The organism is Paenalcaligenes suwonensis (assembly GCF_011290505.1).
GTDB lineage: Bacteria > Pseudomonadota > Gammaproteobacteria > Burkholderiales > Burkholderiaceae_B > Paenalcaligenes > Paenalcaligenes suwonensis.
Window position 1 is genome coordinate 1 of sequence record NZ_JAANPV010000011.1, and the last position, 114,127, is coordinate 114,127.

Consider the following 114,127-nt stretch of genomic DNA (forward strand, 5'->3'; position numbering starts at 1 on the left):
GAAAGAAAAAAGAAACGTGCAGTAACCACCGCCCTTCGTAAGAGGGGCATCACATAGGCATAGATACTGTTTCTTGCTTCGGCAAGCGTAGTGGAATGCTTTAGACAGCTTGAGTCGCGCCAAGCATGCCTATGTGATAAGAATCAACCGAGGCGAGATTGGAGTTTGCGGCAATCCTCGGCAAGTACCGCAAGTAGGTAATCCTCAGGCTAACCCTACCGTAACCCAGACCGCGTAAGTGTCTGGGGCTATCAAGTGAGTGCTGACAAGCGATAGCCAGCCTCTACGGTCCCCTGAAAAGCTAGAAGGGGCGGAATAGACAAGATCGGGTAGCGCCGAGTGTGCGGGTGCCGAGCTGGAAGGTGTCTAAATCCCGCTTGCTTCGATCAGCACTCACTTGATGGCAAGCAGTAAGCGCAGGCAAAGCGCCGTGATGTTGATGCGGATAATGATGCCGTGAGAGTCGGCACATCAAACAAGCGCTCGATGTTTAGGCCGCGAATCGAGAAGCTGGAATTTGCAGCCAGCGCCATCAACCCATACCGGATATCGCTTTTCCGATGTCCCATATAAAACAACACCTTGCCACATGGTCCCTTCATCTATGAGGGGACCAAATACACATATAGATCAGCATAGATCTACTTAGAACCCTATCCCCACGATCTGTTGATAACGCTGGGGACACTCCCTTAACAGCACAGCCAGAGCCTCTATTACAGCGGCTCCGCACGGTGCTGGCTATTTACTATCCAGCGCTGAGGCGCACTAGGAATCATCATGCACAAAACATTGATAAAGCTGTACGTCGAAATGCCTGACGGGATGACTGTCGAGCATTACACGGATAAAGCGCCTGTTGAGCTGGCTAATGCTATGCAACGAATGCTTATGGATTGGTCGCAGCACCAGACGCTACCAGCACAAACAGGCGCACATCAAAGAGCGGAAACCGTCCAAAAACAGGTGGGAGCATCCAATGCCTGACAAATACAAAGCCCTGAGGGATCAGTTCGCTATTGCTGCTCTAACCAGTGGTGAGGCAGCAAGCTGGCGTGATAACGACTGGACTCCTCACAATGGAAAAACTGTCATCGAAAACATGGCGCTGTGCGCTTACGACATAGCCGATGCCATGCTAAAGGCCAGAGGCGAAGGAGAATCTGGTGACTGAATCACAAAAAGAGCGTAAGGCCATAGACGGTCTACGCGAGCGAATCTTAGATGCACTGGCCGGGAATACCCCGGCCGTTTTTATGGCTTGGAATCACTTAGACCCAGCCAAAAGCGTACCAGCAGAAGAAATCGCTGATCAGGTGATGCACGACCTTTACAAGAATGTGCCAAACCTTGATGCCACTTTGCTAACGGCCTTGTTTGACGATGGGGCGCGCATCAGGCTACGCGAAGAGGTGGAGAAATCCATAGGCGATGCAGCAGCCTGCACAGTTGGCCAGATGACGCAGCAGCGGCTAGACGAGGTGGCGTATGGATGCCGATAGATACCCCGATAGGTGGTGGCATGTGCCTGCTGCAGTTCTGGCTCTATTAGCCTGCGCTCTTATGCCAGCAGAACCGGAGCCAGAGCCAGAGCCCACAGACAACCAGTATTGGGCTGAAACGCACTATGAGCGTGAGTATGCAGCCCTTCAAACCCACGAAAACGAATCTCTTCCATCACAAGGACACAGACATGAATGAGTTAGCCACCACAGGCAAGCAGAGCTTTAGCCTTACCCCACAATCGTTAGATGAGGCAATGCGCTTCGCGGAAGTGTTGGCCAAGTCCAGCATCGTGCCAAAAGACTTCCAAGGTAACCCCGGCAACATCCTGGTTGCCGTGCAGTGGGGTATGGAGCTTGGTTTGCAGCCTATGCAAGCTATGCAGTCTATTGCTGTTATTAACGGCCGCCCTGCATTGTGGGGCGATGCTGTGATTGGTCTGGTGCGTGGATCTCCATTGTGCGAGTACATCTACGAAACAGACGACGGTAGCACAGCCACTATCCGCGTTAAGCGTCGCGGTGAAGATGAGCAGATGCGCACGTTCAGCATGGACGATGCGAAGTCGGCGGGGCTGGCTGGTAAGCAAGGTCCATGGTCACAGTACCCCAAGCGTATGCGCCAGATGCGTGCGCGAGCCTTTGCGTTGCGTGACGTGTTCCCTGATGTGCTGCGCGGTATGCCGATTGCAGAAGAGGTCGAGGACACGCCAACAGAGAAGCACATGGGCCCAGCACAGCAAGTGCGGTCTACAGAGCAGGCTCAGCAAGCGTTGCCTCATTATCCGCAAGATGACCTGGTTAGCAATCTAAGTTCATGGCGTGACTACATCGAAGCAGGCCGTGCTACGCCAAAAGACATCATGGCGAAAGTCGAAAGCAAGTACCAACTATCAGACGAGCAGCGAAAGCAGATCGAGGCTCTTGCAAACCCACAAACGGAGTTAGCCCAATGATCATCCATAACGTACTTCAAGGCACCGAAGAGTGGCATGCTCTGCGTGCCAATCACTACACCGCCAGCGAAACCCCTGTAATGATGGGTGCGTCTAGCAAGATGCGCCGTAACGAGCTGCTGCATCTGAAAGCAACTAGCTCTGAGCGTGAGTACAGCGACTGGGTGCAACGCAACCTGTTTGATAAGGGGCATCAGTACGAAGCTGAGGCGCGTGTAATTTTGGAGCGTCGTCTTGGTGAGGACCTATACCCAACGGTGGGCGTTGACGAAGAAACTGGACTGCTTGCTTCACTGGACGGCATCACCATGCTTGGTGACGTCATCTATGAACACAAGATGTGGAACGAAGAACTGGCCGAGGCGGTGCGTTCTGGTGATTTGCCGCCAGAGTATTACTGGCAGCTAGAGCAGCAGTTATTAGTCTCCAAGGCTGAACGCGCTTTGTTCGTAGTGTCTGATGGCACAGAAGACAACTTCGCCATGATGGAGTACCTACCGGTTGCTGGTAGAGCAGAGCAGATAATTGCTGGCTGGAAACAGTTTAGTGAGGATCTGACCAACTATCAGGTCGTAGAGCAAAAGCCGGAAGCCGTAGGCCGCACACCAGATAACCTACCAGCCCTGCGCATCGAGGTAAGCGGCGAGGTTACCGCAAGCAACCTGACGGAGTTTAAGGCTCACGCTATTGATGTGATCAAAAGCATCAACCGCAAGTTGGAAACTGATCAGGATTTTGCAGATGCTGAGAAAGCGGTCAAGTGGTGCAAGGAAGCAGAAGACCGCATTGAGGCTGCCAAGTCTCACGCACTTAGCCAGACAGCTTCTATTGATGAGCTTTTCAGAACCTTGGGCGATATCAGTACAGAGCTTCGGTCTACACGCCTTGAGCTTGATCGTTTGGTTAAGGCTGAGAAAGAAAACATCCGTAACGATATCCGCACTAAGGCAGAGAGCGCCTTTACAGCACACATCCAAGCCCTGAATAAGCGTCTCGGAGAGGTTCGTTTGCCGCGCGTAGATTGCAACGTGGCACTGGCTATGAAGGGCAAGCGCACGGTGGCAACGCTACAGGATGCTGCCGATACCGAGTTGGCGCGCGCAAAGATCGAAGCCAACGAGTTGGCAGACGACATACAAGGCAAGCTGGCTTGGTTCAACGATAACGTGACAGAGCCACATCAAGCTCTGTTCCGTGATCTGGCTGACCTAGTAACGATGCCGGCTAACCACTTTGAAGCGACAGTCGTTGCGCGGGTATCAAAGCATCAAAAGGATGAAGAAGAGCGCCTTGAGAAAGAGCGTGAACGCATCCGCCAAGAAGAAGCTGCAAAGCTGAAACAGGTAGAGCCAGTGCAAGCCATTGCCCAGCCAGTAGCGCAGGCGGCCCAGCAACCCGTAGCCAAGCAGACCCCCGCGCAACCGCAGCCAGTCAATCAAATGCGCCCAAGCGACCGCCAGATAGTAGATGCCCTGGCATTAGCTTTCCGCGTGCATGACAGCAAGGTTATTGAATGGTTGCTGGACATGGACCTACAAGCCCTTAGCGAAGGCCTAGCTGTAGAAATGTAAACGGCTAAGCAGGCAACCACAACCACCTTGCCACAGCCTGCTTATCCCCCTCATTTGATCCGGAGAAAATTAACATGCAATCCCTGTTTGAGCTTATAGAGCAGACTGCAAAGCTGTCTCACATTAACGTCCGTAGCGAGACTCATGGTGGTGAAACAGTGGTTGGTGCTGACCTAAAGATTGTTTTTGTAGAGAGCAGCGGCATCTTGTCAGAGTTTCACCCGCGACTACGTTTTGCCTTTTATATGAAAGACGAAAACCCACAACAGGCTAGTCTCGAAGGTCAGGAGCCAGAGCCTAGCATACGTGTATTTGGCGGCTTAATTAAAGGGTTTGATATTGAGTATGACTTGAAAGGAGCTGAGGTTGTAATCAAGTATGGCCTTGGCGGTTCCTCAGATATTCATCTAGAGACCACGAATATCAACGGCTTTAAGGCGGGCTTATTAGAAGGCGGTAGTGTGTCAATGTCCTTCGTTATCAAATGCAACCCCACAAGTGACCAGGTATCGAAGTTGACTGAACTGCTCGGTAATGAAATCACTATCAGTGTGAAACCAGCCGAAGAAAAGCAGGGCAGTTTGGGACTACCGATTGAGGGCTAGCTATGAGCAAACGTTCTCGTCAGAAAAAACAAAAGCCCGGTCGTGACTATCCATGGCCGGGGCAGGAAAACTAGAATCATTGTTTTGTATTATATTTATCTTTGTATTTTTTCAGAATTACACGAATTTCGTTCGCATATGTATTTGGTATAAAACGATGATCTGTACTTCTTTTAAATGATTCTAAATGCATTTTTATAGAGCTAAGATCGAGTAAGATTTGACCAATTGGTTTTAGGTTTTCATTATATGGTGGTTCGTGTATTGGGATTTTTTTTAAATAAATTTCGCAAACTTCTATCACCTCTAATGCACCCTTTGCATAGAAAAAGTCTTTAGGGTTAAAGTGAGTATCTAGACATTTAATTGTTTCATAGATATGCTCGCATAGCTCTATAGAGGAGTTTCTTTTTTTTTCTATTAACTCTTCTTGGAGATGGAACTGTTTCTTTACCTGATAGTTTGCAATTATTGTGGCTGCTATGATTGCTAAAACAGATCCTATCGCCTGAACCCATGCGGCTAATTGGCCTCGATCCTTAATCGGGTATGAGTAATAGAGATCAATCAACCACCAGCTAAGTATTGCTGCTACGACTGCTGCTGTTAGATTGGTTAATGGTTGGCGTCTCCAGTCTTTTAGAGTTCTGACGGATGCCTCTCGTAGTGCTACTAACTCTGATCTCATGTTTCTCCATAAAACACAAGCGTGCAGACAGGCGCGAGTAAAGCCTTTTCTGCGTTTTCTATTTCCCATATCCCCTCCATCCCATAGACGCACCTAGTTTAGCTTAGTGCGTTTCTTTTTGCGCCCCAACACTACGCAATAGCACTCGCTGTTGCTTTCTCTTAGAGATTCCCATGCTGACACCCCAATTGTTGTTACCGGTTCATCACGAGCTGGTTGTAGACCTGTTTGCCGGTGGCGGTGGTGCCAGTACCGGTATTGAACAAGCCATAGGTCGCGCAGTAGATATTGCCGTCAACCACGATCCCGAAGCCATCGCACTGCACGAAGTGAACCACCCACAAACGCAGCACCTAGTAAGTGATGTTTTTGAGATCAATCCGCTTATGGCTACACGCGGCAGGCCTGTTGGATTGCTATGGGCAAGCCCTGACTGTAAGCATTTCAGTAAAGCTAAAGGTGGCAAGCCAGTATCAAAGCGCATACGTGGCCTTGCATGGGTGGTAGTGAAGTGGGCAAAGGCTGTGCGCCCCCGTGTGATTATTCTGGAGAACGTGGAAGAGTTTCAGACGTGGGGGCCGCTCACTGATGACGGTATGCCTTGCCCAGAGCGTAAGGGGCAAACGTTCCAGCTTTGGAAAGAGCAGCTGCGCCAACTTGGGTACCGCCTCGAATACAAGGAACTACGCGCCAGCGACTACGGCACGCCTACAATCCGCAAACGCTTCTTTATGGTGGCTAGGTGTGATGGCCTGCCTATCGTATGGCCTGAGCAAACCCATTACCAAAAACCAGAGAAGGGGCAAAAGAAATGGCTACCAGTATCCGACATCATTGACTGGTCTATACCCTGCCCGTCCATATTTGAACGCAAGCGCCCCCTTGCTGACGCTACCTGCCGGCGTATAGCTAAAGGCATCATGCGCTACGTAGTGGAATCAGCAAACCCGTTTATTGTGAGCATTGCAAACTGGTCTGGTGAAAGCATCCGTCCAGTAGACGAGCCGTTATCCACGGTTACCGCTAACCCAAAGGGTGGCCACCACGCCATCGTGGTACCAACGCTAATCCAAACCGGCTACGGTGAACGCCCCGGACAAGCGCCACGGGTACCAGGTCTAGATAAGCCGCTCGGCACTGTCGTTGGCTCACAAAAGCACGCGCTTGTGATGGCGTTCATGGCAAAGCATTACACCGGCGTAGTTGGCAGCGACCTCAACGACCCGCTAGGTACCGTGACTAGCGTTGACCACCACAGCCTTGTGACCGCAAACCTTGTGCATCTTGGTCACGGTGAAGGCAAGTGCGGTACTAAGCGTTTCAGCCACGGCATACGAGACATTGAGCAGCCGCTCAATACCGTAACGGCTAGTGGTGCACCTGCAGCTTTAGTTACTAGCCACTTGCTGCAACTGCGTAATAACCAGTTTGGCCAAAGCGTGGATGAACCCATGCCAACGCTTACAGCCGGCGGCACCCACGTTGGTGAAGTGCGCTCTTTCTTGGTCAAATATTACGGCAACGATCAAGACGGCCAAAGCCTGAATGAGCCACTGCACACAGTCCCAACACGCGACCGCTTCGGCCTCGTTACTGTCCACGGCATCGACTACCAGATCGTTGATATCGGTCTACGCATGCTGTCCCCACGCGAGCTGTACCGCGCCCAAGGCTTCCCCGAAAGCTACATCATCGACCGCAAGCTAGACGGTTCACCACTAACCAAGACAGCCCAAGTACGCATGTGCGGCAACAGCGTATGCCCACCTCTCGCGCACGCGCTCGTTCAAGCCAACTACTCAGAACAACAAGCCATGCGCATGCAGGCATAGGAGCTATTTACATGACAGCTATACAAAACATGGCGACTCAACTCATGAGCCTACACAGCAAACCCGACCGTAAGAACAGTGTTTAATGTGTTGAGGAAAATTATGCTTAGGGTTCCTCTGAAGCGTTAGACTCACTATAAAAGTCTCTAAATCCTCTGAATTTGTATATCCTTTTAGATACTTTTGTTCCTGATCCAGACAGGCCAAAATTGAGGCTGTTTTCAGAGGCCTCTAAACCAACCCCTCCTTTAGCAGAAACATCATAATATTCTTCAATATCTACCTCTTCAGCTACTTGGATTCTTTCGGCGATGGCCAATTCTTGTGCAACCTTGGCTCGATCTTTAGTCATTTCCATTTCGATTCCTTGCCTCATGGCTAGTTCTTTTAAATCGTCTATGGTTTTTCTTTCTAGGTCACCTTTTGTTGGCGTTGATCCTGCAACATAATCTGCCAGCGTGTTTAATAAACCAAGAGGGGTTGACATGAAAGCTGCTTTGATGAGTTTTTCTTTCATTCTGTTTTTCTAGTTGGTTGTTGATATGGGAATAGTAGCTGATATTGTCTATAGATAAGCGTGTATTTTAATCAAACCACAGATCTTGAGTGGCAGTAATTACAGATGCTGATCGATACCCCGCAGTTGCGGGGTTTTTTATTGGAGCGAATATGTCAGAAAACGCCATTTCACTTAAAGAAGCAGCGAAGCGATTGGGCGTGTCGTACCAGACGGTGTTTGCCAAAAGGCACAAGATCGGCTTCCAGCTTCCAGACGGGCGAGTGTGGAGGGTCATGCCTTCCCGACTTGCAGAGTTAAGCCAACCGCGATACAACGTTATGCGGCTGGCGCTGCAAACTGACACGGAGAAAACTACATGTCAATTAAACAGCGCAATGGTATCTGGTGGATCGACTTCCGCTCGCCGAGCGGCGAAAGAATTAGACGATCTACTGGGACAAGGGTCAAGAAGGCCGCGCAGGAGTACCACGACCGCTTAAAGGCGGAGTATTGGCGAGCCGATATGCTTGGTGAGGAAATCCGTACTTTTGACCAGGCAGCACTAGAAATGCTGAAACTGTCAGAAGGGCAGAGTGATTACGAAACCAAGCTTCGGCACGTTAAGTACTGGCGTGATGCTCTAGGCGGCGATACGCCCTTACGATCTTTAACCGGCGGAATGATTGTGCAGGCGTTGCCTACGCATTCGACACACGCACACCGCAAACCAACCCCGTTAAGTGCGGCTTCTAAGAACCGCTATCTATCTACCATGCGCCGGATTTTAAATCTGGCCAATCAGTGGGGATGGATTGCTAAGACGCCGCACATGGAGCGCTATGACGAACCATCTAAGCGGGTGCGGTGGGAACGGCAGAATGTTATCAGTGCTTTGATTAATGCTCTGCACCTACCGTGGATGCGTGATGTGTGCCTTGTTGCGGTAGCCACTGGCATGCGTGAGGATGAGCTTCTAAGCCTGCTACCTATGGATGTTGATCTTCAACAATCAACAGCATGGGTGAGGGCGGAGAATGCTAAATCAGGTTATGCCAGGGCGGTGCCACTTAATGCAGATGCTCTAGCAGTAATAGAGCGACGTATTAAAACCGCAACGACCTATGTCTTTGAGCGACCACCCCAGAGAAAGGATGGCGAAATCATCAAGATATTTCAGACAGATGCTAGAGACTTTAAGCGAGCATGCGCAAAAGTGGGGATTGAGGACTTCAGGTTTCACGATCTGCGCCACACTTGGGCAAGCTGGCACGCTCAGTCTGGAACGCCTTTGATGGTTTTGAAGGAATTAGGCGGATGGGAGACGCTGGAAATGGTGCAAAGGTATGCGCATTTAGCACCTTCGCATTTGGCCCATCACGCAAGTTCGGTCACATTTTGGGCACAGCAAGCTGGAAAAGAAAAAGAGCAACCGTGCAGGGTTGCTCTAATGTCTTGATATTGCTTAGGTTTATGGTGGGCCCAGCTGGACTTGAACCAGCGACCAACGGATTATGAGTCCGCTGCTCTAACCAACTGAGCTATAGGCCCACGACCTTCACAAGAATGCAATTATGACATAAAGAAGGTCGGTTTGCCTAGTAAGCTGAACAATCAAAAAAAACGTCGTTTTCCCTGTATAAGATGACTGCCTTCAGTGCTAAGGTGAGGGGCGTGTGTGGGCAGCAAAAAAGGATAATTATGGAAGCACCAACCCAGTCTAGCGCGACACCTGTAAATAACCGTAGTCGCGCGTATTTATATACCGCTCAGGGCGCATATCAGCATGAGGATGTAGGGGCTCTAGGCTCGCTGTCGCGCACCGAGGAGGATGTGTTGTGGGTGATGCTGTCTGACCCCGAAGAGGCCGAAATTCAGCAGGTGTGTACGGACTTATGCATTTCAGAGTATGTGCAGCAAAGTATGCAGGAGCGCCATCGACGTCCCAAGCTTATTAGCCTGGAAGATGTGGGTTTTATGGCGGTGATTACGGTTGCGTTGAAGGGCAAGCGCCCTCAGTTCGCTGAGGTGCAGTTGGTGATTGGGCGCAATGTATTGATCACGGTCAGTAAGGGGCAGGATCTTCAGCATGAAGGGTTGCATCAGCGCTTGTCGTCGTTATCGCGGGCGGCCCGGCGTGGTAGTGACTATTTGGCCTTTGAGTGGTTGGACTTGGTGATTGATCACTATGTGCAATCGTTAGATGTGCTGGAGGTTGCCGTGGAGGCAATGGAGCAGCGTCTGTTGTTGCATGGCTTTCAGCGTAGTGATGTGCAAGGCATTTACCGTTTGCGTCGCGATTTACTGCGTATTGAGATGGCTATTGCGCCATTGGCCGAGATTTGTAGGCGTATGGCCAGGTTAGATACGGCGTTTATTGAAACGGCTAATCAGGCGTATTTTGCCGAGGTATCCGACAGGGCCCTGCGTGTGACGGAGTTGATTCATGCGCTGCGTGATGCGCTAGCCTTTGCGTTTGAGGGCGGGCAAATGCTTGAACAAATGAAGCAAACCGACACCGGACGCAAGTTGGCCGCATGGGCGGCTATTTTGGCTGTGCCTACAGCGATTGCCGGTATTTATGGGATGAACTTTAAGTTTATGCCGGAGCTGGAATGGAGTTTTGGTTACCCCATGGTACTCACAGGCATAGGAAGTTTGTGCGGGTTCCTGTATTACAAGTTCAAAAAAGCGGGTTGGCTATAACGTTGTAGCAATTTTTTTTGTGACCACTGGCTAGGCAGGCAATTACTGACCAAAGAACCTTCTTTGTATGATTGATGCGTCTCTGCGTGGTTTCTTATTAAGTTGTCCCCAAAGTTATGCACAGATTTTGGGGATATCTTTACGCTTGACTTTTATGGGTTGTTGAAAATCGTTCTGTGCGATGTGAATACTTGGTCACAATATTTTTGTTGCTGCTTTGCTTCAAATCAAAGAATTTTTAAATCTGTTTAAAATCAATAGGTTGTTTTTATTTTAAACAGAAATTAGCAGTTTTCTAAAAGTGATTAAGACGATTCTGAATGCGAACGATTTTTGCGTGCAAAGTAGCGTTAAGCATAAGTAAAGACTAGCTATTTTCTGCCTTTTTATGCGCTGACTTGCAAAGATATCCACTGTTTCTGAATTGTCAAGTTGGAAGTAACCAGTGGTTTGACATTAGTCTATAGACTTGACCTTGGCTTCCACATCAATGACTTCACCGCGTGGTGTGACCGTGCTTTGTTGGTGGGCCAGCAGTTGACTGGCAATGTGGAAACATTCGTCGATGTGTTTGTGCCCGACTCGGCGCAAGATTACATAGCTTAAGCCCGAGGCCGCCACCGAACCTAGTACAGGAATGTACTTGCCGCCGTATTTGGTGGCTAGGCTTTTCATGCCCATGCTTTTGAGTAGGCTAAGTACGCGTTGCGGAGTAATGACTTTTCCCAGTAAGCCTATGCTGAAGTTAGCACCGCCTACCACCATGATTTTTTTTAGTTCGGGGCTGAGTTCTTCTACTTGTTGTGCGCTGAGCCCGAATTTCTCATTGATTTGGGGCAGTATTTGCAGAAGCAGGGCGACGTCAGTGCTGACGTCTAAGCCGGGGATGGGAACGACGGCTGCCGCTGCTGAGATCAATGCGCGTTGACTGACTAACTTGCGGCAGTCGGCACGTATTTGTTCTAGTTCGGCGAGGGTGGTAGCGGCCATAGTTCTTTACACTGTACAAGGGTGCTAAAGGGCAGCACGTCTTGATAATGCTAGCAGAAATAGCAAACATATGGCGGTGGTTTTACAGCGAGGGCTAGCTGGATGACGCTAGCCCTCGTGGCAGGCTTAGGCAGCGACGCCTAAGGCTTGCAGGCAGTGTGCTAACGAGCGCTTTGCTGTTTGTGCATAGAGTTGCTGCTCATCAATGACCGCTTGTCCTAATTGCGATTCAAAGATCTCTTGGTTGGACAACTGTGTATAGCTGCTGTTGCCGCCATCACCCAAGTTGGACTGAAAAATTCCCGCCGCACTCACTGGCAGAAAGTCCTCGTAAACAATGGGGGACAAGCTTACGTCGCCATTTTCAATTAGCGTTTCCAGTGATGTTTGGGCCGCGAAACTGCCGGCTTTGGCCAAGCCTTGGCTGGTGGGCAGGTAATTGAAGTACACCAAGTCGTTTTTGAACAGTTGCTCCAAGGTGTCGGGGAATTGTTCAAAGTGTTTGTTCATCAATTGTGTGTACGTGCTGGCGTTGTGCTCTGCTGGGGCTTCGCCTAAGTCCGCGCGGGCAGCGTTAAGCAGTTGATCGTACAGCTCACGGCCTTTTTGTGTAACGGCAGCACCGCGTTGTTCAATTTCTCCAAAACGTGCTGTGTGGCTACCTTGTGCGCCGTTTTGCTGGTCGGCAAAACGCACGGGTTCATTCAGTGCTTTAAAGCTGGTTTGGCGCAGCAAAATAGGGTGTTTGCGTGTAGGCGGGCCTTCAATGACGGCTTTAGGCGTAATGCCATATTTGGGCATGGCGCTTTGCACGGAATCAATATTCAATGTGCGCGGTGTTAGGTGGTTGATGTGTGGGCCTTTAAATGCCACCACATCGGCGATCAGTCGGTGTTGGTCGTGCAGGTCTTTATATTGCGAGCTCGACACGGTAGATTCACCGTGCCAACTAAAGGTTTTAAGTGCCTCTGCTACAAAGCGGGTCGCATCCTCTTCGGTTAGGCCGCCATCCGCTTCGCATTGCGCAATTAAGCGTAGGGCTTCAGGGCTGAAAATCTGGCGCTTCGCCAGAATGCTACGCGCTTCCTCACGCAGTTCTGGGTCTTCAATCAGTTCTAAGCGCAACAGTGAGGTGAAGACTCTAAAGGGGCTGACACGTAACTCATCTTCGTGCAGGGCACGAAAAGCGGTGGAGTGCACGGGTACACCCGCAGGGCTTAAGTCGTAGTAGCCAACGGGGTGCATCCCCATGACAGCAAATAAACGGCCGATGGTGTGCAGTTCTTCGGGGGTGCCTACGCGTATGGCGCCGTGGCGCTCTTCATCTAAACGCTCAAGTTCTTGTGCTTGCTGCAGGTTGTGATACAGAGCTTGATCGGCTTGCAGGGTGGCTTGATTGATGTCTGCAACCATTTCCATCAGCGTGCCGTACAACGGTACTTCGTCTTTGTACATGGCAGACATGGCGGCAGAAAACTGCGCACGTATCTGGCTAGGACTTACAAAATTAGTGGATGTCATGCAGGCTACTCCTTTGCGTGATGACGGCATAATCAAAATAAAAAATCAGTAACATTCGGCTAAGCATTCGCCCAGAATGCACAGGCCTTGATCCAGCACATCGGGCTCAACGGTGAGCGGTGCCAGTAAGCGAATCACATGGCGATACTCGCCGCTAGGCATTAACAGCAGACCGCGCTCGCGGGCACGTTGCAGCACCTTGGCAAGCTCTTGTGTGCCAGGACCGCCTTGTGGATTGCGTAGCTCAATACCGCGCATGGTGCCTATACCGGTTAGGCGTTTAATAACGGGCAGTTTTTGGGCTTCCCAGCGCTGGTAGTGTTCCAGTACGAGATTTTCGTAGGTGCTGGCCCAGAGCTGTAATTGTTCGTCGTTGGCTAGTTGTTGAATGATCTGCAAGGCGGCGGCGCAGGCGACCGCATTACCAGAGTACGTTCCACCCAAGCTGCCGGAAGGCATGCTTTGAAACAGCACAGAACGGCCCATGACAGCACCTAAGGGTAGGCCACCAGCAATACTTTTACCCAGCAGTAGCAGGTCTGGTTCTACACCCAGTTGTTCAAACGCAAAGCGTTTTCCTGTACGCCCAAAGCCTGATTGCACTTCGTCCCAGACCAGCAAAATACCGTGCTCATCACAGAACTGGCGTAGGTAACGGGCAAACTCAGGATCTAGTGATTGGAAGCCGCCGTCGCCTTGTACGGGTTCGGCAATAATGCAGGCAATGTCGTTAACGTCTAGTTCCACTTTGATTAAACGCTGTAAAGCGGCAATGGCTGTGGCGTTGTCAACGTTGCTGTCAGGGCTTGGGTAAGGGATGTGATAGACCGGCCCTGGTAAGGCACCCAAGCCCTTTTTATAAGGGCTAACTTTGCCGTTTAGGTTCAGTGCGGCTAAGGTGCGGCCATGAAAAGCACCATCAAACGCTATGACGGCGCTGCGTTGGGTGTTAAACCGGGCAATCTTTAGCGCGTTTTCAGTGGCTTCAGCGCCGCAGTTGGTAAGCATGCCCAAAAACGGTTCTTTGCTGGGTATGAAAGCGGCAAGTGCATCCATCAGTTCGCTGTATGGCTGGTGAGGGATAGCGTTAAATGCCGAGTGCGTCATGCGCTGGGCTTGATCAATAATGGCTTGTACTACTGCTGGGTTGCAGTGGCCCAGGTTCAGCACGCCAATGCCGCCGATAAAATCTATGTATTCACGTCCTTCGCTATCCCACACACGGGCATTCTTACCAGAGGTTAGCGTGATGGGGTGAACAATAGACAGGGCAGGGCTGATATGCGCACTGGTTTGCATGGGAAATCCTTTGTGATGTTGTCTCGGTATTCTTTTTTTGAATGCGAGCTTGTATCACAGCAAAAATCATGCAGTGCAGCAAACGAAAAAAAGGGTGGGTGTTATTCCTTTTTTTCCTGATCCTCTAGTTCTAAGTGTTGGGTGAGCCACTGTATTAACTGACGTATGCGTGGTTCGTCAGCGGTGTGTGCCTCGTAGGCGACATAATACGCCCCTAAGCTGGGTAGCTCATACTCCCACGGACAGATCAATAGCTGGCGTTGTAAGGCATCGGCCGCCAGAAACTTAGGGACTAAGGCAATGCCGTAGCCAGCAAGTGCAGCCTGTATACAGGCCGACCATGTGGCAAAACGTGGGCCATGGTAACTGTGATCAATAGGGTCGTTTTGGTCAGAAAAATAGCGTTCCCATGCATTGGGTCTAGAGTGGCATTGTATTAAGCCAAAATGGGCTAATTGCGAGGCATGGCGTATGGTTTTATTGCCCAACAAGCCGGGTTGGCAAACGGGAATCATGCCTTCTTCAAAAAGCTTCACACATTCCAAATTTTCCCAATTTCCATGCCCAAATAAAAAGGCTACATCAATACTTTTTTGCGCCAAACTAAAAGGCTGCAATGAATCATGCATATCAATTTGTATATGCGGGTGCAGGTCATGGAAATGTTTGAGCAGGGGAATGAGCCAATGCGCACCCAAACTGGGGTGGGCAGCAATACTGAGCACCTCACGCTCATGGTCGTAGGCCAACATCTGCAAGGTGGATTGCTCTATGTTCAGCAGGATTTTGCGCGCTTGCTCTAGGTACAGTTGTCCTGCAGGCGATAGGCTCAAGCGTTTGCGTAACCGTCTGAATAGTGGGGTTTGGAGGGTATCTTCTAATAGCGCTACTTGTTTGCTGACAGCGCTTTGGGTAAGGTGCAGCTCTTTGGCAGCATGGGTAAAACTAAGGTGTCTAGCGGCCGCCTCAAAACATTGCAGTGATGTGATAGAGGGGTATTGGTTACGAGAAAGGCCCTGAAAGCTCATGCTACACCTACACAAACAAAGAGTAGGGGTATTGTAGCCTGCGAATCCATAGCAAGAGACTGGCGTTACGCAATAAAAAAACCAGCCCGCAGGCTGGTTAAGAGGAGGAGACCACCACAGAAAACCTGAAAGCTACAGTGCTTGATTTCATTATGGGAGTATTGGTTATAGCGTCAAGGTATAAATCTCTTTAAGTTTTTATAAATGAAAATGGTCAGTAAGCTAAAACAGCTATATGATGGTCTTAAAGCTAGTGTTTATATGGCTTTGTGATGTTTTCTCGTAATTTCGTGAATTGCTTTTTGTTACGATATAAACGTTTAAAAAGTAATGATTTGCGTGTTTTTCACTAAAGGAGTGCAGCAATGGCTAAAAAAATACTGATGTTGTGCGGGGATTATTGTGAAGACTATGAAACGATGGTGCCGTTTCAAACATTGCAAGCTGTAGGGCATAGAGTGGATGCGGTTTGCCCTGGCAAGAAAAAGGGTGAAAGCATCGCCACAGCCATTCATGATTTCGAAGGTGAGCAAACCTACTCAGAAAAGCGTGGCCATAATTTTGTACTCAATGCCGATTTCGATGCGGTACAAGCCGCTGATTACGATGCGTTGGTGATCCCCGGCGGTAGGGGGCCCGAGTATTTGCGCTTAAACCCACAAGTGATCGCCATCGTGCAGCACTTTTTTGTGGAGAACAAACCCGTGGCAGCAGTGTGTCACGGTGCGCAACTGTTAGCAGCCGCTAAGGTGTTGAATGGTCGCACATGTTCTGCGTACCCGGCGTGTAGGCCTGATGTAGAGCTTGCTGGTGGGCGTTATGCTGATATTGCGGTGAATGCAGCGATTACCGAAGGCAACTTGGTGACGGCACCAGCGTGGCCAGCACATCCAGAATGGTTGGCACAATTTCTTAAGCTGCTGGGTACAAAAATTACGCTGTAAATAGCCTAGTACTAGCACATGCTGGCGCGATGGTAATGAAAAACGCCCGATGAATACCATCGGGCGTTTTTGTATGGGCTGTACGTAGGTGCAGGGTTATGCCGGCTCTACAATCAGGGTAGACCCCTCAAAGCCCACAACACGTACCGCATCACCTTCGGTAACGGCAGCAGAACACAATGCGCTGTAGAAGCTGTCGTCTAGGCGCACACGGCCTTGACCATGGTTGAAGGTGGTGATGGCTGTGGCGTGGCTACCTATATAGCTTTGCAGGCCGCTATTTAATGAGCTTTGTTCAGAGCTTAACTTACGTTTGCGATGCAGTGTTAAGCCTGCCCATAGCGACAACCCAATGGCTACAGCCAAGATGACAAACTGTATGCCTAAGGGGGCTTCTGGCCATGCGCTGACGAATAGGCCTACAACAATGGCTGCAACGCCTATCCATAGAATAAATACCCCAGGAATGAGTGCTTCCAGAGCCATTAATAGGCAGCCGATAATAAACCACGACCAGGGGCTAGCGAACATGTTTGGGCCTTTACTTAGGATTTAGTGGGGGTGTTGGTGGACAGGTTTTTAAGTAGTTCACCAATGCCTGCTACCGCACCGGTTACGCCCGTTGCTTCTAGTGGCATCATGACCAATTTGCTGTTCTCTGCACTACCAATACTTTGCAGTGCTTCCACGTATTTTAAGCCCAAGAAGTATTGCACAGCGTGCAAATTACCGTCGGCGATAGCAGCAGACACATCGCGTGTGGCCTTAGCCTCGGCTTCGGCTTGGCGTTCGCGCGCTTCGGCAATCAGAATGGCGGATTCACGTTCACCTTGGGCACGCAATACAGCGGCTTGCTTTTCACCTTCAGCCTGCAGAATTTCGGCTTCGCGTTGACCATTCGCTTTGGTAACCTGAGCGCGGCGATGACGCTCTGCCGTCATTTGCAGGTTCATGGCTTCTTGCAGCTCTGGCGACATGGCCAAATCGCGGATTTCAATACGTGTGACTTTTACTCCCCACGGTGCGGTAGCGGAATCTACTGCCGACAACAGGCGTTCGTTGATTTGTTCACGGTTGGACAACATGTGGTCCAGTTCCATGGAACCCAGTACAGAACGCAGGTTGGTGGTGGTTAAGTTAATGATGGCGCGTTGCAGGTTATCAACTTGGTAGGCAGCTTGGGCGGCGTTATCAATGCGGTAAAACACCACGCCGTCTGCGCTAATGGAAACGTTATCGCGAGAAATCACGTTTTGAGTTGGAACATCTAATACCGATTCCATAACGGAAAGCTTGGTACCAATGCGATCAATGAAAGGCACAATGAAGTTCAGGCCCGGGCTAAGCGTACGGGTGTAGCGGCCAAAGCGCTCTAACGTCCATTGTCTACCTTGGGGTACGACTTTGACGCCAGCGCCTATTACGACTACCGCCAAAATGACTAAAACGATAGTGAAATCAAAAAAACCACCTAACATATGAGAAATCCCACTAAAAGTACAGTAAATTGCTATAAATAGATTTTAGCGTATTGCGCGAGGATGTTTTTATGCTTGAGATGGTAATTGAAACTCGGTTACATAATATAGGGGCATTCGACGTAGGCAGAGTATTGCCATTTCGCAAACGTAGAATGGTAGGACCTTTCATTTTCTTTGATAGGATGGGGCCGCAACATTTTGCTGCACCTATTACAACTGATGCAGACGTATTGCCACACCCCCATACAGGTTTAGCCACCGTTACCTATTTATTTGAAGGCACGATGACGCATAGGGATAGCCTAGGTGTGCAGCAGCAAATACGTCCTGGCGAATTAAACTGGATGAGTGCAGGTTCGGGCATTAGCCATTCAGAGCGTTTTGATGACATGCGGCCCACAGGTGGCACCTTAGATGGCATACAGGCATGGGTAGCACTACCTAAAGAGTTTGAGGAAAGTGATCCTAGCTTTCAGCATTTCGATACGGCCCAATTGCCTTTATTAGAAGATACACACTATAGCGGCCGATTAATTGCGGGTAAGGCATTTGGCTGTGAGGCCCCCGTAGACGTGTTCTCGCCACTGTTTTATGTGGATCTGCAAGTGAAAGCAGGTGGGCGTATTCCGTTGCCTTCTGCGTATTCTGAGCGTGCTATTTATGTGGCCAAAGGTGTGATTGAGTACGGTGGCCATCGCTACGAGGCAGGCCATATGCTGGTGTTTGCGGTAGGCGCTGATCCTGATGTACGTGCGGTGGGGGATGCGCGTGTGATGCTGTTAGGTGGTGAGTCGGTAGGTGAGCGCTTTATGTGGTGGAACTTTGTGGCGTCCAGCAAAGAGCGCTTAGAACAGGCTAAAGCCGATTGGCAGAGTGGACGCATTGCATTGCCCCCTATGGATAACGAGGCGTATATCCCTCTGCCAGAACAATAACTTAGGCTTTTGTGTTGGAAGCGTCGGCTTGCTGCTGGCGTTTAAAGCAGGGTTTCACCCATAGCGATAGCCCTATAGCCAGTATCGCTAAGGTGGTACAGAAGCTGATTAAGGCAGCATGCATACCGAAATGGTCCGCAATATAGCCTATGGCTAACATGGGCAGAATGGCACCTAAATAACCCATAATTAGGTAGGTAGACATCAGTGCCGCCCGTTGCTGCGGGCGTGCCACCAAACTCACTGTGGCAGTGCCCGAGGTCAGGCACAGGCCATGGCCCAATGCCGTAATAAACACGCTAACAATAAACAGCCACGACCAGCCACTAAATAAGTTGGCCATCAAGAGCAGCCCGCTAAAGGCAATAAAGAGCATGCCTTGCTGCATATTTTGTTTAGGTGAGCGATGGCGTAGTAAAAGCTGGAACGAGGCCGACAAAAATAAAATAATGCCAATGGATATACCGCTGACAGCGGGGCCATGCCACGGCACCATACTTTGCATAAAGCTGGGGGCTAAAGAGGCAAACAAACTAAATATGGCAAAGGCAATAAAAGCAGAACCGCCAGCAATCAGAAATAGCGGGCGACAGGCGCCTTTGGGAAGCTCGATTTTAGGCAGCGGTAAGCGTCGAGTTACTGCGAGTCTTGCTGACTCTGGCGTATTGTGACGCAGAGAAAAAAGGGCATACGTAGCCAAACAGCCCATCAAAATTGACGGGATATAACTACTGCGCAACGGAGCGGGGAAAAATTGTGCAATGACCCCACCAATAGCTGGGCCCATCCCAAAGCCAAAAGCGAGCATCAAGCTGGTGGTGGAGGCTGCGCGTTGTAAATCACGTGACGGACTAAGCTGCGCCAACCCTATAGAGGCCGAGGTCACAATTAAGCTGGATGCTAAACCGATGAGTACGCGGCTCAGTATAAAAATACTGAAGCTGTGGGCAACCGCAGAGAGCACTAAGCCTGCCGTTACTAGCACCAAACCGCCACGCAAAATGGGCATATAACCGTATTGGTCACTTAGCTTGCCTAAAAACAGCAGGCTACACAGCGCCGAGAACATGTAGATCACATAAACCAACGTGATATCGCCGGTGCGTAATCCCCAAAGTTCTTGATACAGCGGGTAGAGTGGGCTGGCTAAAGCCGTCCCCATCACCCCAACGAACATGGCATAGCATACCCACGCGTAAGGGTTGCGGTGCAAGTGTCGCGAAAAAAATGAAAGTGGTTTAGCTGGTGGATGAGAATGTGACATGAGTGGGGTATTATGGCGGAGTTGCGCATCTGCCTACTCAGGCAAAACTTTCATAGAATACAACCGCCTACATTATGAGAATTATTCCGTTATCGGTGTCCTTGGCCCTAGCGCTAGGGGGCGCTGCGGTATCAGCACAAACCTTGAAAGCCCCTCATTTTACGCCTGAATTGGGTGAGGGGGGATTAGGCTTACGCGCTGTGGTGGCAAATTTCGGTCAGAACGTGGCCGTATTGGGCCAGCAGTCCGAGGCGCCATTCATTGTACAGTGTGACGATCCTGAGGCTATTGGCTCAGGCAGATGGCTAGATGCTAGGCGTTGGGTCTTCGAGTTTGTAGAGATTGTTGCGCCAGGTGCTAGTTGTACCGCGCAGACAAATCCGGCTTTTATTGCAACACAAGATAGAAAGCTGTCACCAGACGTATCTTACGCATTTAACTCTGGCGGCCCTAAGTTATTAAGCTCTAGGCCATATTATTACTCTAACATTAGCGAAGATCAGGCAGTGGTGATGCGCTTTGCAGCGCCTGTGGATCCTAAAGAGCTAGAGCGTTTGGGCGGGTGTGCGGTAGATGGTGTAGGGGAAATGATTCCCTTGCAAGTGGTAGAGGGTGCGCGCAGAACCGAGTTGTTGACAGCGGTGCTGTATGACTACGATCCAGCAAACGATAGCGCGGCAGATCAGGTGGTGCAGTGTGCCCGCTTGTTGCCTGCCGGTGCGGATGTGAAATTCGTGATTGAAGCTGGATTGGGTAGCGCCTTCGAAGGGCGTGAACCGGTGCGTTATAACGACCCTACCGTGCTGAATTTCGAAGTGCGTCAACCTTTCTTGGGACGCATTAGCTGCGACCGTAGTAACGCTGACGCACCTTGCAATCCTTTGCTGCCTATTAACGTGGTGTTTTCGTCAGTAGTGGAAGATGCCTTGTTGAGTAAAGTGACTTTAGAAGGGGGCGGTAAGCGCTGGGAGCCGGCTAAAAAAGATGCCGATGAGTATTACTACTCTGGCGATAGCCGAGTTGTGCGTTTTGAGGGGCCTTTCCCGCCGGAAATCAGCGTTAAGGTTTCTATTCCTGACTCGTTCGTGGATGACAGTGGCCGTAGTTTAGAAAATGCGCAAGCCATGAAAGACGCGACGATTGCACTAGGTGTGTATCCACCGCTGCTAAAGTTTGCTTCAGGCGACTTTGGTGTGATTGAACGTTTTGCTAATGCCGGTGTGCCCGGAGAAGAAGACAACCAACCGCCAGCTGTGCCATTAACCATACGTGGGTTGGAAGCGGGTTTCCGTGTAGATGAGTTACAGCGTAGTGCTGGTAGTGTGCACGATTACGCCACACAAGACGATCAAGAAGTGCTGAAGTGGTTAGCGCGATTGCGCAGACTGTACGAAGGCCCCATGCAGCAACAGCAAATTAATAATGTGCTGGCTGACCGTGAATGGAGCTATAGCAGCGATAGCCCAGAAATCGATACGCGCTCTATTTCTGTATTCAAACGATTAGGCTTACAGGCTAAAGAACTCACCTTACCGGGTGTGCCGGATCAAGGTGAAACACCGTTTGAAGTGATTGGTGTGCCATTGTCAGAGCCCGGTTTTCACGTGTTAGAGGCACGTTCTGATAAATTGGGTGAAGCTTTCTTGGCGGATGCCGAGCCTATGTACGTGCGTACCAGTGCCTTGGTGACCAACCTTGGCGTACACATGAAGCATGGTCGCGACGATATGCTGGTGTGGGTGACCACGCTAGATGATGCCCAACCGGTAGCGAATGCACAAATCCGTGTGCTGGATTGTGATGGCAACGAACTGATGACGGGTACCACCAATGCGGATGGGGTTTTTCATCGTCAAGGGGTGGTAGAGAAACAATATTGCCCACGCACCAGTTCTGGCGCTTTGTATGCGTCGGCACGTATCCCTGCTGATCACCCTCAAGCTCACGGTAAAGCCGATTTCTCTTTTGTGCTGTCTGATTGGGACCGTGGTATAGAACCATGGCGCTTTAATGTGGCCGTAGGGTATAGCCAAAACGCAGACCGTATTGCGCATACTGTTCTAGACCGTTCGCTATTCCGTGCCGGTGAAACCGTGCATATGAAGCATTTATTACGCGAGCAAACGCGTAATGGTTTAGAAAACCCAAGTTTTAGCAGTTTGCCGGAAACGGTGGAGTTAACGCATTACGGTTCAGGCGAAAGTTTTGAGCAACCACTGCGTTGGTCTAGCGATAATGGTGGTGCTCGTGCGTATTCCAGCTTTGACCTGCCTAAGAATGCACCGTTGGGCGAATACATGATCATGCTGAGTGGCTCCAAGAGCTGGCATGAAACAGGTAGTTTGCGTATTGAAGAGTTCAAACTGCCCTTTATTAAAGGCAGTATCAAGTTAAGCGATGGTTCAGATAGCCCTAGCATGGTACGCCCACAGCAATTGCAAACCGATTTGCAGTTGGCTTATGTGAACGGCGGCGCCGCTGGTGCGTTGCCAGTGACCGTATCGGCTGTGTCGCGTCCGTATTTCCCTAGCTTTTCGCAATATGGGGAGTACAGCTTCGGGAATGTGCGTAGCACGAATTACGACGAAGAAAGCCCAGCACCTTCCGAGCAAAAACTGTTTTTAAATAAACATGCGTTGGTATTGGATGTGGACGGTGGCGCGCGTGTGCAGGTAAGCGATGTCCCGGTGGATGAAAAACCTCAGCAGTGGTTGGTAGAGGCCAGTTTCCACGACCCCAATGGTGCTATTCAAACACTAAGCCAAACTACAGTGGTGTGGCCGTCAGCAGTGGTGCCGGGCATACAAGCTGATGGTTGGATGAGTAAAGGCAGCAAGAACAACGTGAAATTGCTGGCGTTGGACACACAAGGCCAGCCTATTTCAGGTCAATCCATGACATTGCGCGGGCAGGTACGCAAAACCCTGTCGGTGCGTAAACGTTTGGTGGGTGGCTTCTATAGCTACGACAACCAACAGCAAGTGGAGGATTTAGGGCAACTGTGCAAAGGCAGCACCAACGAGCAAGGTGTGCTGGAATGCAAGATAGATCCTAAACAAGCGGGCGAAATTGTGCTCGTGGCAGAAGCTGTAGATGCAGCAGGCAATAAAGCGGATGCCTCTACCTCGGTATGGGTAAGTGGCGGCGATCGTTTGTGGTTTGGTGGCGAGAACGATGATCGTATTGATTTGATTCCCGCCAAGAAAGTCTGGGCACCCGGTGAGGAAGCTGAGTTCCAGATTCGTATGCCATTTGAAAAAGCGACCGTGTTGGTCAGCGTAGAGCGTGAAGGCGTGCTGAGCTACCAAATCATGGAGGTGTCTGCCGATAACCCTGTGATCAAGCTGCCAGTATTAGCCGAGTGGGGTCCAAACGTTTTTGTTTCCGCGTTGGTGATACGTGGTCGTTTACGCAGTGTGCCGTGGACGTCTTTCTTTAGTTGGGGCTGGAAGCAACCCTTTGACTGGTACGACGCATGGAGCAATAGCGATGCTGAATACCAAGCACCAACCGCCACTGTAGACTTGTCTAAGCCTAGTTACCGACTGGGGCTGGCCGAGATCGAAGTACGTACTGATGAAAACCAATTGCAGGTAGAGGTAAAACCCACACAGCCACGTTACGCTGTACGCGAAACGGTAGATGTGGAAGTGAAAGTGACGTTACCGGATGGCAAACCTGCTGCAGGTGCATTAATGAGCTTTGCCGCTGTGGACGAAGCCTTGCTGGAATTATCACCAAACCGCAGTTGGGATGTGGTGAAAGCCATGCTGCAACCGCACTCGTATGGGGTACATACTGCGACGGCACAATCTGAGGTGGTGGGCCGTAGGCACTATGGTCGCAAAGCTATTCCTGCGGGGGGCGGTGGTGGTAAAGCGCCTACGCGTGAATTGCTAGATACCTTGTTGCTGTGGAAAGGCGAAGTGCGCACAGACGATCAAGGTATTGCGCATATACAAGTCCCCTTGAATGATTCCTTAACGGCCTTCAAATTGGTAGCTATTGCTGAATACGGCGAGCAGCGTTTTGGTACGGGTAGTGCCACGATTTTGGTGACTCAAGATGTGCAGTTGATCTCAGGCTTACCAGAGGTAGTACGTAATGGTGACAGCTATCAGGCTACCTTCACCGTGCGTAACAGCAGCGAGCAAGATCGCACCTTGGTGCTGAATGCTTCTATGCAGTGGGAAGGCCAATCTACACCCGTAGCCTTAGCGCCTCAAGAAGTGGCGTTGGCTGCTGGCCGTGCGCAAACGGTGCAGTGGGCGGTAGAGGTGCCTGCTGGTTTAGCGGGTGCGGGTGATGCCACGATTACGTGGAATATTGAAGCGCACGATGCAGCTAAGCCGTCTACACGTGATGCACTGACTGTTACTCAAGTGGTAAGGCCTGCTATTCCTGTACAAACCCAGCAAGGTTTCTGGGCATTGGTGAAAGAAGGCAAAGCCTATGATGCGCAACTGCGTACCCCTGAAGGTGCGTTGCGAGACAGCGCAGGCCAGTACTTGGGCGGTATTGCTATTGAACTGCAATCGGGCTTGTCTTCTGATTTGTCTGACGTGCGTCAGTGGTTCCAGCGTTACCCCTACACCTGCTACGAACAGCAGATGTCCAAGGCAGTGGCGTTAGACGATACCCAGTTGTGGCAGCAGTTAACCTTGGGCTCGGCGGCCTATATCTCGCCAGACCAATTGCTGCGCTATTTTCCAAGCCCCATGTTGAGTGGTAGTCCAGTCCTGACGGCCTACATTCTGAATCTGGCAGACGATGCGAAACAGCGTGATGAGGCGTTTGCGTTGCCGAGTTCTATGCAAGCACAATTGCTACAAGGTTTGCGTAATGTGGTGTTGGGTCATACCTCACGTGAGACATGGTTGTCACCAGAGCAGCGGGCGTTACGCCAGTTGATGATGATTGAAACCTTGTCGCGTTACCAGACAGCCACCGCTTCTATGTTGGATAGCATCACCATTGAACCGCAAAACTGGCCTGTAGAAAGCATTCTGGACTGGCTACATGTTCTAGATCGTGTGCCAGGTATCGCGAATGTGGCAGAGCAAAAAGCTAAAGCCATTGATGTGTTGCGCACCCGTTTGGTAACACGTGGCAGTAGCTTGCGCGTGAACGAAACGGATTACCAATGGTGGTTAATGCGTAGTCCTGTAACGGCACAAGCCCGCTTATTAGTCTGGGCACAGCAGCAACCAAGTTGGGAAGACGATGTGCCGCTGTTGTTGCAAGCGTTGATCAACATGCAAAGCAAAGGTCATTGGGAAAGCACCACTGACAACGTGCAAGCATGGCAGTCTATTGCGTTGTTGGCGCAGCAAGTGCAGCCAGCAGAAGGCATGGCCTTGTTAAGCCTAGGTGAAAAAACACGCATGGTGAACTGGGCCACCGTCAACAGCAAAGCGACTGATTCACGCAGCTACAGCCAACAGTTGAACTGGCCAGAAACACAAGTGCCACTGCAAGTGCAGCAAGAAGGTGCGGGCGATGTGTGGGCATTGATACGTTTGCAAGCGGCAGTGCCGACTGCTAAACCAATCATGGCAGGCTATTCTGTAAAACGCGAAGTCATTCCTGTGACTCAAGCTGTAAAAGGCGAGTGGACCGTGGGTGACGTGTATAAAGTACGCCTGACTATTGATGTGAATGCCGAAGCAGGATGGACGGCAGTAAACGATCCTGTGCCACCCGGTGCGATGATTCTGGGTAGCGGTTTGGGCCGTGACTCAGCGATTGAGGCAGCGGGTACGGAGCAAAGTGGTATGTGGCCAAATTACGTAGAGCGCCGCTTTGATGCCTATCAGGCGTACTACGAGAATCTGCCTGCCGGTAAACATCAGCTTGAGTACCAAGTGCGTTTGAACACTGCAGGTGAGTTTGTGTTGCCAGATACTAAAGTGGAAGCGCTGTATGAGCCTGAAACGCATGCGTTGCAACCCAACGCACCTATGGTGATTGGTGAAGCAAAATAAGGTGAAAAAACGCGTTTTATGGATGGTAGGGGTAAGCGCTGTACTGCTGTCAACCAGCAGTACAGCGCGTTATCCTGACCTGCAGGAATTGCGGGAACAAAACCCAGCCTCCGAGCTGGTGGTGCAAGATAGGGCGGGCGTTCCGCTGCAAGCACTGCGCGTGAATTTCCAGCAGCGCCGTGGTGATTGGCTACCTTTATCGCAGATTTCTCCCGCTTTGCAGCGCGCTGTGCTGGCCTCTGAAGACCAGCGGTTTTTTGAGCATGGCGGGGTGGATTGGTTAGCGGTGGCGAATGCCGCGTGGGATCAATTGTGGGATCAGCGTGTGCATAGAGGAGCGTCTACGCTGTCCATGCAGTTAGCCGACTTAATGGGCTTAAGCGAGCGACCAAGCGTGCAGCGTCGTTCGTGGCAGGGCAAGCTGGATCAAGCCTATGCGGCGTATCAGCTAGAGTCTTTATTTACCAAAGCAGAAATTCTTGAGGCTTACCTAAATCTAGCGCCGTTTAGGGGTGAGCTAGTGGGCATAGATGCCGTGGCTCGTGTGCTGTTTCAAAAGCAAGCTAGCGCCTTAAATAGTAGTGAAGCAGCCTTGGCCTCTGTTATGCTGCGAGCGCCTAATGCGTCAGCGTCTGTGTTGCAGCAGCGTGCCTGCGCATTGTTGTTGAGTATGGGTAGGGCAGAACAATGTGGCTCGTTAGGCTACGTGTTGGCGGCAGCACTATCCAGAATGCAGGCGCCTATGTGGGATCAGCCGCAGTCTGCTCGCCATTATGCGCGGCTTTTGCAGAATCAAGGGCTGACTACCGACGTATCACAGATCAGAAGTAGTCTAGATGCCTCCTTGCAAGCACAAGCGAATAGGGCTGTAGATAGCACACTGCAAACCTTAAATGTGGCGCGCGTAAGTGATGCGGCAGTGGTGGTGTTGGATAACCATAGCGGGGAAGTGCTGGCCTATGTAGGGGCCAGTGCAGGCTCTTCGGCGCTGGAGGTGGATCATGCGCGAGCAAGGCGTCAAGCAGGTTCTACCTTAAAGCCCTTCTTATATGCTCAAGCCATTGGCGAAAAGCGCTTAACGGCCGCATCACTGTTGGATGATTCCCCCTTAAATCTGGCGACGGCTAGTGGGCTTTATGTTCCCCAGAATTATGATCAGCAATTTTCAGGCTGGGTGAGTGTGCGTACGGCACTGGCATCATCACTTAATATTCCTACCGTGCGTACGTTGGAAATGGTACAGGTGGAAAGCTTTGCGAACCGTTTACGTGCTTTGGGTTTGCCGTTAGATAAAGCCACAGAACATTATGGTTTCAGTTTAGCGCTGGGCAGTGCTGATGTGGATTTGTTATCGTTAACCAATGCCTACAGAGCGCTGGCAAATGGCGGTTGTTATAGTCCTGTGCGTTTTGTGCCTAGCGAGGCTGCGGCCCCCCTGAACTGCGAGCCGGTTTTAGCGGCAGATGCGAGTTGGGTGGTTGCAGATATATTGGCTGATAGGCAAGCGAGGTCCTACACCTTTGGGTTAGACAGTGCGTTAAGCCTACCTTTCTGGGCAGCCGTAAAAACAGGCACCAGTAAAGATATGCGTGATAACTGGGCTATAGGTTTTAGTGATCGTTACACCGTAGGAGTATGGGTAGGTAATAGCGATGGTTCGCCTATGCGTAATGTGTCTGGTGTAACGGGGGCAGCACCTATCTGGCATAGCATGATGCGGGCTTTGCACGATAATAATTTATCCATACCGCCTGAGATGCCTGCAGGTGTGGTGGCGCGAGTGATACATTTTGAGGGTGTACCGGAAGCGGATCGTACCGAGTACTTTTTGGCGGGTACAGAGCAAGAAACAATTCGCTTGGCGACGACAAACACAACTGTTGTTCAGCAAGGGCGGGCGCGCATAGTGTCGCCTGCATCGGGCAGTATTTTGGCCTTTGATCCAGATATCCCCAGGCAGCATCAATTGTTGCCATTACGCGCTAGGGGAGGGAGTCAGCTTTATTGGCGTGTAAATGGTCGAGATTTTGACCGTGGTTCAGAAGTATGGTGGCCTGTACAACCCGGTAGGGTTACAGTGGAATTGTTGGATTCGGAGGGTGTCGTGCAAGATACGGTTACACTGCAAATTCGCGCGCCCATTAATCAGAATTAACATTTAATCATGTTAGGTAACGTAGTATGCTGCTACACTCCCGACATATATTTACTTAGAGAGGAAAAGCCATGTCCGTGAAGCTCTGGATGAGCCGTACCCTTGCTCCAATTGGTTTGTTGGCGTTGGCTGCGTGCCAAACTGTACCGCAGAAAACGGATGCAGACGCTAATGCACCTACTGCCCCAACTGCGACAGCGCCAGCGGCGTCAGGTCAGCAGCCAGCGGGTGGTGCGCAGGAGCAAAATGCACAGCAGATGTCCCCAGTACTGATTTTCCTTGCTGATACACAACCTCGTGAAGGTTGGGTAACAGTACAAATTGGTGAAAACAGTAATCTGTATCTAGAGCCTGAAGCCTTTTTGGCCTTGGAAGACTTTGTAGGTGTAGAAGCTGGTCGTAGTGAGGCTGGTGATGGCCTGTTGGCATTGGATATGAGCGAGCAAGCGATTGCTACGACTACTCGAGTCACATCCGCCAACCCAGGTAAACGTCTGGCACTGGTAGTTGATGGCACCTTGTTGGCTGTTCCTGGCTATTCCGAGCCTATTACCAGCAGCCGTTTGGTATTTATGGTGGGTAGCGAACAAAACGCAGTAACTGCCGCACGCATTATTGCTGGCGATGCAGCACCTGCTCCTACACAAGCTCCAGCCCGCAAATAACAGGTTGTAGTTCTGTAGTAGTAACAACGCCCCGATGGTGTATAGACGCCACTCGGGGCGTTGTGCTATCTGGGCTGTTTGTTTCCACCTACAAAAAACAATGCTCATGTAAAAAACGCTTGTTCCTTCGTCGTTTGGTTATAAAATGTGCGCATTGCGTATAGTTAATGGAGCTCATGATGGCCGTTTCTCAACAAGTGTTTTTGCGCGATGCCATGCGTCGTCTGAATTTAACCAGAGATGTATTTGCAGCCCGTGTGGGTGTAAAGCGCCGTGCATTGGATACCTGGTTGTTGCCAGAAGGGTCGCAAGAGTTCCGATCTATGCCTGAAGTGGTGCTGCGTTTCGTGACAGAAATTGTAGAAAACGAATCACTGCTGAATAAATATGCGCAGAGCGTACAGTCAGGCCCATTGCGTGACCGTATTGCAGTAGGTGGCAAGCACCAATTGCTGTCGGTAGAACAGTTTGGGCGTGAATCAGTGGAAGAGCTGTTTCGCGTTGCTGACTTAATGCAGCCTATTGCTAGACGTCAAAAAGTATCCCGCGTGTTAGAAGGTGCGGTGCTAGGTAACCTGTTTTTTGAAGCCAGTACGCGAACACGTGTGAGTTTTGGTGCGGCATTTTGCCGTTTAGGTGGGTCGGTATGTGACACCACCGGTTTTACCTTCTCTTCCATGGCAAAGGGTGAGTCTATTTACGACACCAGCCGTGTAATGAGTGGTTATGTGGATGCGATGGTGATTCGTCACCCAGAGCAAGGTTCGGTGGCTGAGTTTGCACGTGCTACCAATATTCCTGTGGTGAACGGTGGTGATGGTGCGGGTGAGCACCCTAGCCAAGCATTGCTGGATTTGTACACCATTCTGACCGAGTTTTCGCGCTTGGGTAAATTGCTGGATGGCGCGCATATCGTCATGACGGGTGATTTGAAATACGGCCGTACTGTGCACTCGTTGTTGAAGTTGTTGGCGTTGTACCGTGGCTTGAAGTTCACGTTGATTTCCCCGCTGGGCTTAGAGATGCCAGAGGACATCATTGAGCATGTGGCGAAGTTGAGCAATCACGTCATCGAACAGTCGCACGATTTAGCGGATGTAAAAGGTGCTGATGTGATTTACGCTACACGTGTACAGAAAGAGCGTTTCTCAGACGAGCAGCTTGAAGGCTATACCGCAGACTTTCAAGTGTCCAAAGCACTGATCGATCAGTATTGCGATGAAAACGTGATTGTGATGCACCCACTGCCTAGAGACAGCCGCGAAGGAGCGCATGACTTAAGCGTGGATCTCAACGACGACCCAAGGCTCGCTATTTTCCGTCAAGCGGATAACGGTATTCCGGTGCGTATGGCGATTTTTGCTGTGTTACTGGGGGTAGAGAACTTGGTGCAGCACTCTATGCGTGATGTGACGTGGAATCCTCCTTCCCACATTGGGCCAGAGGATGCCGTTTTTCACGGTATGTACTAAACAAAAAGGGCACCTACTGGTGCCCTTTTTTAATCTAGCAAGGTGCTTAAACGACTTTCTTTTCGCCACCTAGGGCGTTGAGTAAATCATCAAACAGTTTTGTTAACTCAGCAGTCATGAGGGTCATGTCTGAGTTGAACAATTCAGCCTCATCGCCTGCCATCACTTCGTTTTGTTCTTTCAGTACATCCAAAGGCGCTACACGTTTAAGCTCAAGGCCGTCGGTCAGTACAAACGAAATGCGATCATCCCAAGTGAGTGCCAAACGTGTGCATTGTTTGCCGGACTCAATATGGCGACGCAGTTCGTCTGGTTCAGCGCTATGACGCACGTAGCGCACCACAGCACGGCTTTCACTGGTAGAGCGCAGTTCGGTATCTTGGTCGATACTGAAATTAGCAGGGGCTTCGTCTTCCAGTAGCCAAGAGGTCATGGCGGAGCCTGGAGAGAGCTCGGTGTACAGCGGCAACACAGGGAAGGGGTTCAGGCTTTTCGCCAGTAACCCCATGACTTCGTCACCCGTTGCAGCCGATGCGGCATCTACCACCAGCCACAGGTTTTTGGAGTCAATCCAGATACGGGTATCACGGGCGATGCTGAACGCACGAGGCATTAGCTCGGTGATCACCTGCTCTTTGATTTCTTGCATTTGTTTGCGGCCAGGCTTGTAGCCTTGTTCGGCTTCTAGATCGCGGGCTTTGGCACGCGCTACCTGATTAATCACCGTACTGGGCAGTAGTTTTTTCTCGCTACGTAGGCAAATTAAGAACTGGTCATTTAATGCATGTACCAAGCCTTCGCCTTCGCGTGGCGCAACCCAACCTAAGCTCAGAGGATCTTGGCTAGTACCGGGCTGAAAAGCATGTTCTTGCAGTGCTGCTTCTAGCGTGTCTGCAGTGTAGTCCCACTCGGGGGAGAGGCGGAAAATTCGTAGATTTTTAAACCACATGTGCAAGTGTCTTTGTTGAGAAAGTAATGCCTGCTATGGGTGCAGGTTAATGAATGAGATGAATGGATTGTACGCGTATTTTTCAGGCTGTTAGGTGAAAAAGTCCACGCATAGGCATAAAGAGCGGGCTTGTGTTTTAATGGCTGATTTCGTGATTAGGCGCTGATAGCGCCTTGTCTATACGTAAAATATCGCAGGGCTTAGCGCTGTGTATAGCGTACGCACCGCCAGCACAAGCTTGTATGCTGCAACAGAAATACAGACTGTATTAGCTGTGGTGAAATACTGGATATCTGTTTATTTATACAGTATAATATTTTTTTGAATTTCATGCCTCTCTTTGAAGGATACCCCCATGGACGATAAGCGCAGTAAAGCGGTATCGGCAGAACGCGCCAAAGCGTTGGCAGCCGCCTTGTCTCAAATCGAAAAACAATTCGGCAAAGGCTCGGTCATGCGTTATGGCGATAACCAGATTGAGCACGACATTCAGGTTTGTTCTACCGGCTCATTGGGCTTGGATTTGGCGCTAGGCGTAGGTGGCTTGCCACGTGGCCGTGTGATCGAAGTCTATGGGCCAGAATCCTCCGGTAAAACCACCTTAACCTTGCAAGTGATTGCTGAAATGCAAAAGCTGGGTGGTACATGTGCATTCGTCGACGCCGAGCATGCTCTGGATGTGCAATATGCCTCTAAGTTGGGCGTAAACCTAAGCGACCTGCTTATTTCTCAGCCAGATACTGGCGAACAAGCCTTGGAAATTACCGAAGCGCTGGTTCGTTCCGGTTCGGTAGATTTGATTGTGGTTGACTCGGTTGCCGCATTAACGCCTAAAGCCGAAATCGAAGGCGATATGGGCGACTCCTTGCCCGGTTTGCAAGCACGCTTAATGAGCCAAGCACTACGTAAGTTGACCGCGACTATTAAGCGCGCTAACTGCATGGTGATCTTCATTAACCAGATCCGTATGAAAATCGGCGTGATGTTCGGTAACCCCGAAACCACAACAGGTGGTAATGCGCTGAAATTCTACGCCTCAGTGCGTATGGATATTCGCCGTATTGGTTCCATCAAACGTGGCGACGAAGTGGTAGGTAACGAAACCCGTGTGAAAGTGGTGAAAAACAAAGTGGCGCCACCGTTCAAACAGGCTGAGTTCGACATCATGTACGGTGGTGGTATTTCCCGCGAGGGCGAGATCATCGACTTGGGCGTACAAGCAGGTATTTTGGATAGAGCTGGTGCATGGTACAGCTACGGTAGTACGCGTATTGGCCAAGGTAAAGATAATGCACGTGATTTCTTGCGTGAAAATCCAGCCATGGCTCGTGAAATTGAAAACAAAGTACGCGAGAAATTTGGCGTAGCACAAGTTGCTGTGACCGAGTTTGTACCTACAGAGGAAGAAGCTGCTGAAGGTACTGCCGAGCCAGATGCCGAGTAATGTCTGACTGGGACGACGAGTTCGAAACGGACCCCGCTGAGCGCGCCGAACGTGCACAACGTAAGGAGCCTCAGGGGCCGTCCCTGAAAGCACGCGCTATAGATTTTCTTTCTAGGCGCGAGCACTCTAGGCTAGAGCTGCAACGTAAGTTAGCACGCCATAGCCAAGACCCCGATGAAATCACCGAGCTTTTAGATCTACTTGAGCGTGAAAAGTGGCTGTCCAACACGCGTTTTGCTCAAAGCTTGGTCAGTAGGCGCGCCTCTAAACATGGTACGCAACGCATCGTACAAGAATTAAAACAAAGCGGTGTGGCCCAAGAAGACATCACCTTACTTGCCGAGGAACTACGCGGAACCGAGTTCGAGCGAGCGGTAGAGGTGTGGTTTAGAAAGTTTGGTCATCTTCCCGAAGACCAAAAAGCCTATGCCAAACAAGCCCGCTTTTTAGTCTCTAGAGGCTTTGCGCTCAACACCCTACATCGCATTTTAGATGCAGTGAAAGCGGGTGATATAGACCTAGACGAGTACTAGAAACTTACTGGGTAGGCTTCTTCTATATTGTGTAGTGTGGCAAAGCAGGTTTTTCTGGCCTGTGTTAAGAACGCTTGTATGTAATCTGAGTCGTGATCTTCATCACGCACGGCGGCATATAAATTGCGCCATATCCCATGTTCTCCCAGCTTACTCGTACGCAGCCAACCTGAATGCGTGAACTCAGACAATGCCCAGTTGGGCAGGGCGGTTACCCCTCGGTGGCTAGCGACTAGCTGCATGATCATGGGGGTTAATTCTGCTTGCCGTATATGTAAAGGTTCTACATCGGCGGGGTCAAGGAATTGCGTAAAAATATCTAACCTATTGCGCTCAACAGGGTAGCTAATCAGTGTTTGGTCGCTAAGCTGCGTGGGCACTACATAGCGATACTGCGCTAAGGGGTGGCCAGAGCTGACGGCGAGCACCAACTCGTATCTAAACAGCGGCACGTAATTCACGCCCGGCAAATCTTTGGGGTCAGAGGTAATTACCACATCCAAATCACCGCGTAGCAGCGCGGGTAAGGGCGCAAAGGAAAAGGCTGCCGATAGGTCTAGGCTAACGTCAGGCCAGTCTTGTCTGAACGTATCTAGTGCCGGCATCAACCACTGAAAACACGAGTGGCAATCAATGGCTACGTGTAGTCGGCCTGTGCGACCTGACGATAAGCGTTGCAGTTCACGTTCGGTGTTTTTAATGCGGGGTAAAACATCGTCAGCCAAACTCACAATGCGTAGGGCTGCAGTGGTTAAGCGGGCAGGGCGGGTACGGCGATTAAGCAGTTTAAGCTTGAGTCTAACTTCCAGATCACGAATTTGGTGTGATAAGGCCGATTGGGTGACATAAAGCCGTTCGGCGGCTTCTTGCAAGCTTCCTGTGTCGCGTATGGCGCAAAGCGTTTCCAGGTGACGTATCTCAAGCATGGCAGTGGTAAACAGTAAACATGAAAATTTCTCATTCTAATGATGCTGTATTTGATTTTTTTTCATTGAATTGTACAGGCACAATGCATGGGTTGACGAATTTTTACTGCAAACACGACTATGGGTAGGCATCAAATGACAGTGATTCATAACTTGGGTTTTCCTCGTATTGGTAAACAGCGCGAGCTGAAACGTGCTGTGGAAGCATATTGGGCAAATGAGCTGTCTCAAGAGGCTTTGCTGCAAACAGGTAAAGAACTACGCGCACGCCATTGGGCATTGCAAAAAGCAGCGGGCGTAGATTTGATCCCTGTGGGTGACTTCGCATGGTATGACCAGATTTTGGAATGGACATGCTTGTTGGGGGCTGTGCCTGCACGTTTTGAACACGCAGCAGCAGCGGAGGTGGATGTGGACACCTTGTTTAGAATGGCACGTGGTCGTGCCCCGCAAGGTAAGCCCGCCGCGGCATGTGAGATGACCAAATGGTTTGATACCAACTATCACTACATCGTCCCTGAGATTGCCCCAGGGCAACGCTTCCGTGTGGCCCGTACAGCATTGTTAGAGCAAATAGAAGAAGCGATTGAGCAAGGCTATAGCGTTAAACCTGTGATTCCAGGTCCCTTAACATGGCTGTGGTTGGCCAAAGGCGAGGCCTACACTGAAGGCGCCGCGGATGCGGCTAAGCTGGAATTGCTGTCGGCGTTGGTACCGGTGTACCAAGAGGTGTTGGCACGCATTAATGCCTTGGGTGTGGAATGGGTGCAAATTGATGAACCCATTTTGGCGGTGGATTTGCCTACAGAATGGCGTGATGCGTTCAAAGCGGTATATGCCTCGTTAGAGCGTAGCGGTGTACGTATATTGCTCGCTACGTACTTTGATGGCTTGCGCGATAACGTGTCGGTATTACAGGGCTTGCCTGTGGCTGGTGTGCATATTGATGCAGTGCGTGCGCCCGAGCAAATTGACACTGTGCGTGCACAGTTGTCCAGCGGGCAAGTGTTGTCCGTGGGCGTAATTAATGGTCGCAACATTTGGCGTACCGATTTAGATAAGGCGGCTGCCGTACTTAAGCCCTTAAAAGCAGAGCTGGGCGAGCGGTTGTGGTTGGCCCCTTCGTGTTCGCTATTGCACGTGCCGGTAGACCTAGAGAGTGAAGAAGGCTTAGATGCGGAACTCTACAGTTGGTTGTCGTTTGCGACGCAAAAGCTGCAAGAGTTGCAGTGGTTGAGAGCGCTGGTGGACGGCAATGCGGATGACGCTCTTGAGGCTAATGTGCTTGCACAGCGCCATGCACTGCTTACGCGTGCGCAGTCATCACGTACGCATAATCCCAAGGTAGCAGCGAGTGTAGAAAAGCTGGCGACACTGAAACGTGATCGTGAGCCTTTTGCGACGCGTATCGCGGCTCAACAAGCACGTCTGAATTTACCTGCATTTCCGACGACAACTATAGGTTCGTTCCCACAAACCCAAGAAATACGTAAGTTGCGCAGTGAATGGCGTTCGGGCGCATTAAGTGACACTGCATATGAAAAAGAGATACGAGCAGAGATTGAGCGCGTTATTCGTTTTCAAGAAGAGGTGGGCTTAGATGTGTTGGTGCATGGCGAAGCCGAGCGTAACGACATGGTTGAGTATTTTGGTGAGCTATTGGGTGGTTTTGCATTCACTCAAAACGGTTGGGTGCAAAGCTATGGTTCCCGTTGCGTGAAGCCACCTATTATTTTTGGTGATGTATTGCGCCCCATTCCTATGACGGTGGCGTGGTCTGAGTATGCTCAGTCATTGACGACTAAGCCCGTCAAAGGAATGTTAACGGGGCCCGTCACTATGCTGCAGTGGTCTTTTGTGCGTGATGACCAGCCCCGTGCTGACACCTGCAGGCAGTTGGCGTTGGCGCTGCGCGATGAGGTACACGATCTAGAGGCGGCGGGCGTTAAAGTCATTCAGATAGACGAGCCGGCTATACGCGAGGGTTTGCCGCTGCGCAAAGCCGATTGGGAGGCGTACTTGGCGTGGGCGGTGGATTGCTTCCGTATTTCTACCAGCAATATCGCCAGCGACACGCAGATACACACACATATGTGCTATTCCGAGTTTAACGACATCATTCAAGCTATTGCGGCCATGGATGCCGATGTGATCACGATAGAAACCTCACGCTCTAATATGGAACTATTAGAAGCGTTTGAAAACTTTCACTATCCCAATGATATAGGCCCAGGGGTGTACGACATTCACTCGCCGAATATTCCAGATCAAGCGTGGATGGTAGCGTTAATGCGTAAAGCCGCTAAACGTTTACCGGCAGAACGTTTATGGGTGAATCCGGATTGTGGGTTGAAAACCCGAGGCTGGCCAGAAACCACTAAAGCGTTGCAAACCATGGTGGCTGCGGCTAAAGAGCTGCGACTAGCGTAATCGCTTACATTGCATCGTACTTGCTTACGCCATGCGTCTACGCGCATGGCGTTTCTTTATGCTTGAAATTTATGAATAGCGCGTGCTTTTGTCATCAGGTTCGCTGAGTGGTGGGCGATCATTGCGCCTAAGATCAATCTGATGAGCTGGGCATGATTGGTTTTCTTTTGTTGGTAGTACGCGCATGTTTCTAAATAGGTTTAGTTTAATTCGTCGGTTTTGGGTCACCATCTGGGTATTTTGGTGTGTATTTGTCCTAGCCATGGGCGCGGGTATTTGGGGGTTGATACAATCCAAGAAAAGCTTGGAAACTGTGTATCAAACTCGTATGAGTACGATGTCGCAGGTGGACAATATGGTGCGCAACTTTTACAACACCCGACAAAGCGTGTTGTTAGCGTTTCAGCATGACCCCAATGGTCCGTTGCATGCCTTGCATGATCATCCTACGTCTATGCACTTGGATGATGTATGGGTGAATGTAAAGCGTAATGGAGAAATCCGTCAGTGGTTGCTGGAGCGCATACACGATCAAGACGAATTACAGTTATTAGAACAGGCGACCAAAGCCCAAGCCGAGTGGCGAAAAGTGTTGGAGCAAGCCGTAGGTCAGCTTGAAAAAGGCAACTTTGCTCCTGAAGTAATGCAAGCTTTTTTAAAGGGTGGTCGTACCGAGGGCGAGTTGGCGGTGACCGCTTTGCAAGGGTTGCAGTACTACCAAATGGCCCAAGCAGATCAAGAGGTAAAGCATGCTGAGCGACGTTACAACCAAGGGCAGATGCTGTTTGCAGCGATTGCCTTGTTAGGGGCATTGCCCGTAACCATTATTTTGCTGTTGACTCTACGCCGTTTGACCAAAGGGTTTTCCGAGGTAAACGGGGCGGCACAAGCCATTGCTAAGGGTGACTTAAGTCGTTCTGTACATACTGATGGTGAGGACGAAATCACGCAGTTGCTGCAACAAATACGCACCATGCAACATAATTTGCGGCTACTGATTTCACGCATCACGCGTAGTGCGGCGGCGATTTCTGAGGTGACTAACCATGTGGCGGATAGCTCGCTATTGCTGTCCGACAGAACTGATCAGCAAGCAAGCTCATTGCAAGAAACCTCGGCGGCAACAGAGGAGTTAAATAGTACGGTGCATCAGAATGCTGCCAACGCGCAAGAAGCAGAAGATGTGGCGGATCAAGCGGCTGATGCAGCTCGTCGCGGTGGTGAAACGGTAGGTAGTGTGATTTCTACGATGGAGCAAATTTCAGCATCATCACAGAAAATCTCTGACATCGTGGGGATTATTGACAGTATTGCCTTTCAAACTAATATCTTGGCGTTAAATGCTGCGGTAGAGGCCGCGCGAGCAGGTGAGCAAGGTAGAGGCTTTGCTGTGGTGGCGTCTGAGGTGCGAGCGTTGGCGCAACGCTCGTCCAGTGCAGCGCACGAAGTGAAACTGCTAATAGAAAGTTCGGCGCAGATCGTGAGCCACGGTGCGGGTTTAGTGGGTGTGGCGGGCGATACCATGCACGATATCGTGACTAATAACGAGCGTATGTCTACGTTAATACGTGAAATTGCCAGTGCTAGCCAAGAGCAATCGCTGGGCTTAAGCCAGATTAACCAAGCCATTACCCTGATGGACGACACCACACATCAAAACGTGATGCTAGTAGAACAAACTAGCGAGGCTGCTACCGCTTTGCGTACACAGTCAGACGAGTTGGTGGCGTATGTGTCGGCGTTTAAACTGGGCGACACCGTAGAAATGGAGGTGGTCTCCAGTGCCATTGCCGAGCACGAGCATGATGCGGAACAGGTAGAAGCTAGGTTCCACTTATCCTAGCCATAACCTAAAGCCCCATGAAAATCATGGGGCTTTTTCATAGCAACGATGTACAGAAAAATGCCTTTGTAATGGGCAGGGGTTTTCCCAATAGCTGCATCTGATGTATTTAAGCCAAAAAGCCTGTTTTGCACTATTCAGACGGCTGCCAGCTAGTCCTAGTCTGGTGCTATCATTGATTGTTACGCATCGATGGTTACCTAGGACCACATAGCAAGTCATGCCGACCTTGTTATGCGTGGTTTGAGAAGGGTATACCCAGTTGTTGATGCCTTATGACGCACCTATTTTCCAAGGAAAACCGTTCATGAGAACGATCAGTAAATCGAGTAAGTTGGCTCACGTCTTGTATGACATTCGCGGCCCCATTATGGACAGGGCTAAGCAAATGGAAGACGAAGGCCAGCAGCTTATCAAGCTCAATATCGGCAATCTGGCTGTATTTGGCTTTGATGCTCCTGCAGAGATTCAACAGGACATGATCCGTAATCTGCCTAATTCAGCAGGCTACTCCGACAGCAAGGGTATTTTTGCCGCGCGTAAAGCGGTAATGCACTACACCCAAGCACAAGGTGTTGAGGGCGTGACGCTGGAAGATGTTTACTTGGGAAATGGTGCCTCTGATCTGATCGCTATGGCGACTAACGCCTTACTGGATGATGGCGATGAATTGCTGTTGCCTATGCCTGACTACCCGCTGTGGACAGCAGTGACCAGTTTGTCTGGTGGGACGGCAGTTCACTATTTGTGCGATGAAGCTAACGGCTGGATTCCCGATCTGGCGGATATACGTTCCAAAATTAACTCGCGCACCAAAGGTATTGTGGTGATCAATCCGAATAACCCTACTGGGGTGTTGTACTCGGATGAAGTGCTAAAGGGCATTGTAGATATCGCGCGCGAATTCAACTTGGTGATTCTGGCCGACGAAGTCTACGACAAAGTGCTGTATGACGATGTGAAGCATACTGCCTTGGCAAGCTTGGCTCCTGATGTGCTGACGCTAACCTTTAACTCGCTGTCCAAAAGCTATAGGGCATGTGGTTATAGGGCAGGGTGGTTGGTGATCTCTGGCGATAAACAAGCGGGTGCAGACTATATTGAAGGCCTGAATATGTTGGCTAACATGCGTTTGTGTGCCAATGTACCCGGGCAATGGGCGATACAAACGGCTTTGGGTGGTTACCAAAGCATTGCAGACCTCGTGGGTGAGGGCGGACGTTTGCGCCGTCAGCGTGATTTGGCCTATGAGCTGATCACGGCGATTCCTGGGGTCACCTGCGTTAAGCCGCAAGCGGCACTGTATATGTTCCCGCGCCTGGACCCAGAAGTTTACCCTATCAAAGATGACCGCCAATTCTTCTTGCAATTGCTAGAGGCAACACGCGTGCTGCTAGTGCAAGGTACAGGCTTTAACTGGCCGCACCCTGATCACTTCCGTATGGTGTTTTTGCCCCATGAACCAGACCTGCGCGAAGCGATTGATCGCATGGCTAAGTTCTTGGCAGATTACCGCGCTAAACATAGCAAACAGGCTCAAGCTGCTGTAGAAGCTTGATGCACAAAAAATGGGGGCCGCAGTAGGCCCCCATTTCACGTCTGTGAAACAATGTTATGAGGGAATACAGAGGGATCTTCACCAAGCATTGGCTGGGAACCCCTCTGCCTATAAATTTATTGGCCCCATTTTTTATGCCCTACTATTTAGCTGCGGTATACTGGGGCGTTAACCGTTATTTTTACCGTTGGTGAGAGATGGCGCTTCCACCGTCAACCATATCGCGTAGTCCACTACATACCCGTACCTATCATGCACAAGCTTTTGCGCGTGAGGATGGGATGTTAGACATCGAAGCAGAAATCATGGACACCAAAGCCTATGATTTCCCATCGAAAATGTCTGAAAGCGGTGTGCATGAAGCGGGCGACCCTGTGCATCACATGTTGATGCGTGTCACCATCGATAAAAACTATGTCATTCAAGATGTAGTGGCAACGTATGGGGCAGCGCCTTATCGTAACCACTGCACCGGTATTGCAGACGCGTACCGCAAGCTTATAGGATTAAGCTTGGTGAAAGGCTTTAAACGTTCGGTAAGAGAAATTATGTCTCGTACCTCTGGCTGTACACACATGACTGAACTGACGGATATTTTGCCAACCGTTGCAATTCAGTCCATGGTGAAAGAGGCGCGAGCTAAGCAAGATGACGAGCCAGAAGATTCGCAGCAGCGGCCGTTTCAAATTGACGGCTGCCATGCTTTACGAAGCTCTGGCGAAGTAGTCAAAATGTTTTACCCTAAGTGGTACGAGGCAGCAGAACACACAGAAGTTGTACCAGAGTAGTCAACGGTGGTGGATGTAGGCAAAGTTTTTTTTGTGTTTTTTTAAGACTGACAGGTAATCAATGAAAATTCATGAATATCAGGGTAAGGCCCTGCTAAGAAAATACGGAGTAGTGGTTCCCCGCGGAAAACCTGCTTTCTCGGTAGATGAAGCCGTTGCAGTGGCTGAAGAGTTGGGCGGCCCAGTATGGGTTGTTAAAGCTCAGATTCACGCTGGTGGCCGTGGTAAAGGCGGTGGCGTTAAGCTGGCACGCTCCATGGACGAAGTGCGTCAGATCGCTGGCGAGATCTTGGGTATGCAGTTGGTCACACACCAAACTGGTCCTGAAGGTCAGAAAGTACGTCGCTTGCTGGTAGAAGAAGGCGCGGACATCAAAAAAGAATACTACGTTGGTATCGTGACCGACCGTGCTACTCAGCGCGTTGCCGTGATGGCTTCCGCAGAAGGCGGTATGGAAATTGAAGAAGTGGCCGAGCGTAACCCTGACGCCATTTTGAAAGAATTCGTAGACCCAGCAGTTGGCCTGACCAACGAGCAAGCAACGAAGTTGGCTCGTGGTATTGGTGTGCCTGAGGCTTCCATCGAGAAAGCCGTTGCTGAGTTCCAAAAACTGTACCAAGTTTACACTGATACAGATGCAGAATTGGCTGAGATCAACCCACTGATCCTGACAGGCTCAGGCGACATTATCGCTTTGGACGCTAAGTTCAACTTCGATAGCAACGCACTGTTCCGTCACGATGATATTCTTGAGTTCCGCGATCTGGACGAAGAAGATCCTGCTGAAATCGAAGCCAGCAAATTTGACCTGGCCTACATTCAGTTGGACGGCAACATTGGTTGCTTGGTGAACGGCGCTGGTTTGGCGATGGCTACTATGGACACCATCAAGCTGTTTGGCGGCGAACCTGCCAACTTCTTGGACGTAGGTGGTGGCGCTACAGCCGAGAAAGTAACCGAAGCGTTCAAAATCATGTTGGCTAACAAAGACGTTAAAGCCATCCTGGTAAACATTTTCGGCGGCATTATGCGTTGTGACGTTATCGCCGAAGGCGTGATCACAGCATGCAAGGCTGTAAACCTGAACGTACCTCTGGTTGTACGTATGAAAGGTACCAACGAAGAGTTGGGCAAGAAAATGCTGGCTGAATCCGGCTTGCCTATCATCAGTGCCGACACGATGGCTGAAGCAGCCACTAAAGTCGTTGCCGCCGCCAAATAAGTACAGGAAGGGATTTTTCAATGTCGATTCTGATTAATAAAGATACCAAAGTTATTACTCAAGGTATTACAGGTAAAACCGGTCAATTTCACACACGTATGTGTCGTGAATACGGTAACGGTAAAGAAGCGTTTGTAGCTGGCGTGAACCCACGTCGTGCAGGCGAGGACTTTGAAGGTGTGCCTATCTACGCTAACGTGAAAGATGCACGTGATGCGACTGGCGCAACCGTATCGGTTATTTATGTTCCACCAGCAGGTGCTGCTGATGCTATCTGGGAAGCGGTAGACGCTGACCTGGATCTGGTGATCTGCATTACCGAAGGTATTCCTGTTCGCGATATGCTGCGTGTGCGTAACCGTATGCGTGCAGAGAACAAGAAAACCTTGTTGTTGGGCCCTAACTGCCCAGGACTGATCACTCCAGACGAACTGAAAATCGGTATTATGCCTGGCCACATCCACCGTAAAGGTCGTATTGGTGTGGTAAGTCGTTCCGGTACATTGACATACGAAGCTGTTGCTCAGGTAACTGAGTTGGGCTTGGGTCAATCCAGCGCGGTAGGTATCGGTGGCGACCCAATCAACGGTCTGAAACACATCGATGTACTGAAAATGTTCAACGACGATCCAGACACTGATGCCGTTATCATGATCGGCGAGATCGGTGGTCCTGACGAAGTGAACGCTGCTCTGTGGGCTAAGGACAACATGAAAAAGCCAGTTATCGGCTTTATCGCTGGTGTAACTGCGCCTCCCGGAAAACGTATGGGTCACGCTGGTGCGCTGATTTCCGGTGGTGCTGATACTGCAGACGCCAAACTGGAAGTTATGGAAGCTTGCGGTATTCGTACTACTCGCAACCCATCCGAAATGGGCAAGTTGCTGAAGTCCGTACTGTAAGAGCTGTGTGTGCCCAGTTGCGGTAAACTGGGTATAGGCATGCAAAAAGAAGTGCCCTGCATTGCGATGTAGGGCACTTTTTTGATGGGCGAACCATCCATGCGTGATGACCAGGTTTGTAGTGCATTGGGCTGCTACAAACCGGTTATGAGAATGATCTCTACGCTGGAAACTAAATGATCGAGTTCTTCGAAACGCTACATTGGGGAGCGTTGTTTCAGATCGTTTTAATTGATATTTTGCTGGGCGGCGATAATGCCGTTGTCATCGCCTTGGCGTGCAGGAACCTTGACCATAAACAACGCATCAAAGGCATATTGTGGGGTACGGTAGGGGCTATTATCCTGCGCGTACTGCTGATCTTCTTTGCGTTAACCTTGTTAGACATCCCGTTCCTGAAATTGGTAGGGGCGGCCATGTTGTTCTGGATAGGGCTACGGCTGCTCATTCCAGATGAAGGTGGGCATGGCGATGTAAAAGCCGGTAGCAGTGTGTGGTCGGCCGTAAAAACCATTTTGATTGCCGACTTCGTCATGAGTTTGGATAACGTGATCGCCATTGCGGGTGCCGCACAAAACACACAAGCTGATCATCAAATGGCATACGTGATTTTTGGTTTGCTGTTTAGTGTCCCCATTATTATTTGGGGTAGCACGCTGGTATTGAAATTAATTGACCGTTTCCCTGTGCTCATCACGCTGGGCGCTGCCTTGTTGGGGTGGATTGCTGGGGGTATGTTGGTCACCGATATTGCTATTACCCGTTATCTGGGTGATATCTCTTCTACAACGAAGTTGATTGTAGAAGCCTCGGTTGCCGTTATACTGGTCGTATTGGGTAAATGGATGGCAACACGCCAGACAACCACTAGATAAAAGGATGAAATCATGAGTTTTCTACCTGATTCTGATCGTAAAAAACATGAATCTGGCCTGTCCTTATTGCAAGGGCTTGGCATTCTGGCCATATTGGGGATCGTAGGCGCCGCTGTGGCCCGTTACTTTGCTGGGTAGGAGTTGTTTTGTTGGTACCTGAACAGTTGATTATTGCAACACGTGCTAGCCGACTGGCATTGTGGCAAGCCGAGTTTGTACGTGATTCACTGCAAGCGCTGTATCCTACCTGCAAGGTTGAGCTGCTGAGCATGACTACCCGTGGTGACCAAATCCTAGACCGCACCCTGTCTAAGGTAGGTGGTAAAGGGTTGTTCATCAAAGAGCTGGAAGTGGCCTTGCTGGAAGGCAAAGCCCACTTGGCCGTGCATTCATTAAAAGACGTGCCTTTTGATCTGCAAAGCCCTTTTGCTTTGCCTGTGATCATGAAGCGCGAAGACCCACGTGACGCGTTTGTGTCTAACCACTATGCATCGCTGGCAGATTTGCCTGAAGGTGCTGTAGTGGGTACAGCCAGCTTGCGCCGCGAGGCCCAAATACGTGAACGTTACCCGCACCTTGTTATTAAGCCGTTGCGTGGCAATTTAGATACCCGTTTAGGTAAGCTGGATAAAGGCGAATACGACGGTATTATTTTGGCTGCCGCTGGCCTGATTCGTTTGGGTTTGGGTGAGCGTATACGCTCCTTGCTTTCCCCAGAAGACAGCTTGCCCTCAGCAGGCCAAGGTGCTTTGGGTATAGAAATCATGGAAGCAAACAGCGACCTACAGGCGTTGTTGGCACCATTGGCTTGTGCAGAATCTACAGCACGCGCTTTAGCAGAGCGTACGGTATCACGTTTACTGGGCGGCTCTTGCCAAGTACCAATGGCCGCTTACGCTACCATCGACAACGGTCAACTGCATTTGCGTGCATTGGTTGCGGAGCCGGATGGTTCCCGAATCATTCGTGCAGAAGCTACCGGTAAGTCTGAAGACGCCGTGGCACTGGGCACGGAAGTGGCTAATGCTTTATTGGCTGATGGTGCTAAAGACATTTTGTCTAGACTTTCCATTGCCAGTAGCGAGAACTAACGCGTGAGCGAAGGGCGTTTAGCTACCGCCATACTGACTCGACCTAAAGGCCGTAACCAAGCCTTACAGGAGGCCTTGCAGCAGCAAGGCCTACACAGCTTGGTGTTACCCGCACTGGTGTTGGAAGAGCGGCCGGACAGTTTTGATCCCTTATTACACCATCCCGCTAAGTTTGATTTAGTGGTGTGCGTGAGCCGGCTTGCCGCGCAAAGTTACCTGACTATCCTGAAGCAGCACAGTATTGTGTGGCCTGCTCATGTACGCGTGGCAGGAGTGGGGCAGGCGAGTATTGTGCCGTTTCGCGACGAGCACGTGGTATCAGAGCAACTATTGCTGTACCCCGCGAGTGATACGCCGCAAGATTCCGAGGCATTATGGCAAGTGCTGCAGCCGCACCTTTCTAGTGTCTCAACCGTATTGTTGGTGCGTGGTCAGAAAGGTAGGGAGTGGCTGGGGACGGCGTTTGAGGCCGCTGGCAAGCAGGTTCAGCGCTTAACTGCCTATCAACGTCAGCCTGCGATATGGACGGGGGATGCGGTAACGCAACTGCGTGATGCACTCTTGTCTACTCAGTGCTCCATCTTATTTAGCAGTTCAGAAAGTGTTGCAGCGATTTTGGATAACGTATGTCGCCTAGGTTTAGAATCTCATTGGTCTAAGATTGGGGGCGTAGTCATTCACGAACGCATAGGGAAGCGACTACAATCGGAACAAGAGAAGCGGAATTTGGCCCCGTTGCAAAGGCTGCGTTATGCTTCACCTAGTGTGGAGTCCATGTGCGCGGCCTTTAGTGAGCTGGCCTGCGTCAACAAAACGTAATCGGATTACATCTTGCTATGACAGATAAAACAGATAAAACACCTGAAATACATCCGTCTCAGCCCGAGAAGGCAGCTGTGCAGGAAACTCCTGCCGCAGCAGGCGCTGAGAATGCCGGCAAGAAAACCACCCATTTTTCACCCAGTGAAGCTGCCAAGCCAACTGCTAAAAGTAGCAGTGGCAAGCATGGCTTAACGGTGTTGGCAGCAGCCATTGTCTTGGCGCTGGTGGGTGGCGGTGTATGGTATGGCCAGCAACAGCAAAAAGGCTATGTTGATCTAGAGCGCCAACTGCAAGCCAATATTCAAGCCAGCAATAAGGCGGTAGATCAGGTACAGCAAGTGCAGGCGCAATTACGTGACTTGCAACAGAAATACCAGCAGCTACAACGCGAATTAGCCGATAGCCAAGAGCAAACTCAAGACTTGCACCAAGCCTTCCAAACACTAACGGATGCGGGTGGCCAGCAAGCACTCTTGAACGATGTAGAGCACTTGGTGAATTTGGCGCAGCAGCAATTGTTGATTGGCGGTAATGTGAGCAATGCCATTGTCTCCATGGAAACCGCACAAGCACGATTGGCGCGAGCAAACCGACCCACCTTAGCGTCGTTGCAACAAACCATTAATGGCGATTTGCAACGTTTGCGTGCGATTAGCATTGTGGACGTGTCGTCCCTATCGCGCCAACTGGATACCCTACAGCAAGCGTTAAACCGTGCTGTGTTGCTAGCTCCCGATATTGCGGTAGAAGCGAGTGACAATGTTGCACAAGAGGTGGCGATTCCCGAGCCTGTATTCACAGAAGAAACCCCATGGTGGGAACGCTCTGCTAAACAAAGTTGGTACTGGGTAGAGCGTGGGTGGGATGCCTTAACCTACGATTTGGGCGAATTAGTATCAGTGCGTCGTATCGATGATGCCTCCGCCTTATTGCTGTCACCAGAACAAGCCGAACGCTTGCGCGATAATTTGCGCCTGCGTATTACTACAGCGCGTTTGGCTTTGATGACTGGACAACCTTTGGTATGGCAGTCCGAGATGAATGCAGTATTGACGGCTTTGCAGCAGCGCTTCGATATACAAAGCGGTGCGGGTGCCGATGCTCTGCAACTGACACGCAGCTTGCTGGAAACGCCCATTGTGACGCAGTTGCCTACGCTGGATAACAGTCTGCAGGCGCTAGAGTCCATGATGCAAAAAGAAGCCGTCAGTGATGCGGCGAGCGGCGATGACGCTGATGAGCCTACAGAAGCGGGTTCCGAGGCTGTGGAGCAAGAGCAGGCAGGTGAGCAAAGCGAGCCTGCGGCACAACCTGAAGCCGCCCCAGTTAGCGTAACGCGTGCCTCACTGGAAACGCTGGCCCCCCCTTTTCAAGGATAAGTCATGAGAGCCTGGATTTGGACGCTGGTAGTATTAATTGCGGCGGTGACTCTGGCGCTGGTTTTGCGTGAGCACAGCGGTAACGTCGTGGTGTTGGCACCGCCGTATCGTGTGTCGTTTTCCCTGACCTTTGCCGTCATTGCCGCGGTAGTTATTTTTATCGTGCTGTATGTGGCATTGCGCTTCATTAGCTGGATCTCCGGCGGCCCTGAGCGCTTTCGCTCGTGGCGTGGCCGTAGAGCACAAAACCGTGACCGTGCATTGTTGGAAAGCGGTTGGTTAAATGTGCTGGAAGGGCGTTACGACCAAGCGGAAAAAGATCTGACGAAGCTGTTGGCTAAAACACGCTCGCACAGCAGCCGTGTGTTGGCAGGGTTGGCGAGTGCCAGAGCCGCTCACAACCAAGGCGAGTACCAACGGCGTGACGAGCAGTTTAAGCAAGTACAAGATGAAGCGGCTAAAGACGAGCGCTTAAACGTAGCGGCAGCAACGGCAATGGCCGAAATGTGGCTAGACCAAGGTAACCCGCAAGAGGCGGTAGCGTTGTTGCAGCCTTTACAAGATGTGAATGCTCGTTTCTTGCACACTACAAGGTTATTGCTGCGTGCCTATAGACAATTAGGCGAACACGATCAGGTCTACGAACTCACTCGCTTACTGGTTAGACGCAGCGCTATCGGTCGTGAAGACGCCTTAAACGCAATAGAAGAAGCGGCTGCTGCACGTATTAAAGCAGGCGGCATAGAGCAATTTAAAACCGTCTGGGGCGATTTGCGTGCTGACGAGAAAACACTACCAACCGTAGCGTTAGCTGCTGCACAAGTGAAAGCAGAGGCTGATGAATACGACGATGCTGCTCGTATTTTGGAAGCCGCGATTAACGTACGTTTTGAGCCGGCCTTGGTTATGGCATACGCCAACTGCACGCCCGAACATTACGCGCGTCGTTTAAGTAAAGCCGAAGAATGGTTGCGCAAATATCCGAATGATGCCGATTTGTTGGCAGCGTTGGGCCAGTTGTGTTTGACCGGCCAGCTGTGGGGGCAAGGCGAGCACTACTTGAAGCGCAGCATGAAGATTCGCAACGATATGCGTATTCATGCGTTATTGGGTAATTTGTACGATGGCTTAGGCCGTAGCCACGATGCTATGCGCCACTGGCAGCTAGCATCGGCAGTGGTAGTTGGGGCATTGCCTAGCGTACGTACTAACCGTTCCTTGCCTGCGGCTGAAACGCAAGCCGATCCTGAAATCGTAGATACAGCTTTTGCACCGGATGCCGTCATGGCTGATCCTTCTGAGGTACAGCCTATGGCTGCCAGTGCTGCAGACTTTTACTCTGACGATCCAACTAGCCCAACACCGGCAGTTGACGTTACACCCCCATCTTCCACTACATCTGTAGCAAGTACATCTACTGATGATGACGAGTATTTTGACTCGGCCTTGCCACCAGGGGTGGATACCAGCATTATTTCTGACCGCCCTGATCGCAGGGTTGATTAACCATTATTTGAAGGTTCGCTCATGAGCTTAAATCTCGTCACACCCGGATCCAACGCACCGGAAGAGTTCAACGTCATTATCGAAATTCCTATGAATTCCGATCCAGTGAAATACGAAGTAGACGACGAAACTGGCGCGATCTTTGTTGACCGTTTCATGTTGGCAGCAATGCACTACCCAGTGAACTACGGTTACGTGCCACAAACTATTGCTGACGATGGCGACCCAGCTGACGTGTTGGTCTTGGCTCCATTCCCCATCCAAATCGGTGCAGTGGTGAAATGCCGCGCTATTGGCGTATTGATGATGGAAGACGAAGGTGGTGGTGACTCTAAAGTGTTGGCTGTACCAGTTACTAAACTGTACCCTCCATACCGCCACATCAATGGCCCAGAAGATCTGCCAGAAGAAGAGTTGGCACGTCTGAAGCACTTCTTTGAGCGCTACAAAGACCTGGAAAAAGGTAAATGGGTCAAAGTAAACGGTTGGGAAGGTGTAGAAACTGCGAAGCAAGAAATTGCTAACAGCATCGCTAGATTCCAAGAAGGAAAAAAATAAAATGACTTGGGCAATCCAACCACAGGACGTTGTTGGGCTGGAGGTGACAGGTAGTGAGCAGCGTTTTCCAGTCAATCGCATTTTTTGCGTAGGCCGGAATTACGCTGAGCACGCTCAGGAGATGGGTCATAGCGGACGCGAAGATCCATTCTTCTTTGCCAAACCAGCCGGTGCAGTATGGGCAATGGGTACGAATTCCGCACCCGTATGGCCTTACCCAAAACAAAGCCAAGATGTACACCACGAAGTAGAGTTGGTGGTGGCTTTGGGGGCGGGCGGCAAGGACATGAGCCTAGAGCAAGCAGAACAGAGCATTTGGGGCTATGCCATTGGTTTGGATATGACCCAACGCGATGTGCAGACCCAATTGAAAAAACAAGGTAGACCGTGGGAAGTTGGCAAGGCATTTGATGCGTCTGCTCCTATGGGGCCATTGCATCCACGTGCGTCGTTGGGCGTGCTGACTGCGGGTGCAATTAGCTTGGACATCAATGGCGAGCGTAGACAGTCTGGCGATATCAACCAAATGATCTGGCCTATCGTTGAAACTATTGCCTACTTGTCTACACGCTTTACCTTGCAAGCCGGTGACTTAATCATGACAGGCACGCCAGCGGGTGTTGGCCCTGTGCAGGTGGGTGATGTGCTCACGGCTACGGTAGAAGGTTTAGGCAGTGTTCAGCTAACGGTTGGTCACTGACCGCTAGCCGTATTACAGTACTAACCCGGTTTTGCAGCATTGCTCAACCGGGTTTTTTCATGGTTAGAAACGATGCAACACACAACACAGCAACGTGGTTGGAAAGCCGTTCCGGGTGGGGTTTGGGCGCTAGGTTTTGTGTCTATGCTGATGGATATCTCATCCGAGATGATCCACGCCTTGCTCCCCATCTATATGGTAACGGTTCTAGGAACCTCGGCATTAAGCGTAGGTTTTATTGAGGGTATAGCGGAAGCCGTGGCCTCCATTACTAAAGTGTTTTCTGGTGCAGTGAGTGACAGGCTGGGCAAACGTAAAGTCTTAGCCGTATGCGGTTACGGGCTGGGAGCATTAACGAAGCCGGTGTTTCCACTAGCGGGAACGCTAGGATGGCTGGTAGGGGCACGTTTTGTTGACCGCATAGGTAAAGGGGTACGTGGCGCACCGCGTGATGCGTTGGTAGCAGATATTACGCCGGCAGAACTACGGGGGGCCGCCTTTGGGTTGCGGCAAACCTTAGACACCATAGGTGCGTTTCTAGGACCGTTGCTGGCAATAGGGTTGATGTGGCTCACCGCTGACTCGTTTCAAAGCGTCTTTTGGATTGCAGTGATCCCTGCGTTTTTAGCTGTGTTTGTGCTGATCGTTTATGTCAAAGACCCCGCACCGGGCGCATTAAAAAAAGACGCTAAAAAAGTCCTTAAATGGCGTGACCTGGTAAAGCTGGGTAACGATTATTGGTGGGTGGCTGGGGTAGGGGGCGTATTTGCTTTAGCGCGTTTCAGCGAAGCTTTCTTGATCTTGCGTGCCGAGGCCGTAGGCATAGAAATTATGTGGACACCTATTGTGTTGGTGCTCATGAGCTTAGCTTTTTCGTTGTCAGCGTACCCAGCCGGAGCATTGTCTGATCGCATTAACCGCATCACCGTGCTGGGCATAGGCTTAGGATTGTTGATAGCAGCCGATTTGGTCATTGCGCTAGTACCTGGGTTGCCAGGGTTGTTAGTGGGCGTGGTGTTGTGGGGCTTGCATATGGGTTTTACGCAAGGGCTGTTTGCCGCCTTGATTGCCGACAGCGCACCTGTAGAGCTTAGGGGGACGGCCTTTGGTATGTTCAATCTGTTAACCGGTATTGCGTTGTTTATTGCGAGTGTGCTGGCAGGTTTGCTGTGGGATGTAGTGGGCTTTCAAGGTACATTTTTAGTGGGAGCGGGCTTTGCTGTGCTCACCGCTGTAGGGTTGGTGGCGTTGAAGCGTAAAACTACGTTGTAAACACGTGTCTGTGAGAGAGTTAATGAAGTCAGTGATACAAGAAGAAGCTACTGGGTGCGGGATCGCGTCAGTGGCTAATATTCTGGGTAAGAGTTATGCCGAGATGAAGGCGGTTGCTAATGCCATGGGGATTTACGCAGAAGACACCTCCTTATGGTCAGACACCCACTATGTACGACGTATGTTGGCGAATGCTGGGGTTAATACATCAGACGACGAGCTCCCCTTTACGTCGTGGGAAAATTTGCCAGATCTGGCTTTGTTGGCGATTAAACATCATCAGGAAAATGGCAAAAGTTTTTGGCATTGGGTGGTGTTTATGCGCAAAGATGGCAACGCCGTGGTGCTAGATTCAGCCAGTTACTTAGTTGAAAATACTCGTACGGATTTTGATGTGATGCAACCTAAGTGGTTTATTAAGGTTGAGCCGCAGGCACAAGCTGGCTTATCAACCTAGCATGAGAATCGGTGTTGCATGCCGTGACGATGTTGTCATACGCAGGTTGGTGGGCGCGCTGTATACTGACCGACTTTTAGCATGACAGACTACTAACGCAGGGTGAGAAATACATGTTTTCTAGAATTTTTGGTTCATTAGATAGAACCTATTTGATCCGAGCGTATTGCGTAGGTGCGCTGTATTTCGCGTTGTTTTTATTTATGGAGAACAACATAGGTTGGAGCAGCAATGGCTTGTGGAACCGTATTATTCCTGGGGTTGTGTGCTTGATCTTGTTCCCATTCTCTAAGTTGGTGTATGACGAGCTAAAGCGTTTTGTGTTTGGCGATAACGTGTTTTACATCAATACATGGATCATGTTGCTAGGGAAAATCATCATTAATTTAGTGCTGTTTGTGATGGCATGGATTATTGCTCCTGTAGGTATTGCCTATATCTGGTTTAGAACGCGAGAGCGTTAAGCACACGCTGTATTGCGCAAGGTTGATGAGATGTCTGCACAATTGTTACGGGTATTAAAGAAGCTGTATAAGTACCAAAATGGCCAATACGATAGCGAGCGTTGCGTATCGGTGTATGACGAAAGTATTCTCAGCGACAAAGAAAAAGCCGTGCTAGATCAGCAGCAATGGGCATGTAATGACATTGTGTATTTTTCTGGTCATGACGAAGTACTAGAGAAACTAGCCTCGTTAAAAGATGCGCCTGAGTTAACAGAAGAACGTATTATTGCAACGTTCGTTGCCGGTGTTGGAGGCAGCTACTTGCGCGGTCGCTCTGTATTGTCAGCATGGGGTAAGTTGAAAAGCCTACCCGCACATCGCTATGTAGAAAAGCCAGCATATCGTTGTTGCTGGGTGTGTGCTGACTACGATAAACCCAACTATGAGCATAACTCTCACTTTCAATATTGTTTGCAGGCGGGCAACTCGTACAGTAGTACACCTACGCATGCGTACTTAAATTTGGCGTATGTACGGCACCAGCCCGTGGTAGAACCGTCTGACGATGATAGGCAGACTTTTATCAACTTGATTAACCTGCTTAGGCAAGCCCCTAGCGATGAAACGCCCGGGCAATTTGAAAAGCGGTTAACAGCAGCAAAAATCATCAAAGGTGATGTGTACACCAAACGAGGGATGCTGGATACGTTGGCGCGAGTTGGGGTAATACCCAATCAGTTCATCCGCTTAACCGACAGCAGTTGGACGGACTTTGGTGATATGGTTAGCTGTGAAAACCAGCTTACAACACTAAAGGCAGATCTGATATGGAAATGCCGTGGGCTGGCTGGAAGGGCAGTTTAGGTGTGGATGAGGCACGTCTGCAGCAGTTGTTTGGGGCGTACCTATAAATGGCAGTATACGAATACTAAAAGGAGCCAGCATGTATAAAGCAGTCTGTATAGCAGTGCTAGTGGCGTTGTATGGGTGTGCACCTACAGGACAGGTAGGCATGGCAAACCCAGCATCTACCTATTGCGTGGATATGGGTGGTAGCGTCAGCATTCAAAACACCGGTAGTGGTGATATAGGTATTTGTACCTTACCTGATGGCTCCACCATAGAGGAGTGGGAGCTCTTTAGGCGCGATAATCCGTAGGGCTAAATATAATATATAGAATTTCGTATTTAGGGCTTGACAGTATGGGTGGCTACTGCCATAATACTGTCTATCGATACAGCAATTGTTTTCGGTACCGCTTTCAAAGTCTCGCTTAAGTGCGTGGCTTTTATTGGTCAGACGCGGGATGGAGCAGCATGGTAGCTCGTCGGGCTCATAACCCGAAGGTCGTAGGTTCAAATCCTGCTCCCGCAACCAATACAAAACCCCAGTATGAGAAATCATGCTGGGGTTTTTCTTATTGTGCCCTTAGGAAATAACTAAAACAGTCGGCGGCGCAGTGAGCATTTTAAGAGGTTAAGACGCTAACCACCTTATGTTTCATGAGGGTAGGGGGACGCTATATCGCACCTTCCCCCAACATGCCCCAGCATTTAGAACCGAATGTTCACATTTGCATTCAGCCCGTTTTGTTTGATGCTAGAGCCAAATTGTCCCTGATAGGCGATGCTAAACACGGTATTTTTTTTAAGCTGAAAGTCCAGTCCACTTGAAACTAGCAGTGTATTGCGGCCAATACTGGTGCCGTTAACAGAAAAGTGATGGGATCCAGCAAACCTAGCTTCTGAGTCAGGAGTGATGTCGCCAAAAGCATGGCGCCATGCGACATCCGCACGTGCGGTAAGCGGGAGCGTATCCTGATTGAGTTCAGCGGTTATACGTAGCCCTAACGAGGACAGCCCTGTATCCATCGTGTTTTTACCTAAGCTCAAGGCTGCACCATGACGATCTTTTTCACGGAAGGCATTGGTGTTGAGGTGTACATAAGCAAGGTTGGCATAGGGTTCGATGGCAAGGAATTCGGTTGCTCTATGTGCGTAACCCAGCTCACCAAATATCTGAAACGTGTTGGCTTTGTAATCGGCGGAGAGCGTGTCCTCAAACCCTGCAAACGCGACTGAGCGCTTCATGTCTATGTTGTGCCAGGTGTAGGACAAGCCTGAGCGAAAGGCCAGCACTCCTTGGGTGTAGTTGGCCGCTGTGCCAGCATAGGCGCCGATGGTGTAATCGTCACTTTTGGCCGAAGACTGACGGTCATTCAAGCGGAAGTTCGTGTGGCTGTAACCTGCCAGTAAACCCAAACGCCATGCGTCAAACGCAGGCATATCAACACCCATTAGAAAACCACTGACTCTGGTTTTGCTCTCGGCTACGTTGTGGTTGCCGGAAAGCGTTGTCCAGTCACCAAAACCGTGTGCCCACAGTGCAGGTTGATCCAAAGAGCGGATGGCGGGCAGGTCTGTGCTAGCAAAACTGGGTGATAACTGTTTATACGCTGCCGTACGGATATAAGCGCTGTTATTGAGCAGGGAAGACTGTATCGCCGCATAGGCCTCACTAGACAGTTGGTCATAGGCCTGACGCGCTTCTTTGCCGTTCAGAAATAACAGGTGGTCGTGTAAGACTGCGCCTTCGCCCTGACTTTGTAGTGCTGTGGCTGTGCTTCGTTGGTTAGCGGTGGCAGCTATATCTGCAAAAGCAACGGCAGAGCGGCTGGTATCGAGAAAGACATGGTTGGCATCATAATTCAGCGCAAAGTTGATGAAAGGTGTTTGGGCAACCAAATCACCGCTTAAATCGCCGTAGCTACCGACTACACCATTGGATGCGCTGAGTAGGGTGTAGCGCGTTGTTGCACCACCGCTGCCAACCCCTTGGCGCATTAGTTCAAGTGAGGCATCGTTATCAATTTGTGCAGCACCATTGACGGCAATCTTGTCTGCACCAACTCCCATAGACAGCCCAGCTACATAGGTAGAACCTGCTTGCTGATTAAAAGAGCCATTGACGGTTAATGTGCCTAGTGCGTGTGTGGCATCAAGGGTGCTACCGGGAGACACCTTCCCGCCTTGTACGAGGGTGAGATCACCAACCGAACCTGTGCCAGCTAACTGACCCGCCTGTGAGACGTGAGTGGCGGAGGTAATGCTACCGTTGACTTCCAAGCTACCGCCTACAATGTTGGTGGGGCCTTGATAGGTGCTTTGTCCTGTCAGTACCAGTACACCGTCCCCGCGTTTGGTGAGGTTACCTATACCAGAAATAGCGTTTGACCAGATAGAGGAAACGCCTTGTGTGTCCACATCAAACACGCCGGTGTAACGAAACTCCATGGGGCCATCAACGGCGGCACCTAGATTCAGTAGGCCTTGGCCAAATTTATCATGATCGGTGTAGCCGTTTTTTGTGGTGGTGGTTAACAAGGTTTCAATGGTTTGGCGTGCCGTCATATAGGGAAAGGCAGAGCGTACAACCGCCGCTGCACCGGCCACATGCGGCGATGCCATGGAGGTTCCTTGTAGGTGTTGGTAGGGACGATTGCCATTGATGCTGTCGCCTTGTGGCCAGGTGGAGTAAATACCGTCCTTATCATTGGATGTCATGTCTCCACCGGGGGCCGCCATACACCACTCGGCGGTGGCGCCGCATTCATTGCTGTAAGGCGCGAGATTACCGTGCTTATCAACCGCGACCACGACGATCAGAGAGCCTGCTAAGTCAGAAAAATCCATATTCTGTAAGGCAGGATCAGTAGGGCTTAAGAAACTATAGGTGTTTGGATTTTCAGGATCAAAGGCGTCGTCTTCTGTGTCGAGCAAACGAATGTTTCCGCTACGGATAACATCAGGCGTAATCAGCGGGAGCATCCCATTTCCCGTGGGCATCGCGGTATAGGCACCGGGCTGATCTTGGCGTTCATTACCCGCAGCAAACACCATCACTACATCGCTGTCAGCGGCATGCTTCATGGCATGGTAGGTTTGCCATAACTCTTCAGGGCTTTCGGCTATAGGTTGATAGCTTAGTACCTGATAGTGCGGATTAAGCGTGCCATCCTCAAGCAACAGATTTGGAAAAGCGTTAGGCCCATAACTACCATTAATGACTTTTGCGCCGTGGTCGGCAGCATAAATCAGAGCTTGGTTATCCGGAGTCCAGTCTGCATCGCGCCCTGTAACTTCAATGGCGCGTAAGGGCATCAGTATCGCGTCATAGGCCACACCTTGCATGCCAGAACCATTGCGACCAGCGGCGATAATTCCCGCAACATGGTCGCCGTGCCCAGCAAGGGAGCCGTCGCTTTGATCAATGCCTGGAAACACATTATGGGTGGCTTGGTCGTCGCCAAAGTTAAACAACAGAGGTGACACACGACCTGCGTATTCTGGGTGATTGGCGTCTAGCCCAGAGTCGATCACAGCAACGATAATGCCTTTTCCTGTATAGCCTTTTAGATAGGCGGGCAGGGCATTGATCATGCCTAGTCCCCAGTTGGCACGGTATTCTGCATCGGCTACAGGTGGGGGCGTTGAGGAGGTTTGTGCATAGACCAAGCTAGGCGTTATGAGTGCCGAGCTTAGGGATATCAGTATTATTTTTTTTCTTAAGCCATACATAAAAGTCACCCTCACATCATTCATTGTTATTTAGCGCCATAGTAATGGTGCTGTGCAGCGATTGGCTATCACTGAAAATGGGTAGTAGGGGCAGCGCTGACTGCCGTATATACCAGTTTTCAGTGATGGTTTTGCGCTATGTGGAACAGTATGATTAGTACCGCGCGCAGGTGGGTATCGCTGCGTTTCCAAAAAAACATATAGGCAGTGGATACCTCGTTGAGGAGGAAATAATGACATTCAAGTTGATCGCAAGGCCGGTACTGTTACCTTGTTTATCTAGCAGCCTTCTGTACGTGGCGCTGAGTAACCCCGCTGCGGCAATTAGTTCTCATGTGGTCGAGAGTGCTGACGGCGCTCCCTTTATTACGCTGCGGTTTTTTGATGTGGGTGATGGGCCTTATGCGGCTGGCCCAGCGTCGACTTGGAACCTGAGTGACCAGCACAAAGCACAACTTATTGCGGCAACACACTATTGGTCAGAGATTATTCAGCCCGTAACTGGGAAAAACCCAGCTATCCTGAATGTGGGTACAGCGACGGGGAATTGGGGAGGCTCGGCTTCAAGCCATAATGCCACGATGCAGGACGGTGCGCCTACGACGGTACAGGCAGCATTGACCGATCAGTATTACACCAATCTGAGCTATGGCGCGCACGGTGCTATTACAGTAACCGACAAAGTTGGCACAATGGATTGGTCTGCAGCTCCCTATACGCCGTCCCATATCGCGCTGAGTAGCGAAACGTCGTTAAGTACAGTGATGATCCACGAAATAGCGCATGCTCTAGGTGTGGCCTCGAATGCGTTCAGTGTGATAGATCAAAATAACAATCGGGTAGCAGGATTTGGTGATAGTAATTATTACGGATTTGATGCCTGGAGCATGCATTTACGTGATGATAATGACAATCCAGCAAGGGCTGGGCAATATATCAATTGCAATGGTTGTTATGTTCCTGCTGGTGAGGATGCTTTTGATGTACGCAACGATCAAGCCTATTTTACTGGTAGCCATGTCAGTGACGTGTTGAATGGGGCAATGAAAGGTCTGCCAATGCGTATTGGTACGGATTATGGCCCTTACGATCAACCGTTTTTCAGTCATATAGAGCTAAAAAATGGGCTGATGAGTCATCAGTATTATCGTAATTACACGACGTTGATGGAAGCCGAGTTAGCCGCTTTACAAGACATAGGCTACACCATTGATAGGCGCAATTTTTATGGCAGCTCTGTGTATGGGGATGGACAGACACTCACCAATAACAATCCTTATTTTGGGCGCAATGCAACCGGTACGGATTACCTTGCTAATACCTATAACAGCGCGACGCTAGGCTTAGGGTTGCATGTGTATGGTAGTCATAACAGCATTACCCAGAATGCTGATTTATTGTCGGCCGGAGCTGGTGGCGGTGGTATTCGTGTTGATGGTGAAGGTAATAACCTGAAGATTGCACCGGGTGTGCGTGTCTATGCAGATGGTGAAAATGGTCGTGCGGTTATGTTTGCCTATGGTAAAGATCACACCTTAACCCACCGTGGTGATGTTCAAGCACTGGGTGATAACGGTATCGCGGTTAGCTTTGATTTTGGCCATAATTCGCGTGGTGATGCAACGGGTTACCGTGGTTCCTATATTCTCTCTACATACGATAGTACCCCTCAGAAAGACGCGCAGATTTGGTCTGAATTGAATGGTGCTTTGGTTTCAAGCTTTGATTTGACGGGTCGTGTGGCTGGGAAAAAAGCGGCAATTTTCATGTCTGAAAATGCGTACGTTGAAGATATCAATGTGATGCAGGGCGCACATATTTCTGGCGATATCATTTCAGACTACTCAGAACTGGACGACAATCATAACCTGCGTTTGACGCAGCTTCGTTTCGGTCTAGAGGCTGACGAAGAAGGGCGCGCCACACATCACGCAGACGCGAATTTTGCCATTGGCTATGCGGGTAACATTGTGGGTCAGAATATCTCCTTCCAAGCGTTAGGGGGCACGTCTGTACTGACAGGTAACCATGACCTCTTTGAAGTGTTGGTGGACCGAAATGCAACACTGGCGGGGCGTGGTGAGTACACCATCGCGACGAATCGTTATTTTAATAACCGTGGCACGTTGTTTGTTCCTCAGGTAGGCGACGCCATCACAGTGCATGGCAACTATGATCAGACCGCAGCAGGTACCTTGCAGGTAGCGTTTAACAATCAACAGCAGATCAGTAGTCTGATTGTGAATGGTCGCGCAGATATTGATGGCAGCATCATGTTTACACCCGAACAAGGCTACTACCATAATGGCTTCACGGTGACGTCAGACCAGTGGCTGCAAGCCAATGCGATCAATGGCGGGTTTACGGATATGTCTACCGCGATTGTGTCCCCAACGCTTACCGCGACAACTACCGATAATGGTCAGAATAGCTATACGGTTGCTTTAGGCCGCCAAGAGGATGCCTATTCGCACTATGCGGATGGTCAGAATGCTCAGGCAGTTGGTGTGGCTCTTTATGGGGTAGCAAACAGCGAAACCCCAGAGCTGCAGGGGCTGATTACCATGCTGGACTTTTCAGCAATAGATGGTTCCGATATTCGTGCTGCTTTGCCGCAATTGTCCAGTGAGGCTTATGCGTCTGCACAAGGAGTTTTGATGCAGGACAGTGCGGCAACGCGTAACGCGGCGAATAACCGTTTGCAGCAAGCCTTTGGCCCAGAGTTTTCCGTAGCGGTGGCACAGGCGAGTAAGGATGCAAGCGGTACGGCTGCTTGGGTATCCATGCACAATCGCTGGAATAAGCAATCGGGTAATAGCAATACAGCACGTACTACCTCCACACTGGATGGATTTACCATGGGTGTTGATACCAGTCTTAACCAGAACTGGCGTCTGGGCGTGTTAGCCGGCTATGGTCATTCCTCGTTCAAGATCAGAGATCGTGCTGCTTCGGGTTCTAGCAATACTTACAGCTTAGGGGCTTATGCAGGCAGTGAGTGGGAGGTTGCCGGTGGGGCATTGGGTCTGCGTAGCGGGCTTGCCTATGCCTGGCATGATGTGGACATGAAGCGCTCTGTGGCGTTTGCTGGTTTTAGTGACTCGCTGTCTGCGGATTACAAGGCGGGTACTTTCCAGGTTTTTGGTGAAGTGGGCTATAAGCTGAATGTGAGCCAGAGTACTGTGGTAGAGCCGTATGCTAGTGTGGCCTATGTTCGCCTGCATACAGACGGCTTTGATGAAAAAGGCAAAAATGGTGTTGCGCTGGCCGTTAATTCGGCCACCATGGACACCACCTTATCGACGCTAGGTGTGCGGGTTGCAGGTAGTATGGACCTTGGCAATGCTGCCGTCACTGCGCGGGCTGATCTGGGGTGGAGGCACGCTTCTGGCGATGTGATACCAACGTCAACTGCTAGCTTTGTAGCTGGGTCCAACAACTTTGTCGCGCTTGGTAACTCCATAGGCAAAGATACGGCGTTGGTGGAAACTGGGTTTGATGTGGCGCTAAGCAAAAACGCCAAGTTTGGGGTGTCGTATCAGGGGCAGTTCGGTTCAGGCTTGAATCAGAACGGCGTGAATGCGCACGTTAACGTGAGGTTCTGAGGAAAGCGTAGAACGTACAACTCATAAAAACGGGGCGCATTAAGCGCCCCGTTTCGTGTTCATGGCTAGGGGTTAAATGATGCAGGCCCCGCCTTCGCAGTCGTTGCTAGCTTCTATCTCTTCTTGGTTATCAATGAACTCTTGATGCTTTTCGTTGAGTTTTTTCTCCATCTCTTCGTCTAATTCAAAGTTATCAATATCCATGTTTTCACCTAAGCAGAGTTGAGTTATGCCGCTCCAGTATAGGTGATTTGGGTGGCTGTAGTCAGGGCGTGCTCGTTATTATTTATTACGCCACGCTCAGTTCTGCCTCTAGCATTTTCAGCATGGCATGTACCTTAGGCTGCAATTGGCGTCCTAGCGGCCACAGCAAGTGTAAGGCTAGCCCCTCTACGGCCAACTCGGGTAAGACAATAATTAATTCGCCTCGCTCTAGTTCATCGTGTATTAACCAGGTCGCCAGTTGTGCCATACCAAAGCCAGCTTTAACGGCAGCGACTTGTGCTTCACCGTTGCCCACGACCATACGCCCCTCAATAGCATGACGCTCGGTATGGTGCTGGCTATGTGCGAGTAACCAAGGGCTGGTTGTACCATCGGCTTTACCGTAAAGCACCGCATCGTGTGTGAGCAACTGCTCTATAGAGTGGGGTGTGCCGCGACGCGCCAGATAGCTGGGGGCAGCACAAAACACTAAACGTTCTTTACCGAGGTAGTGATGCCCGATGGTAGTAGGCCAGTGCTCTGGGCCGCCTATGCGTACGGCAATGTCTATATTGTCGTCGTGCAAATCACTGAATCGGTCGCTAAGAGAAATATGTGGTCGTAAATAAGGGTGCTGTGTCGCAAATTGCAGCACAGTAGGCCACACATGTAAGCGCCCAAAGGTAGCGGGGGCATCAATGCGTAAACGGCCAGCAGGCGCATGATGGTGTGCAGAGAGTACGGCTTCAGCTTCTTTAAGCTCTTTGAGTACACGCTGGCAAGTGACGTAAAACGCCGTACCAGCATCGGTGAGCGTTAGCGTGCGAGTAGTGCGTTCAAATAACCGTACGCCTAGGCGGCTTTCTAACTTGGCGACGCTTTTACTAATGGCGGAGTTAGTGAGATTGAGTCGCTCAGCAGCAGCGGTAAAACTGCCAGCATCAGCGGTGACTACAAAGTTTTCTATGCCTTTAAGGCGCTCGCTTTGATTCATGCTAGCTCTTTTATTGGGGGAATTTAATTCCATAGTTATAAGAAAAAACATCCAAGATAAGAGTTTAATTCTTAAATAGACTGTATGCCATCGTAGCTATAACAGGGAATAGTAATGTCGGTTGGCGTAGCATCTGATTCTGCAATGCATGCAGAGAAAAGCACGTGGTCTATTGTTATGCTGGCAGTGGCAGCGTTTGTGATTGTGACCACAGAATATGTGATTGTGGGGTTGTTGCCCGTTCTCGCACGCGATATGGGGGTAACAATATCGGTGGCGGGGCAGTTGGTGACGCTGTTTGCGTTTACGGTGATGGTGTGTGGGCCAGTATTAACAGTACTGTTGTCACATGTAGAGCGTAAACGTTTATTTGTCAGCATCTTACTGATATTTGCGGCTGCCAATGCGCTGGCAGCGGTGGCATCCAGCTTATGGGTGTTGGCCATAGCGCGTTTTATACCTGCATTGGTGCTCCCGGTGTTTTGGGGAACTGCCAGCGAAACTGCAGCCCAAATAGTGGGAGTAAAGCGTGCGGGTCGTGCGGTATCGCAGGTTTATCTGGGTATTTCAGCCGCCTTGTTGTTTGGCATTCCGTTAGGAACGGTAGCGGCTACCCACTTTGGCTGGCGCAGTACATTTTGGTTGTTGGCGGGGTTGGCGTTAGTGATGGCGGTAGGTTTGGCTGTGTGGATGCCAACCGTAGCGCAACCACACCGACTCGCTATTCGTGAGCAATTACGCATTTTTCACGATAGACGTTTTGTGTTGAATATCGTGTTATCAGTGCTGGTGTTTACCGCCATGTTCACCGCCTATACGTATTTGGCGGATATGTTAGAAACCGTCGCTAAGGTTAAGGCTACACAGGTAGGTTGGTGGTTGATGGGGTTTGGGGCAGTAGGCTTAGTGGGGAATTGGCTGGGTGGTCGTTATGTGGATCGCAGTCCGTTGGGTAGTACGGTAGTGTGTGTAGCAGTGATGGGGTTAGGGATGACGACCAGTGTGCTTGGTGCTCAGTCGTGGTTTTGGCTGATGCTGGCTTTGGCGGTTTGGGGTATAGCGTACACGGCACTTTTTCCTATTTGCCAAGTGCGGGTGATGAAGGCTGCTACCCATGCACAAGCGTTGGCTGGCACCTTAAATGTCTCGGCGGCGAATGCCGGTACAGGCTTGGGGGCAATGCTGGGTGGGGCGGTGATTCCCGTGTTAGGTACAGAAAGTATCGTGTATGTGGCAACAGTTATCGCTGTAGTGGCATGTGCGTTAGCGATAGCGATGATGCGACGCGTGGGCGGCTAGTTGTCACCTGATTGCTTTACAATGCCTGCTGTACCTTTGTACATAACGCAGGCCGTATATGACAGCCGCCTTTTTCCTTTTCTGATACCAACTTATGCGCATACTAGGACGTTTTGTAGTGGCTTTAGTGGTGGCAGTTGTCGCCAGTGTGGCGGCGGCGGGGGTGTTTTTGCCCGTGGCAGGTGTGCTTGAAGGGGGCGATTTCAATTGTTTTGCAACGGTTATAGCAGAATGCATTGAGGCTTTTCAATGGGGGCTGCTGTTGTATGGGCCGTGGTTTGTGATAGTGGGTGCCGTAGTGGGCACGCCGTTGTTGCTCATGCTATGGGCATGGTGGGAGTCCCGCCATGGTAGATAGGCGGGAGTCAGAGCGCAGTGCATGGTTCGTGTTTTGGGTGTTTTTGCGCTTGGGCTTAACCTCCTTTGGTGGGCCCGTTGCACATCTGGGGTATTTTCATAGCGAGTTTGTAGAACGCCGCCGTTGGCTAAGTGAACAAAGCTATGCGGATCTGGTGGCGCTCTGTCAGTTTTTGCCAGGCCCCGCGAGCAGTCAAGTCGGGATGGCGATAGGCTTGTTACGCTCAGGCTATAAAGGGGCCTTTGCGGCATGGTTAGGGTTTACCTTGCCGTCAGCCATAGTGCTGATCCTCTTTGCGCTCGGGGTGGGCCTATACGGCCATGCGATGCCGGTAGGGGTGTTGCAGGGGTTGAAAATCGTTGCTGTGGCAGTAGTCGCTCAGGCTGTATGGGGGATGGCACGGCAATTATGCCCCGATGCAGTGCGCGTAACCTTGATGGTAGCTGCTTGTTGTGCGGTGCTATGGCTACCGTTTACCTTTGTTCAGGTCATCGTGATTGCATTCGCAGCCTTGCTTGGCATGGTCGTGTGTAAAGCCAGTACTAAAGGGCCTACAGAAGCCTTGCTCATCCCTGTTACACGACGCGCGGGAGTGCGGTGGTTAGTGCTGTTTGTCGTGCTGCTAATAGGGCTGCCTTTATTGGCGCTGCTGCACTCCAGTGTCTTGCTTTCGATGACGGATGCTTTTTATAGGGCAGGAGCTTTAGTGTTTGGCGGTGGGCATGTGGTCCTGCCTTTGCTGCAAGCCGACATGGTACCTACAGGGCTAGTCAGTAACGAAACGTTTTTAGCTGGTTATGGAGCTGCCCAAGCAGTACCTGGCCCGCTGTTTACCTTTGCTGCATTTTTAGGGGCGTCGTTGCAAGGGCCTATTACCGGATGGTGGGGTGGCTTGATTGTGGTAGTGGTCATTTTCGTACCGTCGTTCTTGCTGGTTGTGGGGGCATTGCCGTTTTGGGAGCAGTTACGCCGTAATCAGCATGCGCAATCAGCGCTGATGGGGGTAAATGCGGCGGTGGTAGGGGTGTTAGTCGCTGCGTTGTACGACCCTGTATGGACCAGTGCCATTCATACGTCGCGTGATTTTGCTGTGGCACTTGTGGCGTTAGTGGCCTTGATGGTGTGGAAGTTACCGCCCTGGTTGGTGGTGTTGGGTACGGGTGGGCTTGTGGGCGTGTTCGCTATGGTGTGATGGGCAACTCTAAACACATAAGGCGGAATACTAAAAAGGCCGTATGAATGTCATACGGCCTTTTGTATACCAAGCAGTTACGTGGAAGGGGGCTTACAGCTTAACGGTTGTTTCGCTTTCTACCACCATATCCAGAATATCTACGTATTTGGATGCATCAGCAGGGATGTTTTGACGTGTGTAGCGGTTAATACGCAAAACATTACGAATGCCAGGCTGGTGCTCGTAGCCTTGGATATCACCGTAGTAGAACTCCCAGTCGCCTGTTTTGGTTTTCAAGCCATTGTCGTTGTAGGTGATCTCACGGACTTTCAAGCACTGGTAATTTGGAATCATCCCGTGTGAGCATGCTTCACGTTGCGGTGCGACTTCCAAGAAAATACGTTCAGGCGCGCCACCGTACAGTGTTTCAGGTGTGGCTTCGCCTTGCATGCGCCACTTAGTGCCATCCGTAAAGGTGAGTGTCAGTACCGGTGTGGCATCGTTGGTGTTGACGTCCCACTGGCTAACAGTAGGTAAGAATTGGCCGACCTCATGTTCAAAGCGCATGACTTTTTCGTCTGCACACATTTTCATGGTGCTAGCAGGGTTGCTCACCGAAATATGCGAGCCATTGACGGTATAGCCACCATTCATGATGTTGCACAAACCGTCTACAGAGACTTGGTTGTCCGAGAAGCTCAACACCAGAGGCTTACCTTCTAGGCCAGCAGGGGCTGCTTGGGGTTTTTGCCCTTTTGGAGTGACGGTATCCAATGCCCAGTTGTAGGCTTGTAGGGTCGTTTCGGTGCTCATCGAGGATTGCTGTGCAGAGGTAGTGTTAGCAGAAGGGACGCTGGAGCATGCCGCCAAGCCCATGATGGCAACGAAACCAGCAGTTAGCGCAAATTTTTTCTTCATGATCATTCCTTATTCAGCGAGGCAACGCGAGAATTCCGCGAAACGCAGACTTGCATTGTCTGTCTAGAAGCCGCTGATGGCAAGTTTGCTTAACGATCTATTACATTACAAGCACTCTGCAGTAGGTTTGTAAAGGCTGTCATCAAGTGGGCCGGTAAGGTAGGGATGCGCTATTACTCTATTAGTTAGAGCACTTTGCAACCGGCAGGCAATTCGGCGTGTTTTACATAGCGGCGTATTTCATCCGCTAATGCTGTAGCCGCTGGGGTAGGGGCATGGTCTTGCGGGAACATCAGGCACAGCGTACGCACCAGTTTTGGGGAGCGTAATAATGAAAAGGATAAACCGGGAACCAATACGCGTTGTGCTGCTAACGAGGGCATAAGGGCAATGGCCAAGCCGCTTTGTACGATGGCAGCTTGGGAAGTAGTACTAGAGGCTTCATAGAAAGGGGCGGAGACTTCTATAGGTAGGTCTGGCCTAGATTGCAGCACGGCCATAATACCTGTCTCATCAATTACACCTACTAGCTTACGGTTTTGTAAGGTCTTCCAACTGACGCAGTTGCGCGTATCTGGGTGTATGTGCGTGTCATCGGTTCGGTAGAGCACGCCAAACTGATCTTCTAAGAGCGGTTCGCTTTCTAAACCATGCATATCCGCCCATCGGCTGGTTAAACCAAAATCAACCTCGCCAGCGACGACTTGACGTTGAATAGGCCCTGAGTTGGCATCGCGTAAGTACAAACGCACACCGGGATAGTGTTCCGAGAATACAGCAGCGGCTGGAGCGATCAAATCCGTAATGGCAGAGGGGGCGGCTGATACGCTGACACGCCCGGTTTTCAAGGCTCCGTAGCGCATGACGTCATCAATAGCGCCATCGAAATCCGCTAAAAGACGCGTAATTCGTGGTAAAAACTCTTTGCCAATAGGGGTAAGTACTACCCTGCGGCTTGTGCGTACAAAAAGGGGTATTTCAAGGGCTGTTTCAAGCTGCTGAATCAGCCCTGTGACAGACGATTGTGTTTGGAATAAACGCCGCGCTGCCCTAGTGAAACTTGCCTCTTGGGCGACTGCAACAAAGGCATTTAAGTGCTTTAGGGTGATGTGCTTAGGAAGTCTATTCATTTCAAATTGTGATTGATCAATTAACTTAAACAATTTTTCATATCAATAATCCTTTTGGATAATACGCCAAACTCCCGTTATTTGGGGAGGTCTGAGGAGTAAAGGTATGCAACAGGACGATCGCAGAGTAGACGTCAAAATCACAAATGGTTGGATTATTGATGGAACTGCTAGCCCGCGCCAGAAAGGTGACGTGGGTATTCGTGCTGGGCGTGTAGTGGCTCTGGGTGATTTGAGTGACTGGGCGGCTGAGAACGTTATTGATGCGACAGACAAGGTCGTAGCACCGGGTTTTATTGATACACATGGGCACGATGATCTGATGTTCATCGAAAAGCCCGCCTTGGACTGGAAAACCAGTCAAGGCATTACATCGGTAGTGGTAGGTAACTGCGGCGTTAGCGCGTTTCCTGAGCCATTGCCGGGTAACCATGCCGCCGCATTGGCTCTGTTGGGTGATTCCCCTTTGTTTGGCAGCATGACGGCTTATACGCAAGCGGTACAAAAGCTGCAGCCTATGATTAACGTGGCTGCACTGGTGGGCCACGCGAACCTACGTATGGCCGTGATGGCTGATCCTATGGCAACGCCTACTGAAGAAGAACAACAGGCGATGGAGCGTTTGCTGGATGATGCCTTGTCTAACGGTGCCGTTGGTTTCAGTACTGGCTTGGCCTATGAGCCTGGTTGTATGGCGCAGCCTAGCGAGCTAGAAGGACTAGCCGCGGTAGCCGCCAAACATGGTTCCTTGCACACCAGCCATATTCGCAATGAAGGCGATACGGTTGAAGAGTCAGTAGAAGAGGTGTTGTCAGTAGGGCGAGACAGCCAATGCGCCACCTTGGTATCGCATCACAAATGCATGTTGCCGGCTAACTGGGGGCGCAGTCGCCATACATTAGCCAACATTGATCGTGCACGCGCCGAGGGCATGGAAGCCACGCTGGATATCTACCCGTACTCAGGCAGTTCTACCATCTTGATTCCTGAGCGTGCTCATACCATTGATCGCATTCGTATCACATGGTCTGAACCACACCCTGAGTGCAACGGCATGGAGTTATCGGAAGTTGCCGAACAGTGGGGATGTGACCGCGAAACAGCGGCACGTAAGTTGTTACCTGCTGGCGCTATTTATTTTGCGATGGATGAGGCCGAAGTACACCGTATTTTTAGCCACCCATGTTGCATGGTGGGGTCTGATGGTTTGCCCGCTGATGCGCAACCGCACCCACGCTTGTGGGGGAGTTTTACCCGAATTCTAGGGCCATACGTGCGTGAAGCCGGGTTAATGCCACTAGAGCAGGCTGTTGCCAAAATGACGGCGTTGCCTGCATCGGTATTTGGCTTGAAAGATAGAGGCGTACTCCAAGCGGGTGCGTGGGCTGACGTAGTAATTTTTGATCCGGAAACGGTCACAGATTGCGCCACCTGGGAGCAACCAACCTTGCCATCAGAGGGTGTAGAAGCAGTGTTTGTGAATGGCGTACAGGTGTTTCCTCACGCGCCAGAACAACGGCCAGGTCAGGTGTTGAACCGGGCGTTTGCCGCTAAAGCAAAAAGTGTGGAACAAGGCGGCTCATCGCCATCGTTCTAATTTCATTATCTAGTCATGATCTGTGATGTTTTTACACGCGTGATCATGACTGCCAGCATCACAATAGGAACGGTAGAGGTACACAAGCCGCTCCCGAAGGACAGTTAAGGAGACCCCATGACCTTCACGCAACAACCCACTGGCAAGCGCAATGCCGCTATGCTGGTGTACTTACTGGGGCTAGCAATAGCTCTTTACACCCATTTCTACATGCCTGGCGAAACCTCCCTGTGGGGTTTGACACCAGTAGTAGTATTCGCTGTCATCGCCTTGCTGGGTGTTGATATTGTATTGGCGACCATCGGTGCGATTGTGCTGGGCGCTATCATGACCAGTACATCGCCTATCGCGATGGGTAAGCTGCTGGCTGACTCGCTAGGCTCCTTTATTGCCGTAGTGGGTTTGATTATTGTGTTGGGTGCTGGTGTAGGTGAAGTAGCCGCCCGAACCGGAGCAGCAGAACAACTGGTACGCGCCATTGTGAAGCGTATTGGTTTGTCTAACCCCGTACGTGTACGTTTGGGCATCATGGTGGCTTCCACACTGATCTGTGGTGCACTGGGTACCTTAGCAGGCGGTAACGCGATTATTGCTGCCGTGGTGATCCCTATTGCAGCAGCGGTGCGTTTGTCTCCACCTGCGGTAGCGGCATTGTTCCAAAGTGCGGGTTCAGCAGGTTTGGTGTTGGGGCCATTTACACCTAACGTCGTGACCGTTACCGGTTTGACAGGTTTGAGCTACGGTGACTACTTGATGGTGGCTGGTTTGCCTATGGCTGCAGCAACCTTGTTGACCGGTTGGTTCATGTCTGGTCGCATCCAGAAAATGACCGCTGAAGATTTCCAATACGAAGAAGCAGCTAAAGGTGCTCCAGCATTTGATATCAATGCTAAAGCCTCTCCTAAAGCCGTTCGTGCGGCATGGGGTTTCTGCCTGACTATCGTTACCTTGGCGGTAGTGGGTGTGTTGGCTAAAGCAGGTTTTGCGTTCGCGATTATCGTGATGGTGTCGTTGGGTGCCGTAACCGGTTTGGCTGGTGGCTTGAATCCACGTGAAATTCTGGAAGCTATGTACAAAGGTGCAGGTAAGCTGATCTGGATTTTCTTCCTGTTCTGGCTGTTCAACCCTGTATTGGTGTTGGTAGATCAGTTGAATGCTTACCATGCATTGTTGGATGCGGTTCAGCCTTACCTGATCGGTGTAAGTGGTGCTGCACTATGTATGATTATTGTGGGCTTTAACGTGATTGGTCACATTCCTGGTGCTGCCGTGGCACAGATGACCTTTACTGCGAAAATCTTTGGTCCCGTATTGGCCGCCGCCGGTGTAGGTCCAGCCGCCACTACTGCGGTGATTTTGGGTAGTTCACAGATTGACTGGTTTGGTCCATTCCCATCGTCAGATATGTTTGGTCAGATGGGCTTGGCACGATCCACACAGCTTAAATACATGCTCTATAACGGTTGGGCAGTCATGGCCATCAACTTGTTGATGTTTGCTGGCTTGTTCATGATTCTAGAGTAAGAAGAGAGGCATAAAAATGTTTACATTGGGTAGCGAAACACTGGATGTGCAGGCAGTACGCGTGCAACTAGAGAGTAGCCTGACACCATTGTTGGAAAAAGAGCCTGCACGCATTTCGATGGCAGTGCGGACTCTGGATGGCGTTAGCCTGTTTGATTGGCATGTACAGCGCGCGATGCCGTCGGCCAGCTTGATCAAGGTACCCATGTTGCTTTGTTTGCTGGAAGAAGTGGCCAAAGGCCGCGTGAGCCTAGATGATATACGGGCTTTGCCTGATAGCAATAGGGCTGGCGGCACCGGCATTTTGAGTCAATTGCCGGGTGTGCAGGCGCTAAGCCTACGTGAATTGGCACACCTGATGATTGTGCTGAGCGATAACGTCGCCACCAACGCCCTGATTGATGTGCTCGGCATGGATCGCATTAATCAGTGGTGCAGGCAGGCTGGCTTGGCGTACACCGAACTGCAACGCCACATGATGGATGCGCAAGCTCGAGCACAAGGTAAAGATAACTGGACGAGTGCAGCCGATGCTTGCACTACCTTGTTGTACTTATTGCAATCCCCCGTATTACCTGAGGCGTTGCGTCACGAAGGTTTGCAAATGTTGGCCGATCAGCGCGAGCGTGGCCACTTTGCGGCGACATTGCCAGCCGACGTCGAGCTTGCTCATAAAACAGGCTCTTTGCCTGGTTTGCGCCATGATGCTGGGGTGATGACGGTAGGTAAGCGCAGCGTGGTATTGGCTGTGCTGGCTGATGGTTTTACCGATGCGCGCACGAGCTCCACCCTTTATGGTGGTGAAGGTGCAGCGGTACTGTCTACGTTGGCAGCAACCGTCGCTGGTGTACTGCGAGCCGCTTAAGCGTGTAGCAATGATGAATTACCCAGCGTGCGGTTGGCGCTGGGTGCAAAGAGAAAGGAATAGCCATGACAACAACACGAGTCGCACTGGTTCAAGTCGATAGTGGACGGGATCGTGATGCCAATTTGGCCGAGCTAGAGCGCTGGGTAGTGGCTGCTGCCAACGATGGCGCAAAGCTGATCATTACACCCGAGTACAGCGATGTGCGCGGTGATAAAGAGTGGGTAAGCGCACACGCTACCCCCATTCCTGGTATGGTAACCGAGCGTTTTGCGTCGTTGGCTCGCCAAACTGGCGCCTGGATACAGTTAGGTTCTATGCACGAGCAAGGGGCCGATGGCCAACGTTTGGGTAACACCAGTGTGGTGTTCTCCCCAGATGGCGAGATCGCTGCTACGTACCGCAAAATCCATTTGTACGATGCGGTAGTTAACGGTGTCACGTACCGCGAATCTGATGAGTTCTGTCATGGCGGACACTTACAAAACGTACAAATTGGCGACCTAAATCTAGGTCTAAGCATTTGCTACGATATGCGTTTTTCCGAGCTATTCCGTACTTTACGTGCCCGCGGTGCGAATGTGTTGGTGGTACCTGCTGCGTTTAATGTGCATACTGGCAGAGATCACTGGGAAGTGTTGTTGCGTGCGCGTGCTATTGAAAACCAGTGTTATGTATTGGCCGCCGCGCAAATAGGTGGGCCAGGCCCAGCCATGCCGTGCTTAGGCCGTAGCATGATTATTGATCCTTGGGGTACGGTGCTAGCATGCATGCCAGATCAGGCCGGCTACATCTGCGCTGATCTAGACCCTGCTCGCGTAGCGCGGATGCGTGAATCGCTACCGGCGTGGGATCATCGCCGTGGTGATTTGTACCCTATACCGCAGTAAACAGGAAGTGGAGTAAACGGATGACTGAAGCAACCAAAGCAGTTTTTGAGTTTCATGCTGGGACAGCCCCGTTGCTGATTTCCATGCCACACGTAGGAACGCATGTGCCTGCCGAGGTATTGGAACGCATGAGTCCCGCCGCCCGCCAGTTGCAAGACACCGACTGGCATTTACCTCGTCTATACGAGTGCGCCCGTGAGCTAGGGGCTTCGATTCTGATCGCCAATTACTCCCGTTATGTGGTGGACCAAAACCGTCCCCCAGATAACGCCAGTTTGTATCCAGGGCAAAGCGTCACTGGCCTATGCCCGTTGGATACGTTTGGTGATGAACCGTTGTATCAAGCTGGTGCTGAGCCAGATGATGCTGAGGTGGCAGCAAGGCGCGATGCGATTTGGCGCCCTTATCACCAACAATTGAAGCAAGAACTTGAGCGTTTGCATGCCCAGTTTGGTCGTGTAGTGCTGTGGGATGCGCATTCAATACGCTCTATAGTGCCCCGGTTTTTTGATGGCAAACTGCCAGATCTAAACTTTGGTACGGCTGATGGTGCTAGTTGTGATCCAGAATTAGCCCTGCGTCTACTGACAGTAGCGCAACACGATGAACGCTATAGCAGCGTTCTGAATGGCCGCTTTAAAGGTGGTTACATCACACGTAATTATGGTGACCCAGCCAGAAACATCCATGCGGTACAGCTGGAGATGGCGCAGTGTTGCTATATGGAAGAAAAGTGGCCATTCGAGTATCAAGAAGAAGTTGCCAAGAATGTGCAACCCTTAATCAAGTCTCTGTTGAGTGAAGCGTTAGCCTTTGCTCAGGACAAGCGTGATTAAGCAATCCCTTGCCACAACAAGTTCGCACCCCTTTACGGGGTGCTTTTTTTTGCGCTACGGAAATGGAGTAGGGCGGTGGCGTAAGCGTCGAATGGTCTAGATATGGCTCTTAAAGTGGTAGACCTAAGCAGACCATTTTGCCGCTATAAAAGAAGCTCTGATTTTTATTCTTTTAGCTGCTGGAGCCACGCATGTCGTCCACGACGTATTCTTCCTCTTTTTCTTGGCGTGACTGGGTACACCCCATAGTCGCTGGATTGATCTCTGTGTTGGTGAACTATGGGGGCACCTTTATTTTGGTGTTTCAAGCCGCCAAGGTAGCCGGTCTAAGCCCAGCGCTTACGGCGTCGTGGGTGTGGTCGGTTTCTATTGGTGTAGGGGTAACGGGCTTGGTATTAAGTTGGCGTACCAAGGTGCCTGTGATTACCGCCTGGTCTACACCAGCCGCTGCCTTTTTAGTGACCGCGTTGGCGACTACACCTTATGAGCAAGCGGTAGGGGCTTATATGATCTCGGCGCTGCTCTTTGTACTACTAGGGCTATCAGGGTGGTTTGAGCGCTTAATACGGTGGATTCCACCCGGCATTGCAGCAGGGTTGTTGGCGGGTATCTTATTGCAGTTTGGCATTAAGGCTTTTGGTGGGATGAGTGTAGACCCTTGGCTGGTGGGCACCTTGATAGTGGCTTATATCGTGCTAAAACGCTTTACAGCGCGCTATGCGGTCGTTGGGTTACTCGTGCTGGGTTTGGCGCTGTTGTTTGTGCTGGATAGGGTGGAGCTGCAAGGGGTGAGCTTACAGTTTGCAGCGCCTGTATTCACCATGCCGGCTTTTTCGTTGAATGCCTTGTTAAGCGTTGCGCTGCCATTGTTCTTGATTACGCTAACCGGGCAATACATGCCTGGCATGTTGGTGCTGCGTAATGATGGTTATCACACCAATGCCAGTCCTATTGTGAGCGTAACGGGGTTGGGTTCGCTCGTCATGGCGCCGTTTGGTTCACATGCTTTTAATTTGGCGGCAATTACGGCTGCTATCTGTACAGGCCCAGAAGCCCACGAAGACCCTTCTAAGCGCTGGATAGCCGGTGTGGCAGCAGGCGTGTTTTATATCGCCGTGGGGGTGTTTGGGGTGACCTTAGCAGCCGTTTTCATGGCCTTGCCCGCGACATTTATTACTACTTTAGCGGGGTTGGCGTTGTTGGGAACTATTGGCGGTAGTTTAGCGAGTGCATTGGCCGAGGCAAAAACGCGTGAGGCATCGTTGATTACCTTCTTAGCAGCAGCGGCCAATATTCAGTTCTTAGGCATTGGGGGCGCTTTTTGGGGGCTGGTGATAGGGTTATGTGCGCATGTTGCACTGCATGTACCGTTTACCCGCCGTCGTTAAGCAAGAACCATGCTCGCGCAGTGTGTAAGCACAAAAAATCCCATCATGCTGTATTTGCATGATGGGAGAGGATAAAAGAGCTTACATGGAAATTACGGGTAGAAAGTAGAAACTATCGCTAAACCGGCTGGAATTGAAATTAGGGCACAAAGAGTACTAATTACCACGGTAGAAGCTGATTGATCCATATAGGCTTTATTGCCTACAGCTAAAGCAGGAACGGCTGTTGCAGTAGGAATAACCCCAATCAAAAAGGCTGATGCTAATAGCTCACCGCGTAATCCTAGGGCAATCCCTACGCCTAAAATTAAAAGAGCTTGGACGATGTTCTTTACAAATACGTTAAAGATGATTTCTTTATTCAGAGAGAACTTGGATTTGGAAATAAACAAGCCCAGAAAGAACAGTGCTACACCGCCAGCCGTTTTGCCCAGTTCGTTAATGGATGAACTGAGAATTTCTGGCAGACGCACACCGCATACCGCCAGCACAGCACCCAAAATGGGCAGTATCACCAGCGGCTGAGAGACCGCTTTACCTAGGGCTTTGAGAGGGCTTGAACCTGCTGCACCACCCCCTAGCAAAGCCAAGGCTAAGGGCAGAATCAAAACGGTATAGATCAAGTTACCAATCACCATGGCGATTAAGCCTGATGATCCCACCGCGGCAATCAGCACGGGTGGCCCGCAGTACGCCATATCAGGGAATGACACGGCTAAGGCTTGCATGGTGGCATCGGCCTTGTTGTGTTTGAACATCACCCTACCAGCAACATAGCCCAGTACATAGGTAACAATTAATCCTACGGCTAATGCTAAAGCGTAATCAATATTCAGAATATTTTTGGGTGAAGAACTTAGCGCAGCCAGAAATAAAGCCAAAGGCAGTGCAATTTTTACGACATAGTCTGCAAAGGCTTGAGAATAGTCCTGCTTGACGAACCCTGTCTTCCCGCATCCCCAACCAACCGCTATGCCCAGAGTAATAGGGCCTAAGGCCTCTAAGATGGTGTGCACTAACATGCTTTTATGTTCCTCTTTCAAACAATAATGTTAAATAAAGAAAAGAAATATTTATGCAATAAAGAAATGGGTTTCTTTTTAGCGGTTAGATAAAAATTATAACTTTTTGATTTGCGTAAAAATTAATACTTGATCATATTCCTCTGTTACTGGGTAAAACAATTGTAAAGAAGTATTTAATATGGGGTTAAGTAGTGGTTTTTCAGGATCCCGCGAATGGGGTTTTGGTTTTACTTTTCATAATTAGATTATGATTAAAATGGCACCAAAATCTGATGGGAAATTTAAGCTCAAGGGGAAAAGATGATTCGTTGCGTAAGGCTCTCTACAGATGATCAAGGGCAGTCAATAATCGAAGAAGGTTTCATAGATTTACCTGCCGGTGAGCGCGGTGATCTGGTGGGGTTACCCACGAATGCGGTCAGCATTTCGTTTAGGGAAACCAGCGAAGGCGGTAGTTTTGACTGGCACACAGCACCGGCTCGCCAGTATGTGCTGACGTTAAGCGGCGTGCTGGAGTTCGAAACTCGCACGGGTAAGCGTTTTCAACTTAGTCCAGGTGATGTGCTGTTAGCAGAAGACACCGTAGGTGGCGGTCATAAGTGGCGTTTATTGAATAACGATCCTTGGCGTCGTGCGTATGTGATTTTGCCATTGGGCGAAACCGTACCGTTTGTTGCTGCCAAGTAAAAGAGTGTTGAACAGGAGTTGTTATGACGAATCAACGTTTGCCTGCTAATACCGATATCGTGATGATTGGTGCAGGCATCATGAGTGCTACGCTGGGAACACTGCTCAAAGAGCTAGAGCCCACCCTGAACATTGTGGTGCTTGAAGCATTAGAAGATTGCGCACAAGAAAGCTCTGATGGCTGGAATAACGCCGGTACCGGCCACGCCGCCAACTGCGAAATGAATTACACGCCACAGCGCCCAGATGGCAGCGTGGACATTTCCAAAGCCTTAGAAGTTAATACTGAATTTGATTTGTCGCGTCAGTTGTGGACGTACTTGATCCGCAAAGGCTCTATCCCTGACCCGCGTGCGTTTATTCACCCATGCCCGCACATGAGCTTTGTGTGGGGTGACGAGAATGTGAAGTACCTACGCGAGCGTTTTAAACAAATGTCGGCGCACCATTGCTATCACGGCATGGAGTACAGCGAAGACCACAAACAAATTGCTGAATGGGTACCGTTGGTCATGGAAGGGCGTGACCCCAGCGAGCCTATTGCTGCCACACGCATCATCACAGGCTCCGATGTGGATTACGGTGCGCTAACGCACATTTTGTTCAAAAGCCTTGCGCAAGAATCAGGCGTATCACTGAACTACCTAAGCCGTGTGCACGATTTGAAGCGTGCTGCTAATGGTCAATGGCAGGTGGACGTGCGCAATGCTCACAGTGGTGAAAAACAATCGGTAACGGCCAAGTTTGTGTTTATTGGCGCGGGTGGTGGGGCGCTAGAACTGCTACAAAAATCCGGTATTCCTGAGGGTCACGGTTATGGTGGCTTTCCCGTCAGTGGTATTTGGTTGCGTTGCGATGTAGACGACGTCAGCGAACGCCATCATGCCAAAGTTTATGGTAAAGCACCTCACGGTTCGCCACCCATGTCGGTACCCCACTTGGATACCCGAATCATTGGCGGCAAAAAATCCATTCTGTTTGGGCCTTATGCGGGTTTCTCTTCTCGCTTCTTAAAGCACGGCTCATTGTTGGATTTGGCGAAGTCAGTGCGTCCAGGCAACGTCTTGCCCATGTTGGACGTTGCTAAAGATAACTGGCAGTTATGTGAATACTTGGTGTCGCAAGTGCTGCAAAGCGAAGCCCACCAATTTGAGATGCTGCGCGAGTTCTACCCTAATGTGCAGCCTCACCAATGGACCAAAGCAGTGGCGGGTCAGCGTGTACAAATCATTAAGCCTACGCACGAACATGGCGAGGGCGTACTGGAGTTTGGTACCGAGCTGATTACGGCAGCCGATCGTTCTATTGCGGCCTTGCTGGGGGCATCACCGGGTGCGTCTACAGCCGCTTTCATTGCGCTGGAAATTTTGCAGAAGTGTTTCGCCGACAAGCTGACATCAGATGCATGGCTGAATAAGCTGAAAAGCATTATTCCTACCTACGGCATAGACCTGAAAGTAGACGCCGAGGCGTGTAAAGCCATCCGTGCTGAAACCGCAGCCGTATTGAAACTGGAAAATATTTAAGGAAAGCACCTCCATGAAGATTAAAAATGTAGCCGACTTGTTGACTGAAACCCTGATAGAAGCTGGGGTGAAGCGCATTTATGGTGTGGTGGGGGATAGCTTAAACGGGGTAACAGAGTCGTTGCGCCAACGCCCAGAGCTAGAGTGGGTAGGCGTGCGTCATGAAGAAGTGGCCGCTTTTGCCGCCAGTGGCGAGTCTCAAGTGACTGGTGAGCTTGCTGTGTGTGCGGGTTCATGTGGACCAGGCAACCTGCACTTAATTAATGGTTTGTTTGATGCGCATCGTAGCCGTACCCCCGTACTGGCCATTGCTGCGCATATTCCTTCTGCTGAAATTGGCAGTGGGTATTTTCAAGAAACGCATCCACAAAATCTGTTCCAAGAGTGCAGCCATTATTGTGAAATGGTGTCCGACCCTAAACAGTTGCCCTATGTGTTGGATAATGCCATTCGTGCTGCGGTAGGCCAGAAGGGCGTAGCAGTCATTGTGTTGCCAGGGGACGTGGCGCTAAAAGAAGCACCCGTAACCAGCGTGACGCCACGCCTAGGCTTGTTGCCACCCGAGCCACAAGTGCAACCTGCCGATGCGCAAATTGATGCCTTGGCAGAATTGCTAAATAGTTCCGGCAAAGCGGCCTTGTTCACGGGGCGCGGTTGTGCGGGTGCACACGCTGAGTTGCTGCAATTAGCCGATGCCTTAAAGAGCCCCATGGTGCACGCCTTGGGTGGTAAAGAGCACGTGGAGTTCGATAATCCCTACGATGTGGGTATGACCGGGTTTATTGGTTTTTCGTCAGGCTATGCTGCAATGCATGCCTGCGACACGTTACTGATGCTAGGTACAGACTTCCCGTACAAACAATTCTTACCTAGCCACGTCAAAGTGGTGCAAGTGGATATTCGCCCGGAAAACTTGGGGCGCAGAGCGAAATTGGAGTTGGGTGTAGTAGGTGATGTGAAACTGACGATTCAGCGTTTACTGCCTAAGCTGAAGGCACGCACTGACAACAGTTTCTTGGATTCCGCACGTAAACATTATCAGAAGGCCCGTGAAGGGTTGGATGAGTTGGCGCAACCGGGTAAGCACGGCGTTATTCACCCGCAGTACTTGGCACGTGTGCTGAGTGAAAAAGCATCGGACGATGCCATTTTCACCGCTGACGTGGGTACGGCAACGGTGTGGGCTGCCCGTTATTTGAAAATGAATGGTAAGCGTCGACTAGTGGGTTCTTTGACACATGGTTCTATGGCGAATGCGATGCCCCAAGCGTTGGGTATTAAGCATGCGTTGCCAGAGCGCCAAGTGATTACGTTTTCTGGGGATGGTGGTTTGTCCATGCTGATGGGGGATTTAATCAGCCTGAAACAACACAATATCCCTGTGAAAGTAGTGGTTTTCAATAACGGTGTGTTGGGATTCGTAGCACTGGAAATGAAAGCAGCTGGCTTTGTAAATACAGGGGTAGATCTGGACAACCCAGACTTTGCCGCTGTTGCTCGTGCCGTGGGTATCCATGGTGTGCGTGTTGAACATCCTGATGATCTTCCCGCCGCCATAGAAGAAGTACTGCAGCACGAGGGTCCTGCTTTGCTGGACGTAGTCACAGCAAAACAGGAATTGGTACTACCTCCGACCATTGGCTTAGAGCAGGTTAAAGGATTTGGTCTGTGGGGGTTAAGGGCGGTGATGGATGGTCAAATGCACAATGTGATCGATTTGGCCAAAACCAATCTGTTAGACCGCTAATAATCAGGTGCCAGGCTAGTGTAGTTCTGCTGGTTTTTCTGTTCTGTCCCACGTCTTAGTTTGTGTAGGAGTAGGCGTGGGTTCAGGATAAAACAGTTGGTTTTCACCTAGATAATTATTATGGTAAATGAAACCGTCGTTGATCTGTCCCGCTTGCAGTTTGCGGCTACAGCACTTTATCACTTCTTGTTTGTTCCTTTAACTCTTGGTCTGTCCATCTTGATCGCTGTTATGGAGACGGTATACGTCACCACTGGGCGTGAAGTGTACAGACGCATGACACAGTTCTGGGCCAAGCTTTTCATGATCAACTTTGCGCTAGGTGTAGCAACAGGGTTGACCATGGAATTTCAGTTTGGGACGAACTGGTCGTTTTACTCCAGCTTTGTAGGGGATGCATTTGGTACTCTACTTGCCGTAGAGGGTCTGATGGCGTTCTTTATGGAGTCCACCTTTATCGGTCTGATGGTATTGGGCTGGGATCGCATGTCTAAGGGCAAGCACTTGGTCGTAACCTATTTGGTTGCACTGGGTTCTAACCTGTCGGCTTTGTGGATTCTGGTGGCCAATAGCTTTATGCAAAGCCCGTTGGGTGCAGAGTTCAACCCCATCACCATGCGTATGGAGCTGTCCAACTTCTCGGCCATGTTCTTTAATCCGGACGCACAAGCGAAGTTTGTGCATACGGTATTGGCGGGTTATGTAACGGCTGCTGTCTTCGTCTGTGGGGTAAGTGCGTTCTACATGCTGCGTAATAGGCACATGGATATCGCACGCCGCTCTTTCCGTATCGCCGCGCTGTTTGGCGTTTTAGGTACGGCAGGGGTGCTGACACTGGGCGATGCCTTGGGCTTGATTGGTGGTCATGCACAACCTACCAAACTGGCTGCTATGGAAGCGCTTTGGAAAGAAGAGAAAGCACCCATGCCATTTAACGCCATTGCCTTCCCTTCGCAAGAAGAGCAGCGCAATATAGGCGAAGTGCAAATTCCCGCCTTACTCTCTATTCTAGTAACGCACTCCTTGGACGGTACAGTACCGGCCATCGATCAGCTAGAAGAGCAGGCTAAAGTGCGGATTCGCAATGGTATGCCCGCCGTAGAAGCAATGAAGACCTTAAGCGAAAACCCACTTGATACCGCTGCGTTGGCTCAGTTTGAAGCGCACAAAGCGGATATAGGCTATGGGTTATTGGTACAACGCTATGCGCCAGAAGGTGATTTATCGTTAATCACCGAAGAGGACATTGCGAAGGCTGCCAATGACACTATTCCTGAAGTATGGGTGATCTTCTGGTCATTCCGTATCATGGTGGCATTAGGCTTGTTGATGCTGGCGTACTTCGTAGGGGCATTGGTACTAACACTGTCCAACAAAGTGCAAAACAACCGCTGGTTCCTGCGCTGTTCAATATGGATGATTCCCGTACCATTCATCGCGTGTGAAATGGGGTGGATCGTGGCCGAGGTAGGTAGGCAGCCATGGACAGTGTACGAAATGCTGCCAACGTGGTTATCAGCCTCCACGCATAGCGTCACATACATGGTCGTATCGTTAGCAGGCTTCTTGTTGTTCTACACGATTTTTGCGCTGATCGAGATGTACTTGATGATCCGCAGTATTCGTAAAGGACCGGATGACGAGCCAACGACTCCGGCTACCCAAACCACTGCCGCGACAGCGTCATAATTTAGGGAGTCAACCATGGATGTTTATTACGTACTTCAAATAGTTTGGTGGCTGCTCTTAGGCGTGCTGCTAATGGGGCTTGGGGTGATGGTAGGTATGGATATGGGCGTAGGTACGTTACTGCGCTTTGTAGGCCGTACCGATGCCGAACGCCGCGTAGCCCTGAACATTATTGGCCCACACTGGGACGGTAACCAGGTGTGGTTTATTCTGGGCGGTGGTGCCATTTTCGCAGCATGGCCGTTGGTGTATGCGACAGCGTTTTCCGGCTTCTATATTGTGATGCTGGTTTTGCTGTGGAGCATGATCATTCGCCCATTGGGTTTTGAGTACCGTAGCAAGTTGCCGCATGCGGCGTGGCGTAACGCCTGGGATTGGAGCTTGTTTGCTTCAGGTCTGATCCCTATGGTGATTTACGGTGCGGCGATTGGTAACGTGTTGCAAGGTGTGCCTTTTCACTTTGATTGGCGCATGACGTCCTACTACACCGGTAGTTTCTTGGAACTGCTGAACCCCTTTGCTGTGTTGTGTGGTTTGGTGTCTGTGTCGCTGTCCATTTACATGGGCGGTGCTATCTTGATGAACGGTAGTGTGGGTGACATTGCTAAACGTGCTCGCAAAGCATCTTTGCTAGGCGGTACGGTAGCGATTGTGCTGTTCACACTGTGCGGCATTTGGGTAGCTAACATGGATTTCTACCAAATCGTGTCTTCACCTGAGCCAGGTTTAGCGCAGATTCCTCTGCATCAAACGGTAGAAGTTGTGGAAGGTGGTTTGTTGAATAACTTCCGTAACTACCCCATTTTGTGGGCGGTACCTGCGTTGGGCTATATTGGCCTGATTTTGGGTATGCTGGCGCTTAAAGCCGGACGCTCGCTGTTGGGGTGGTGGATGGGTGCTTTGGCTTGGATTGGTGTATTGGGTACGGCCGGTGCGGCAATGTTCCCATTCATCATGCCTTCCAGCACAAACCCATCGCACAGTCTGACCGTGTGGAACTCGGGTGCTAGCTCCTTGACCATGAGCTGGATGCTGGGCTTTACCATTATCTTTATGCCGCTGATTATTGCTTATACCAGCTGGGCATTCTGGGTAATGCGCGGCAAAGTAACGACTGAAGAAGTCGACAGTTCAGAGCACGCTTTATAAGGAGCCCCATTATGTCGGTATTAATGCGTTTTATTGTGCTCCTGATTTTGGCTGTTATCGCTATTTTGCTGACGGTCATCCTCGGGGATTATGGCCCTTGGTATTTGTCGTGGTTGCTGGGCACCGGTTTTATGGTGCTGGTAGCGGCAATGGGCGGGGTCTTGTATGAAGAGCAAGAGGACGCCTTAGATCGACCTGCAGAGGTAAAACAAAGCAGGTCGTCCTCGGGTTATTAATCAGCTTAGGCTGAGGTTTTAACCGTTTCGAAGTGCTCGGTGGAGGGGGCTTCAGCAAAGAAACTGCTGATGTACCCTCGCCACTCGGGGAAAGCGGGAGACTCACGGAAATCCACCATATGGTTTTCCAGAGTCTCCCATTCTATATGTAGCAGGTAGTGTTCAGGCTTGGCCAAGCTGTGATTCAGGTTGTAGCGTATGTAGCCTTTGGAGTGGCTAATAACCTTTGCGATACCTTGTTCTACGGCCGCTTCAAATTCTTTTTGCTTACCGGGTTGAATCTGGATACTGGTGAGTTCATGAATCATGGCAATCCTTATTAATAAGAAAATCTAAGAGGGCACAATCGCTTAGCATGCCTTCGCTAAGTGAGCGGCATAGCAGTGTTGATTCTAGCGCAGAGCGCGCGTTCTACGTAGAAGTACGGAGTTTTCTAGTGAGCCTTACTTTTGCGGTATGGTCTAGTGGCGCGCTACCCTATACGCATAAGCTGTAACGCAACGTGGCGGGGCAGCACGTAACGTCGTGAGTATAGGAGCGAATTATGCGCAGATTTTTTACGGTAGGCATGTTGTTGTCGTTAGCGGTGATGATGATGCAAAAGCCCGTAGTGGGGGCAACTACCGAGGCCTTACATGGCGCAGCAATGCAGGGTGATACAGCCGCTATTCAACAATTGCTGGCTGCCGGAGTAGACATAGAGGCTCGTGACGCACAAGGGCGTACCGCTTTGTTGCGAGCCACACGAGCCAATCAGGTCGCAGCGGCAACCCTACTGATAGAGGCTGGCGCGGATGTCAATGCTAAAGACAATATAGAGGATAGTCCCTATCTGTATGCGGGGGCTCAAGGTTTCAATGATATTCTGCGTTTAACGCTGGCGCATGGGGCTGATTTACAAAGTACCAATCGTTATGGCGGCACAGCGCTTATTCCTGCCGCCGAGAAAGGCCATCCTGAAACAGTACAGCTCTTATTGGATGCTGGCGTAGCCGTTGATCATGTGAACCGTTTGGGGTGGACCGCCTTGTTAGAGGCTATTGTGCTGAGTCAAGGCGGGCCGGTGCATCAGCGCATCGTTCAAATGCTGATTCAAGGTGGTGCCGATGTGAATGTAGCGGATGGTGATGGCGTGACCCCGTTACAGCATGCGCAGCGCCGTGGTTACACGGAAATAGTGGCGTTATTGCAAGCGGCTGGCGCACGATAAGGAGGTCTAGATAACATGTCTATGAGTACAGAAAAAGCCGAATTCTTACGTGAGGCAATTGCGTTGGCCTATGCCAACCAACAGGCGGGAGGTAGGCCTTTTGGGGCAGTGGTTGTGAAAGATGGGCGTATAGTAGCCACGGGTGTGAATGAGATTTTGGTCACGCACGACCCAACGGCACATGCCGAACTGGTGGCATTGCGGGCAGCAAGTCAGGTGTTGCAGTCTCCTAATCTGACTGGTTGTAGCGTGTATGCCAGCGGGCATCCTTGCCCCATGTGTATGGCGGCTATGCGCATGTCAGGCATCAAAGAAGTGGTATATGCCTATTCAAACGAAGAGGCTGAAGCGTATGGGTTATCTACGGCAGCGATTTACGCCGACTTGGCAAAACCGTTTTCAGAGCAGTCCATGCATATACAGTATGAACCATTGCGTCCTGAACCCTACGCGGGGTTGTATACGGAGTGGCAACAAAAACAAAAGTAGTAGGGCAGTATGGAAGTAACAGCAAAGCGCACGCACCACTCTACGGTGTTGTTGCTACTGGTAGTGGCCATCGTAGGGCTTAATCTACGTCCTTTTATGACGGGCATAGGCCCGTTGGCGGAATCCTTACGTCTTTCCACGGGGTTAACTCAGCAGGGGCTTTCTTTGCTGACGTTGATCCCAATGGCGTTAATGGGAGTCGTGGCGTTTGCTGGGCCTGCGTTACAGGGCAAGCTAGGTGCGCGGTTATTAGTCATTTTGGCGTTGCTGGTGATTGCCTTGGGAGCAGGGCTGAGGTGGATGACTACCTCCGGTGCCGTACTGTTGTTAACCGCTGCCATTATGGGCTTTGGTGTCGCCATTATTCAGGCGGTTTTCCCCGGCATTATTAAGCGCCAGTTTATGCAGCGTAGCGGCGTAGTGATGGGGCTGTATTCCTCCATGATGATGGGGGGCGGCGCCTTAGGAGCGCAATTGTCCCCCTGGGTTGAGCAACTCACGGGCAGTTGGCAAATAGGGCTGGCATGGTTAGTGCTACCCGCCTTGTTGGCATTAGCATTAGCCATGTGGTTATTACCCGCTGATCCACCGCGTAGCAACGGACAGCGTATCGCCATTACGCCATTATTAAAGCGTCGTCGCACATGGTTGTTGATGCTGTGTTTTGGTTTAGTGAATGGTGGTTACTCATCGGCCGTAGCGTGGTTAGCGCCAGCCTATCAAAGCTTAGGCTGGAGTGCTGCATACAGCGGTAGCTTGTTGGCCGTCATGGCGATTGCTCAAGCCGTAGCGGCTTTGGTGCTGCCAGCAATAGCGTGCCGTAAACCTGATTTTAGGCCGTGGTTGTGGTTTACCTTGGTATTGCAGTTGATGGGCTTTCTGGGCTTGGCTTTTTGGCCAGAGGCAGTACCGGTATGGTGGGCGATAGTGGTGGGGGCAGGCTTAGGCGGTTGCTTCTCGCTGACGATGGTAGTGGCGCTAGAACACTTAAAAGAACCGGCACGAGCAGGAGCATTAGCAGCACTAATGCAAGGTGGCGGCTTTTTGCTAGCAGCCATAGCGCCTTGGATCTTAGCAACCCTGTACGATGCAACCGGTAATTACATGGCTGGTTGGTTATGGCACGTGGGGTGTGTGGCTGTAGTTGGGGTATTGGTGTGGCAGTTTTCGCCAGCTAGTTATGCTAGGGCGATGGGGGTTTCTGCTGTTGAGGAGTAGGTGTAGGTGGGTTTTTAAAAGCCCACTTACTCATCACTGGCTGCATTAGCCTAAGGCTGCGAAAGTGTTTTTTTATTTGAGACACCAAATCATAAAAAGTTGTTCCGCAGTCCCTCAGCGTGTGCAATGAATACAACCGTCAAACGAAAGAAAGGCTGCCCAACTGAGCAGCCTTTCTTATGCATACCGCATTACACCATTACCGCATTATTTGCGCTGTACTTCTAATGTGTATTCACGGTTACGTGTAGGTTGGTTCCACATGGTGACCTGTACTTGGTACTCACCAGGTTGCAACGCTACTTCTACGCGAGAGTCCAGATTGTCATTGTCGTAATCAATGTCATCGTTCTCGGCCAGTACATAACCATCTTTTTGCACCGACAAGTAGGTGTCAAAAGAAGGGGAGCCTAGGTCAATCACGTAGGTACCTGCTTGAGTAACCTTCAGAGTGTGCGTCACGCGATCTGCACCGGATTGCATGATGGCATGAATCGCTTGACCGGGAGTGATGACTGGGTCGCTAACGTTAGATGGCAGAGATGTTGCGGTTAACGACAGTTCGTATACACCTTGTTGTGAGCCATCAATAGACACAGTGTGTGTGCCTGCAGGTAGGATAGCGCGTGTGCTGCCATCGTTTTGGCGACGTGGGAAGCTGATGCGTAGGCTATCTAAGTCTACGTCAGGGTCAAAGCCCATCGCGTCTACTTTCAGGCTAACAAACATAGGTTGCGCCAGTTCAAAGCTGAACTCTTGCTGTTGGCCCATGTACAAACCAGCTTGTTTGTCACCGTTTACAGTCAGTACATTACCCGATTGTAGGGTCACATCAGGTACGTCAGCTTTGTTGATGACTAAACGGTACGTACCGTTAAAGGTGTCAGCACCCAAGGCGGAGCTAGTTTGGATGGTGTAGGTGCCGGGTTCTAAGTACGTTTGGATTTTGGCATCGTAGTTATCGCCGCCGTCATCATCAGACATTAGCTCGCGACCACTTTTATCCAATAGATCCAAATAAGGGTCGATGGCGCCTTGGTCGGCTTTCATGTCAATGGTGTAGATAGCAGCCTCTGGTACTTCCAGAGTGAAGCTTTGCTTGCGACCCATGGCGATTTCAGTGATATCCATGCCCGCTGTCACCACACCACCTACATAGCTCTTCAGGGGCGTTGCGGTGATGCTAAATGGCCCATAAGCATTAGCGTCTATACCGCTGACGATTACGTCGTATGTGCCATCCGTTTCAGCTTTGAATGCCAATACAGAGGCTGATGCTTTGGAGTCGCTGCTTTGGTTAGAGTTCGCTACCAGCATGCCGTTATGCAATACGCTGATTTGTGCGCGTAGGGCACCGGTCACTGCGATTTTGTAGAACATGCCGGCTTCGGCTGTAAGAGTGTAAGGTACGCTGCGTACGCCGTTACTCAAGTTCACCAAACTTGCGCTGTTAATTTCGCCAGACTGGGATTTTTCCAGTGGTAGGGCGGCATAAGCCGATTTCACGTGCGCAGGTTGTTGGTCTTGTTGATAATAGTAAGCAGTACCACCACCAGCGATAACCGCACCGAGTATGGCGGCAAAGATAGTCGAGAGCTTCATTGTATAGGGATCTCTAAGTAGTATAAATGTGCTTCATTGTACTAGGGCATTCCCTAAACTAGGCGCCGTATTGTTAAGAAGGGTGAATTTGTGGCACCAATTTGTTACCAAGTGTGATCTTTTTGGTGCTGGGTCTGATTAGGTCAAAAAAAAGCTGCTCCGTAGAGCAGCTTTTTGATTGCGCACGCTAAAACGCTTATTTGCGTTTAACAGCTACGCTGTAATCGCGATTGCGAGAGCCTTCGCTTAGCGCCATTGCTTGAATTTGGTACCGGCCTGGTTCCAGTTCCATTTCGATGCGCGAGTTGGTATTGCCGTTGCTGTAATCGATGTCATCGTTTTCAGCTAAGGTATAACCATTCTGGTGCAAAGACAACGATGTATCGAACACGGGTGAAGCCATGTCGATTACGTAGTTACCAGCTTGTGTAATGTCCAAGGTGTAGTTAATGCGAGTAACACCAGACAGCATCACGGCTTGGCGTGTGTCGCCTACACGAATAGCACCGCCACCAGCGTTCGCTGGTACGGAGCTTGCAGACAAGGCTAGGTCGTAGATACCGCCTTGAGAGCCATCGATGGTAATGGAGTGGGTGCCTGCTTCCAGTACAGCGCGCAGTGTGTATTGACCGCGACGTTGGTAGTTGATGCTAGCGCCATCTACCATTACGTCAGGGTCAAAGCCCAAGGCGTTGACGTCTAGGCTAACCAACATGGTTTCGGGCAGTTCGAAGGTGAACTCTTGTGCTTGGCCGTTGTATAAACCGGTTTGTTTAGCGCCGTCAGCATGCAGTGTTGCACCGGATTCTAGTGTGATGTCACTAGTCAGAGCTTCTTTAGCAATAATCAAACGGTAGGTGCCTTGGAAGGTGTCAGCGCCTACAGCAGAGCTGGTTTGAATGGTGTAGGTGCCGGGTTCCAAGTACGTTTGGATTTTGGCATCGTAGTTATCGCCACCGTCATCATCTGACACCAATTCGCGGCCGTTTTGATCCAGCAACGACAGGTAGGGATCAAGGCGGCCTTGATCTGCCTTCATGTCGATGGTGTAAATGGCTTTTTCGTCTACTTCTAATTTGAACTCTTGCTGACGACCCATAGCGATTTCGGTAATGTCCATACCAGCTTTCACTACGCTACCTACATAGGTTTTCAGTGGAGTGGCGGTCACGCTGAATGGGCCGTAGGCGTTAGAGTCCAAACCGCTTACTACTACATCGTATTTGCCAGCTGTTTCGGCTTTAAAGGCCAACATAGCAGGAGCAACTGCTGTAGAGCTATTGCTGCACTCGTCGCAATTGTTTTTTGCTGTGGTGGAGCTGGCAATCAGCAGACCATTTTGCAGAACGCTAATCTGGGCACGCAATGCACCGGTGACAGCAATTTTGTAGAACTGGCCAGCTTCAGCGGTCAGTGTAAAAGGTACGCTGCGTACACCGTTGCTCAAGTTCACTAAACTGGTGCTGTTGATTTCACCGGCTTTGGTTGTGTCCAGAGGCAGCACAGTAAACGCTGTTTGCTGTTGTGTGCTTGGGTTTTGTTGGTAGTAGTAAGCAGTACCACCACCAGCGATAGCTGCGCCAAGTATTGCTGCAAAGATAGTCGAGAGCTTCATGGTTTCAAGGTTCTCTGAGTAGTAAGAAAGTGCGCATATTGTACTCAGGCATTGGCAAAAAAATATAATGAATTGTTAGGGAAACAAGAAATATTGAGGCGCTTATGCACTGGTAGTCATGCCGGCTAACCCCATGAGCAATCGCATCAACCATGCAACTAGCCCAAGGCTAGCAATGCTGCACGCCCAAATGAGTACTAACCAGCCTAAGCGTTGGGCCAATGTGTTGGAAGTGTTGGTATAAAGTGTGTCTTTCATTCGTGGTACCCATCCTGTGTTTTGCCGCGAAATACATAATAAGACCAGGCTGAATAACACAAAATAATAGGAGTAATCAGCAAGGCGCCTACTAAGGTGAAACCTAGGCTTTGTACGGGGGCAGCCGCTTCATAAATACTAAGATCAGGGGGGATGATGTTTGGCCAAATGCTGATCACAAAACCACTGTAGCCCAAGAAAATAAGCAATAACGACCATACAAAGGGCCCAACATGCGGGGGGGTGCGTAAGCAGCGGAAAATGGCAAAACACGCCAACAAGACTAAAAAGGGTACAGGCAAGAAGAACCACAGATTAGGAAAGCTAAACCAACGCTCGGCAATATCGGGGTGACGCAGCGGTGTCCAGAAACTGGCGATAGCAATAGACGCCAGTAGTGCCAAGGTAATAGGGCGGGTAATACGCACCATGGTGTCGTGTAAGGGGCCGCTGGTTTTCAAAATCAGCCACGTGACACCTAATAAGGCATAGGCGATTAAGGTTCCTATGCCCGTGAAGAGAGAGAAGGGGGTAATCCATCCAGCTACCGCATAGCTGCTGTCATCCAGTGGAATACCATCAATAAACGCTCCTAAGGTGACGCCTTGAAAGAACGTAGCCACTATGGAACCCAACATAAAGGCTTTATCCCAGAAGGCTTTGTGAGCCTCATCGGCCTTAAAGCGAAACTCGAAGGAAACGCCGCGCCATATTAGGCCTGCCAGCATTAAGAGCAACGGTATGTACAACGCGCTGAGTACTACTGCATAGGCTTTGGGGAAGGCTGCCATCAGCCCCGCACCGCCCAGTACCAGCCACGTTTCATTGCCATCCCATACGGGTGCCACACTGTTAACCATGGTGTCACGGTGCTGACGGTTGGGAATGAACGCAAACAAGATTCCTATGCCTAGGTCAAAACCATCCGTAATGACATACATCATGATGCCAAAGCCGATGATCAATAACCAGATCAGGGGTAAATCGATGCCCATGTCTACTCCTTGTGAACCGATGGGTGAATGGGAGCTGTGTGCGATGTTGTGGTTGTGGCAAGGTGACTAGCACGCAGCGGTTTAAGTGGTGTCTCTTTTTGAGTAATGGGATCGTCTGGGCCGCGAGCAATTAAGCGCAGCATGTACCAAATGCCTAAGCCAAATACCGCCATATACATCAGCACCAATACGATTAAGGTGACGGACATGGTGGTGGTGGAGTGATTGGATACCGCATCTTTGGTGCGCATTAATCCATAGACAATCCAGGGCTGGCGGCCTATTTCGGTGGTGTACCAGCCAGCCAGTAGTGCGATTAACCCAGAGGGGCCCATCCATAAGGCAAAGCGTTGCAGGGCTTTGGATTGGAAGGCGTTACGGCGCAGTAAGGCGGTGGCACTCCATAGCGCTAAGAGCAGCATCAAGAAGCCTAGCCCCACCATAATGCGGAAGGTCCAGAACACAACGTTGGCTGGGGGTCTATCCGCTTTAGGGAATTCTTTTAGGCCAGGGTACTGCCCGTCCCATTCGTGAGTAAGAATTAAACCCCCCAAGTTTGGGATAGAAAGCGCATAGCGAGTGGTTTCGGTTTCCATGTCGGGTAAGCCAAACAGAATCAACGGTACCCCTTCGCCGGGTGTGTTTTCCCAGTGCCCCTCAATGGCAGCAATCTTGGCGGGTTGGTGTTTAAGCGTGTTTAAACCATGTAGGTCACCTACAAAAATTTGCAGGGGAATAGTGGCTAACAGCATCCACATCGCCATGGAGAACATGGTGCGAATAGCAGGTTGTTGCTTGCCCTTGAGTAGGTGCCATGCGGCTGAAGCTGCAACCATTAAGGCGGTGCAGATAAAGGCGGCCAACACCATATGCGCCAAGCGGTATGGGAATGAGGGATTGAAAATAACCGCGATCCAATCGGTGGGGATCACGATGTTATTAACGATTTCGTAGCCTTGGGGTGTTTGCATCCAGCTGTTCGACGCCAAGATCCAAGTGGCAGAAATCAAGGTGCCTAGAGCAACCATGATGGTGGCAAACCAATGCAGCCGTGGGCCTACCTTATTCCAACCAAAAAGCATCACGCCTAGGAAGCCTGCTTCTAAGAAAAAGGCAGTTAATACTTCGTAGGTAAGTAGGGGGCCGGTAATGCTGCCGGCAAATTCCGAATAAAAGCTCCAGTTGGTGCCAAACTGGTAAGCCATGACTAAGCCCGATACCACGCCCATGCCGAAGTTAACGGCAAATACCTTGGACCAGAAGTGATAGAGGGTTTGGTAAACCGGGTCTTTTTTCCATAACCACATACCTTCTAGCACGGCTAAGTACGATGCTAGTCCTATGGTGATGGCAGGGAAAATTATGTGAAAGCTTATGGTAAAGCCGAACTGAATGCGGGCCAGTTCTAATGCATCTAGGCCGAACATGCGCAGACCTCCGTGTACAGCCAATAAGAAGAAGAGGCTGCCGCATGACGATGTAAGCACAGCAACAACCCACGATTCCCATACAAGATTGTATTTTGTATGGATTAATAACCTTAATTTGTATGTGTAATATAGGTTATTTTGTATGGGTTATCAATCTAATCTTGTAGGGGTGAAGGAGTAGGGTTGTGAGTTTTTAACAGTAGATTCGCTATGTATAAATGGTGATTGCGATTGATGGGTCCTGTTTATAAAGGGTTTTTCGTTATTTTTATGAGTGCTTTCTTGTATGGGTTTTTGTATGGTTTTTTGGTGCGGGCAAAAAAAAGGCACTACCCCTATCAAAGGGTAGTGCCTGCTAGTACTGGTAGCCTTACTCGGCGGCTTGCGGGACAGCGTTAGGGTGCTGGGACAGTCGTTTCAAGCGCTTTTTGTATAAAGGTAAGCACAGGAACAATGCTAAGAACCAGAACGGTGTCGCAATCAAGCCAATTAAGGTTTCTTCTTCTTGGCTAAACAAATACAGCGCGAAAGCAAAGAACACCAGCGTGGCGTAGCACATAGGAATTGCAAACGGCATTTTGTAGCTAGACTTGGCGTGCGCTTCTGGACGAATGCGGCGGTATTTCAGGTATGACACCAGAATCACGGCCCAGACAAAAATGAAGCAAATGCTGGATACCGTCGTCACAATAGTGAATACACGCATCACGTCGCCTTCAGCGTACAGTAGAAACACGCTGCTTAGCAGCAGGGCGCATGAGTACAGCAAGCCGTTGCGGGGTGTGCCGCTGCGAGAAAGTTTGCCAAAGGATTCTGGAGCCAGATCGTTTTTGGACAAACCGTACAACATACGGCCAGTAGAAAACATGCCGCTGTTGGCGGAAGACAAAGCAGAGGTCAGCACAACAAAGTTAATAATCGCTGCCGCTGCACCTACGCCAATCAACAAGAACATGTTCACAAATGGGCTCTTGTTGGGGGCAACCACATCCCATGGAGTCACTGTCATGATCACGGTGAGTGCCAAAACGTAGAAAATAATGACACGCACTGGGATTTTGTTAATGGCTTTAGGCAGGTTTTTAGTGGGGTCTGCGGTTTCAGCAGAAGCGGTACCCACCAGCTCAATCCCTACGAATGCGAAAATCGCAATCTGGAATGCAGCAAAGAAACCCATAATGCCATTAGGAAATACACCGCCCCTATCCCACAAGTAGGTCAGGCTTGCTTTATCGCCGGTAGGGCCCACAAAGCCAGTAAACAGTAGGTAAGCCCCTACGCCTATCAACGCCACAATGGCGACGACTTTGATCAGAGCAAACCAGAACTCAAGCTCGCCAAACAGTTTGGCTGACAGCAAGTTAAAGGCAAGTAAAAACGAGATGCACAGTATGCCTGGTAACCATAAAGGGACATCGGGCCACCAAAACTGTGTATAGCCTGTAATGGCCACAATGTCGGCTACGCCAATCACTACCCAACAAAACCAGTAACTCCAACCGGTAAAGTACCCCATAGTGGGGCCAAGAATATCGGTGGCGAAATCAACGAAGGATTTGTATTCCAGATTGTGTAGCAGCAACTCCCCCATTGCTCGCATCACAAAAAACAAGAAAAACCCAATGATGATGTAGGTAAATAATACAGAAGGGCCGGCCAAGCTAATAGTGCGGCCAGAACCCATAAATAGACCTGTACCAATAGCGCCTCCAATCGCTATCAGTTGCAGGTGTCGGTTCTTTAACGAGCGTTGCAATCCTGCTGAGTGTTGTTGACTCACGCGTTTCTCCGTAATTTGTTATATCACTATGAAGTGGGTGTTACTGTGCTACAAGAAAAAAACACGGGCATACCGCCGTTCTGCAGAAACGGAAGTAAGGGGTGCAAACCAGAGTAAGCTCACGAGCGCACGGCAAACGTCCATGCTTTGATTGCGCGTATCAAAACACGATGCGTGTACAAGAAAGAATGCTTTGGTAGGCGCAATAGCCGCCCAGCTATTACGCGTACAGTGAGGAAATGGTCATAGGAGACTCTCCGAACGTGATAGGTGAACAGATGCCATATAGCAGCTGTACCCCATCTGTCCGTTTACCTGAGAGCTTCTCCATGATTGTGTCATGATCCCCTTCGGTGGGCATATTGTAATGCCTCTCTCCAGATTGTCACGGTTTCAGGATTCTTTTGCCTGAGAGTTTCCGGGGTGGTTGCTCCGTCGGCGCTTCATCCAAGAGAAGACTCTCTCCTGAACCATTTATTGACCTTCGCATTTTATAAATAAGTGAAAAACCCCTTCTATTATCGTTAACCAGTATGTCAACTTTTGAGGCCTCAATAAATTTTCCGCTGGGCGAGCCGTAAACCTTGCTGCGCTGTATTTATTGATGGAGAACTTGATGTTTTCAAACTTGAGCCTACGTGCTCGTATGTTGATGGTTGTGGTGGGGATGATCGTTATCGGATTTACCGCCATCATCGGAGTAGTGGTGCAGCAAGGTTCTGCCATGCAGAGTAAAGCTGCTCACATGTATGTGGAAGAAGCGGTTAAAGGCGAAGCGCAAGAGGTGATGAAGGAAACGGAAAAAGCCTTGAATGCTGCGCGTACGTTAGCGCAAATGATGTATGGCCTACGCCAAAGCGGTCTAGCAGATCGTTATGCGGCGATGGCGATGATGCGTGAAATCTTAGCGAATAACTCCAATTTTCTGACTGTGTGGGCTGTGTGGGAGCCCGATGCATTTGATGGCCGAGATGAAGACTTCGCTCATGCGGATGCACACGACGGAACAGGTAGGTTTACACCGTACTGGAGTCGTACTGATGGGGCGTTGGCCGTAGATGTGATTCGCAACTACCATCAAGCCGGTGAGGGCGATTACTACTTAAATGCCCGTAACACCAAAAGAACAATTCTATCCGAGCCATATAGAGATTATATTGGCGGGATTTCTACCTTACTAACCAGTATTTCCGTCCCCATTTTGCATAACGATAAGGTGATTGCAGTTGTAGGGGTGGATATTGCGTTATCGGCATTCCAAAACCAAATTAGCCAAATACGTCCTTACGAAACCGGCTATGCCAGCTTGTTTTCAGAAGGCGGTATTTACATTGGTCATCGCGATGCGGATCGTGTAGGTGCCAGAATGGATGCTGAGCAGAAAAACATTCTGGATGCAGCAAGAACCGGCACCACACAAAGTATTAGTGCTGTGGATCCATTGCTGGGCGAGGACAGTTATACCGTCGTGGTGCCTATTGCATTGCCTACAACGGAAGGTAAGTGGGCGTTAACAGTGACGGTGCCTCAAGCTAAGGTATTGGCCGAGGTGTACGAGCTACGTAATACCTCACTGATTCTAGGCGCGATCAGTATCGTAGTGGTGTCGCTGGTATTGGGTGTGGCCCTAAATCGTATGGTAATACGCCCCTTGGGTGGTGAACCAGCACAGGCATTGCATGTGACGGAAAGCATTGCACAGGGCGATTTAAGCTCTGACATACGAGTACGAGAAGGCGATGACCATAGTGTGTTGCATGCTATGCATAGTATGCAAACGCAGTTGGTGGGCATTATTAGCGGCATTCGTGAAAACAGCGAGTCGGTGTCGCAGGCAGCGTATCAAATTGCGCAGGGCAATATAGATTTGTCTCAGCGTACTGAAGAGCAGGCTGCCGCATTGCAAGAAACGGCGGCAAGCCTAGAAGAGCTGTCGGTGACAGTAAAGCAAAACGCCGATCACGCTCACCAAGCGAATGATCTGGCAGCCGATGCCTCATCGCTTGCAGTCGCGAGTGATAGCGCAGTAGGCGAAATTGTGCAGTCCATGACCGCATTAAGCCAAAGTTCGCAAAAGATGAATGACATCATCACCACCATTGAAAGCATTGCTTTCCAGACCAATATTCTGGCGCTTAATGCTGCTGTAGAGGCAGCTAGGGCTGGTGAGAATGGTAGGGGGTTTGCTGTGGTGGCTGCCGAGGTGCGTACCTTAGCTCAGCGTAGTGCGGTGTCTGCACACGAGATCAAAGAACTGATTGAAAACTCGGTGCAATTAGCACAAGGCAGTACACAGAAAGTAGATAGAGCCAGCGGCATTATTCGCCAAGCAGCAGGAGCGATTACTGATGTTGCTCGATTAATGGATGAGATCGCATCGGCTTCTAGTCAGCAAAGTGATGGCTTGGCCCAGATCAATACCGCTATTGTTCAGATGGACGCTGTGACCCAGCAAAACGCAGCCATGGTAGAAGAGGCGTCGGCGGCGGCATCCTCTTTGCAGGATCAAGCACGACAGTTGTCAGAGGCTGTGTCCGTATTTAGAACCTAAAGCCAGCAGCACCGTACCGCAAGCAGCCGCTTCCACGTCGTTGGAAGCGGCTTTTTTATTTTTAGCTAGGGTAATTACGGATACTGCTAATACATATAACTTCATAGGATATATTTATATACCACTCAAAAAGGAGATTGAGATGACACACCCAACACTAAAACATTTCATTAATGGTCAGTATGTGGCGTCTACCGGCACAGAAACTTTTGACCTGATTAGCCCAGTCACAGGCAAGGTGTATGCGCGTTCGCCAAACGCGACGCAACAGGATGTGGATGCGGCGTATGCTGCCGCCCGCGCCGCCTTTAAGGTTTGGGGGCGTAGTACACCATCAGCACGTCAAAAAGCACTGCTGGCATTGGCCGATCAAATAGAGAAAAACAGTGACAAGTTGGTAGAGGCACAAAGCCGCAATACAGGGCAGCTAAAGCATCTGGTTGCCTCGGAAGAGGTGGCAGTATGCGCGGATCAAATTCGCTTCTTTGCAGGCGCAGCACGATTCTTGGAAGGCAAAGCGACTGCTGAATACATGGAAGGCCTAACGTCTAGCATTAGGCGTGAGCCATTGGGTGTAGTGGGTCAGGTAACGCCATGGAACTACCCATTGATGATGGCTGTGTGGAAAATCGCTCCAGCCTTGGCAGCAGGTAACACCATCGTTTTGAAGCCTAGCGACACTACACCTGAAAGCACCTTGCTGCTGGCCGAATTGGTAGCGCCACTCTTTCCTGAAGGGGTGTTTAACGTGGTGTTAGGTCAGGCGAATGCGGGGTCAATGGTGGTGTCACACCCAACCCCAGCCTTGGTGTCTATCACGGGTTCTGTGCGTGCCGGTTTGCAAGTGGCGGCATCGGCGGCAGCTAACTTAGCACGCGCTCACTTAGAGCTGGGTGGTAAGGCGCCTGTGGTGGTGTTTGACGATGCGGATTTGGATAAAGCGGCCAGCACCATCGCTATTGCTGGCTTGTTTAATGCGGGTCAAGATTGCACGGCAGCGACGCGCGTATTGGTAGCAGAGTCTGTGCACGATGCATTCGTGCAGAAACTGGTAGAGCAGGTGAAAGACATCAAGTTTGGTGATCCTGACGATACAGATGCATTGTATGGTGCACTGAATAATGCCAGTCAGTTAGAGCGCGTGAGTGGCTTTATGGCACGTTTGCCCGCGCACGCCAAAATCGAAACGGGCGGTAAAGCTGCTGCGCGTGATGGCTTTTACTTTGAGCCTACTGTGATCACTGGCTTAAAACAGGACGATGAGGCTGTTCAAACAGAAATCTTCGGACCAGTGATTACGGTACAAAGGTTTAGCGATGAAGCCGATGCTATCGCCAAAGCCAATGGCGTGGAATACGGTTTGGCTTCTAGTGTGTGGACCACGAACCATGCCCGTACCCAACGCCTGTCCCGCGAGCTGGATTTTGGTACGGTATGGATCAACACCCATATCCCACTGACCGCTGAAATGCCTCATGGTGGCTTTAAGAAGTCGGGTTACGGTAAAGATTTGTCGGCCTACGGTTTCGAGGAGTACACCCGCGTTAAGCACGTCATGAGCGCTAACGAATAAGGAGCTAAGGATGAGTCATACACTTTCTACTCGCGACATAGTGGCTAAAGCCCATTACGAGCTTTTTACGCTACGCGATACCAGTGCGTTAGATCGCTATTTTGCTGACGACTTTATTGAGCACTCACCATTGGTGGCTGATGGGTTACGTGGGCTACGCGAATTGGTGCAGTCTTGCCCAGATCTGCATCACGAGGCGCATCGAGTATTGCAAGACGGTGATTTAGTGGCCATTCATGGTCGTTTTGTGGGGTTAGACGAGCAGCCTTTGGTGGGGTTTGATTTATATAGGGTGCGCGACGGAAAAATCACAGAGCACTGGGATGGCTTAGTACCCGAAGCAGCTCCTAATGCCAGCGGTCGTACGCAATTGGATGGCCCTGTTGAGCCAGGACTAGGTGATAAAGAGCAAAATCGTGCGTTGGTGTTGCGCTTCTTCACTGAGACTTTGGTAGAAGGCGACTACACCGGCTTTGAGCGTTATGCCAATGGTGAGAGCTTTCATCAACACAGTCCCGATATCGCCGATGGAGTTAATGCGGTGATCGCTTTTCTGGAGCAATTGCGCAACGATGGTCATGGCCTAGAGTACGCACGCATACATCGTAGTGTGGCCGAAGGGCAGTTTGTCTTGACGCATTCCGAGGGCAGTATCGCCGGAGAACGCCATGCGTATTTTGAGTTATGGCGTGTAGAAAACGGGAAAGTAGCCGAGCTATGGGATGCGATTGCTCCTGTGCCTGCTGATGATCAAGCCTTGCATAAGCATGGGATTTTCTGATCAGAAGTGCTACGATTCCCGATTTATCTACGAAGCGTGGGAGTAACAGCATGACGGCGCATGCCATTGTTTACGCGCCCATAGGTCAGGCGAGCCGGTCAGAGTTAGTGGTAGAGCGTTTAAGTAACGCGATTCTGGCTGGCCTGCTCGAGGCTGATGAGCAATTGCCCAACGAGGCAGATTTGTCGCGTATGTTGGGGGTATCCCCTGTGACGGTACGCGAGGCGTTGAATACCTTGCGAATGCGTAATCTTATTGATACGCGCCGGGGGCGTAATGGTGGTAGCTTCGTCTGTAAAATGTCGGCGGGTATGCTGCTGGCGCAGCACCCGCTAAAGTTAGCCAGCTCGGCGTATCTGGCCGATTTAGGGGAATGGCATTGTGCAGTGATCAGCCACAGTGCGCGTTTGGCGGCACAGCGCTCCACTGCCCAAGAATTGCTGCGTTTTGAGCATGCGGTGGAAGCTTACGCGGCCACCGAACATGCTGAAGAGCGGGCTCATGCTGATATGCGCTGTCTATTGGCGTTAGCCGCTAATGCGCAATCTGCCCGATTAGCGAATCAGGTATTGATGATACAGGCAGAGTGGGCGCCCTTAGTCGCTACGCTGTATCAGTACACCAGCGCACACGAGCAGGTAGTAGAGGCATATAGGCAGGTGGCTCAGGCATTGCGAAAAACGGATGCGGAGCAAGCGGCGACACTGGCGCAGAACATGATTTATCTGCTGACAGATCAGTTGTTGGCCTGTAAAGTAAAGCTAGATGCAGAGACCGCATTATCACAGCCCCATCTGGCTTGATGTAACGATGGGAACCGCCTGCAGGAGATCATCATGTACAGCGACACTCCAGTAGCAAAAGCCAAAGCAATGCTGCACAACATTACGCATGCGGCGTGTGATGCCGCTGCAGCCTTAGCTGAACAAACGCAATGCATACTTTCGCAGTCAGCAAGGGCGAGTCAAGAAGGCGTTCAGCTGAGTGCTGAACATCGCCTGCAACTCCAAGCCCCTATACACGACGTGTTGCGGGAGCACGCATGGTGTAATGGCGCAGGCTTTGCCAGTTACAGCAACGAAAACACCGGTGATGAGGTATGGTCGTTAGAGTGGTGGTATCAAGAAGCGGGTGCGATGGAGCACGCGCAGTTAGACCGCAATCAAGAAATTCGTAAACGATTGGATTTCCGCGTGTTTGACTGGTTTGGTCAACCCGCCAGTGATCACAGAGCCTATGTGGATGGGCCATACGTAGATTACGTTTGTAATGGCGACTACACCATTACCACTGCGCACCCGGTGCTGCTGGATGGCGTATTTGTAGGGGTGGCAGCCGTAGATATGTTGGTGTCTACCTTAGACCGGCTGTTGGCACCTTTACTAGCGGCTATCACGAACCCTGTAGTGGTGATTAATGCAGACCGTAGAGTGGTGCTTTCTACCGCACCAGGCGTGCGAGTAGGGACATTATTGCGTGATGCTCAGCCCTTACCCTTAGGGCAGGTGTTGCATTTGGTGGAAGTGCCTAGTGCGACGCCAAGCCTTGTTTCTAGCGCCACATCATTGTCAGTGCAGTTTGATGCACATCCAGGCTTGTTATTGCAGCACTAAGCTGTAGAAATAACGCTTCTGCACGACTACCACGATTAAAGAGCATTGCCCTATGTAGCGCTTGCTACATAGGGCAATGTGTTTACTGGGGTAGGATGCCTATTAGGGCTTGATGCTGCTGTGTACCAAAGCAGTGACGGCTTCAGCGGTAGCGGCAGACAAGGTCCAACCTAAGTGGCCATGGCCTGTGTTGTAGAACACGCCGGGTTGTTTGCCGGTTTGGATGCGAGGCATCATGTCAGGCATCATGGGGCGCAGGCCAGCCCAAGGGATAGCGTTTTCTGTGCTGACACCCGAGAAGTTGTAGCGTACCCAGTCGGTTAATGGATTAACGCGGTCAGCACGAATGTTGCGGTTTTCACCGTTGTACTCTGCGGTACCAGCAATACGGAAGCGGTCTTTGCCCAAACGGCTGGTCACGATCTTGGCTTCTTCATCCAGCAAGCTTACCCATGGTGCAGAGGTTTGGCTGGTTTCATCTTCCAGGGGAATGGTGATGGAATAGCCTTTAACGGGGTAAATGTTGATGCGGTCACCCACCATGGCGGCTAATTTACGGCTACCTACACCCGCACAAATCACCAAAGCGTCTACTTCAACAGACTCAGGGTGTTGAGGCGCGCCAGTGAGTTTGGATACGTATTGAATACGATGTTTGGAGCCTGACTGCGAAATGCCGCTTACTTCTACGTCCATCATAAAGGTGACGCCTTGGCGTTCGCAGGCTTCAGCCAAGCCACGGGTGTATTTGTGAATATCGCCTGTGGAGTCGCTAGGGGTAAAGAAACCACCGTAGTATTTACCTTGCAAAGTAGGCTCGATAGTACGGATTTCTTCTGGTGTGACGGTGCTACGTTCCAAACCGCCTTTAGCCAGCAGTTCACTGACTTTAATGCCGGCCTCAAAGCCTTTCTTGCTTTGGTAAACGTGCAAAATACCGCGCTCTTCCAAATCGTATTGGATGTTTTCGGCTGCTGCCCAACGGTGAAAAGGCTCACGCGCTGCAATAGCCAATTTGACGGTGTCTACAGTGTTTTTCTCGTAATTACGGATGTTGTACAGAAACTCACCCATCCACGAGTATTTGTGCCAAGTAGGGGCTGGGTTCAGCAACAGTGGAGCGTCACGTTTGAACATCCACTTCAGGCCTTTTAACACGGTCCCAGTGTTGTTCCAGACTTCAGCGTTACATGCGGATAACTGACCACCGTTGGCAAACGAGGTTTCCATCGCAGGGTAACGTTGACGGTCTATTACGATAACGTCATAGCCTTGTTGTCTCAGGGCGTACGCTGTGGTCACGCCAGTGATACCGGCACCAATAACAGCAATGGTAGTCATGGGGTAATGCTCCAGATATAGAAATAGGGGTAGCCCGCTACATAGCGGCTACACCCCATCTGTCCGGTTACCTGAGAGCTTGTTCCACTGTAGAAGTGGTCCCCTTCGGTGGGCAAATCTATGGTTTGCCTCTCTCCAGATTGTCACGGTTTCAGGATCCTTTTGCCTGAGAGATTCCGGGGCGGTTGCTCCGTCGGCGCTTCCTAAGAAGTCTCTTTCCTGAACCATTTAGAATGACGGCCTCAAGTTTACGGGCTTTATAGAAAATTACAACTCTAGCAAACCCGAATAACAATGAATCATTAGGCGGCTATGTCATTATCATTAGGTGGAATATCATCCAGCGGAGGTAATCCAGCGGCTAAACGCAAGCGTTGGCAATCCGGATTAGGGGTGCCGTGTGCATCGTAAGCGTGGAACTCTCTACATACAGAGGGGCGTTGCTCGTATACACCACAACGAATGGACGGGTCGCCAATTTCACCTTGCAGACCTATGCAGCGGCCAGAACCTTTTTCAGTTCCTTTCATACAGGCACGTAGTGGGCCTATCTGTGTAGTGAGTTCTATCGGTACCCAGCCGCCTGTCTCGCCAGTTAACTCTCCGCTATAGAAGGAAATACGGAAATGCTGGCAACACACGCCACAGGCATAACAGGGGTTTTGACGTTCAGGCTTAGATTGCGACGTGTCGCTTTGTAGCTTTTGACGCTCTTCTTGGAAATCAAGTAAAGAGTGAGTGAGAGTACTCATGAATTAGGTCCGTACTTTATGAGTAAAAAAGAGTCATTACTCTACTTTTTGAAAGTCAGGGACAGGTCTGTGAGTGTCAAAAAATAGCAAAATTAATTTTATAGAAAAGCCAAATTTCCGAAAATATTTTTTTGCGCGAAGCAGGGGTAAACACGGGCGCTTACTGTGAAATTAGCAACAGAGGGACGAGGTTATCGTTTTTGCTTTGGCCAGTACTGGAACTCGTCTGCATGTACTTCTATGTCTAGGTCTTCAGTTTTCTGCTGCATGTTTGCTTGCACATCGCGGACGGCTTGGTTGTACACGCTGGGAGCAATGTCTTGCAGAAAAAAGTTCAGCAACGCATTGGCGGTAATATTGCCTATAGGTTCTTCCATGTTTTCATCGAAGTAGCGTTGAAGGGACTGAATGGCTCGGGTCTTGGTGTCGCGGTCAAGTTCAATAGTCATGGTGAAAGGTTAAAAGAGGAAGGGCTGTTGGTTAACGTAAACGCTTATCGTGAGTTCCAACAAGGGTATTTGCTATGTGAAAGATGATCAAGGTATAAGAAGATACTCGTCATTTCTTAGGAAACACCGGCCTTGAATAGATATCTAAAAACCCTTGTGGTGGCGCTCTGTGGCGTTATGTTTTCAGCTCAAGGTAGTGCTACGAGCAGCGATGAGCAGGCATGGTTATCGGAAGACAATCAGGCATGGACATGGCAGATTACTCCCTATGTGTGGGCGGCTGGAATGAAAGGCGATATTTCACCTTTTAAGCATGCGCCCACCATGCGCATTAAAAAATCGTTTTCTGATGTGATGAGCGATTTTAGTATGGGCGGTTTTATTAATGCGTGGGGGCGTTATGATCGTTTCGTTTTCTCGGGCGACATGATGTACATCAGCACACGCAGTACGGATGCCAGTGGGCCGTTATCGGCTTTTCAGTTGCCAGGGCTAGGGGTGACTATCCCTCCAGGGGCGAGCACACGAGCCAAAGTAAAAAACAAACAGTTCATGGCTACATTGCAGGGGGGCTATAGAGTAGTTAGCACCCCTGATTTCACCTTGGATGCATTGGCGGGTATTCGTTTCTGGCATATTTCTACCGACGTCAGTGTGACGGCGGGACACCCTGCTATTGGTTGTGTATCGGCAAGTCAGCGAGAGAGCTTTGGGTGGGTAGACCCATTATTGGGTGCGCGAGCCTTTGTGCCATTAACCGATCATCTGTCGTTGCAAGTGCAGGCTGATGTGGGCGGCTTTGGAGCGGGCTCCAAAATGACGTGGTCTACGTTGGGGACGGTGAACTATGTGTTTTCTGATAGGTTTTCTGTGTCAGCAGGCTATAAGGTCCTAGATGTTGATTACAAACATAGCGGGCATGTTTATGATGTGCGCATGAAAGGGCCTGTGTTGGGGCTTACGTATAGATTCTAATTTGAGAAGTAGAAACTGAAATATGAATGCCAATAAAAAACCGCCATTAAGGCGGTTTTTTATTTATCTGGACGTTCTTTTAATGTTGCGTACAAAGTTTCTGCGTATTTCTGTTAGCTGCTGTTCTTGAATCTGTTTTTGTTCTGGTGAACGCTTGTCGGTATTCAATAATGCGGCTGCAGGCAGAGAAGAGCTAATGCCCTGATTCAATTTTTGGTAAATCATGATGATCTCCAACGCTTATTTTATTTTATTATTTGGCACTATTATTTGTATGGATTAACTAAAGTGCACGCTGAAAAAATGAATGCGTTTTTTAAAGTTATAGGCGAGTAAATTACCGGCCTTTTTATGATTGTTGTAAGAATATGATCTAACCTAACTACTATGAGGCTTGGCAGCTTTACTGTATAGAGTAAGTTTGTAACTATTTAGTAGTTAGTCAGCACAATGAAGCTTATCCTGTAAATAGAGATAAATCATTGTGATAAAGCAAAAAAATCGTACCTAATACCGTAAGAAAGTATGCGGTACTACCAGTTTTCAGTGATGGCAAGAGGACATTTGCTTACGTATCATAGCGATATGCGTAACAAAACCCATTATTTCTGTTGATCTGAGAATAGCAATGAATAGTTTTCACAGAGTTCTGTGTGATGCAAAGCATGCGCTGTGGCACGTATTGAGCGAGTGTTCCCAAGGCGGGAAACATATGGCTGGCTCACATTACATCATTTTGCTGGTTTTGTTACTGCTGTTGGGAGCAAGTAGCCCATGGCGCAGTATACTGTTTGGTCACGAAACCGGCATTCATCATAACAGAAGTAGTCTTAAGGCGTTGAGTAACATGAGTAACGCCATGAGAATTGCCCAGAAATACGGGGCGATTAGCGATTCGCCGTTGCTGAAAATGGAGTGGAAAAATAATAAACCTGTATTCCAAATTCACTCTACAACAAGGATTACAGGTATTAGAGGGTAGATTGGCGATTTAGTTCCATTACTTGTGACAAAAATAGCCCAGTACACTGTGGTTTACGATGAAACAGTGCGCAAGGCTCCCATAGCTACTACAGTGACGCTTGATCAGGCAGTTTTGAGCACCGCGTAGTACGTTATCTGTATGGCGATAATGTGGATTTCGTATGGGCCGTTCTTTCTGATTGTGCTGGGTTATGCATTTTTGTTTACAGGCTTGTTGGCCGCCATTGCCGCTTTGTACTTATGGTATGGAGCAGGGAAGTCTCGATGACCGGAAAAATCTTTGTGGATCGCATTCAGCATGCTGTACATGAACCTACAGTAGAACAACCTCGTGTACTAACGGATAGGTTGTGGCCCCGAGGCTTGCGCAAAGACGCGCTGGGAGACATACAGTGGTACAACAAAGCTAGCCCTAGCACCGAGCTGCGCAAGGCTTTTCATGCGGGTACGCTAGATGTGCCCACCTTCCAAGTCGCGTACAAAAAGCAGTTGTTAGACGATATCGCTTGTTTGGCCCCCTTGTTGGCGTTACTAAATAAGGGGGATGTAACACTGTTAACGGCAACCAAAGACGCCAATACATCGTATCTAAGCGTGCTGAAAACCGTGTTGCTGGAACAGGTAGCCAGCCAGACCTAAAAGACAGTAATTCGTGTTTAGGGCAACGACTACTGCGCGAAATGACAGGAATTAACAAATAGTCGCATACTCGTTTCCTACTGCAACAATGCTTGAGGTACGATTTTAGCTGCCGGAAATGCTGGCTGATAACCATAAACTCAGGAGAAAAGAATGCGTCAGTTTTTAGGGGTAAAACTGTTGGCAGCCGCTGCGCTAGGTATGGCGTTGTCTGCTCCCGTTTCTGCAGACATTATGGGCAGTTTGAAAAGCCAAGCTACCGAAAGTCTGGGTGGTGGTAGTGCCGGTGGCGCTGCTGGGTTAGGTAATTTGGGGGCATCTCTGGGGTTGCCTAGCATCGGGGCAGGTGCGGCCAGTAATGTGGCAGGTATTTTGGAATACTGCCTGAAAAACAAATATTTGAAAGCGGCTAATGCTGACAATATTAAAGGTCAGTTGATGGGTAAACTGGGTATGGATAGCCCTGCTAAGCAGCAGCAAGATGCGGGTTACCAGCAAGGCTTGACGGGGATGTTGTCAGGCAGTGATGGTTCTTCTTTCGACATCAGTAAAGTCAAAGACGACATCAAAGAAAAAGCATGCGATTACGTGTTGGATAACGCGTCTTCACTGCTGTAATTTGTACTGCATATATAAAAGCCGCATACCAGTTGGTTGCGGCTTTTTTTATGAGGGCTGCTAACTCTTCCAAGTTGTTCTCGCATGCTTTAGCGAACCATTGTCGGGCGGCATGACAAACTTGAGCCTGTTTTATAATGACGAGGGATCACAGCAGTAGGGGAGCACAGTGCAAGAAATTGGCGTGGTGATGTATGCAGGAGCACAGCAAGCTGCTATCTTGGGTTTGACCGATTTATTTGCGGTAGCGAATCGGGTTGCGGAGGCTCATTCCGAAAGTACTATACCGGCGATTAAGGTAACGCATTGGCAGCAAGATGATGCTGATTCTGCTCCGTATAAGGTGTTTGATAGTTATACTCCTGCCGCCTCTACTGGCTTGGCCGCGTTGATTTTACCGCCAGCCTTAGGTGAGCCATTAGGCGCAGATGATATGCCAGCGCTACAGGTATGGTTACGCAAGCAACATGCAGCCGGTGTGGTGTTGACCTCCGTTTGCGCGGGTGCTTTTGCGTTGGCCGCTACGGGTTTGGTGAAACAGCGGCGCATGACAACGCATTGGTCCCATGCCGAGCTATTGCATCAACGTTTTCCCGATGTGATTGTCGATGCTGATCAACTGATCATCGACGACGGGGACATCATTACGGCGGGTGGCCTAATGGCATGGACAGACCTAGGTCTACGGTTAGTAGATAGGTTGTTAGGGTCATCAGTCATGATCGCAACGGCACGTATTTTATTGGTAGACCCCGCAGGTAGAGAACAACGTTTTTACAGTGTGTTTTCACCGTGCCTGACGCATGGTGATGCCGCTGTGCTAAAGGTGCAGCACTGGCTGCAAGCCACACAGGCTAAAGAGACTGCGTTAGCGATCTTGGCCGCAGAGGCAGGTTTAGAAGAGCGCACCTTTTTGCGGCGCTTTCAGAAAGCGACTGGAATGACTACTACAGAATATTGCCAGCGTTTGCGAGTAGGGCGTGCTAGGGAACTATTGCAGTTTGGTAATGCCTCTATTGATCGAATTGCGTGGGAAGTGGGCTATAGCGATCCTAGTGCATTTCGTAAGGTATTTACGCGTATTGTGGGGTTGGCACCTAGTGACTATAGACGTCGTTTCAATGCAAAAGCATCGCCTGCAGCGTAAGTAATAGGGTGTAGCATCGTATGAAGGTGGTTTAGGTGTGTCGTTATTGACATCTATATTGTCAATATCGCCACTTCGCAAGGCAGGCGTTTTTAGTGATCATAGTGTTTCAGATTCACTGACATGCGGAGAATGAAACCATGGCAAAACGCGGTGTGATCGTTGTTGATCTACAAAATGAATACCTGCCTACAGGCAAACTACCTTTATCGGGCATCGAAGCAGCGGCAGCAAATGCAGCACGTGTGATAGCAGATGCTAGAGAAAAAGGGATTCCTATTTTTCATATACGCCACGAGGCAACTAGTCAGACAGCGCCTATTTTTGTGCCCGCTTCTACGGGGGCCGAAATCCAAGCCGCTGTTGCCCCCATCGCAGGCGAGCCAGTTATTGTTAAGCACTACATTAATGCTTTCCGAGAAACAGACCTTAAACAGCAACTGGATGCGGCGGGAGTGCAGACGCTAACCGTAGTGGGGGCGATGAGCCATATGTGTGTGGATGCTGTGGTGCGGGCTGCCGTTGATATGGGCTACCCGGTCACAGTCCTGCATGATGCGTGCGCTACGCTAGAGCTACGCTTTGGAGAGGTCACTGTACCGGCCGAGCACGTGCATGCCGCCTTAATGGCTGCGTTTGTATTTGGATATGGCACAGTAACGTCTACCGAGGCCTATTTAGCAGTCGCTTGAACGCTGTTGTCGCAGGTTGGTAGGATCAGATGTAGTCATTAGTGCAGAGCTCATCGTTCTAAAAACAGGACGATGATGCTCAAAATGAACGACTAGTGCAGCAATGCAGCGGCTTTTACTATAAGTACATGGCGCTTTTACTTCAGAGCACGCATCAATGGATAGCAAGTGTTTGGGTAAAGGTTCTATTTCCCCCGCTAAACTTGAGGAGTTACTCATGAGCAAACCTTATGTACGCTTAGATAAAGATAACGCTGCTGTATTGCTGGTAGACCATCAGGCAGGCTTACTGTCCTTGGTGCGTGATATTGATCCTGATAAGTTCAAAAATAACGTACTGGCGTTGGGCGACTTGGCGAAGTACTTCAACTTGCCTACCATTTTGACCACCAGCTTTGAACAAGGCCCAAATGGCCCGTTAGTACCTGAGCTAAAGGCTCAATTTCCTGATGCGCCTTATATTGCGCGCCCTGGTCAAATTAACGCATGGGATAACCAAGAGTTTGTGGATGCGGTTAAGGCCACGGGTAAGAAACAGCTGATTATTGCTGGTGTAGTGACCGAGGTATGTGTGGCATTTCCCGCTTTGTCGGCCATAGAGGCTGGTTTTGAGGTGTTTGTGGTGACCGATGCGTCGGGTACATTTAATCAACTCACGCGTGACTCAGCATTAGACCGTATGTCGCAGGCTGGTGCGCAGTTGATGACGTGGTTTGGGGTAGCATGTGAGTTACACCGCGATTGGCGTAATGATGTGGAAGGCTTGGGGCAATTGTTCTCCAACCATATCCCTGATTATCGCAATCTGATGACTAGCTACAGTACATTTGCTAAGTAAGTTGCTGGAATAGCGCTATAAATAGGGCTGCACTGGTATGGTAGGTGTTGCCCTATTTAGCGTAGTGATGCGGCGATGAGTGATGCCCTGACTTCTAATGTTGTATTGCTATGCCATGCCCTCAATCTCTACAAACATACAGGTAGGATTCTATGCAAGCGTTGAAAGGAATAATGTGGTTGATGTTGCTGCAACTGGCTGGCGAGGCGTTGGCACATGTGTTGCAGCTACCGTTTCCTGGCCCCGTGGTAGGTATGCTATTGCTGGTCTTTGCGTTGTACTTTCCACTGGTGCGAGAGCCAGTCAACGTCGCGGCGAGCTTTTTGCTTTCCCATTTGTCGCTATTGTTTGTGCCTGTGGGGGTAGGGGTCATCACCCATTTAGGACTAATTCGAGATCATGGGCTCAAATTGGGATTGGTGATTTTGGTGTCAACCTGGGCGGGAATGGTCGTCACAGTGCTATTGGTGCGTGGCTTGATTAAAAATCAATACGAATCCACAACCGAGGAGCTAAACCGCGATGCCTAATTTTGTTGAGCTTTGGGTCTATCTCTCGTCTGAACCTTTGTTCGGTTTAACCTCTACCATCACGGTGTACATACTGGCGCACAGTGTGTATGTACGATTAGGGCAGGCGCCTTTGGCGAACCCTGTCTTGTGGTCCGTCATTGTGTTGGGGGCTGGTTTGATGATTACCCGCGTTCCCTATCCCACCTACTTTGCAGGCGCTCAATTTATACACTTTTTGTTAGGGCCTGCTGTGGTGGCTTTGGGCTTCCCGTTGTGGGAACGCAGAGACGAATTACGCCGTGGCTGGGGACGCTATGTCGTGGCCGCTTTAGCTGGTGGCGCAACCGCCGCAATCGTAGCTGTGGTGCTGGGTTGGGCATTGGGCTTACCGGATGATGTCTTGCGTTCCTTAGCACCTAAGTCGGTGACAGCACCCGTAGCGATGGGTATAGCCGAGAAAATAGGGGGCGTGCCCGCGTTAGCTGCTGTTTTTGCGGTGTTAACCGGCTTGGTAGGCGCATTGTCGGGTAGTTTCTTGTTCCGACTGTTGGGCATAGGCACTAAGGATGCCGATTGGGTGGCGCGTGGTTTTAGTTTGGGTACGGCCTCACACGGTATTGGTGCGGCTCGTGCTTTGCAGGTAAATGCGGATGCTGGGGCGTTTGCTGGGCTGGCATTAAGCCTGCAAGTGTTGCTGGCGGCGTTATTGATGCCCTTGATTGCACAGTGGTTCTAAGCAAGCAGTGTTGGCTACTTTAGGTATCTAGGTTAATACCCAATATAGCCTGTAAATCCAAAAGATTTTGTAGAGTAGAGCAGCCGTGACAAAGGCTATTTGATAAGTTTGGTTGCGCACGACGAGAGCAATCAGAGCAAGAGCAATAAAGGTAACTTGTTGTATTGGGTACTCAACTCCTAGGCTTTCAAAATGCTCTGTTCCCTTCATTGCTGTATCTATCAGGTCGATAACAGCCAACATGGCAAACATCGTGTAAAACGTTCTACGCCGCGATTGAAAATAATCTTTGTAGCCCTTGTAATCAGTCATGCTGGAAGGAAATAGCATGGATGCAATAAATACAAAGAAACAGGCATAAGAGATTAAGAACAAATATAATCCAAAGGACCAAACACGAATTTTAGTGAGTCCAAACTCATACCACCAAAAATGGATAATTGCTAAAAAAACAAAGAGCACCCATCCTAAGTGCACAACATAGATTTTCTTACGTTCAGGGTGCTGTAAAAACTCAGACACACCGACTACAAGGCGTGCAACGCTAATCCCCATAATCATGCCGATAATAATTCGGATATGTGGAAAGTGTTCCTGATTGACTAGCGTTAACTCAAACATCTCCACCTCTGCCTTTTTTGGTCATTTTTCGGAAACTATAGCAGACTAATTAATAAAAAACGCCACCATAATTAAGCATGGTGGCGTTTTTGTAGGTTAGGCTGAAATACCTATGCGTAGCAGAACTTACGACGAGACAGTGCTTGATGGCCATGCCAAAGACTCTGCGGCCAATATGGTTCTACGCATTTCTTCATGTTGAGTGTGTAGTGAGATATAGCGTTCTTGTTCCGCATCATCCCGAGTAACCGTGCCATTGAATGATTCTTGTACGTAGTTGGCATACCAGACGGATTCACTGACCGTCATGCCTACAAAGACTTCATTGTCGTCCTGATCTTTGGACAGGGCACGGATTTCTGACAGATACGCCCGTTCATTGGGCTGAAATTTCAACATAAGACTCCTTAAATGAACCTACATTGTAGTCGTCTATCTGAAATCGCCTAGGGTAGTGCGTAAAAGAGGCGCAACGTGGGCGTATGGATACCGCTTTTATCCAATTACCGCGGTTTCATCTGCGCATAGACCTCTTGCGATACACGCATCAGCTCGGCCCGATCTGTACCTGCCGAGATCGCATAACCAAAGTTATTTTCTACCCAATAAAACACATTGGTAGCCCCATCGTTTCCGAATTGGAATGCTGTGCTGGCATCAGCGGGGATTTCTTGGGTGACGTACAAGGTAAGGCGTTGCCCATTTTCAGTCCCATACATAAATTGTGCTACAGGCCCACGCTCACCCGGCAGCAAGCGGCCGCCGATGAGCTCGTAACCTAAGGCAGTGAGCATAGGGGGGCGTATTTCTGTACCTATGCGTTTAGTGAGCCAGGTCACCAGTGCTTGTTCTTGGTCGGCGCTAACCTCTACGGGGCGTCGTACATCGGGGCTGTAGACCACGTGAGCGATAGCCGCACGCTGCGCAAAGCCAGTTAGCATGCCATCGTTGGGCATCATTGCGGTCGTGGTGTTGGGTGGTACGGCTAAGGCCAACTGTGTGGCTTGAGCATCGACGTACCCACGTAAAGTCCAAGCGGATCCAGCGCTCGTAACAGCAACCACAATGCTGGCAGCAAGTGCGCGCCAGGGGAAGGGTTTAGCGGTGGGGCGTAGCGGAAGGTTGAGCGGCAAGGCTTCGTTCATTACCGGATCCAGTAATGTGTGCAGTAGTCGGTTTTGCTGTCGCCAAGTATGGATACGCTCTTGTTCGTCGGGATGCTGGGCTAAAAACTGTTCCACCTTAGCGACTTGCTCTGGTGACAACTGATGATCAGCATACGCATGTAGCTCGGCTTCTGTTACAGGCCTAGTCATGCCTTGGTTTGCCTCTGTGCTAACCGGTTTAAATGAGTGGTCATCCATGGTTATTTCACGCGCTGAATTTTAGTCGGTGGAGTGATACGGCCTTGCAGCTCTTCTCGCAAGCTGGCACGTGCGCGAGAGAGGCGGGACATTACCGTGCCAATGGGCACGCCTAAAATCGTGGCTATTTCTTCATACCGTAGTTCTTCTACGCCCACCAATAACAGCACCTCGCGATGGCTGGTGGGTAAACGTTGAAGGGCTTTATCAAGATCATGCAGTTCTAATGCATCGGTTTGTAGGGGACGCTGCGGTAGATCAGGAAGCGTATCGCTGGCGTAGTCTTCGGGTCTGTTTTGTTGAGCGCGTAAGTCATCAATAAAGCGGTGGTGCATGATCCCAAACATCCATGCGCGAATGTTGCTACGCTTTTGCCACATGGAGAAACTGCTCCATACGCGTTCTAATGTGTCTTGTACTAAATCATCAGCACGATCGCGATCACCTACCAGCCCACGTGCGTAACGCCGTAGGCTGGGGATGCAGGCAACAATTGCAGCTTCGTCTTGAGCTCGCATGAGTGAGGAAGTAGTGTGGGGTTACTTAATAATGTGCCAGACGCCTTTGACGTTGTCACCCTTCACGTCACCTGCAGCTTTATCCTCGACGTACGTGTAAACAGGCATGCCTTTGTAAGCCCATTGCTTGCTGCCATCGTCACGAATGACAATAGTCAGCTCGCCTTCAGAAGCGGCATCGTTAGCGGCTAGTGCTGGCGGCCATAAGTCAGCACACGGTCCATTGCATGCACTTTTGCCGCTATTCGCTACATCTTTATCAAAGGTATAGAGCGTCATGCCATTGGCATCCACCAGCATGTCGTTGCTCATGGTGATGCCTGACTCCGCATGGGCAAGTGTGGAAAAGGCGGTCGCAAGCGTGAGTGTTAACGTGGAAAGTAAACGACTAGTCATGGAAACTTCCTTCAAAAAGTGAATGTGTACTTCCATAGACGTATGGGTAGGCGGCTTTATTCCATCTTTTTTGTTTTTTTTAAAACTCTAGGTGTGGACAATGATAGATAGGGTTTGAGCTATTATGCTCATCAAGAAAAACACACAAGGAAATGACAGTGCCTATTGCCATCTTGGTTGTTCTGGTCTGTGGGGCGCTATTGGTGGCGCCTATGTTGTTGTCTGCCTCCGTCGCCGTAGTAGCGGTTGTGCTTTGGAAAAGTGGGAGGGCACGAATGGCGATGCAAATGCTATTTGTTGTAGCGGTAGCCGTGCTGACCTATTGGCTCGCAACGCTTACCGCGCTTATGCTCGTCACCTATGAGACGTATGTGGTGGTGATGGCGCTAAGCGCGTTAGTTGTGGTGATAAGCGTGCTGTCTTGGATCGCTTTTAGGGCGTTGTTTCGCCCTAGATAGTAAAAATAATTAGCCTTCAGCAGCCATCATTTGTTGGTATTCTTGTAGTTCAGCGGCTTCTTTTGAGCATGAACGGTCTTGTGCCTCTTTAGGTAAAGACATATGTTTGTTTTTGGCTATAGGGTAGTTTTCCATGATTTCATCAGCCAGTGCTTTTGTCTCTTCGTTTGCAGCGAGCTGTTGCACAAACTTATCGATCTCAGCGTAATAATTTTTGCAGGTTTGTGTAAGTTCTGCCGAGAAAGCGGTAGAGGACATGAGCATGAAAAGGCCTGCAACAAATAGTTTTTTCATATGCATTCCAAGTAACTAAATAAGGTGATGCTGTTAGCTAATGATCTAAAAAAGATCACTGGTTAAGAGCGAGTAGGGTACGGATTACATCAGAGCGGGTGATAACACCTACCAAGACTTTTCCACGCAGTACGGCAATGAACTGAACGTCGTGTGATGCCAAGTCGTGTAGTAGATCACCCATTGGGGTGTCTTCTTGTACGCTCATCTCAGGCATTCGCATTAGATCTTTGGCGGTAGAAAACCCTTTAGGTGAGCGATTACGCAGTCGTTTCCAAAGGGTTTGGTGTTGCCGTGAGTGGTGATTTTGCCATAGCCAATCAAACAAATCGGCGCGCAGTACACGGCCAATCAACTCGCCTTGTTCATCAACCACGGGCAAGCTTTTAATCAGATGGCGGTGAAACAGTTCTGCCACTTCTTCTAATGGCGTTTCTACATGAATCGTTAGTAGGTTTGCAGACATCACTGCACCGCAACTCACACTAGACAGACGGCGTTTAATCGCATTTTCTTCCGCAGCGGCCAGCAGGTCACCCAAATCTTCGGGGGTTAAGTTGTAGCTTTGGTCAAAGCGTTGCAGCAATTGCTGTAGGTCTTCCTCGCTTAGTGCTAAACGTGTAGCGGGGCGTTGTGTTTTATTGCTAAGCACAAAGTGATGCAGGTAGCTACGGCCACAGGCGCGGTGATAACATACACCCACAATAACCATAGCAGCCGAAAGCACTGTTACCGGAATCAGTAGCGTCCAATCTACTGGCAGCAGTTGTTCTGCGGCGAGCACCATCATCAGTGCAACAGCGCCGCCCGGTGGATGCAATGCACGCAGTAGCAGCATCAATACCACAGCACCAGCCACCGCAAGTGTGGCCAATGCAATATGGGGCAGAGGGGCAAAGAGACCGAGCAGCAGCAAGGTATAGAGCGCAGATACCGTATTACCAACTACACAATTCCATGGTTGCGCGAGTGGGCTACTGGGTACGGCAAATACCAGTACAGCCGTTGCACCTAGTGGCGCAAAAAGGAACAGAAGATGAGGGTAAAAGTGATCGGCCAGCCCTATCAGCAGACAGGCTAGCGCAATACCTAGGCCTACCCCTAAGCTGGAGCGTGTTAGCTCCTTCCAAGAAGGGCGTGAGGCCACCGGCCCCAAACGCTGCCATAGTGTTTGAATGAAGAGCATAAAGATGTGACGCTAGCAGTTCAAGGTAATAGCAGCTCGTATGCAGCTAATTAACGCTCTGGGAATTATTGCAACCAGCTTGGTTGCCATTCTCGCAGGCTTCTTTGAACAGTTTTTTGGCCATGCGTACGTCTCTGGGGCCGCCTTCACCATGCAAGTACAACGAACCTAAGTTGTTTTGTGCCGAGGGGTGTCCTTGCTCGGCAGCTTTAGCAAACCATTCTCGTGCTTTAGCGTAATCTTGTGGGACGCCTAGGCCGCGGTAGTAAAGCCCCCCTAGATTAAACTGTGCAGAATCAATCCCCTGTTCTGCAGCTTTTTTGTACCATTCACTGGCGATGGTATAGCTTTGCGGAACGCCTTGTGCGTGTTGATACATAACCCCTAAATTGGATTGTGCAGAAGCATTGCCTTGTGCGGCTGCCAATTGATAGAGTTCATGCGCGATGGCGTAGTCCTGAGGAACGCCATTCCCAGCATCGTATAACGTTGCTAGCCCGTTCTGAGCATACGGGTCTCCTTGAGCAGCCGCTTTTTCGTACCACTCACGTGCTTTTGTATAGTCTTGCACAACGCCCTGACCATTGTCATACATAACCCCTAAACGGTTTTGGGCCGAGGCATTGCCTTGAGCGGCTGCGGCCCCATACCATTTCAGCGCATTATCGTAGTCTTGCATGCGGGCATACAGGCGGCCTAACTCAAACTGCGCAGTGGCAGAACCTTTCTCAGCCTCTAGTAGCGTGGCTGCAAAGGCTAGATCTTCCGTCGATGGTGCTGCGATAGATTCAGCAGAGAAAGAGGCAATACCTAGAGCGAGTAGAAGACCAGTTAAAATCCGGTCACATTTATTTTGCATTCTTGATTCACGTCTTAAGGTTAGAGAGAGTCAGGGCTGAACATATCAATAGGGCTGATAGGTATTCTCTACAAGTAGTTAAGCATTCTTGTTGTGATTGTTGCTGAGGTCAGGTTAATGTGGCCCGTACCCAGTTTATGCTAGATGGGCATTTATGGGGAATTTTTGGGCTTATAGGGAGACGAGCAGTGGTAGGTGAGGCGATCGCCATAGTGGGGGCAGTGCTTTTATGGCCAGTAGTGTTTGCTAGAGCCAAGAAGACAGTATTTGGCCGCAGGTTACTCCTTGCTACCGATATTGTTTTGGTAGTAGCTGGCTCGTTCATCTCCTACTCTGCTACAGATCAGGGTGACGAAGATAGGGTGGTGGATGAAGACAAAAAAGCAGCAGAAAATGCCAGAAAGGCGATTCGAATACGC

General features: G+C 50.2%; 108 protein-coding genes, 2 tRNA genes and 2 riboswitches (1 of these 112 cut by a window edge). Of the genes, 73 read left to right on the top strand and 37 right to left on the bottom strand.

The features are described 5' to 3' along the window. Positions 1 to 780: 780 nt before the first annotated feature. The 6 genes from GY634_RS15085 to GY634_RS15110 all read left to right on the top strand — a co-directional run bounded on the left by GY634_RS15085 (position 781) and on the right by GY634_RS15110 (position 4,634). On the top strand, positions 781 to 987 hold the full coding sequence (locus tag GY634_RS15085) for a hypothetical protein (protein ID WP_166409557.1): 207 nt from the start codon (positions 781 to 783) through the stop codon (positions 985 to 987). Then, complete coding sequence (locus GY634_RS15090) at positions 980 to 1,174, top strand: hypothetical protein (protein ID WP_166409558.1); 195 nt, start codon at positions 980 to 982, stop codon at positions 1,172 to 1,174. Before GY634_RS15085 ends, GY634_RS15090 begins: the two co-directional genes overlap by 8 nt. Then, positions 1,167 to 1,502 (top strand): hypothetical protein, encoded by a 336-nt coding sequence (locus tag GY634_RS15095; protein ID WP_166409559.1) that lies wholly within the window; start codon positions 1,167 to 1,169, stop codon positions 1,500 to 1,502. The genes GY634_RS15090 and GY634_RS15095 overlap by 8 nt, the downstream gene beginning before the upstream one ends. Before the next feature lie 191 nt (positions 1,503 to 1,693). Further along, positions 1,694 to 2,458 (top strand): hypothetical protein, encoded by a 765-nt coding sequence (locus tag GY634_RS15100; RefSeq protein ID WP_166409560.1) that lies wholly within the window; start codon positions 1,694 to 1,696, stop codon positions 2,456 to 2,458. Next, positions 2,455 to 4,029, top strand: coding sequence for a YqaJ viral recombinase family protein (locus GY634_RS15105; protein ID WP_166409561.1), 1,575 nt, complete (start codon positions 2,455 to 2,457; stop codon positions 4,027 to 4,029). The genes GY634_RS15100 and GY634_RS15105 overlap by 4 nt, the downstream gene beginning before the upstream one ends. A 74-nt stretch (positions 4,030 to 4,103) precedes the next feature. After that, positions 4,104 to 4,634 (top strand): hypothetical protein, encoded by a 531-nt coding sequence (locus tag GY634_RS15110; RefSeq protein ID WP_242683723.1) that lies wholly within the window; start codon positions 4,104 to 4,106, stop codon positions 4,632 to 4,634. 76 nt (positions 4,635 to 4,710) lie between these two features. Here GY634_RS15110 and GY634_RS15115 read toward each other — a convergent pair whose 3' ends face one another. Further along, the gene (locus GY634_RS15115) at positions 4,711 to 5,391 is read right to left on the bottom strand and encodes a hypothetical protein (RefSeq protein ID WP_166409562.1); all 681 of its coding nucleotides are present in this window, start codon (positions 5,389 to 5,391) and stop codon (positions 4,711 to 4,713) included. A 104-nt stretch (positions 5,392 to 5,495) separates the two neighbouring features. Between GY634_RS15115 and GY634_RS15120 the strand changes: the two genes are divergently transcribed. Then, positions 5,496 to 7,154 (top strand): DNA cytosine methyltransferase, encoded by a 1,659-nt coding sequence (locus GY634_RS15120; protein ID WP_166409563.1) that lies wholly within the window; start codon positions 5,496 to 5,498, stop codon positions 7,152 to 7,154. A gap of 106 nt (positions 7,155 to 7,260) precedes the next feature. On the opposite strand, the gene GY634_RS15125 is transcribed toward GY634_RS15120, so the two are convergent. Then, positions 7,261 to 7,671, bottom strand: coding sequence for a hypothetical protein (locus tag GY634_RS15125; RefSeq protein WP_166409564.1), 411 nt, complete (start codon positions 7,669 to 7,671; stop codon positions 7,261 to 7,263). A 358-nt stretch (positions 7,672 to 8,029) separates the two neighbouring features. On the opposite strand from GY634_RS15125, the gene GY634_RS15130 reads away from it, so the two are divergent. Next, entirely contained in the window at positions 8,030 to 9,109 is a 1,080-nt protein-coding gene (locus tag GY634_RS15130; RefSeq protein WP_166409565.1) for a tyrosine-type recombinase/integrase, read from the top strand. A gap of 15 nt (positions 9,110 to 9,124) precedes the next feature. On the opposite strand, the gene GY634_RS15135 is transcribed toward GY634_RS15130, so the two are convergent. Then, positions 9,125 to 9,201 (bottom strand) — tRNA-Ile (locus GY634_RS15135). Between the two features lie 150 nt (positions 9,202 to 9,351). On the opposite strand from GY634_RS15135, the gene GY634_RS15140 reads away from it, so the two are divergent. Then, the gene (locus tag GY634_RS15140) at positions 9,352 to 10,356 is read left to right on the top strand and encodes a magnesium and cobalt transport protein CorA (RefSeq protein ID WP_166409566.1); all 1,005 of its coding nucleotides are present in this window, start codon (positions 9,352 to 9,354) and stop codon (positions 10,354 to 10,356) included. A gap of 456 nt (positions 10,357 to 10,812) precedes the next feature. Here GY634_RS15140 and GY634_RS15145 read toward each other — a convergent pair whose 3' ends face one another. From GY634_RS15145 to GY634_RS15160, 4 genes are all read right to left on the bottom strand, one after another. Further along, entirely contained in the window at positions 10,813 to 11,346 is a 534-nt protein-coding gene (locus GY634_RS15145) for a hypothetical protein (RefSeq protein ID WP_166409567.1), read from the bottom strand. A gap of 126 nt (positions 11,347 to 11,472) precedes the next feature. Beyond that, positions 11,473 to 12,867: a 2-oxoadipate dioxygenase/decarboxylase HglS gene (gene hglS, locus GY634_RS15150; RefSeq protein ID WP_166409568.1), complete on the bottom strand. Its 1,395-nt coding sequence runs from the start codon at positions 12,865 to 12,867 to the stop codon at positions 11,473 to 11,475. Between the two features lie 45 nt (positions 12,868 to 12,912). Next, a complete protein-coding gene (locus GY634_RS15155) occupies positions 12,913 to 14,166 on the bottom strand; it encodes a 2-aminoadipate transaminase (RefSeq protein ID WP_166409569.1) in 1,254 nt (417 codons plus the stop codon). A gap of 101 nt (positions 14,167 to 14,267) precedes the next feature. Continuing rightward, positions 14,268 to 15,194: a LysR substrate-binding domain-containing protein gene (locus tag GY634_RS15160; protein ID WP_166409570.1), complete on the bottom strand. Its 927-nt coding sequence runs from the start codon at positions 15,192 to 15,194 to the stop codon at positions 14,268 to 14,270. A gap of 365 nt (positions 15,195 to 15,559) precedes the next feature. Here GY634_RS15160 and GY634_RS15165 point away from each other — a divergent pair, with 365 nt between their 5' ends. After that, the gene (locus GY634_RS15165; protein WP_166409571.1) at positions 15,560 to 16,138 is read left to right on the top strand and encodes a DJ-1/PfpI family protein; all 579 of its coding nucleotides are present in this window, start codon (positions 15,560 to 15,562) and stop codon (positions 16,136 to 16,138) included. Between the two features lie 96 nt (positions 16,139 to 16,234). On the opposite strand, the gene GY634_RS15170 is transcribed toward GY634_RS15165, so the two are convergent. Together GY634_RS15170 and GY634_RS15175 are read right to left on the bottom strand one after the other, a co-directional pair. Then, positions 16,235 to 16,669 (bottom strand): NfeD family protein, encoded by a 435-nt coding sequence (locus GY634_RS15170; RefSeq protein ID WP_166409572.1) that lies wholly within the window; start codon positions 16,667 to 16,669, stop codon positions 16,235 to 16,237. A gap of 14 nt (positions 16,670 to 16,683) precedes the next feature. Continuing rightward, complete coding sequence (locus GY634_RS15175) at positions 16,684 to 17,616, bottom strand: SPFH domain-containing protein (protein ID WP_166409573.1); 933 nt, start codon at positions 17,614 to 17,616, stop codon at positions 16,684 to 16,686. A 71-nt stretch (positions 17,617 to 17,687) separates the two neighbouring features. Between GY634_RS15175 and GY634_RS15180 the strand changes: the two genes are divergently transcribed. After that, on the top strand, positions 17,688 to 18,554 hold the full coding sequence (locus GY634_RS15180) for a pirin family protein (protein ID WP_166409574.1): 867 nt from the start codon (positions 17,688 to 17,690) through the stop codon (positions 18,552 to 18,554). Between the two features lies 1 nt (position 18,555). Here GY634_RS15180 and GY634_RS15185 read toward each other — a convergent pair whose 3' ends face one another. After that, positions 18,556 to 19,818 carry an MFS transporter gene (locus GY634_RS15185; RefSeq protein ID WP_242683724.1) on the bottom strand — a complete coding sequence of 421 codons (1,263 nt, stop codon included), beginning with the start codon at positions 19,816 to 19,818 and terminating at the stop codon, positions 18,556 to 18,558. A gap of 74 nt (positions 19,819 to 19,892) precedes the next feature. Here GY634_RS15185 and GY634_RS15190 point away from each other — a divergent pair, with 74 nt between their 5' ends. The 4 genes from GY634_RS15190 to GY634_RS15205 all read left to right on the top strand — a co-directional run bounded on the left by GY634_RS15190 (position 19,893) and on the right by GY634_RS15205 (position 30,094). Next, entirely contained in the window at positions 19,893 to 25,802 is a 5,910-nt protein-coding gene (locus GY634_RS15190; protein ID WP_166409575.1) for an alpha-2-macroglobulin family protein, read from the top strand. A 1-nt stretch (position 25,803) separates the two neighbouring features. Then, positions 25,804 to 27,957 carry a penicillin-binding protein 1C gene (pbpC, locus tag GY634_RS15195; RefSeq protein WP_242683725.1) on the top strand — a complete coding sequence of 718 codons (2,154 nt, stop codon included), beginning with the start codon at positions 25,804 to 25,806 and terminating at the stop codon, positions 27,955 to 27,957. 71 nt (positions 27,958 to 28,028) lie between these two features. After that, the gene (locus GY634_RS15200) at positions 28,029 to 28,622 is read left to right on the top strand and encodes a hypothetical protein (protein WP_166409576.1); all 594 of its coding nucleotides are present in this window, start codon (positions 28,029 to 28,031) and stop codon (positions 28,620 to 28,622) included. 179 nt (positions 28,623 to 28,801) lie between these two features. Further along, entirely contained in the window at positions 28,802 to 30,094 is a 1,293-nt protein-coding gene (locus GY634_RS15205) for an aspartate carbamoyltransferase (protein WP_166409655.1), read from the top strand. 46 nt (positions 30,095 to 30,140) lie between these two features. On the opposite strand, the gene GY634_RS15210 is transcribed toward GY634_RS15205, so the two are convergent. Continuing rightward, positions 30,141 to 31,043 (bottom strand): recombination-associated protein RdgC, encoded by a 903-nt coding sequence (locus GY634_RS15210; RefSeq protein WP_166409577.1) that lies wholly within the window; start codon positions 31,041 to 31,043, stop codon positions 30,141 to 30,143. A 355-nt stretch (positions 31,044 to 31,398) separates the two neighbouring features. On the opposite strand from GY634_RS15210, the gene recA reads away from it, so the two are divergent. Together recA and recX are read left to right on the top strand one after the other, a co-directional pair. Continuing rightward, a complete protein-coding gene (recA, locus tag GY634_RS15215; RefSeq protein WP_166409578.1) occupies positions 31,399 to 32,487 on the top strand; it encodes a recombinase RecA in 1,089 nt (362 codons plus the stop codon). Further along, positions 32,487 to 33,020, top strand: a complete 534-nt coding sequence (recX, locus tag GY634_RS15220) for a recombination regulator RecX (RefSeq protein WP_166409579.1) — start codon at positions 32,487 to 32,489, stop codon at positions 33,018 to 33,020. The genes recA and recX overlap by 1 nt, the downstream gene beginning before the upstream one ends. On the opposite strand, the gene GY634_RS15225 is transcribed toward recX, so the two are convergent. Further along, positions 33,017 to 33,946: a LysR family transcriptional regulator gene (locus GY634_RS15225; protein ID WP_166409580.1), complete on the bottom strand. Its 930-nt coding sequence runs from the start codon at positions 33,944 to 33,946 to the stop codon at positions 33,017 to 33,019. The two genes, recX and GY634_RS15225, sit on opposite strands and share 4 nt — an antisense overlap. 135 nt (positions 33,947 to 34,081) lie before the next feature. Between GY634_RS15225 and metE the strand changes: the two genes are divergently transcribed. The 20 genes from metE (at position 34,082) to GY634_RS15320 (ending at position 53,173) form a co-directional block, all read left to right on the top strand. After that, positions 34,082 to 36,376 carry a 5-methyltetrahydropteroyltriglutamate--homocysteine S-methyltransferase gene (gene metE, locus GY634_RS15230; protein WP_166409581.1) on the top strand — a complete coding sequence of 765 codons (2,295 nt, stop codon included), beginning with the start codon at positions 34,082 to 34,084 and terminating at the stop codon, positions 36,374 to 36,376. A 184-nt stretch (positions 36,377 to 36,560) separates the two neighbouring features. Then, positions 36,561 to 38,219, top strand: a complete 1,659-nt coding sequence (locus GY634_RS15235; RefSeq protein ID WP_341352834.1) for a methyl-accepting chemotaxis protein — start codon at positions 36,561 to 36,563, stop codon at positions 38,217 to 38,219. 307 nt (positions 38,220 to 38,526) lie between these two features. Continuing rightward, entirely contained in the window at positions 38,527 to 39,777 is a 1,251-nt protein-coding gene (locus GY634_RS15240) for a pyridoxal phosphate-dependent aminotransferase (RefSeq protein ID WP_166409583.1), read from the top strand. A 197-nt stretch (positions 39,778 to 39,974) separates the two neighbouring features. Continuing rightward, positions 39,975 to 40,565, top strand: coding sequence for a DUF2889 domain-containing protein (locus GY634_RS15245; RefSeq protein ID WP_166409584.1), 591 nt, complete (start codon positions 39,975 to 39,977; stop codon positions 40,563 to 40,565). Positions 40,566 to 40,626: 61 nt separating this feature from the next. Continuing rightward, entirely contained in the window at positions 40,627 to 41,787 is a 1,161-nt protein-coding gene (gene sucC, locus GY634_RS15250; protein ID WP_135866075.1) for an ADP-forming succinate--CoA ligase subunit beta, read from the top strand. A gap of 20 nt (positions 41,788 to 41,807) precedes the next feature. Then, positions 41,808 to 42,689 carry a succinate--CoA ligase subunit alpha gene (sucD, locus tag GY634_RS15255; RefSeq protein ID WP_135866077.1) on the top strand — a complete coding sequence of 294 codons (882 nt, stop codon included), beginning with the start codon at positions 41,808 to 41,810 and terminating at the stop codon, positions 42,687 to 42,689. Positions 42,690 to 42,865: 176 nt separating this feature from the next. Further along, positions 42,866 to 43,564 carry a TerC family protein gene (locus GY634_RS15260; protein WP_166409585.1) on the top strand — a complete coding sequence of 233 codons (699 nt, stop codon included), beginning with the start codon at positions 42,866 to 42,868 and terminating at the stop codon, positions 43,562 to 43,564. Between the two features lie 12 nt (positions 43,565 to 43,576). Beyond that, positions 43,577 to 43,702, top strand: coding sequence for a hypothetical protein (locus tag GY634_RS17350; protein WP_278249052.1), 126 nt, complete (start codon positions 43,577 to 43,579; stop codon positions 43,700 to 43,702). A gap of 8 nt (positions 43,703 to 43,710) precedes the next feature. Next, the gene (gene hemC / locus GY634_RS15265; protein WP_166409586.1) at positions 43,711 to 44,655 is read left to right on the top strand and encodes a hydroxymethylbilane synthase; all 945 of its coding nucleotides are present in this window, start codon (positions 43,711 to 43,713) and stop codon (positions 44,653 to 44,655) included. A 3-nt stretch (positions 44,656 to 44,658) separates the two neighbouring features. Next, entirely contained in the window at positions 44,659 to 45,474 is an 816-nt protein-coding gene (locus GY634_RS15270; protein ID WP_166409587.1) for a uroporphyrinogen-III synthase, read from the top strand. Positions 45,475 to 45,491: 17 nt separating this feature from the next. Next, a complete protein-coding gene (locus GY634_RS15275; RefSeq protein WP_166409588.1) occupies positions 45,492 to 46,856 on the top strand; it encodes a uroporphyrinogen-III C-methyltransferase in 1,365 nt (454 codons plus the stop codon). A 3-nt stretch (positions 46,857 to 46,859) separates the two neighbouring features. Further along, on the top strand, positions 46,860 to 48,362 hold the full coding sequence (locus GY634_RS15280; RefSeq protein ID WP_166409589.1) for a heme biosynthesis HemY N-terminal domain-containing protein: 1,503 nt from the start codon (positions 46,860 to 46,862) through the stop codon (positions 48,360 to 48,362). Between the two features lie 21 nt (positions 48,363 to 48,383). After that, complete coding sequence (gene ppa / locus GY634_RS15285; protein WP_166409590.1) at positions 48,384 to 48,920, top strand: inorganic diphosphatase; 537 nt, start codon at positions 48,384 to 48,386, stop codon at positions 48,918 to 48,920. Position 48,921: 1 nt separating this feature from the next. Then, the gene (locus GY634_RS15290) at positions 48,922 to 49,620 is read left to right on the top strand and encodes a fumarylacetoacetate hydrolase family protein (protein ID WP_166409591.1); all 699 of its coding nucleotides are present in this window, start codon (positions 48,922 to 48,924) and stop codon (positions 49,618 to 49,620) included. Between the two features lie 72 nt (positions 49,621 to 49,692). Then, the gene (locus tag GY634_RS15295) at positions 49,693 to 50,892 is read left to right on the top strand and encodes an MFS transporter (RefSeq protein WP_166409592.1); all 1,200 of its coding nucleotides are present in this window, start codon (positions 49,693 to 49,695) and stop codon (positions 50,890 to 50,892) included. Between the two features lie 22 nt (positions 50,893 to 50,914). Continuing rightward, positions 50,915 to 51,349 carry a cysteine peptidase family C39 domain-containing protein gene (locus GY634_RS15300; RefSeq protein WP_166409593.1) on the top strand — a complete coding sequence of 145 codons (435 nt, stop codon included), beginning with the start codon at positions 50,915 to 50,917 and terminating at the stop codon, positions 51,347 to 51,349. A gap of 113 nt (positions 51,350 to 51,462) precedes the next feature. Beyond that, the gene (locus tag GY634_RS15305; RefSeq protein WP_166409594.1) at positions 51,463 to 51,813 is read left to right on the top strand and encodes a hypothetical protein; all 351 of its coding nucleotides are present in this window, start codon (positions 51,463 to 51,465) and stop codon (positions 51,811 to 51,813) included. A gap of 30 nt (positions 51,814 to 51,843) precedes the next feature. Beyond that, entirely contained in the window at positions 51,844 to 52,659 is an 816-nt protein-coding gene (locus tag GY634_RS15310) for a hypothetical protein (protein ID WP_207625624.1), read from the top strand. A 79-nt stretch (positions 52,660 to 52,738) separates the two neighbouring features. Continuing rightward, the gene (locus GY634_RS15315; protein ID WP_166409595.1) at positions 52,739 to 52,954 is read left to right on the top strand and encodes a putative hemolysin; all 216 of its coding nucleotides are present in this window, start codon (positions 52,739 to 52,741) and stop codon (positions 52,952 to 52,954) included. 142 nt (positions 52,955 to 53,096) lie between these two features. Further along, positions 53,097 to 53,173: transfer RNA gene (locus tag GY634_RS15320), tRNA-Met, on the top strand. 176 nt (positions 53,174 to 53,349) lie between these two features. On the opposite strand, the gene GY634_RS15325 is transcribed toward GY634_RS15320, so the two are convergent. Next, positions 53,350 to 56,373, bottom strand: a complete 3,024-nt coding sequence (locus GY634_RS15325; RefSeq protein ID WP_166409596.1) for an autotransporter domain-containing protein — start codon at positions 56,371 to 56,373, stop codon at positions 53,350 to 53,352. Positions 56,374 to 56,606: 233 nt separating this feature from the next. On the opposite strand from GY634_RS15325, the gene GY634_RS15330 reads away from it, so the two are divergent. After that, the gene (locus GY634_RS15330; protein WP_207625625.1) at positions 56,607 to 59,978 is read left to right on the top strand and encodes an autotransporter family protein; all 3,372 of its coding nucleotides are present in this window, start codon (positions 56,607 to 56,609) and stop codon (positions 59,976 to 59,978) included. Between the two features lie 72 nt (positions 59,979 to 60,050). Here the strand turns inward: GY634_RS15330 and GY634_RS17355 are convergent, their stop codons facing one another. Together GY634_RS17355 and GY634_RS15335 are read right to left on the bottom strand one after the other, a co-directional pair. Then, the gene (locus GY634_RS17355; protein WP_278249053.1) at positions 60,051 to 60,182 is read right to left on the bottom strand and encodes a hypothetical protein; all 132 of its coding nucleotides are present in this window, start codon (positions 60,180 to 60,182) and stop codon (positions 60,051 to 60,053) included. 85 nt (positions 60,183 to 60,267) lie between these two features. Continuing rightward, on the bottom strand, positions 60,268 to 61,176 hold the full coding sequence (locus GY634_RS15335; protein ID WP_166409597.1) for a LysR family transcriptional regulator: 909 nt from the start codon (positions 61,174 to 61,176) through the stop codon (positions 60,268 to 60,270). A 144-nt stretch (positions 61,177 to 61,320) separates the two neighbouring features. Here GY634_RS15335 and GY634_RS15340 point away from each other — a divergent pair, with 144 nt between their 5' ends. The 3 genes from GY634_RS15340 to chrA all read left to right on the top strand — a co-directional run bounded on the left by GY634_RS15340 (position 61,321) and on the right by chrA (position 64,025). Continuing rightward, positions 61,321 to 62,475, top strand: coding sequence for an MFS transporter (locus tag GY634_RS15340; RefSeq protein WP_423227308.1), 1,155 nt, complete (start codon positions 61,321 to 61,323; stop codon positions 62,473 to 62,475). A gap of 94 nt (positions 62,476 to 62,569) precedes the next feature. Then, a complete protein-coding gene (locus GY634_RS15345) occupies positions 62,570 to 62,833 on the top strand; it encodes a hypothetical protein (protein ID WP_166409598.1) in 264 nt (87 codons plus the stop codon). Then, the gene (chrA, locus tag GY634_RS15350; RefSeq protein WP_166409599.1) at positions 62,823 to 64,025 is read left to right on the top strand and encodes a chromate efflux transporter; all 1,203 of its coding nucleotides are present in this window, start codon (positions 62,823 to 62,825) and stop codon (positions 64,023 to 64,025) included. Before GY634_RS15345 ends, chrA begins: the two co-directional genes overlap by 11 nt. 93 nt (positions 64,026 to 64,118) lie before the next feature. Here the strand turns inward: chrA and GY634_RS15355 are convergent, their stop codons facing one another. Continuing rightward, positions 64,119 to 64,925 carry an META and DUF4377 domain-containing protein gene (locus GY634_RS15355; RefSeq protein WP_166409600.1) on the bottom strand — a complete coding sequence of 269 codons (807 nt, stop codon included), beginning with the start codon at positions 64,923 to 64,925 and terminating at the stop codon, positions 64,119 to 64,121. A gap of 185 nt (positions 64,926 to 65,110) precedes the next feature. Next, positions 65,111 to 66,055 carry a LysR family transcriptional regulator gene (locus tag GY634_RS15360; RefSeq protein WP_166409601.1) on the bottom strand — a complete coding sequence of 315 codons (945 nt, stop codon included), beginning with the start codon at positions 66,053 to 66,055 and terminating at the stop codon, positions 65,111 to 65,113. A gap of 106 nt (positions 66,056 to 66,161) precedes the next feature. Here GY634_RS15360 and GY634_RS15365 point away from each other — a divergent pair, with 106 nt between their 5' ends. From GY634_RS15365 to GY634_RS15390, 6 genes are all read left to right on the top strand, one after another. Next, positions 66,162 to 67,652, top strand: coding sequence for an N-acyl-D-amino-acid deacylase family protein (locus GY634_RS15365; protein ID WP_166409602.1), 1,491 nt, complete (start codon positions 66,162 to 66,164; stop codon positions 67,650 to 67,652). Between the two features lie 117 nt (positions 67,653 to 67,769). After that, positions 67,770 to 69,176: a gluconate:proton symporter gene (locus GY634_RS15370; RefSeq protein WP_166409603.1), complete on the top strand. Its 1,407-nt coding sequence runs from the start codon at positions 67,770 to 67,772 to the stop codon at positions 69,174 to 69,176. A gap of 16 nt (positions 69,177 to 69,192) precedes the next feature. After that, the gene (locus tag GY634_RS15375; RefSeq protein ID WP_166409604.1) at positions 69,193 to 70,041 is read left to right on the top strand and encodes a serine hydrolase; all 849 of its coding nucleotides are present in this window, start codon (positions 69,193 to 69,195) and stop codon (positions 70,039 to 70,041) included. A gap of 65 nt (positions 70,042 to 70,106) precedes the next feature. Next, positions 70,107 to 70,931, top strand: coding sequence for a carbon-nitrogen hydrolase family protein (locus GY634_RS15380; RefSeq protein ID WP_166409605.1), 825 nt, complete (start codon positions 70,107 to 70,109; stop codon positions 70,929 to 70,931). A 20-nt stretch (positions 70,932 to 70,951) separates the two neighbouring features. Next, complete coding sequence (gene hutG / locus GY634_RS15385; protein WP_166409606.1) at positions 70,952 to 71,767, top strand: N-formylglutamate deformylase; 816 nt, start codon at positions 70,952 to 70,954, stop codon at positions 71,765 to 71,767. A gap of 191 nt (positions 71,768 to 71,958) precedes the next feature. Then, positions 71,959 to 73,155 carry a benzoate/H(+) symporter BenE family transporter gene (locus GY634_RS15390; RefSeq protein WP_166409607.1) on the top strand — a complete coding sequence of 399 codons (1,197 nt, stop codon included), beginning with the start codon at positions 71,959 to 71,961 and terminating at the stop codon, positions 73,153 to 73,155. 92 nt (positions 73,156 to 73,247) lie between these two features. Here the strand turns inward: GY634_RS15390 and GY634_RS15395 are convergent, their stop codons facing one another. Further along, complete coding sequence (locus GY634_RS15395; protein ID WP_166409608.1) at positions 73,248 to 74,177, bottom strand: AEC family transporter; 930 nt, start codon at positions 74,175 to 74,177, stop codon at positions 73,248 to 73,250. Positions 74,178 to 74,480: 303 nt separating this feature from the next. Here GY634_RS15395 and GY634_RS15400 point away from each other — a divergent pair, with 303 nt between their 5' ends. The 6 genes from GY634_RS15400 (at position 74,481) to GY634_RS15425 (ending at position 81,214) form a co-directional block, all read left to right on the top strand. Next, the gene (locus GY634_RS15400) at positions 74,481 to 74,867 is read left to right on the top strand and encodes a cupin domain-containing protein (RefSeq protein WP_166409609.1); all 387 of its coding nucleotides are present in this window, start codon (positions 74,481 to 74,483) and stop codon (positions 74,865 to 74,867) included. Between the two features lie 23 nt (positions 74,868 to 74,890). Then, positions 74,891 to 76,393, top strand: a complete 1,503-nt coding sequence (gene mqo, locus GY634_RS15405) for a malate dehydrogenase (quinone) (protein WP_166409610.1) — start codon at positions 74,891 to 74,893, stop codon at positions 76,391 to 76,393. Positions 76,394 to 76,406: 13 nt separating this feature from the next. After that, entirely contained in the window at positions 76,407 to 78,140 is a 1,734-nt protein-coding gene (gene poxB, locus GY634_RS15410) for a ubiquinone-dependent pyruvate dehydrogenase (protein WP_166409611.1), read from the top strand. A 120-nt stretch (positions 78,141 to 78,260) separates the two neighbouring features. After that, entirely contained in the window at positions 78,261 to 79,829 is a 1,569-nt protein-coding gene (locus tag GY634_RS15415) for a cytochrome ubiquinol oxidase subunit I (RefSeq protein ID WP_166409612.1), read from the top strand. Positions 79,830 to 79,844: 15 nt separating this feature from the next. Then, complete coding sequence (cydB, locus tag GY634_RS15420) at positions 79,845 to 80,978, top strand: cytochrome d ubiquinol oxidase subunit II (protein ID WP_166409613.1); 1,134 nt, start codon at positions 79,845 to 79,847, stop codon at positions 80,976 to 80,978. Positions 80,979 to 80,989: 11 nt separating this feature from the next. Further along, on the top strand, positions 80,990 to 81,214 hold the full coding sequence (locus tag GY634_RS15425; RefSeq protein WP_166409614.1) for a hypothetical protein: 225 nt from the start codon (positions 80,990 to 80,992) through the stop codon (positions 81,212 to 81,214). A gap of 5 nt (positions 81,215 to 81,219) precedes the next feature. Here the strand turns inward: GY634_RS15425 and GY634_RS15430 are convergent, their stop codons facing one another. Continuing rightward, positions 81,220 to 81,522 (bottom strand): antibiotic biosynthesis monooxygenase family protein, encoded by a 303-nt coding sequence (locus tag GY634_RS15430; RefSeq protein WP_166409615.1) that lies wholly within the window; start codon positions 81,520 to 81,522, stop codon positions 81,220 to 81,222. Positions 81,523 to 81,782: 260 nt separating this feature from the next. Between GY634_RS15430 and GY634_RS15435 the strand changes: the two genes are divergently transcribed. The 3 genes from GY634_RS15435 to GY634_RS15445 are packed head-to-tail and all read left to right on the top strand — an operon-like array spanning position 81,783 to position 84,131. Then, positions 81,783 to 82,424 carry an ankyrin repeat domain-containing protein gene (locus GY634_RS15435; protein ID WP_166409658.1) on the top strand — a complete coding sequence of 214 codons (642 nt, stop codon included), beginning with the start codon at positions 81,783 to 81,785 and terminating at the stop codon, positions 82,422 to 82,424. Between the two features lie 21 nt (positions 82,425 to 82,445). Then, positions 82,446 to 82,913, top strand: coding sequence for a nucleoside deaminase (locus GY634_RS15440; protein WP_166409659.1), 468 nt, complete (start codon positions 82,446 to 82,448; stop codon positions 82,911 to 82,913). Positions 82,914 to 82,922: 9 nt separating this feature from the next. Continuing rightward, positions 82,923 to 84,131: a cyanate transporter gene (locus GY634_RS15445; protein WP_166409616.1), complete on the top strand. Its 1,209-nt coding sequence runs from the start codon at positions 82,923 to 82,925 to the stop codon at positions 84,129 to 84,131. A gap of 207 nt (positions 84,132 to 84,338) precedes the next feature. Here GY634_RS15445 and GY634_RS15450 read toward each other — a convergent pair whose 3' ends face one another. From GY634_RS15450 to GY634_RS15475, 6 genes are all read right to left on the bottom strand, one after another. Then, on the bottom strand, positions 84,339 to 85,733 hold the full coding sequence (locus GY634_RS15450; RefSeq protein ID WP_166409617.1) for a hypothetical protein: 1,395 nt from the start codon (positions 85,731 to 85,733) through the stop codon (positions 84,339 to 84,341). 196 nt (positions 85,734 to 85,929) lie between these two features. After that, positions 85,930 to 87,348 (bottom strand): hypothetical protein, encoded by a 1,419-nt coding sequence (locus GY634_RS15455; RefSeq protein WP_166409618.1) that lies wholly within the window; start codon positions 87,346 to 87,348, stop codon positions 85,930 to 85,932. A gap of 102 nt (positions 87,349 to 87,450) precedes the next feature. Continuing rightward, on the bottom strand, positions 87,451 to 87,606 hold the full coding sequence (locus GY634_RS15460; protein WP_166409619.1) for a DUF2474 domain-containing protein: 156 nt from the start codon (positions 87,604 to 87,606) through the stop codon (positions 87,451 to 87,453). Continuing rightward, positions 87,603 to 88,601, bottom strand: coding sequence for a cytochrome d ubiquinol oxidase subunit II (gene cydB / locus GY634_RS15465; protein ID WP_166409620.1), 999 nt, complete (start codon positions 88,599 to 88,601; stop codon positions 87,603 to 87,605). Before cydB (GY634_RS15465) ends, GY634_RS15460 begins: the two co-directional genes overlap by 4 nt. 2 nt (positions 88,602 to 88,603) lie before the next feature. Then, the gene (locus tag GY634_RS15470) at positions 88,604 to 90,028 is read right to left on the bottom strand and encodes a cytochrome ubiquinol oxidase subunit I (RefSeq protein ID WP_166409621.1); all 1,425 of its coding nucleotides are present in this window, start codon (positions 90,026 to 90,028) and stop codon (positions 88,604 to 88,606) included. A gap of 373 nt (positions 90,029 to 90,401) precedes the next feature. Beyond that, on the bottom strand, positions 90,402 to 91,811 hold the full coding sequence (locus tag GY634_RS15475) for an amino acid permease (RefSeq protein WP_207625627.1): 1,410 nt from the start codon (positions 91,809 to 91,811) through the stop codon (positions 90,402 to 90,404). 386 nt (positions 91,812 to 92,197) lie between these two features. After that, positions 92,198 to 92,287, bottom strand: a riboswitch (glycine riboswitch). Positions 92,288 to 92,427: 140 nt separating this feature from the next. Here GY634_RS15475 and GY634_RS15480 point away from each other — a divergent pair. From GY634_RS15480 to GY634_RS15500, 5 genes are all read left to right on the top strand, one after another. Beyond that, entirely contained in the window at positions 92,428 to 94,362 is a 1,935-nt protein-coding gene (locus GY634_RS15480; protein WP_166409622.1) for a methyl-accepting chemotaxis protein, read from the top strand. Between the two features lie 142 nt (positions 94,363 to 94,504). Beyond that, entirely contained in the window at positions 94,505 to 95,935 is a 1,431-nt protein-coding gene (locus GY634_RS15485; protein ID WP_166409623.1) for a gamma-aminobutyraldehyde dehydrogenase, read from the top strand. Between the two features lie 10 nt (positions 95,936 to 95,945). Further along, the gene (locus GY634_RS15490) at positions 95,946 to 96,716 is read left to right on the top strand and encodes a nuclear transport factor 2 family protein (RefSeq protein WP_166409624.1); all 771 of its coding nucleotides are present in this window, start codon (positions 95,946 to 95,948) and stop codon (positions 96,714 to 96,716) included. A gap of 50 nt (positions 96,717 to 96,766) precedes the next feature. Next, positions 96,767 to 97,519: a FadR/GntR family transcriptional regulator gene (locus GY634_RS15495; RefSeq protein WP_166409625.1), complete on the top strand. Its 753-nt coding sequence runs from the start codon at positions 96,767 to 96,769 to the stop codon at positions 97,517 to 97,519. 33 nt (positions 97,520 to 97,552) lie between these two features. Beyond that, positions 97,553 to 98,329: a cache domain-containing protein gene (locus tag GY634_RS15500; RefSeq protein ID WP_166409626.1), complete on the top strand. Its 777-nt coding sequence runs from the start codon at positions 97,553 to 97,555 to the stop codon at positions 98,327 to 98,329. 102 nt (positions 98,330 to 98,431) lie between these two features. Here the strand turns inward: GY634_RS15500 and GY634_RS15505 are convergent, their stop codons facing one another. The 3 genes from GY634_RS15505 to GY634_RS15515 all read right to left on the bottom strand — a co-directional run bounded on the left by GY634_RS15505 (position 98,432) and on the right by GY634_RS15515 (position 100,871). Beyond that, positions 98,432 to 99,670 carry a D-amino acid dehydrogenase gene (locus GY634_RS15505; protein WP_166409627.1) on the bottom strand — a complete coding sequence of 413 codons (1,239 nt, stop codon included), beginning with the start codon at positions 99,668 to 99,670 and terminating at the stop codon, positions 98,432 to 98,434. A 144-nt stretch (positions 99,671 to 99,814) separates the two neighbouring features. Next, a riboswitch (glycine riboswitch) is annotated at positions 99,815 to 99,900 on the bottom strand. 72 nt (positions 99,901 to 99,972) lie between these two features. Then, positions 99,973 to 100,422: a YkgJ family cysteine cluster protein gene (locus tag GY634_RS15510; protein ID WP_166409628.1), complete on the bottom strand. Its 450-nt coding sequence runs from the start codon at positions 100,420 to 100,422 to the stop codon at positions 99,973 to 99,975. A gap of 191 nt (positions 100,423 to 100,613) precedes the next feature. Beyond that, complete coding sequence (locus GY634_RS15515; RefSeq protein ID WP_166409629.1) at positions 100,614 to 100,871, bottom strand: DUF2164 domain-containing protein; 258 nt, start codon at positions 100,869 to 100,871, stop codon at positions 100,614 to 100,616. Positions 100,872 to 101,003: 132 nt separating this feature from the next. Between GY634_RS15515 and GY634_RS15520 the strand changes: the two genes are divergently transcribed. Further along, positions 101,004 to 101,846 (top strand): hypothetical protein, encoded by an 843-nt coding sequence (locus tag GY634_RS15520; protein ID WP_207625628.1) that lies wholly within the window; start codon positions 101,004 to 101,006, stop codon positions 101,844 to 101,846. A gap of 63 nt (positions 101,847 to 101,909) precedes the next feature. On the opposite strand, the gene GY634_RS15525 is transcribed toward GY634_RS15520, so the two are convergent. After that, positions 101,910 to 102,071, bottom strand: a complete 162-nt coding sequence (locus GY634_RS15525) for a hypothetical protein (protein ID WP_166409630.1) — start codon at positions 102,069 to 102,071, stop codon at positions 101,910 to 101,912. A 487-nt stretch (positions 102,072 to 102,558) separates the two neighbouring features. Between GY634_RS15525 and GY634_RS15530 the strand changes: the two genes are divergently transcribed. The 9 genes from GY634_RS15530 (at position 102,559) to GY634_RS15565 (ending at position 108,012) form a co-directional block, all read left to right on the top strand. Continuing rightward, positions 102,559 to 102,828: a hypothetical protein gene (locus GY634_RS15530; RefSeq protein ID WP_166409631.1), complete on the top strand. Its 270-nt coding sequence runs from the start codon at positions 102,559 to 102,561 to the stop codon at positions 102,826 to 102,828. 141 nt (positions 102,829 to 102,969) lie between these two features. Next, on the top strand, positions 102,970 to 103,098 hold the full coding sequence (locus tag GY634_RS17360; RefSeq protein ID WP_278249055.1) for a hypothetical protein: 129 nt from the start codon (positions 102,970 to 102,972) through the stop codon (positions 103,096 to 103,098). Continuing rightward, positions 103,095 to 103,469, top strand: coding sequence for a DUF488 domain-containing protein (locus GY634_RS15535; RefSeq protein ID WP_166409632.1), 375 nt, complete (start codon positions 103,095 to 103,097; stop codon positions 103,467 to 103,469). Before GY634_RS17360 ends, GY634_RS15535 begins: the two co-directional genes overlap by 4 nt. A 153-nt stretch (positions 103,470 to 103,622) precedes the next feature. Continuing rightward, positions 103,623 to 104,087, top strand: coding sequence for a DUF2501 domain-containing protein (locus GY634_RS15540; RefSeq protein ID WP_166409633.1), 465 nt, complete (start codon positions 103,623 to 103,625; stop codon positions 104,085 to 104,087). Positions 104,088 to 104,256: 169 nt separating this feature from the next. After that, on the top strand, positions 104,257 to 105,234 hold the full coding sequence (locus GY634_RS15545; RefSeq protein WP_242683728.1) for a GlxA family transcriptional regulator: 978 nt from the start codon (positions 104,257 to 104,259) through the stop codon (positions 105,232 to 105,234). A gap of 140 nt (positions 105,235 to 105,374) precedes the next feature. Further along, on the top strand, positions 105,375 to 105,926 hold the full coding sequence (locus GY634_RS15550; RefSeq protein ID WP_166409634.1) for a cysteine hydrolase family protein: 552 nt from the start codon (positions 105,375 to 105,377) through the stop codon (positions 105,924 to 105,926). Between the two features lie 217 nt (positions 105,927 to 106,143). Further along, a complete protein-coding gene (gene ycaC / locus GY634_RS15555; protein ID WP_166409635.1) occupies positions 106,144 to 106,764 on the top strand; it encodes an isochorismate family cysteine hydrolase YcaC in 621 nt (206 codons plus the stop codon). Between the two features lie 152 nt (positions 106,765 to 106,916). Beyond that, positions 106,917 to 107,294 (top strand): CidA/LrgA family protein, encoded by a 378-nt coding sequence (locus tag GY634_RS15560; RefSeq protein WP_166409636.1) that lies wholly within the window; start codon positions 106,917 to 106,919, stop codon positions 107,292 to 107,294. After that, complete coding sequence (locus GY634_RS15565; protein ID WP_166409637.1) at positions 107,287 to 108,012, top strand: LrgB family protein; 726 nt, start codon at positions 107,287 to 107,289, stop codon at positions 108,010 to 108,012. The genes GY634_RS15560 and GY634_RS15565 overlap by 8 nt, the downstream gene beginning before the upstream one ends. A 27-nt stretch (positions 108,013 to 108,039) precedes the next feature. Here the strand turns inward: GY634_RS15565 and GY634_RS15570 are convergent, their stop codons facing one another. The 5 genes from GY634_RS15570 to GY634_RS15590 form a co-directional block, all read right to left on the bottom strand. Further along, positions 108,040 to 108,633, bottom strand: a complete 594-nt coding sequence (locus GY634_RS15570) for a hypothetical protein (RefSeq protein ID WP_166409638.1) — start codon at positions 108,631 to 108,633, stop codon at positions 108,040 to 108,042. Between the two features lie 126 nt (positions 108,634 to 108,759). After that, a complete protein-coding gene (locus tag GY634_RS15575; RefSeq protein WP_166409639.1) occupies positions 108,760 to 109,032 on the bottom strand; it encodes a hypothetical protein in 273 nt (90 codons plus the stop codon). 104 nt (positions 109,033 to 109,136) lie between these two features. Beyond that, entirely contained in the window at positions 109,137 to 109,997 is an 861-nt protein-coding gene (locus tag GY634_RS15580; protein WP_242683729.1) for an anti-sigma factor family protein, read from the bottom strand. A 2-nt stretch (positions 109,998 to 109,999) separates the two neighbouring features. Then, positions 110,000 to 110,515: an RNA polymerase sigma factor gene (locus GY634_RS15585; RefSeq protein ID WP_166409640.1), complete on the bottom strand. Its 516-nt coding sequence runs from the start codon at positions 110,513 to 110,515 to the stop codon at positions 110,000 to 110,002. A 21-nt stretch (positions 110,516 to 110,536) separates the two neighbouring features. Continuing rightward, positions 110,537 to 110,911 carry a COG4315 family predicted lipoprotein gene (locus GY634_RS15590; RefSeq protein ID WP_166409641.1) on the bottom strand — a complete coding sequence of 125 codons (375 nt, stop codon included), beginning with the start codon at positions 110,909 to 110,911 and terminating at the stop codon, positions 110,537 to 110,539. Between the two features lie 158 nt (positions 110,912 to 111,069). On the opposite strand from GY634_RS15590, the gene GY634_RS15595 reads away from it, so the two are divergent. Next, positions 111,070 to 111,369 (top strand): hypothetical protein, encoded by a 300-nt coding sequence (locus GY634_RS15595; RefSeq protein ID WP_166409642.1) that lies wholly within the window; start codon positions 111,070 to 111,072, stop codon positions 111,367 to 111,369. 9 nt (positions 111,370 to 111,378) lie between these two features. Here the strand turns inward: GY634_RS15595 and GY634_RS15600 are convergent, their stop codons facing one another. From GY634_RS15600 to GY634_RS15610, 3 genes are read right to left on the bottom strand one after another with little or no spacing between them, the layout of a single operon-like run. Further along, positions 111,379 to 111,663, bottom strand: coding sequence for a DUF5339 family protein (locus GY634_RS15600; RefSeq protein ID WP_166409643.1), 285 nt, complete (start codon positions 111,661 to 111,663; stop codon positions 111,379 to 111,381). Between the two features lie 55 nt (positions 111,664 to 111,718). Beyond that, positions 111,719 to 112,849, bottom strand: coding sequence for an HPP family protein (locus GY634_RS15605; RefSeq protein WP_166409644.1), 1,131 nt, complete (start codon positions 112,847 to 112,849; stop codon positions 111,719 to 111,721). A 46-nt stretch (positions 112,850 to 112,895) separates the two neighbouring features. After that, a complete protein-coding gene (locus GY634_RS15610; RefSeq protein WP_166409645.1) occupies positions 112,896 to 113,708 on the bottom strand; it encodes a tetratricopeptide repeat protein in 813 nt (270 codons plus the stop codon). Positions 113,709 to 113,827: 119 nt separating this feature from the next. Here GY634_RS15610 and GY634_RS15615 point away from each other — a divergent pair, with 119 nt between their 5' ends. Beyond that, a protein-coding gene (locus tag GY634_RS15615; protein ID WP_166409646.1) for a hypothetical protein crosses the window boundary here: on the top strand, positions 113,828 to 114,127 show its 5' portion. The gene runs 15 nt beyond the window's last position; only the first 300 of its 315 coding nucleotides appear in the window; it begins with the start codon at positions 113,828 to 113,830; its stop codon lies off the right edge, out of view.

Excerpts from the sequence above, each read along its gene's own strand:
- GY634_RS15085 (WP_166409557.1), top strand. The coding sequence starts at position 781 with ATGCACAAAACATTGATAAAGCTGTACGTCGAAATGCCTGACGGGATG.
- GY634_RS15090 (WP_166409558.1), top strand. The coding sequence starts at position 980 with ATGCCTGACAAATACAAAGCCCTGAGGGATCAGTTCGCTATTGCTGCT.
- GY634_RS15100 (WP_166409560.1), top strand. The coding sequence starts at position 1,694 with ATGAATGAGTTAGCCACCACAGGCAAGCAGAGCTTTAGCCTTACCCCA.
- GY634_RS15105 (WP_166409561.1), top strand. The coding sequence starts at position 2,455 with ATGATCATCCATAACGTACTTCAAGGCACCGAAGAGTGGCATGCTCTG.
- GY634_RS15110 (WP_242683723.1), top strand. The coding sequence starts at position 4,104 with ATGCAATCCCTGTTTGAGCTTATAGAGCAGACTGCAAAGCTGTCTCAC.
- GY634_RS15115 (WP_166409562.1), bottom strand. The coding sequence starts at position 5,391 with ATGGGAAATAGAAAACGCAGAAAAGGCTTTACTCGCGCCTGTCTGCAC.
- GY634_RS15120 (WP_166409563.1), top strand. The coding sequence starts at position 5,496 with ATGCTGACACCCCAATTGTTGTTACCGGTTCATCACGAGCTGGTTGTA.
- GY634_RS15125 (WP_166409564.1), bottom strand. The coding sequence starts at position 7,671 with ATGAAAGAAAAACTCATCAAAGCAGCTTTCATGTCAACCCCTCTTGGT.
- GY634_RS15130 (WP_166409565.1), top strand. The coding sequence starts at position 8,030 with ATGTCAATTAAACAGCGCAATGGTATCTGGTGGATCGACTTCCGCTCG.
- GY634_RS15140 (WP_166409566.1), top strand. The coding sequence starts at position 9,352 with ATGGAAGCACCAACCCAGTCTAGCGCGACACCTGTAAATAACCGTAGT.
- GY634_RS15145 (WP_166409567.1), bottom strand. The coding sequence starts at position 11,346 with ATGGCCGCTACCACCCTCGCCGAACTAGAACAAATACGTGCCGACTGC.
- hglS (WP_166409568.1), bottom strand. The coding sequence starts at position 12,867 with ATGACATCCACTAATTTTGTAAGTCCTAGCCAGATACGTGCGCAGTTT.
- GY634_RS15155 (WP_166409569.1), bottom strand. The coding sequence starts at position 14,166 with ATGCAAACCAGTGCGCATATCAGCCCTGCCCTGTCTATTGTTCACCCC.
- GY634_RS15160 (WP_166409570.1), bottom strand. The coding sequence starts at position 15,194 with ATGAGCTTTCAGGGCCTTTCTCGTAACCAATACCCCTCTATCACATCA.
- GY634_RS15165 (WP_166409571.1), top strand. The coding sequence starts at position 15,560 with ATGGCTAAAAAAATACTGATGTTGTGCGGGGATTATTGTGAAGACTAT.
- GY634_RS15170 (WP_166409572.1), bottom strand. The coding sequence starts at position 16,669 with ATGTTCGCTAGCCCCTGGTCGTGGTTTATTATCGGCTGCCTATTAATG.
- GY634_RS15175 (WP_166409573.1), bottom strand. The coding sequence starts at position 17,616 with ATGTTAGGTGGTTTTTTTGATTTCACTATCGTTTTAGTCATTTTGGCG.
- GY634_RS15180 (WP_166409574.1), top strand. The coding sequence starts at position 17,688 with ATGCTTGAGATGGTAATTGAAACTCGGTTACATAATATAGGGGCATTC.
- GY634_RS15185 (WP_242683724.1), bottom strand. The coding sequence starts at position 19,818 with ATGTCACATTCTCATCCACCAGCTAAACCACTTTCATTTTTTTCGCGA.
- GY634_RS15190 (WP_166409575.1), top strand. The coding sequence starts at position 19,893 with ATGAGAATTATTCCGTTATCGGTGTCCTTGGCCCTAGCGCTAGGGGGC.
- GY634_RS15200 (WP_166409576.1), top strand. The coding sequence starts at position 28,029 with ATGTCCGTGAAGCTCTGGATGAGCCGTACCCTTGCTCCAATTGGTTTG.
- GY634_RS15205 (WP_166409655.1), top strand. The coding sequence starts at position 28,802 with ATGGCCGTTTCTCAACAAGTGTTTTTGCGCGATGCCATGCGTCGTCTG.
- GY634_RS15210 (WP_166409577.1), bottom strand. The coding sequence starts at position 31,043 with ATGTGGTTTAAAAATCTACGAATTTTCCGCCTCTCCCCCGAGTGGGAC.
- recA (WP_166409578.1), top strand. The coding sequence starts at position 31,399 with ATGGACGATAAGCGCAGTAAAGCGGTATCGGCAGAACGCGCCAAAGCG.
- recX (WP_166409579.1), top strand. The coding sequence starts at position 32,487 with ATGTCTGACTGGGACGACGAGTTCGAAACGGACCCCGCTGAGCGCGCC.
- GY634_RS15225 (WP_166409580.1), bottom strand. The coding sequence starts at position 33,946 with ATGCTTGAGATACGTCACCTGGAAACGCTTTGCGCCATACGCGACACA.
- metE (WP_166409581.1), top strand. The coding sequence starts at position 34,082 with ATGACAGTGATTCATAACTTGGGTTTTCCTCGTATTGGTAAACAGCGC.
- GY634_RS15235 (WP_341352834.1), top strand. The coding sequence starts at position 36,561 with ATGTTTCTAAATAGGTTTAGTTTAATTCGTCGGTTTTGGGTCACCATC.
- GY634_RS15240 (WP_166409583.1), top strand. The coding sequence starts at position 38,527 with ATGAGAACGATCAGTAAATCGAGTAAGTTGGCTCACGTCTTGTATGAC.
- GY634_RS15245 (WP_166409584.1), top strand. The coding sequence starts at position 39,975 with ATGGCGCTTCCACCGTCAACCATATCGCGTAGTCCACTACATACCCGT.
- sucC (WP_135866075.1), top strand. The coding sequence starts at position 40,627 with ATGAAAATTCATGAATATCAGGGTAAGGCCCTGCTAAGAAAATACGGA.
- sucD (WP_135866077.1), top strand. The coding sequence starts at position 41,808 with ATGTCGATTCTGATTAATAAAGATACCAAAGTTATTACTCAAGGTATT.
- GY634_RS15260 (WP_166409585.1), top strand. The coding sequence starts at position 42,866 with ATGATCGAGTTCTTCGAAACGCTACATTGGGGAGCGTTGTTTCAGATC.
- GY634_RS17350 (WP_278249052.1), top strand. The coding sequence starts at position 43,577 with ATGAGTTTTCTACCTGATTCTGATCGTAAAAAACATGAATCTGGCCTG.
- GY634_RS15275 (WP_166409588.1), top strand. The coding sequence starts at position 45,492 with ATGACAGATAAAACAGATAAAACACCTGAAATACATCCGTCTCAGCCC.
- GY634_RS15280 (WP_166409589.1), top strand. The coding sequence starts at position 46,860 with ATGAGAGCCTGGATTTGGACGCTGGTAGTATTAATTGCGGCGGTGACT.
- ppa (WP_166409590.1), top strand. The coding sequence starts at position 48,384 with ATGAGCTTAAATCTCGTCACACCCGGATCCAACGCACCGGAAGAGTTC.
- GY634_RS15290 (WP_166409591.1), top strand. The coding sequence starts at position 48,922 with ATGACTTGGGCAATCCAACCACAGGACGTTGTTGGGCTGGAGGTGACA.
- GY634_RS15295 (WP_166409592.1), top strand. The coding sequence starts at position 49,693 with ATGCAACACACAACACAGCAACGTGGTTGGAAAGCCGTTCCGGGTGGG.
- GY634_RS15300 (WP_166409593.1), top strand. The coding sequence starts at position 50,915 with ATGAAGTCAGTGATACAAGAAGAAGCTACTGGGTGCGGGATCGCGTCA.
- GY634_RS15305 (WP_166409594.1), top strand. The coding sequence starts at position 51,463 with ATGTTTTCTAGAATTTTTGGTTCATTAGATAGAACCTATTTGATCCGA.
- GY634_RS15310 (WP_207625624.1), top strand. The coding sequence starts at position 51,844 with ATGTCTGCACAATTGTTACGGGTATTAAAGAAGCTGTATAAGTACCAA.
- GY634_RS15315 (WP_166409595.1), top strand. The coding sequence starts at position 52,739 with ATGTATAAAGCAGTCTGTATAGCAGTGCTAGTGGCGTTGTATGGGTGT.
- GY634_RS15325 (WP_166409596.1), bottom strand. The coding sequence starts at position 56,373 with ATGTATGGCTTAAGAAAAAAAATAATACTGATATCCCTAAGCTCGGCA.
- GY634_RS15330 (WP_207625625.1), top strand. The coding sequence starts at position 56,607 with ATGACATTCAAGTTGATCGCAAGGCCGGTACTGTTACCTTGTTTATCT.
- GY634_RS17355 (WP_278249053.1), bottom strand. The coding sequence starts at position 60,182 with ATGGATATTGATAACTTTGAATTAGACGAAGAGATGGAGAAAAAACTC.
- GY634_RS15335 (WP_166409597.1), bottom strand. The coding sequence starts at position 61,176 with ATGAATCAAAGCGAGCGCCTTAAAGGCATAGAAAACTTTGTAGTCACC.
- GY634_RS15340 (WP_423227308.1), top strand. The coding sequence starts at position 61,321 with ATGCATGCAGAGAAAAGCACGTGGTCTATTGTTATGCTGGCAGTGGCA.
- GY634_RS15345 (WP_166409598.1), top strand. The coding sequence starts at position 62,570 with ATGCGCATACTAGGACGTTTTGTAGTGGCTTTAGTGGTGGCAGTTGTC.
- chrA (WP_166409599.1), top strand. The coding sequence starts at position 62,823 with ATGGTAGATAGGCGGGAGTCAGAGCGCAGTGCATGGTTCGTGTTTTGG.
- GY634_RS15355 (WP_166409600.1), bottom strand. The coding sequence starts at position 64,925 with ATGAAGAAAAAATTTGCGCTAACTGCTGGTTTCGTTGCCATCATGGGC.
- GY634_RS15360 (WP_166409601.1), bottom strand. The coding sequence starts at position 66,055 with ATGAATAGACTTCCTAAGCACATCACCCTAAAGCACTTAAATGCCTTT.
- GY634_RS15365 (WP_166409602.1), top strand. The coding sequence starts at position 66,162 with ATGCAACAGGACGATCGCAGAGTAGACGTCAAAATCACAAATGGTTGG.
- GY634_RS15370 (WP_166409603.1), top strand. The coding sequence starts at position 67,770 with ATGACCTTCACGCAACAACCCACTGGCAAGCGCAATGCCGCTATGCTG.
- GY634_RS15375 (WP_166409604.1), top strand. The coding sequence starts at position 69,193 with ATGTTTACATTGGGTAGCGAAACACTGGATGTGCAGGCAGTACGCGTG.
- GY634_RS15380 (WP_166409605.1), top strand. The coding sequence starts at position 70,107 with ATGACAACAACACGAGTCGCACTGGTTCAAGTCGATAGTGGACGGGAT.
- hutG (WP_166409606.1), top strand. The coding sequence starts at position 70,952 with ATGACTGAAGCAACCAAAGCAGTTTTTGAGTTTCATGCTGGGACAGCC.
- GY634_RS15390 (WP_166409607.1), top strand. The coding sequence starts at position 71,959 with ATGTCGTCCACGACGTATTCTTCCTCTTTTTCTTGGCGTGACTGGGTA.
- GY634_RS15395 (WP_166409608.1), bottom strand. The coding sequence starts at position 74,177 with ATGTTAGTGCACACCATCTTAGAGGCCTTAGGCCCTATTACTCTGGGC.
- GY634_RS15400 (WP_166409609.1), top strand. The coding sequence starts at position 74,481 with ATGATTCGTTGCGTAAGGCTCTCTACAGATGATCAAGGGCAGTCAATA.
- mqo (WP_166409610.1), top strand. The coding sequence starts at position 74,891 with ATGACGAATCAACGTTTGCCTGCTAATACCGATATCGTGATGATTGGT.
- poxB (WP_166409611.1), top strand. The coding sequence starts at position 76,407 with ATGAAGATTAAAAATGTAGCCGACTTGTTGACTGAAACCCTGATAGAA.
- GY634_RS15415 (WP_166409612.1), top strand. The coding sequence starts at position 78,261 with ATGGTAAATGAAACCGTCGTTGATCTGTCCCGCTTGCAGTTTGCGGCT.
- cydB (WP_166409613.1), top strand. The coding sequence starts at position 79,845 with ATGGATGTTTATTACGTACTTCAAATAGTTTGGTGGCTGCTCTTAGGC.
- GY634_RS15425 (WP_166409614.1), top strand. The coding sequence starts at position 80,990 with ATGTCGGTATTAATGCGTTTTATTGTGCTCCTGATTTTGGCTGTTATC.
- GY634_RS15430 (WP_166409615.1), bottom strand. The coding sequence starts at position 81,522 with ATGATTCATGAACTCACCAGTATCCAGATTCAACCCGGTAAGCAAAAA.
- GY634_RS15435 (WP_166409658.1), top strand. The coding sequence starts at position 81,783 with ATGTTGTTGTCGTTAGCGGTGATGATGATGCAAAAGCCCGTAGTGGGG.
- GY634_RS15440 (WP_166409659.1), top strand. The coding sequence starts at position 82,446 with ATGAGTACAGAAAAAGCCGAATTCTTACGTGAGGCAATTGCGTTGGCC.
- GY634_RS15445 (WP_166409616.1), top strand. The coding sequence starts at position 82,923 with ATGGAAGTAACAGCAAAGCGCACGCACCACTCTACGGTGTTGTTGCTA.
- GY634_RS15450 (WP_166409617.1), bottom strand. The coding sequence starts at position 85,733 with ATGAAGCTCTCGACTATCTTTGCCGCCATACTCGGTGCGGTTATCGCT.
- GY634_RS15455 (WP_166409618.1), bottom strand. The coding sequence starts at position 87,348 with ATGAAGCTCTCGACTATCTTTGCAGCAATACTTGGCGCAGCTATCGCT.
- GY634_RS15460 (WP_166409619.1), bottom strand. The coding sequence starts at position 87,606 with ATGAAAGACACACTTTATACCAACACTTCCAACACATTGGCCCAACGC.
- cydB (WP_166409620.1), bottom strand. The coding sequence starts at position 88,601 with ATGGGCATCGATTTACCCCTGATCTGGTTATTGATCATCGGCTTTGGC.
- GY634_RS15470 (WP_166409621.1), bottom strand. The coding sequence starts at position 90,028 with ATGTTCGGCCTAGATGCATTAGAACTGGCCCGCATTCAGTTCGGCTTT.
- GY634_RS15480 (WP_166409622.1), top strand. The coding sequence starts at position 92,428 with ATGTTTTCAAACTTGAGCCTACGTGCTCGTATGTTGATGGTTGTGGTG.
- GY634_RS15485 (WP_166409623.1), top strand. The coding sequence starts at position 94,505 with ATGACACACCCAACACTAAAACATTTCATTAATGGTCAGTATGTGGCG.
- GY634_RS15490 (WP_166409624.1), top strand. The coding sequence starts at position 95,946 with ATGAGTCATACACTTTCTACTCGCGACATAGTGGCTAAAGCCCATTAC.
- GY634_RS15495 (WP_166409625.1), top strand. The coding sequence starts at position 96,767 with ATGACGGCGCATGCCATTGTTTACGCGCCCATAGGTCAGGCGAGCCGG.
- GY634_RS15500 (WP_166409626.1), top strand. The coding sequence starts at position 97,553 with ATGTACAGCGACACTCCAGTAGCAAAAGCCAAAGCAATGCTGCACAAC.
- GY634_RS15505 (WP_166409627.1), bottom strand. The coding sequence starts at position 99,670 with ATGACTACCATTGCTGTTATTGGTGCCGGTATCACTGGCGTGACCACA.
- GY634_RS15510 (WP_166409628.1), bottom strand. The coding sequence starts at position 100,422 with ATGAGTACTCTCACTCACTCTTTACTTGATTTCCAAGAAGAGCGTCAA.
- GY634_RS15515 (WP_166409629.1), bottom strand. The coding sequence starts at position 100,871 with ATGACTATTGAACTTGACCGCGACACCAAGACCCGAGCCATTCAGTCC.
- GY634_RS15525 (WP_166409630.1), bottom strand. The coding sequence starts at position 102,071 with ATGATTTACCAAAAATTGAATCAGGGCATTAGCTCTTCTCTGCCTGCA.
- GY634_RS15530 (WP_166409631.1), top strand. The coding sequence starts at position 102,559 with ATGGCTGGCTCACATTACATCATTTTGCTGGTTTTGTTACTGCTGTTG.
- GY634_RS17360 (WP_278249055.1), top strand. The coding sequence starts at position 102,970 with ATGGCGATAATGTGGATTTCGTATGGGCCGTTCTTTCTGATTGTGCTG.
- GY634_RS15535 (WP_166409632.1), top strand. The coding sequence starts at position 103,095 with ATGACCGGAAAAATCTTTGTGGATCGCATTCAGCATGCTGTACATGAA.
- GY634_RS15540 (WP_166409633.1), top strand. The coding sequence starts at position 103,623 with ATGCGTCAGTTTTTAGGGGTAAAACTGTTGGCAGCCGCTGCGCTAGGT.
- GY634_RS15550 (WP_166409634.1), top strand. The coding sequence starts at position 105,375 with ATGGCAAAACGCGGTGTGATCGTTGTTGATCTACAAAATGAATACCTG.
- ycaC (WP_166409635.1), top strand. The coding sequence starts at position 106,144 with ATGAGCAAACCTTATGTACGCTTAGATAAAGATAACGCTGCTGTATTG.
- GY634_RS15560 (WP_166409636.1), top strand. The coding sequence starts at position 106,917 with ATGCAAGCGTTGAAAGGAATAATGTGGTTGATGTTGCTGCAACTGGCT.
- GY634_RS15565 (WP_166409637.1), top strand. The coding sequence starts at position 107,287 with ATGCCTAATTTTGTTGAGCTTTGGGTCTATCTCTCGTCTGAACCTTTG.
- GY634_RS15570 (WP_166409638.1), bottom strand. The coding sequence starts at position 108,633 with ATGTTTGAGTTAACGCTAGTCAATCAGGAACACTTTCCACATATCCGA.
- GY634_RS15575 (WP_166409639.1), bottom strand. The coding sequence starts at position 109,032 with ATGTTGAAATTTCAGCCCAATGAACGGGCGTATCTGTCAGAAATCCGT.
- GY634_RS15580 (WP_242683729.1), bottom strand. The coding sequence starts at position 109,997 with ATGGATGACCACTCATTTAAACCGGTTAGCACAGAGGCAAACCAAGGC.
- GY634_RS15585 (WP_166409640.1), bottom strand. The coding sequence starts at position 110,515 with ATGCGAGCTCAAGACGAAGCTGCAATTGTTGCCTGCATCCCCAGCCTA.
- GY634_RS15590 (WP_166409641.1), bottom strand. The coding sequence starts at position 110,911 with ATGACTAGTCGTTTACTTTCCACGTTAACACTCACGCTTGCGACCGCC.
- GY634_RS15600 (WP_166409643.1), bottom strand. The coding sequence starts at position 111,663 with ATGAAAAAACTATTTGTTGCAGGCCTTTTCATGCTCATGTCCTCTACC.
- GY634_RS15605 (WP_166409644.1), bottom strand. The coding sequence starts at position 112,849 with ATGCTCTTCATTCAAACACTATGGCAGCGTTTGGGGCCGGTGGCCTCA.
- GY634_RS15610 (WP_166409645.1), bottom strand. The coding sequence starts at position 113,708 with ATGCAAAATAAATGTGACCGGATTTTAACTGGTCTTCTACTCGCTCTA.